General features: G+C 39.5%; 109 protein-coding genes and 2 riboswitches (2 of these 111 running past the window's edge). Of the genes, 69 read left to right on the forward strand and 40 right to left on the reverse strand.

Translation table 11 applies throughout. From position 1 onward, the window contains the following. From LC040_00810 to LC040_00820, 3 genes are all read right to left on the reverse strand, one after another. Positions 1–111: the 5' end (the start) of a tryptophan transporter gene (locus LC040_00810; protein ID WLR51477.1), read on the reverse strand. 405 nt of this gene lie to the left of the window's left edge; the window shows 111 of its 516 coding nt (coding positions 1–111); it begins with the start codon at positions 109–111; the stop codon falls past the left edge of the window. A gap of 150 nt (positions 112–261) precedes the next feature. Then, the gene (serC, locus tag LC040_00815; GenBank protein ID WLR51478.1) at positions 262–1,347 is read right to left on the reverse strand and encodes a 3-phosphoserine/phosphohydroxythreonine transaminase; all 1,086 of its coding nucleotides are present in this window, start codon (positions 1,345–1,347) and stop codon (positions 262–264) included. 147 nt (positions 1,348–1,494) lie between these two features. Beyond that, positions 1,495–1,920 (reverse strand): HIT family protein, encoded by a 426-nt coding sequence (locus LC040_00820; protein WLR51479.1) that lies wholly within the window; start codon positions 1,918–1,920, stop codon positions 1,495–1,497. 630 nt (positions 1,921–2,550) lie between these two features. On the opposite strand from LC040_00820, the gene LC040_00825 reads away from it, so the two are divergent. The 3 genes from LC040_00825 (at position 2,551) to LC040_00835 (ending at position 5,304) form a co-directional block, all read left to right on the forward strand. Beyond that, positions 2,551–3,297, forward strand: coding sequence for an ABC transporter ATP-binding protein (locus tag LC040_00825; protein WLR51480.1), 747 nt, complete (start codon positions 2,551–2,553; stop codon positions 3,295–3,297). After that, the gene (locus tag LC040_00830; GenBank protein WLR51481.1) at positions 3,290–4,507 is read left to right on the forward strand and encodes an ABC transporter permease; all 1,218 of its coding nucleotides are present in this window, start codon (positions 3,290–3,292) and stop codon (positions 4,505–4,507) included. The genes LC040_00825 and LC040_00830 overlap by 8 nt, the downstream gene beginning before the upstream one ends. 65 nt (positions 4,508–4,572) lie before the next feature. Next, entirely contained in the window at positions 4,573–5,304 is a 732-nt protein-coding gene (locus tag LC040_00835; GenBank protein ID WLR51482.1) for an EcsC family protein, read from the forward strand. A gap of 27 nt (positions 5,305–5,331) precedes the next feature. Here LC040_00835 and LC040_00840 read toward each other — a convergent pair whose 3' ends face one another. Further along, entirely contained in the window at positions 5,332–6,510 is a 1,179-nt protein-coding gene (locus tag LC040_00840; GenBank protein ID WLR51483.1) for a M20 family metallopeptidase, read from the reverse strand. Positions 6,511–6,730: 220 nt separating this feature from the next. Here LC040_00840 and LC040_00845 point away from each other — a divergent pair, with 220 nt between their 5' ends. Then, positions 6,731–7,042, forward strand: coding sequence for a rhodanese-like domain-containing protein (locus LC040_00845; GenBank protein WLR53160.1), 312 nt, complete (start codon positions 6,731–6,733; stop codon positions 7,040–7,042). A gap of 20 nt (positions 7,043–7,062) precedes the next feature. Continuing rightward, positions 7,063–8,196 carry an MBL fold metallo-hydrolase gene (locus LC040_00850; protein WLR51484.1) on the forward strand — a complete coding sequence of 378 codons (1,134 nt, stop codon included), beginning with the start codon at positions 7,063–7,065 and terminating at the stop codon, positions 8,194–8,196. A gap of 94 nt (positions 8,197–8,290) precedes the next feature. Here LC040_00850 and LC040_00855 read toward each other — a convergent pair whose 3' ends face one another. Further along, positions 8,291–8,725 carry a ferritin-like domain-containing protein gene (locus LC040_00855; GenBank protein WLR51485.1) on the reverse strand — a complete coding sequence of 145 codons (435 nt, stop codon included), beginning with the start codon at positions 8,723–8,725 and terminating at the stop codon, positions 8,291–8,293. Between the two features lie 128 nt (positions 8,726–8,853). On the opposite strand from LC040_00855, the gene LC040_00860 reads away from it, so the two are divergent. Beyond that, a complete protein-coding gene (locus LC040_00860; GenBank protein WLR51486.1) occupies positions 8,854–9,513 on the forward strand; it encodes a phosphatase PAP2 family protein in 660 nt (219 codons plus the stop codon). Positions 9,514–9,535: 22 nt separating this feature from the next. Here LC040_00860 and LC040_00865 read toward each other — a convergent pair whose 3' ends face one another. Continuing rightward, on the reverse strand, positions 9,536–10,045 hold the full coding sequence (locus LC040_00865; protein ID WLR51487.1) for an antibiotic biosynthesis monooxygenase: 510 nt from the start codon (positions 10,043–10,045) through the stop codon (positions 9,536–9,538). Between the two features lie 167 nt (positions 10,046–10,212). Between LC040_00865 and LC040_00870 the strand changes: the two genes are divergently transcribed. The 7 genes from LC040_00870 (at position 10,213) to LC040_00900 (ending at position 17,657) form a co-directional block, all read left to right on the forward strand. Continuing rightward, positions 10,213–10,884, forward strand: a complete 672-nt coding sequence (locus tag LC040_00870; protein WLR51488.1) for a site-2 protease family protein — start codon at positions 10,213–10,215, stop codon at positions 10,882–10,884. Positions 10,885–11,040: 156 nt separating this feature from the next. Then, on the forward strand, positions 11,041–12,081 hold the full coding sequence (hemE, locus tag LC040_00875) for a uroporphyrinogen decarboxylase (protein WLR51489.1): 1,041 nt from the start codon (positions 11,041–11,043) through the stop codon (positions 12,079–12,081). A 55-nt stretch (positions 12,082–12,136) separates the two neighbouring features. Further along, entirely contained in the window at positions 12,137–13,078 is a 942-nt protein-coding gene (hemH, locus tag LC040_00880; GenBank protein WLR51490.1) for a ferrochelatase, read from the forward strand. Next, positions 13,079–14,500, forward strand: a complete 1,422-nt coding sequence (hemY, locus tag LC040_00885; GenBank protein WLR51491.1) for a protoporphyrinogen oxidase — start codon at positions 13,079–13,081, stop codon at positions 14,498–14,500. A gap of 141 nt (positions 14,501–14,641) precedes the next feature. Then, entirely contained in the window at positions 14,642–16,384 is a 1,743-nt protein-coding gene (locus tag LC040_00890) for a carbon starvation protein A (protein ID WLR51492.1), read from the forward strand. A gap of 54 nt (positions 16,385–16,438) precedes the next feature. Then, positions 16,439–16,702 (forward strand): cory-CC-star protein, encoded by a 264-nt coding sequence (locus tag LC040_00895; GenBank protein ID WLR51493.1) that lies wholly within the window; start codon positions 16,439–16,441, stop codon positions 16,700–16,702. Between the two features lie 25 nt (positions 16,703–16,727). Then, a complete protein-coding gene (locus tag LC040_00900) occupies positions 16,728–17,657 on the forward strand; it encodes an ArsA family ATPase (protein ID WLR51494.1) in 930 nt (309 codons plus the stop codon). 74 nt (positions 17,658–17,731) lie between these two features. On the opposite strand, the gene yhfH is transcribed toward LC040_00900, so the two are convergent. Beyond that, on the reverse strand, positions 17,732–17,860 hold the full coding sequence (gene yhfH / locus LC040_00905) for a protein YhfH (GenBank protein WLR51495.1): 129 nt from the start codon (positions 17,858–17,860) through the stop codon (positions 17,732–17,734). A 190-nt stretch (positions 17,861–18,050) separates the two neighbouring features. Here yhfH and LC040_00910 point away from each other — a divergent pair, with 190 nt between their 5' ends. The 11 genes from LC040_00910 to aceA all read left to right on the forward strand — a co-directional run bounded on the left by LC040_00910 (position 18,051) and on the right by aceA (position 30,970). Next, entirely contained in the window at positions 18,051–18,785 is a 735-nt protein-coding gene (locus LC040_00910) for an MBL fold metallo-hydrolase (GenBank protein ID WLR51496.1), read from the forward strand. A gap of 73 nt (positions 18,786–18,858) precedes the next feature. Beyond that, positions 18,859–19,851, forward strand: coding sequence for a lipoate--protein ligase (locus LC040_00915; GenBank protein WLR51497.1), 993 nt, complete (start codon positions 18,859–18,861; stop codon positions 19,849–19,851). A gap of 159 nt (positions 19,852–20,010) precedes the next feature. Continuing rightward, positions 20,011–21,549: a fatty acid--CoA ligase family protein gene (locus tag LC040_00920; GenBank protein WLR51498.1), complete on the forward strand. Its 1,539-nt coding sequence runs from the start codon at positions 20,011–20,013 to the stop codon at positions 21,547–21,549. 316 nt (positions 21,550–21,865) lie between these two features. Next, positions 21,866–22,873 (forward strand): ABC transporter substrate-binding protein, encoded by a 1,008-nt coding sequence (locus tag LC040_00925; protein WLR51499.1) that lies wholly within the window; start codon positions 21,866–21,868, stop codon positions 22,871–22,873. 30 nt (positions 22,874–22,903) lie between these two features. Beyond that, positions 22,904–23,935 carry an ABC transporter permease gene (locus LC040_00930; GenBank protein WLR51500.1) on the forward strand — a complete coding sequence of 344 codons (1,032 nt, stop codon included), beginning with the start codon at positions 22,904–22,906 and terminating at the stop codon, positions 23,933–23,935. Further along, positions 23,910–24,704 (forward strand): ABC transporter ATP-binding protein, encoded by a 795-nt coding sequence (locus LC040_00935; protein WLR51501.1) that lies wholly within the window; start codon positions 23,910–23,912, stop codon positions 24,702–24,704. Before LC040_00930 ends, LC040_00935 begins: the two co-directional genes overlap by 26 nt. Before the next feature lie 185 nt (positions 24,705–24,889). Next, on the forward strand, positions 24,890–26,524 hold the full coding sequence (locus LC040_00940; GenBank protein ID WLR51502.1) for a glycosyl hydrolase family 18 protein: 1,635 nt from the start codon (positions 24,890–24,892) through the stop codon (positions 26,522–26,524). 119 nt (positions 26,525–26,643) lie between these two features. Beyond that, positions 26,644–27,369, forward strand: a complete 726-nt coding sequence (locus LC040_00945; protein ID WLR51503.1) for an AzlC family ABC transporter permease — start codon at positions 26,644–26,646, stop codon at positions 27,367–27,369. Beyond that, positions 27,366–27,677, forward strand: coding sequence for an AzlD domain-containing protein (locus LC040_00950; GenBank protein ID WLR51504.1), 312 nt, complete (start codon positions 27,366–27,368; stop codon positions 27,675–27,677). Before LC040_00945 ends, LC040_00950 begins: the two co-directional genes overlap by 4 nt. Positions 27,678–27,787: 110 nt before the next feature. Then, on the forward strand, positions 27,788–29,050 hold the full coding sequence (locus tag LC040_00955) for a M48 family metallopeptidase (GenBank protein ID WLR51505.1): 1,263 nt from the start codon (positions 27,788–27,790) through the stop codon (positions 29,048–29,050). Between the two features lie 636 nt (positions 29,051–29,686). After that, complete coding sequence (gene aceA, locus LC040_00960) at positions 29,687–30,970, forward strand: isocitrate lyase (protein WLR51506.1); 1,284 nt, start codon at positions 29,687–29,689, stop codon at positions 30,968–30,970. A gap of 134 nt (positions 30,971–31,104) precedes the next feature. Here the strand turns inward: aceA and LC040_00965 are convergent, their stop codons facing one another. Then, on the reverse strand, positions 31,105–31,329 hold the full coding sequence (locus LC040_00965) for an IDEAL domain-containing protein (GenBank protein ID WLR51507.1): 225 nt from the start codon (positions 31,327–31,329) through the stop codon (positions 31,105–31,107). Positions 31,330–31,493: 164 nt separating this feature from the next. Further along, positions 31,494–31,949, reverse strand: a complete 456-nt coding sequence (locus tag LC040_00970) for a hypothetical protein (GenBank protein ID WLR51508.1) — start codon at positions 31,947–31,949, stop codon at positions 31,494–31,496. 139 nt (positions 31,950–32,088) lie between these two features. Here LC040_00970 and LC040_00975 point away from each other — a divergent pair, with 139 nt between their 5' ends. Next, positions 32,089–32,583 (forward strand): competence protein ComK, encoded by a 495-nt coding sequence (locus tag LC040_00975; protein WLR51509.1) that lies wholly within the window; start codon positions 32,089–32,091, stop codon positions 32,581–32,583. Here the strand turns inward: LC040_00975 and LC040_00980 are convergent. Then, positions 32,576–32,980: a hypothetical protein gene (locus tag LC040_00980; GenBank protein ID WLR51510.1), complete on the reverse strand. Its 405-nt coding sequence runs from the start codon at positions 32,978–32,980 to the stop codon at positions 32,576–32,578. The two genes, LC040_00975 and LC040_00980, sit on opposite strands and share 8 nt — an antisense overlap. Positions 32,981–33,253: 273 nt before the next feature. On the opposite strand from LC040_00980, the gene LC040_00985 reads away from it, so the two are divergent. The 8 genes from LC040_00985 to LC040_01020 all read left to right on the forward strand — a co-directional run bounded on the left by LC040_00985 (position 33,254) and on the right by LC040_01020 (position 50,068). Next, positions 33,254–33,847, forward strand: a complete 594-nt coding sequence (locus tag LC040_00985; GenBank protein WLR51511.1) for a TVP38/TMEM64 family protein — start codon at positions 33,254–33,256, stop codon at positions 33,845–33,847. A gap of 26 nt (positions 33,848–33,873) precedes the next feature. Then, the gene (gene lepB, locus LC040_00990) at positions 33,874–34,425 is read left to right on the forward strand and encodes a signal peptidase I (GenBank protein ID WLR53161.1); all 552 of its coding nucleotides are present in this window, start codon (positions 33,874–33,876) and stop codon (positions 34,423–34,425) included. A 180-nt stretch (positions 34,426–34,605) separates the two neighbouring features. Continuing rightward, positions 34,606–37,689 (forward strand): efflux RND transporter permease subunit, encoded by a 3,084-nt coding sequence (locus tag LC040_00995; GenBank protein ID WLR51512.1) that lies wholly within the window; start codon positions 34,606–34,608, stop codon positions 37,687–37,689. A gap of 170 nt (positions 37,690–37,859) precedes the next feature. After that, positions 37,860–41,378, forward strand: a complete 3,519-nt coding sequence (gene addB / locus LC040_01000; protein WLR51513.1) for a helicase-exonuclease AddAB subunit AddB — start codon at positions 37,860–37,862, stop codon at positions 41,376–41,378. Next, on the forward strand, positions 41,371–45,090 hold the full coding sequence (gene addA, locus LC040_01005) for a helicase-exonuclease AddAB subunit AddA (GenBank protein WLR51514.1): 3,720 nt from the start codon (positions 41,371–41,373) through the stop codon (positions 45,088–45,090). The genes addB and addA overlap by 8 nt, the downstream gene beginning before the upstream one ends. Positions 45,091–45,161: 71 nt before the next feature. Next, a complete protein-coding gene (sbcD, locus tag LC040_01010; GenBank protein ID WLR51515.1) occupies positions 45,162–46,334 on the forward strand; it encodes an exonuclease subunit SbcD in 1,173 nt (390 codons plus the stop codon). Positions 46,335–46,337: 3 nt separating this feature from the next. Continuing rightward, positions 46,338–49,742: an SMC family ATPase gene (locus tag LC040_01015; protein ID WLR51516.1), complete on the forward strand. Its 3,405-nt coding sequence runs from the start codon at positions 46,338–46,340 to the stop codon at positions 49,740–49,742. A 17-nt stretch (positions 49,743–49,759) separates the two neighbouring features. Further along, complete coding sequence (locus LC040_01020; protein ID WLR51517.1) at positions 49,760–50,068, forward strand: HNH endonuclease; 309 nt, start codon at positions 49,760–49,762, stop codon at positions 50,066–50,068. A gap of 16 nt (positions 50,069–50,084) precedes the next feature. Here LC040_01020 and LC040_01025 read toward each other — a convergent pair whose 3' ends face one another. The 6 genes from LC040_01025 to LC040_01050 all read right to left on the reverse strand — a co-directional run bounded on the left by LC040_01025 (position 50,085) and on the right by LC040_01050 (position 52,079). Then, positions 50,085–50,303, reverse strand: coding sequence for a spore germination protein (locus LC040_01025; GenBank protein WLR53162.1), 219 nt, complete (start codon positions 50,301–50,303; stop codon positions 50,085–50,087). A gap of 93 nt (positions 50,304–50,396) precedes the next feature. Continuing rightward, positions 50,397–50,768, reverse strand: coding sequence for a spore germination protein GerPE (locus LC040_01030; GenBank protein WLR51518.1), 372 nt, complete (start codon positions 50,766–50,768; stop codon positions 50,397–50,399). 16 nt (positions 50,769–50,784) lie between these two features. Next, on the reverse strand, positions 50,785–50,961 hold the full coding sequence (locus LC040_01035; GenBank protein ID WLR51519.1) for a spore gernimation protein GerPD: 177 nt from the start codon (positions 50,959–50,961) through the stop codon (positions 50,785–50,787). Next, complete coding sequence (gene gerPC, locus LC040_01040; GenBank protein WLR51520.1) at positions 50,958–51,575, reverse strand: spore germination protein GerPC; 618 nt, start codon at positions 51,573–51,575, stop codon at positions 50,958–50,960. The genes LC040_01035 and gerPC overlap by 4 nt, the downstream gene beginning before the upstream one ends. 33 nt (positions 51,576–51,608) lie before the next feature. After that, positions 51,609–51,812: a spore germination protein GerPB gene (locus LC040_01045; protein WLR51521.1), complete on the reverse strand. Its 204-nt coding sequence runs from the start codon at positions 51,810–51,812 to the stop codon at positions 51,609–51,611. 45 nt (positions 51,813–51,857) lie between these two features. Continuing rightward, complete coding sequence (locus LC040_01050) at positions 51,858–52,079, reverse strand: spore germination protein (GenBank protein ID WLR51522.1); 222 nt, start codon at positions 52,077–52,079, stop codon at positions 51,858–51,860. Positions 52,080–52,276: 197 nt separating this feature from the next. On the opposite strand from LC040_01050, the gene LC040_01055 reads away from it, so the two are divergent. Next, entirely contained in the window at positions 52,277–53,878 is a 1,602-nt protein-coding gene (locus LC040_01055) for a long-chain-fatty-acid--CoA ligase (GenBank protein ID WLR51523.1), read from the forward strand. Positions 53,879–54,001: 123 nt separating this feature from the next. On the opposite strand, the gene LC040_01060 is transcribed toward LC040_01055, so the two are convergent. Further along, a complete protein-coding gene (locus tag LC040_01060; GenBank protein WLR51524.1) occupies positions 54,002–54,169 on the reverse strand; it encodes an aspartyl-phosphate phosphatase Spo0E family protein in 168 nt (55 codons plus the stop codon). Positions 54,170–54,466: 297 nt separating this feature from the next. On the opposite strand from LC040_01060, the gene LC040_01065 reads away from it, so the two are divergent. The 4 genes from LC040_01065 to asnB (LC040_01080) all read left to right on the forward strand — a co-directional run bounded on the left by LC040_01065 (position 54,467) and on the right by asnB (LC040_01080) (position 58,941). Next, positions 54,467–55,378 carry a fumarylacetoacetate hydrolase family protein gene (locus LC040_01065; protein WLR51525.1) on the forward strand — a complete coding sequence of 304 codons (912 nt, stop codon included), beginning with the start codon at positions 54,467–54,469 and terminating at the stop codon, positions 55,376–55,378. Positions 55,379–55,406: 28 nt separating this feature from the next. Further along, complete coding sequence (locus LC040_01070; GenBank protein WLR51526.1) at positions 55,407–56,195, forward strand: SDR family oxidoreductase; 789 nt, start codon at positions 55,407–55,409, stop codon at positions 56,193–56,195. Between the two features lie 215 nt (positions 56,196–56,410). Further along, positions 56,411–56,764 (forward strand): DUF1516 family protein, encoded by a 354-nt coding sequence (locus LC040_01075; protein ID WLR51527.1) that lies wholly within the window; start codon positions 56,411–56,413, stop codon positions 56,762–56,764. 329 nt (positions 56,765–57,093) lie between these two features. Continuing rightward, complete coding sequence (gene asnB / locus LC040_01080; GenBank protein ID WLR51528.1) at positions 57,094–58,941, forward strand: asparagine synthase (glutamine-hydrolyzing); 1,848 nt, start codon at positions 57,094–57,096, stop codon at positions 58,939–58,941. A 196-nt stretch (positions 58,942–59,137) separates the two neighbouring features. On the opposite strand, the gene LC040_01085 is transcribed toward asnB (LC040_01080), so the two are convergent. Together LC040_01085 and LC040_01090 are read right to left on the reverse strand one after the other, a co-directional pair. Further along, positions 59,138–60,529: an ammonium transporter gene (locus tag LC040_01085; protein WLR51529.1), complete on the reverse strand. Its 1,392-nt coding sequence runs from the start codon at positions 60,527–60,529 to the stop codon at positions 59,138–59,140. A 51-nt stretch (positions 60,530–60,580) separates the two neighbouring features. Then, the gene (locus tag LC040_01090) at positions 60,581–60,919 is read right to left on the reverse strand and encodes a P-II family nitrogen regulator (GenBank protein ID WLR51530.1); all 339 of its coding nucleotides are present in this window, start codon (positions 60,917–60,919) and stop codon (positions 60,581–60,583) included. A gap of 217 nt (positions 60,920–61,136) precedes the next feature. On the opposite strand from LC040_01090, the gene LC040_01095 reads away from it, so the two are divergent. The 3 genes from LC040_01095 (at position 61,137) to LC040_01105 (ending at position 62,453) form a co-directional block, all read left to right on the forward strand. After that, on the forward strand, positions 61,137–61,592 hold the full coding sequence (locus tag LC040_01095; protein WLR51531.1) for a YhcN/YlaJ family sporulation lipoprotein: 456 nt from the start codon (positions 61,137–61,139) through the stop codon (positions 61,590–61,592). Positions 61,593–61,604: 12 nt separating this feature from the next. After that, a complete protein-coding gene (gene spoVAC / locus LC040_01100; protein WLR51532.1) occupies positions 61,605–62,081 on the forward strand; it encodes a stage V sporulation protein AC in 477 nt (158 codons plus the stop codon). An 81-nt stretch (positions 62,082–62,162) separates the two neighbouring features. After that, positions 62,163–62,453: a SpoVA/SpoVAEb family sporulation membrane protein gene (locus LC040_01105; protein ID WLR53163.1), complete on the forward strand. Its 291-nt coding sequence runs from the start codon at positions 62,163–62,165 to the stop codon at positions 62,451–62,453. Positions 62,454–62,486: 33 nt separating this feature from the next. On the opposite strand, the gene LC040_01110 is transcribed toward LC040_01105, so the two are convergent. Both LC040_01110 and LC040_01115 read right to left on the reverse strand, forming a co-directional pair. Continuing rightward, positions 62,487–63,173 (reverse strand): YukJ family protein, encoded by a 687-nt coding sequence (locus LC040_01110; protein ID WLR51533.1) that lies wholly within the window; start codon positions 63,171–63,173, stop codon positions 62,487–62,489. 271 nt (positions 63,174–63,444) lie between these two features. Then, positions 63,445–64,044 carry a helix-turn-helix domain-containing protein gene (locus tag LC040_01115; protein ID WLR51534.1) on the reverse strand — a complete coding sequence of 200 codons (600 nt, stop codon included), beginning with the start codon at positions 64,042–64,044 and terminating at the stop codon, positions 63,445–63,447. A 336-nt stretch (positions 64,045–64,380) separates the two neighbouring features. Here LC040_01115 and LC040_01120 point away from each other — a divergent pair, with 336 nt between their 5' ends. Continuing rightward, entirely contained in the window at positions 64,381–65,526 is a 1,146-nt protein-coding gene (locus LC040_01120; protein ID WLR51535.1) for a histidine kinase N-terminal domain-containing protein, read from the forward strand. 107 nt (positions 65,527–65,633) lie between these two features. On the opposite strand, the gene metH is transcribed toward LC040_01120, so the two are convergent. From metH to LC040_01140, 4 genes are all read right to left on the reverse strand, one after another. After that, positions 65,634–69,062 carry a methionine synthase gene (gene metH / locus LC040_01125; GenBank protein ID WLR51536.1) on the reverse strand — a complete coding sequence of 1,143 codons (3,429 nt, stop codon included), beginning with the start codon at positions 69,060–69,062 and terminating at the stop codon, positions 65,634–65,636. Beyond that, complete coding sequence (locus LC040_01130) at positions 69,055–70,902, reverse strand: bifunctional homocysteine S-methyltransferase/methylenetetrahydrofolate reductase (GenBank protein WLR51537.1); 1,848 nt, start codon at positions 70,900–70,902, stop codon at positions 69,055–69,057. Before LC040_01130 ends, metH begins: the two co-directional genes overlap by 8 nt. Positions 70,903–70,978: 76 nt before the next feature. Beyond that, positions 70,979–71,080, reverse strand: a riboswitch (SAM riboswitch). A gap of 169 nt (positions 71,081–71,249) precedes the next feature. Then, positions 71,250–71,375, reverse strand: a complete 126-nt coding sequence (locus LC040_01135; GenBank protein WLR51538.1) for a DUF3941 domain-containing protein — start codon at positions 71,373–71,375, stop codon at positions 71,250–71,252. 58 nt (positions 71,376–71,433) lie between these two features. Continuing rightward, positions 71,434–72,294, reverse strand: a complete 861-nt coding sequence (locus LC040_01140) for a DegV family protein (GenBank protein WLR51539.1) — start codon at positions 72,292–72,294, stop codon at positions 71,434–71,436. Between the two features lie 241 nt (positions 72,295–72,535). Here LC040_01140 and LC040_01145 point away from each other — a divergent pair, with 241 nt between their 5' ends. The 3 genes from LC040_01145 (at position 72,536) to LC040_01155 (ending at position 75,395) form a co-directional block, all read left to right on the forward strand. Then, positions 72,536–73,378: a YitT family protein gene (locus tag LC040_01145; GenBank protein WLR53164.1), complete on the forward strand. Its 843-nt coding sequence runs from the start codon at positions 72,536–72,538 to the stop codon at positions 73,376–73,378. 66 nt (positions 73,379–73,444) lie between these two features. Continuing rightward, entirely contained in the window at positions 73,445–74,263 is an 819-nt protein-coding gene (locus LC040_01150) for a BsuPI-related putative proteinase inhibitor (GenBank protein WLR51540.1), read from the forward strand. A gap of 178 nt (positions 74,264–74,441) precedes the next feature. After that, entirely contained in the window at positions 74,442–75,395 is a 954-nt protein-coding gene (locus LC040_01155; GenBank protein WLR51541.1) for a methyl-accepting chemotaxis protein, read from the forward strand. Positions 75,396–75,434: 39 nt separating this feature from the next. Here LC040_01155 and LC040_01160 read toward each other — a convergent pair whose 3' ends face one another. From LC040_01160 to LC040_01170, 3 genes are all read right to left on the reverse strand, one after another. Continuing rightward, positions 75,435–75,650, reverse strand: coding sequence for a DUF3813 domain-containing protein (locus LC040_01160; GenBank protein WLR51542.1), 216 nt, complete (start codon positions 75,648–75,650; stop codon positions 75,435–75,437). A 3-nt stretch (positions 75,651–75,653) separates the two neighbouring features. Next, positions 75,654–75,806: a hypothetical protein gene (locus LC040_01165; protein WLR51543.1), complete on the reverse strand. Its 153-nt coding sequence runs from the start codon at positions 75,804–75,806 to the stop codon at positions 75,654–75,656. Positions 75,807–75,904: 98 nt separating this feature from the next. Next, positions 75,905–76,723, reverse strand: coding sequence for a Cof-type HAD-IIB family hydrolase (locus LC040_01170; GenBank protein WLR51544.1), 819 nt, complete (start codon positions 76,721–76,723; stop codon positions 75,905–75,907). 194 nt (positions 76,724–76,917) lie between these two features. On the opposite strand from LC040_01170, the gene LC040_01175 reads away from it, so the two are divergent. From LC040_01175 to LC040_01185, 3 genes are all read left to right on the forward strand, one after another. After that, on the forward strand, positions 76,918–77,202 hold the full coding sequence (locus LC040_01175; GenBank protein ID WLR51545.1) for a hypothetical protein: 285 nt from the start codon (positions 76,918–76,920) through the stop codon (positions 77,200–77,202). Positions 77,203–77,363: 161 nt separating this feature from the next. Then, positions 77,364–78,155, forward strand: coding sequence for an alpha/beta fold hydrolase (locus LC040_01180; protein WLR51546.1), 792 nt, complete (start codon positions 77,364–77,366; stop codon positions 78,153–78,155). Positions 78,156–78,226: 71 nt separating this feature from the next. Then, a complete protein-coding gene (locus LC040_01185; GenBank protein WLR51547.1) occupies positions 78,227–78,538 on the forward strand; it encodes a metal-sulfur cluster assembly factor in 312 nt (103 codons plus the stop codon). Positions 78,539–78,583: 45 nt separating this feature from the next. Here the strand turns inward: LC040_01185 and LC040_01190 are convergent, their stop codons facing one another. The 8 genes from LC040_01190 to LC040_01225 form a co-directional block, all read right to left on the reverse strand. After that, entirely contained in the window at positions 78,584–79,975 is a 1,392-nt protein-coding gene (locus LC040_01190; protein WLR51548.1) for a sigma-54 dependent transcriptional regulator, read from the reverse strand. A gap of 2 nt (positions 79,976–79,977) precedes the next feature. Then, complete coding sequence (locus tag LC040_01195) at positions 79,978–82,113, reverse strand: ATP-binding protein (GenBank protein WLR51549.1); 2,136 nt, start codon at positions 82,111–82,113, stop codon at positions 79,978–79,980. A 106-nt stretch (positions 82,114–82,219) separates the two neighbouring features. After that, positions 82,220–83,725, reverse strand: a complete 1,506-nt coding sequence (gene asnB, locus LC040_01200) for an asparagine synthase B (protein ID WLR51550.1) — start codon at positions 83,723–83,725, stop codon at positions 82,220–82,222. 84 nt (positions 83,726–83,809) lie between these two features. Beyond that, positions 83,810–84,733, reverse strand: a complete 924-nt coding sequence (locus LC040_01205; GenBank protein ID WLR51551.1) for a glycine betaine ABC transporter substrate-binding protein — start codon at positions 84,731–84,733, stop codon at positions 83,810–83,812. A gap of 91 nt (positions 84,734–84,824) precedes the next feature. Further along, entirely contained in the window at positions 84,825–85,568 is a 744-nt protein-coding gene (locus LC040_01210) for an ABC transporter permease (protein WLR51552.1), read from the reverse strand. A 25-nt stretch (positions 85,569–85,593) separates the two neighbouring features. Then, on the reverse strand, positions 85,594–86,559 hold the full coding sequence (locus LC040_01215; GenBank protein WLR51553.1) for an ABC transporter ATP-binding protein: 966 nt from the start codon (positions 86,557–86,559) through the stop codon (positions 85,594–85,596). A gap of 19 nt (positions 86,560–86,578) precedes the next feature. Then, on the reverse strand, positions 86,579–87,235 hold the full coding sequence (locus tag LC040_01220; protein WLR51554.1) for an ABC transporter permease: 657 nt from the start codon (positions 87,233–87,235) through the stop codon (positions 86,579–86,581). A 225-nt stretch (positions 87,236–87,460) separates the two neighbouring features. Next, entirely contained in the window at positions 87,461–88,771 is a 1,311-nt protein-coding gene (locus tag LC040_01225; GenBank protein WLR51555.1) for a globin-coupled sensor protein, read from the reverse strand. A 204-nt stretch (positions 88,772–88,975) separates the two neighbouring features. Here LC040_01225 and LC040_01230 point away from each other — a divergent pair, with 204 nt between their 5' ends. The 10 genes from LC040_01230 to LC040_01275 all read left to right on the forward strand — a co-directional run bounded on the left by LC040_01230 (position 88,976) and on the right by LC040_01275 (position 102,513). Then, positions 88,976–89,680 carry a YwiC-like family protein gene (locus LC040_01230; protein WLR51556.1) on the forward strand — a complete coding sequence of 235 codons (705 nt, stop codon included), beginning with the start codon at positions 88,976–88,978 and terminating at the stop codon, positions 89,678–89,680. Between the two features lie 207 nt (positions 89,681–89,887). Continuing rightward, a complete protein-coding gene (argC, locus tag LC040_01235; GenBank protein ID WLR51557.1) occupies positions 89,888–90,925 on the forward strand; it encodes an N-acetyl-gamma-glutamyl-phosphate reductase in 1,038 nt (345 codons plus the stop codon). A 17-nt stretch (positions 90,926–90,942) separates the two neighbouring features. After that, positions 90,943–92,181: a bifunctional ornithine acetyltransferase/N-acetylglutamate synthase gene (gene argJ / locus LC040_01240; protein ID WLR51558.1), complete on the forward strand. Its 1,239-nt coding sequence runs from the start codon at positions 90,943–90,945 to the stop codon at positions 92,179–92,181. Positions 92,182–92,202: 21 nt separating this feature from the next. Further along, the gene (gene argB, locus LC040_01245; protein WLR53165.1) at positions 92,203–92,979 is read left to right on the forward strand and encodes an acetylglutamate kinase; all 777 of its coding nucleotides are present in this window, start codon (positions 92,203–92,205) and stop codon (positions 92,977–92,979) included. Further along, entirely contained in the window at positions 92,980–94,137 is a 1,158-nt protein-coding gene (locus LC040_01250; protein ID WLR51559.1) for an acetylornithine transaminase, read from the forward strand. Between the two features lie 78 nt (positions 94,138–94,215). Beyond that, positions 94,216–95,301, forward strand: a complete 1,086-nt coding sequence (locus LC040_01255; protein WLR51560.1) for a carbamoyl phosphate synthase small subunit — start codon at positions 94,216–94,218, stop codon at positions 95,299–95,301. Next, positions 95,294–98,437: a carbamoyl phosphate synthase large subunit gene (locus LC040_01260; GenBank protein WLR51561.1), complete on the forward strand. Its 3,144-nt coding sequence runs from the start codon at positions 95,294–95,296 to the stop codon at positions 98,435–98,437. The genes LC040_01255 and LC040_01260 overlap by 8 nt, the downstream gene beginning before the upstream one ends. Next, positions 98,434–99,381: an ornithine carbamoyltransferase gene (gene argF / locus LC040_01265; GenBank protein ID WLR51562.1), complete on the forward strand. Its 948-nt coding sequence runs from the start codon at positions 98,434–98,436 to the stop codon at positions 99,379–99,381. Before LC040_01260 ends, argF begins: the two co-directional genes overlap by 4 nt. A 219-nt stretch (positions 99,382–99,600) precedes the next feature. Beyond that, positions 99,601–101,013 (forward strand): hypothetical protein, encoded by a 1,413-nt coding sequence (locus LC040_01270; protein WLR51563.1) that lies wholly within the window; start codon positions 99,601–99,603, stop codon positions 101,011–101,013. Positions 101,014–101,192: 179 nt separating this feature from the next. After that, positions 101,193–101,281, forward strand: a riboswitch (cyclic di-GMP riboswitch). Between the two features lie 35 nt (positions 101,282–101,316). Then, on the forward strand, positions 101,317–102,513 hold the full coding sequence (locus tag LC040_01275; GenBank protein ID WLR51564.1) for an Ig-like domain-containing protein: 1,197 nt from the start codon (positions 101,317–101,319) through the stop codon (positions 102,511–102,513). Between the two features lie 48 nt (positions 102,514–102,561). On the opposite strand, the gene LC040_01280 is transcribed toward LC040_01275, so the two are convergent. Continuing rightward, entirely contained in the window at positions 102,562–103,383 is an 822-nt protein-coding gene (locus LC040_01280; GenBank protein ID WLR51565.1) for an undecaprenyl-diphosphate phosphatase, read from the reverse strand. 284 nt (positions 103,384–103,667) lie between these two features. Here LC040_01280 and LC040_01285 point away from each other — a divergent pair, with 284 nt between their 5' ends. The 3 genes from LC040_01285 to clpB all read left to right on the forward strand — a co-directional run bounded on the left by LC040_01285 (position 103,668) and on the right by clpB (position 107,347). Next, positions 103,668–103,847: a YjzC family protein gene (locus tag LC040_01285; protein WLR51566.1), complete on the forward strand. Its 180-nt coding sequence runs from the start codon at positions 103,668–103,670 to the stop codon at positions 103,845–103,847. Between the two features lie 149 nt (positions 103,848–103,996). Further along, the gene (locus LC040_01290) at positions 103,997–104,620 is read left to right on the forward strand and encodes a Yip1 family protein (GenBank protein ID WLR51567.1); all 624 of its coding nucleotides are present in this window, start codon (positions 103,997–103,999) and stop codon (positions 104,618–104,620) included. Between the two features lie 123 nt (positions 104,621–104,743). After that, positions 104,744–107,347: an ATP-dependent chaperone ClpB gene (clpB, locus tag LC040_01295; GenBank protein ID WLR51568.1), complete on the forward strand. Its 2,604-nt coding sequence runs from the start codon at positions 104,744–104,746 to the stop codon at positions 107,345–107,347. Between the two features lie 115 nt (positions 107,348–107,462). On the opposite strand, the gene LC040_01300 is transcribed toward clpB, so the two are convergent. Together LC040_01300 and LC040_01305 are read right to left on the reverse strand one after the other, a co-directional pair. Further along, positions 107,463–107,756, reverse strand: coding sequence for a hypothetical protein (locus tag LC040_01300; protein ID WLR51569.1), 294 nt, complete (start codon positions 107,754–107,756; stop codon positions 107,463–107,465). A 105-nt stretch (positions 107,757–107,861) separates the two neighbouring features. Further along, positions 107,862–108,035, reverse strand: a complete 174-nt coding sequence (locus LC040_01305) for a YjzD family protein (GenBank protein WLR51570.1) — start codon at positions 108,033–108,035, stop codon at positions 107,862–107,864. A gap of 262 nt (positions 108,036–108,297) precedes the next feature. On the opposite strand from LC040_01305, the gene LC040_01310 reads away from it, so the two are divergent. The 7 genes from LC040_01310 to fabF all read left to right on the forward strand — a co-directional run bounded on the left by LC040_01310 (position 108,298) and on the right by fabF (position 113,883). After that, a complete protein-coding gene (locus LC040_01310) occupies positions 108,298–108,432 on the forward strand; it encodes a hypothetical protein (protein ID WLR51571.1) in 135 nt (44 codons plus the stop codon). Between the two features lie 85 nt (positions 108,433–108,517). Then, entirely contained in the window at positions 108,518–109,258 is a 741-nt protein-coding gene (locus LC040_01315; GenBank protein ID WLR51572.1) for an alpha/beta hydrolase, read from the forward strand. A 99-nt stretch (positions 109,259–109,357) separates the two neighbouring features. After that, a complete protein-coding gene (locus tag LC040_01320; GenBank protein ID WLR51573.1) occupies positions 109,358–110,068 on the forward strand; it encodes a hypothetical protein in 711 nt (236 codons plus the stop codon). A 116-nt stretch (positions 110,069–110,184) separates the two neighbouring features. Then, positions 110,185–111,150, forward strand: a complete 966-nt coding sequence (locus LC040_01325; GenBank protein ID WLR51574.1) for a BMP family ABC transporter substrate-binding protein — start codon at positions 110,185–110,187, stop codon at positions 111,148–111,150. 130 nt (positions 111,151–111,280) lie between these two features. Continuing rightward, positions 111,281–111,478 (forward strand): ComZ family protein, encoded by a 198-nt coding sequence (locus LC040_01330; protein ID WLR53166.1) that lies wholly within the window; start codon positions 111,281–111,283, stop codon positions 111,476–111,478. Positions 111,479–111,647: 169 nt separating this feature from the next. Beyond that, positions 111,648–112,580, forward strand: coding sequence for a beta-ketoacyl-ACP synthase III (locus tag LC040_01335; protein WLR51575.1), 933 nt, complete (start codon positions 111,648–111,650; stop codon positions 112,578–112,580). A gap of 61 nt (positions 112,581–112,641) precedes the next feature. Beyond that, positions 112,642–113,883: a beta-ketoacyl-ACP synthase II gene (gene fabF, locus LC040_01340; GenBank protein WLR51576.1), complete on the forward strand. Its 1,242-nt coding sequence runs from the start codon at positions 112,642–112,644 to the stop codon at positions 113,881–113,883. A 47-nt stretch (positions 113,884–113,930) separates the two neighbouring features. Here the strand turns inward: fabF and LC040_01345 are convergent, their stop codons facing one another. Further along, positions 113,931–114,962 (reverse strand): LCP family protein, encoded by a 1,032-nt coding sequence (locus LC040_01345; protein ID WLR51577.1) that lies wholly within the window; start codon positions 114,960–114,962, stop codon positions 113,931–113,933. Between the two features lie 149 nt (positions 114,963–115,111). Here LC040_01345 and LC040_01350 point away from each other — a divergent pair, with 149 nt between their 5' ends. After that, a protein-coding gene (locus LC040_01350) for a DUF2268 domain-containing putative Zn-dependent protease (protein ID WLR51578.1) crosses the window boundary here: on the forward strand, positions 115,112–115,343 show its 5' end (the start). It continues 578 nt past the right edge of the window; the window shows 232 of its 810 coding nt (coding positions 1–232); its start codon is at positions 115,112–115,114; its stop codon lies beyond the right edge, outside the window.

A 115,343-nucleotide genomic window follows, 5' to 3' on the forward strand; every position in this document is an offset into this window, starting at 1 on the left:
CGTAAGAAGCATGTCTGGTCTCATCCCAAAGAATAATGGTGGCATAATCGCGTGCAAAACTGCTCCAATTCCAATCAATAAAGCTAAAGAAACTAATGTACGAGTATTCATTTGCTCATCTCTCCTCTTCTAAACTCAACTCATTTTGTAATAGTTTCCCCAACAGTGCGCTCTGTGCCTGTTGCGAGAAATTTACTTGCAATAATTATAGCAAAACTTTCGAACCAGGAAAAGTTAAAAAGTCACTGTACTGCGTTTTTATTAAGCATTTTCTTTTCGGAACTCATCCATATAGGTGCGCAGTGCTTCACATGCTGCAACTGGAACTGCATTATAGATTGAAGCACGGCATCCACCAATAGAACGATGGCCATTTAAGCCGACAAAGCCTTTCTCCTTAGCACCAGTTAGGAACTTTTGCGTTAGTTCTTCAGAAGGCAATGTGAATGTTACGTTCATGTAAGAACGGCTGTCCGCTTCGGCATGCGGGCTGTAAAATCCATTACTGTTATCGATTGCATCATAAATAAGTGCTGCTTTTTGTTCGTTACGGTCAGCGATGCTTTCAACCCCGCCTTTGTCTTTAACCCAATTTAATACAAGTGAAAGCATATAGATTCCAAATGTAGGAGGTGTATTATATAAAGATTTTTTCTTCGTATGAGTACGATAGTCAAGCATTGTTGGTACATTTTCTGGAATGCGTTCTGCTAAGTCTTTGCGCATTACGACGACTGTTACGCCAGAAGGTCCGAGGTTCTTCTGGGCTCCCGCATAAATAAGTGCAAATTTGCTTACGTCAATTGGGCGGCTTAAGATATCACTGGACATATCTGCAATTAAGTCTACGTCGTTAAGCTCGGGGAAAGACTTCCATTGCGTTCCGTAAATCGTATTATTTGAAGTGATATGTAGGTATGCGCTGTTATCGCTCAGTTGCAATTCTTCCGCAGAAGGGATTGCTTTGTAGCCATCTTCCTTTGTGCTGGCAGCAACGTTTGTTTTGCCGAGCTTGTTCGCTTCTTTGATTGCTTTATCTGACCAAGAGCCGGTCAATACATAGTCAGCTGTTTGGTCTTCACTTAAGAAGTTCATTGGAATCATTGTGAATTGTGTACTTGCTCCGCCTTGAAGGAAAAGAACGTCGTAGTTATCTGGGATTTGCATTAACTCACGAAGTAGTGCTTCTGCTTCATTATGCACAGCATCGTATTCCTTACTGCGGTGGCTGAGCTCCATTACAGACATTCCGCTACCTTTGAAATCCAATAATTCTGCTTGTGCTTGTTTCAGCACCTCTTCAGGAAGAGCTGAAGGTCCTGCATTAAAGTTATAAGCGCGTTTCATTTGCTATATCCTCCTTTTAGTGTGTTACTTCTTTAAAGAATAACTTTATCCTAACATGTTTTATTGCTTGTACAAGGTGCTTTTATTAAAAAATTTCGACAATGAAAAACAGCCTCCATCATTAGGAAAGCTGTTTTCGTATGTATGTTATTCAATTTTATCCGCAATTGCTTTTGCGAATCCTTGAAGCTCTTCTTGAGAGTACTTATCCATGTCTGCATGCCATTTTAACCCAAAGCCATCATCTTTCTCATCATAGCGAGGAATTAAGTGAACATGTAAATGGAAAACAGATTGTCCAGCTGCTTCGCCTGTGTTGCTTAGCATATTCAAGCCAATTGGGTTGAATTGTGCTTTAAGCGCATTTGCAACCTTTGGCACGACGCGAAAAACTTTTTCCGCAACTTCAGGAGTTAGTTCATACATATTTTCTTGATGGACCTTCGGAATGATGAGGGTATGGCCTTTTGTGACTTGACCAATATCAAGAAAAGCTAGTACATCATCATCTTCATACACTTTAGATGAGGGAAGCGCACCGTTAATGATTTTACAGAAAATACAATCTGACATAAAGAATCCCCTTTCTGTTATGAATTTGTTTTCATTATAACGGATTTTTGAGGGAAGTACGAATAAATATATACGGATGGACAACCTATATGAACAAAAAAACAGGACACTTACATATAGTAAGCGCCCTGCCTGAAGAATGGGAGAAGAGAAATTGCTGCGTCTAGAACAGGAATTGTTCTTTCACAGACACCTCATTTCATAATGTTCAATGGCTTATATGTGTCAAATGCGCTCAACATCACGCATGTGCATGATATGATAAATTGTCTTTCACAGACACCTCATTTGTTGAGTTTTATTCGATACCAAGAGCTTGTGGCCCAGCCATCTTGCAGAAGAAAATCATGTCGAGCAAAGTTTTTACAGCAGTAATCTGTCTTTCACAGACACCTCATTTCAAGGATTCAAGTTGAACGTTTAAGTGAAAATCACTAGTTGGTTCAATGTTATCATCTCCCTGAGTTATTGCTGTGTTTCTCTCCCTCTTCGCTAATTATCATACCCGAGTTAAAAGGTGTTATACACATAAGTAAAAAGGGAAAATCTGTTTTCAAGAGTGACGTTGCTGTGAGAGTAGTGGAAAGTTTGATAAGATGAAGAAGAATTCACCTGAAAGGACGAATAGCCATGGGAAAACAACTGCTTTCAATCGAACATTTAAGTGGAGGATATACAAATAAAAATGTATTAAATGACGTATCTTTTGATGTTGAAAAAGGTGAAATTACTGCATTGATTGGCTTAAACGGTGCCGGGAAGAGTACGACAATTAAGCATATTATCGGCTTAATGGAGCCGAAGAAGGGCAGTATTCAAATTAATGGGGAGACTAGCACCGCGTCCCCAGAGCGTTATCGTTCACAATTTACATATATCCCTGAGACACCGATTCTGTATGATGAGTTAACGTTGTACGAGCACTTAGAACTTACAGCGATGGCTTATAATCTTGATAAAGAGACCTTTGAAGCCCGGCTACATCCATTACTAAAAGAATTTCGCATGGAAAAGCGTTTAAAGTGGTTTCCAGTTCATTTTTCAAAAGGGATGCGACAGAAGGTAATGATTATGTGTGCTTTTCTTGTAGAACCATCACTTTACATTATTGACGAACCTTTCGTTGGCCTTGATCCAGTTGGTATTCAGTCTTTTCTCAATTACATCCAGCAAATGAAAAGCCAAGGAGCAGGAGTGCTAATGTCAACGCACATCTTATCAACAGCGGAAAGGTATTGTGATAAGTTTGTAATTCTGCATGAGGGCCAAATCCGTGCAAAGGGAACACTTCAACAATTACAACAACAATTTGGCATGCCTAATGCCACACTAGATGATCTCTATTTGCAGCTGACAAAGGAAGATGACAATGTTTAATGCGAATGAATTATGGAAGAAACGGTTTGGGCATTTTACGAAGGAAATGCAACGTTACTTAAGGTTAATGTTTAACGATCATTTAAAGTTTGTATTGTTATTTGCAGGTATTATAAGTGCCTATTATTATCAACAGTGGCTTCAAGGCTTGCCTGAGACCTTTCCAACAGTTTTTATTATGGCAATTGTATTAGGAGTCTTGCTTACACACAGCCCTGTTCGAACTTTATTAAAAGAAGCGGATGTCGTGTTTTTAATACCGCTGGAAGAACGTTTAGGTGCTTACTTTCAAAAAGCAAAGCAATACAGCTTTACGATCCAATGTTATGTACTTTTAATAGCTGCTGGGGTATTAGCACCTCTTTATTTCCATACAGAAGAGAGTAGCTTTGGAACGTACGCCTTGATGATTGGAGTGCTGTTTGTTGTGAAGGGATGGAACATTTATACTTCATGGCAAATGCGCTATTTTTCATCACGTAGTTCACATTATTCAGATATGGTCGTTCGTTTTACCGTGAATGTTGTGTTTGTATACTTTTTGTTTGCAAAAGCAGCCATTTGGTTTTTGCTTATGGTAGCCTTTCTTATGCTAGGATTATTCTTCTATTACCGTCGTTTAACAGATCAGAAGAAGGTTTTAAAATGGGAGCAATTAATTGAACTTGAGCAAGGGCGTATGATGACGTTTTACCGAATTGCCAATATGTTCACAGATGTTCCAAAGTTCAAAGAAAAAACAAAACGAAGAGCATACTTAAGTATTCTATTTTCGCGTATTCCATTTAAGCAAACGTCGACATTTGTTCATTTATATACGAAGACATTCATTCGGTCGAGTGATTACCTCGGTATTTATGTTCGTTTACTTGTTATTGGGGGTATTGTAGCTTATACATTGCCTTATCAATACGGGAAGTTAATTGTTTTATTGCTAACGTTGTATTTGTCAGGTTTTCAGCTATTACCGCTATGGCGTCACCATGTAATGAAACGATGGCTTGATTTGTATCCAATTAGGATGGAGGTACGAATGCAATCCTTTTTGAAAGTGTTATTTTCGGCTTTACTTGTAAAAGCAGTGATCTTAGCTGTGCTTATTATGCTCTCAGGAGGTCTTATACTAGGAGCAGTATCCATTCTTTTAGGTATAGGCTTTAGCGCAGCATTCGTTTACTTCTATACAAAGAAAAGATTACAAAGAGCATGAAACATTTTGTTACGAATTTGCGTATATAGGGCATGAAGACTTCCTGATAAAAGTGAGGGAAATGAATGAAAAGCTATGAACAAAAAGCCTATGTAGAAATGCTACATTGGCAGCAACGAATGTTAAAGCGTTCCTCAATGGTCGAACGAATGTCAAAAAGCACGCAAACAAAGGTAAACCAACTCATTCCAGCTCGTATACACAACGTTGTCACAGAAAGCATTAAAAAAATGGTGCAGAGCATTCTGCTTGGTTCTGATATAACTACGAAATATATGACACATAGCAGCTGGACTTTTGAAAAAAAGGAACAATACATCCGTGAACGGCTTAATTCGTATAAGAAAACCGCTGCACTTGAAGGGGCAGGCACAGGAGTAGGAGGGCTCTTACTTGGAATGGCGGATTTCCCATTACTGCTTACGATTAAGGTGAAATTCCTTTTTGATACAGCTGCAGCCTATGGATTTGATGTCAGTGATTATGAAGAGAGACTTTTTATTCTACACGTTTTTCAGTTAGCTTTCTCCTCAGAAGAACACCGCAAGAAAACGATGCAAACCATTATGAATTGGGAAGAGGAGAAAGAAGCGTTGAAGGAGCTTGATTGGCGCACATTTCAACAAGAGTATCGTGACTATATTGATTTAGCAAAGTTGTTTCAGCTTCTCCCTGGAATCGGTGCGGCAGTAGGGGCAGTTGCAAACTATCGGCTTCTGGAGCATTTAGGAGAGGTTGCGATGAATGCTTATCGAATAAGGCTGTTGGAGTCTGAAATGCATGCTGAACAGAAATAAAGACAAGAGCGCAAATCGCTCTTGTCTTTATTTTGTTTGATAGCGAATAGCAGCTGCGCCTAATGTTTTCGCTGCCGTCAGCATTGCTTCTTCATTAAAATTAAATTTCGGATGGTGGTGGGGGTATGAGTCATTTGGATCACCTTTGGCCGCTCCTGTAAAGAAAAACGTCCCAGGTACTTTTTGCAGGTAATATGAAAAATCTTCACCGACCATTTTCGGTTCAAGTTCCGTAACCGAAGATACACCTGGTACTTCTTTTGCGACTTCTGCAAGGAAGTCTGTCTCAGCTTCATGATTAACGACAGCCGGATACCCCTTAATATAATGAAAGTCGTACGTTACATTGGATGATAAGCATGTACCTTTAATGATTCGTTCAAGCTCTTCTTGAACACTTTCTCTCACTTCTTCACGAAATGTCCGCACTGTTCCTGCAAGTTTGGCTGAATCTGCAATGACGTTAAATTCGTTGTTAGCAGCAAAGTTGCCGATTGAAACAACGGCTGAATCAAGAGGATTAACACGTCTGCTGACAATTTGTTGAATGTTTACAACGAGTTGAGAAGCTGCAACAATTGCATCTCTACTATTATGAGGTTGAGCACCATGTCCGCCTTTTCCTTGAATTGTAATTTCAAAACGGTCAGCAGCTGCGGCAATTGGACCTGTTCGATACCCGATTGCATGAGCTTCTTCTGTTGACCAAAGGTGAGTACCGAAGATCGCATCTACACCTTCAAGGCAGCCTGCTTCGACCATTGATTTTGCCCCACCAGGTATTAGTTCTTCTGCATGTTGATGAATGAATACATATGTGCCTTGTAATTCTTCTTTCATATTGTTCATGATCTTTGCTAATGTTAACAGCACTGTCGTATGTCCATCATGTCCGCACGCATGCATGACACCTGGAACTGTTGATTGATAAGAAACATCATCTTTTGCATCCTGAATCGGAAGAGCATCAAAATCAGCTCGTATTGCAACTGTTTTGCCTGGTTTACTTCCTTCGATAGTGGCAATAATTCCGTTACCGCCAACATTGGTCTTGGGTGAAATACCAAGTTTCTGATAGAAATCTGCAATATATTCGGCTGTTTTATATTCTTTAAAGGATACCTCTGGGTGCATATGTAAATAGCGACGCATGTCGATCATTTCATCATATTGCTCGTCGATTTGCTGATACAGTTGCTCTAACATCTTAGTGCCTCCTAGGGTTGAAGTTATTTTAAATTATAACATGAAACAAAGTGTTGACAGGAAAAATAGAGATGCTATAATACCCTTAGAGGTATTAAAAAAAGCCGCATATTTTTTTAACTAAATAAATACCCCTAACTGTATAAAGGAGGTTTGAGTAGTGGAACAGTTTTTTCCTTACATTGTGATTTTGTTTTTGGTTTTTGTCTTAGTTCGAAGGATGGTTCCTGCAAAGGGTGTTAAGCAGGCTACTACCGCAGACTTACAGACAATGCTTAAGGATAAACAAAAGAGACAATACCTTGATGTTCGAACACCAGGCGAATATAAAGGTAATCACATTAAACAATTTCAAAACTTGCCACTTCATCAAATAAAACAAAACGCTGCAAGCTTGCATAAAGACGAAGAAGTAGTTGTCATCTGCCAAAGTGGCATGCGCAGCATGCAAGCAGCAAAAGCATTAAAGAAAGCAGGATTTCAACAAATAACAAATATCCAAGGCGGCATGTCTGCCTGGAATAACCGATAAATTAAGGGAGGAATTTTATTATGACAATGAAAAAAATGACAAGCGGAGAAGTATTCGAAAAAGTACGCAAGGAAGAAGCATTCTTTTTACTGGATGTTCGTAATGAAAGTGACTTTAACGACTGGCGCATTGATGGTAAAAAAGTTGAATCATTAAATGTTCCATACTTTGAGTTGATTGATGGTGTAGAAGGTATTACAGATAAACTTCCTAAGGATAAAGATATTCTTGTTGTATGTGCCAAAGAAGGTTCTTCTGTTATGGTTGCAGAAATGCTTTCAGAAGCAGGCTTTAACGTTTCATATTTAGAAGGCGGAATGAAGTCATGGAGCGAATACCTTCACGAAGCAGTTGTCTATGAAGATGACAAGATTTCAGTGTACCAATATATCCGTTCAGGAAAAGGCTGCTTATCTTACATGGTTGTTTCAAACGGTGAAGCACTTGTCGTTGACCCAGCACGTTTTGTTGATAAATATGTGAAGTTAGCAGAAGACAAAGGTGCAAAGATTACACACATCGTTGATTCCCACCTTCACGCTGACCACATTTCAGGAGGTCGTGTGCTTGCTGAACAAACAGGTGCAAAGTACTACCTCATGAAGAGTGAAGGTGCTGTGTTCGATTTCCAACCACTTGAAACACACGAGAAAATTGAATTTGCTGATGTTACGCTAGAAGTTCTTGCTGTAAAAACACCTGGACATACACCAGGAAGTGTCTCTTTCTTTGTTAATAACAAGCTTCTATTCTCAGGTGACACGATCTTTGTAAATGGTCTAGGCCGTCCAGACTTAGGTGGTAAAGCAAAAGAATGGGCGAAAGATCTTTACAATACAGTATACAGCAAAATCTCTGAAATCACAGATGATGTAATTGTATTGCCTGGTCACTATGCAGATTACGACACAGAAGTGAATGAAGAAGGCTTCATTGGCGATACATTGGGTAATATTCGTAAGCAAAATGATTTAATGACAAATACTGGAGAAGAAGAGTTTGTGGAGCATTATGCAGCAAATGAAAGTGCGCAAACACCTCCAAACTTCGAAGAAATTGTTGCAATTAACCGTGGTGAGCTTGCGGCAGATGTTGAGAAACAACAAGAGCTTGAAATCGGACCAAACCGTTGTGCAGTTCATCACGCTGGATAATAAGAGTTATTATAGAAGCAGAAGCGCCAAATAAGGTGCTTCTGCTTTTTTCTTTTTCATGAGAAAACGCCTGAAAATATTCAGGCGTTTTGTACTAAGAAAGGAGTTGGTCACGTAGAATACGGTCAACTTCTTCCATATGTCTTGTTTCATCAGCAATCATATCTTCAAGTTGAACAACTAATTCTGTTAACTTCAATTCACTTGCTTGAACTTTACGTTTTTCATAGCGGTCGATCGTTTCTTTTTCTGCACGTCGAACTTCTTCAAGCATCGCTTTCACATCTGTAAGTTGTTTTACAGGTGCAGGGGTTGTGGTCGGATTTCCACCTAACGTGCTAATCTTACCTGCAAGATAAAGGGCATGTCCTTGTTCGTCGCCTACTTCACTTTCAAAGAATGGTTTAAGTACTTGACGGTGCAAGCCAGAAACAACAGAAGCATATGTTGTATACATAATTTGAGCAGAATATTCATTTGCTAAGTCTTCATTTAGCCCGTCAATAAGTGCTTTCATTTTTTCGTCCATAATCGAATGCTCATCCTTTCTCGAATCATTGTATCCATTATTAGAAATACCCTGTAACTCAAAGATTAAACATTCTTTTTTTCGTGATAGAAAAAAGTGTTAAAGTAATAAAATGGAGGGGAATACGTGTGAATAATAAACGAAAAATTCAACCAAGAGATATACTTGCCATAGCTGCCTGTATTGGCGCACTTCTTCTTTTTATAGATATAAAACTGGCAATTGAAGGCGTTAAGCACACAGCATTTGATCAAGCGATACAAAAGTGGGTGAATGTCTATACAAATGAACAGCTTGAATCGTTCTTTGTCTTTATTACCAATCTGGCTTCATGGCAATGTATCGTTGCTTTAGTAGTGATTGCGGGATTTTTGTTTTGGCATTACTTCAAAGATCGCACAGCTGCAATTATTCTAGCGTTATCTGCTTGGGGAACGTATGAATTAAATCATTTACTGAAAGCATGGGCTCAAAGAAGGCGCCCTTCCATTAATGAAGCTGTTGACGGGGTTGGATATAGCTTTCCGAGTGGCCATGCAATGGTTGGGTTTGTTTTTTATGCGATGCTTACCTATTTTTTATTGAAGTATTTACCGCTTTCAAAGCTTGGTAAGCAGATCTTTCTTGGGTTCAGCGGTGTTTTTATTTTCTTAATAGGTATCAGCAGAGTGGTTCTCAGTGTTCATTATCCTACAGATATAGCAGGAGGATTTGCTGCAGGATTTATCATTGTGATGCTATTTCTTTGGCTATATCGTTATGTAAAATTTCGCTCCTCAGAAAAATAAGCCGTTTCAAAAAAGAAGCGGCTTATTCTTCATCGTTCACAATATGATAATTTGTAACGTAAGAAGGTCCAGAGAAGATAGAGGTATTATCAATTCCCTCACTTGTTCCACGTTTTTTATGAGCTTTGTCATAAGCATTTGATTTTTGCCAGCCTTTGAAGGACTTCTCATCTTGCCATACTGTAAGGATAATGTACGTATCACTATCTAATGGGCGAAGAACACGAATGGCTTGAAAGCCAGGCTCGTGTTCGATAAGCCGAGCACGATTTTGGAAGCGTTCCTCAAATAAAGGGCGTCCTTCGTCACGAACAGGGATATTGTTCAAGACAGCAAAACCTTCCTCAGGCAGTTCTCCAGATTGATCAATTACTTCATAGGAATGCCCTTCTTTAAAGAATGTTTCTTTGTTTGATTCATGCACTAAAATGGTACGGTCAGCATTTGTCATCACTCTTAATGTTTCAAGTGGATGCTGTTTCTTCAATGTTTGTAAATAATCGCCTGTGCCATATGCAATATAAATATTCAATGTCTTCATCCTTTCAATAAAATAAATCTCTTCCCTTATTATAAGAGAAAAGTCTGATTCTTTCGCTTATGAACTGTCAGTTAAAGCTAAGAGACACGGAGTTAGAGAAATTATGGTAGACTGATTATGAAAAATTAATAATGTGTAATTAAAAAAGGATGGAGCAGATGGACCAGTTTTTAGCTTTTCCAGTTGATATGATTCCTTACCTCGTTGTTACGTTAATTATTGCGTTTTCGATTCATGAATTTGCTCATGCTTATATTGCCTATCTTTTTGGTGATCCAACCGCAAAAGAGCAAGGTCGTTTGACATTATCTCCACTTGCTCACCTTGATGTGTTTGGAACCTTAATGATTTTTTTGCTTGGCTTTGGTTGGGCAAAGCCTGTGCCTGTGAACCGAAGCTACTTTAAACGACCAAGGCTTTCAGGCATTCTTGTGTCAGTTGCAGGGCCATTAAGCAACTTTATGTTAATGTGTCTTGCTTTTCTCGTATGGTACCTACTAATGAGCTGGGGAATTGAGGCACGGGTTGAGAGAGAAACATTTGAAGTCATTTACCGTTTTGTTAATACATTTATCTTATTGAATTTAATATTGGGGATTTTTAACTTGTTGCCTTTTCCGCCATTAGATGGATACCGGATTGTCGAAGACCTTGTCTCGCCGGCTTGGCGTGTTAAGTTACGACAACTTGAAAACTATGGGATTGTTATCTTCTTACTAATTGTACTAACACCGCTCGATCAATATACAATTACCCCGATATTTGATACATTAATCCCATTTGTATTTTCAGCAGTTGACCATGTTTTTAGTCGTTGGTTTTTAGGTTAGTTGAAGAGGGGACCCAGCTGTGACAGGCAGGCCTCCACCGTTTTTCGATCAATTTTATGAACGTTTGCACTTGTTTGTGGTAAGTTTGTTAGTGAATTAGTATAGTGATAATTGTGTGTATGTTTGGAACGATAGAGATGAGAGGTGTTGGAGTTTATGAGTAAAAGACCAATTAATGATACATTTTTGAAAGCATGTCGTGGGGAGAAAACAGACTATGTACCTTGTTGGTATATGCGTCAGGCAGGGCGTTCACAGCCTGAGTACCGCAAGTTGAAGGAGAAATATTCCCTATTTGAAATTACGCATCAACCAGAGCTTTGTGCTTATGTTACACGATTACCTGTTGAGCAATATGATGTTGATGCTGCTATTCTTTATAAAGACATTATGTCACCGCTTCCGTCAATTGGAGTGGATGTTGATATTAAGGCTGGTATAGGCCCTGTGATTGACAACCCTGTACGTTCAATGGCAGATGTAGAGCGACTTGGGGAAATTAATCCTGAAGAAGATGTCCCATATGTCCTTGAAACGATTCGTATTTTAACAGAAGAACAGTTGAATGTACCGTTAATCGGTTTTAGTGGAGCACCTTTTACGTTGGCAAGCTATATGATCGAAGGCGGTCCTTCTAAAAACTATAATAAGACAAAAGCATTCATGTATAGTCAGCCAGAAGCATGGTTTAAGTTAATGGATAAGCTTGCTGATATGACAATTACATATGTGAAATCACAGATTCGTGCTGGAGCGAAAGCGATTCAAATCTTTGACTCATGGGTAGGTGCCTTAAACGTCGCTGATTATCGGGTCTTTATTAAGCCTGTCATGAATCGAATCTTTACTGCTCTCAAAGAAGAGAACGTTCCATTAATTATGTTTGGTGTTGGTGCTAGTCACCTTGCAATGGAATGGCATGACCTTCCGCTTGATGTAGTCGGTCTGGACTGGCGTCTACAGGTTAAGGAAGCGCGTGAATTAGGCATTACAAAAACGGTTCAAGGCAACCTTGACCCAGCACTATTACTTGCACCATGGGAAGTTATTGAAGAACGTACAAAAGCTATTCTTGATCAAGGAATGCAACAGCCTGGTTATATCTTTAACCTTGGACATGGTGTTTTCCCAGATGTTAAAGTGGACACATTGAAAAAGTTAACAAAATTTGTTCATGATTATTCAAAAAGCAATTAATTGTTCACCTCAAATAGATGAACAGAGAAGAAAAATTATGTGAGGTGTGTGCGAAATGACAAAGAAAAAAATAGGATTACTTGTCATGGCTTACGGAACGCCATATAAAGAAGACGACTTAGAGCGTTATTATACGCATATTCGTCGCGGACGAAAACCATCTCCTGAAATGTTAGAAGAACTTCGAGAGCGTTATCAAGCAATCGGCGGGATTTCACCGCTTGCAAAGATTACACGTCAACAAGGAGAAGCGCTCGAAGCCCAATTAAACGAAATGCATGAGGAATTTGAATTTAAAATGTATCTCGGTTTAAAGCACATTGAACCGTTTGTAGAAGATGCTGTCGCCCAAATGAATAAAGACGGTATTAAGGAAGCAGTTAGCATTGTATTAGCACCGCATTTCTCAACGTTCAGTGTGAAATCTTATAACGGTCGTGCGAAGGAAGAAGCGGAAAAGCTTGGCGGACCAGAAATCACATCAGTCGAATCTTGGTACCAAGAGCCAAAGTTCATTGGTTATTGGGCAGATGAAATTAAAAAAATCTTTGATGGTATGAGCGAAGAGGAACGAAAGAAAGCTGTCTTAATTGTTTCAGCACATAGTCTTCCTGAACGAATTCTTACAAATGGTGACCCGTATCCAGACCAGTTGAAAGAAACAGCAGATTTAATTGCTGAAAAAGCGGGTGTGAAAAATTACGAAATTGGTTGGCAGAGCGCTGGTAACACACCTGAGCCATGGATTGGACCTGATGTTCAAGATTTAACGCGTGATTTGTATGAGCAAGAAGGATATTCTTCCTTTGTCTATGCGCCAGTTGGGTTTGTTTCTGACCATTTAGAAGTACTTTATGACAATGATTATGAATGTAAAGTAGTTACAGAAGACATCGGTGCAAATTATTATCGCCCACCGATGCCAAATGCCCAGAAACCGTTTATTGAGGCGATGGCTTCAGTTGTAACGAAAAAACTTAAAAAAGAAGGGATTTAAGTGGATGACGCTAAGCAAAGCGTTGTAATCATTGGAGGAGGAGTCACTGGACTTACAGCTGCGTATTATATGCAGAAGGAAATACGTGAACGTAATTTGCCTGTCCGGTGCACGCTGATCGAAGCAAGTGATCGTCTTGGAGGAAAGATTCAAACGTACACAAAAAATGGCTTCGTCATAGAAAAAGGTCCAGACTCGTTTTTGGCACGTAAAAAAAGTGCAGCACGCCTCGCAGCTGAAGTAGGTATGGCTGATAATCTTGTGGCAAATAAAGCAGGAAAATCTTACGTGCTTGTAAAGGGTCGGTTACACGAAATGCCAGGCGGTTCAATTATGGGGATCCCGACAAAAATGGCGCCTTTTGCTTTCTCAGGGTTATTCAGTCCATTTGGAAAACTACGCGCAGGCGCTGATCTTGTGCTGCCTCGCTCGAAGTCAAATAATGACCAATCACTAGGACAATTCTTTCGGCGTCGTCTTGGGGGAGAAGTTGTCGAGAACTTGATTGAACCATTATTATCAGGAATTTATGCTGGAGATATTGATAATTTAAGTCTTTTGGCAACGTTTCCGCAATTTCAACATGTTGAGCAAAAGCATCGCAGTTTAATCCTTGGAATGAAAAGCGTAACCCCAAAAGCGCCAAAGCAAAAAGAAAAACCTGAGAACAAGAAGACAAGTATGTTTTTGACTGTTTCAACTGGATTAGAGTCATTCGTGCATGCGGTAGAAAAACGTTTAGATTCAGGTTCAGTGTTAAAAAATACTGCTGTTCAAGCAATTGAAAAGCATGGCGAACGTTATCACATAACTTTAAATAATGGAGAAGTAATAGAAGCAGATACAGTAATTGTTACTACACCTCATAAGAAAACAGCAGAAATGTTTTCTCAATACGACTTTTTTGAGCCGTTTCGTCATATGCCGTCTACATCTGTTGCAACGGTAGCGATGGCATTTTCAGAGTCAGCAGTAAAAGAAGATATTGATGGTACAGGGTTTGTAGTTTCGCGGAACAACCATTATACGATTACCGCATGTACTTGGACCCATAAGAAATGGCCGCACACGACACCGGAAGGAAAAGTACTTCTTCGTTGTTATGTAGGCCGAGCAGGGTCAGAAGAAATTGTGGATTGTTCAGATGATGAAATTAAGAATGCTGTCTTAGAAGATTTAAACCAAACAATGAGTATTACTGAGGAACCAGAGTTTTCAGTCATTACCCGTTGGAAAAATTCGATGCCTCAATATACGGTAGGGCATAAACAACGGATCGAGACTATCAAAGAAAAGCTAGATAACGAGCTTCCGGGTGTCTTTTTAGCAGGTGCTTCTTATGAAGGGTTAGGCCTTCCTGATTGTATTGATCAAGGAGAAGAAGCTGTTAAAAAGGTCCTTCAACTTTTAAACCTAAAATAAATTCAAAAGCAGTCGGGCTATGAAGCCTGGCTGTTTTTATTATGATTTTTTTACAAAATATAGAATTTTTGGCGAATTAATTGACTGAATATTCTTTCTAAAATAAGATAGTAATGATAATAGTGAATAGGAGGGAGAAAAATGAATGGAATTTGGCTTGCGATTGTCGGTCTGTTGGTTTTTACCTTAGGGTATAAGTATTATTCGAGGTTTGTAGCTGAAAAGATTTACAGACTTGATCCATCTTATCAAACACCTGCTCATCAGTACAAAGATGGTGTCGACTTTGTTCCGACTAACAAATTTGTTTTGTGGGGTCACCATTTTACCTCTGTAGCAGGCGCAGCACCAATTGTTGGTCCAGCTATTGCAGTTTATTGGGGGTGGTTGCCGGCTTTTTTGTGGGTTATTTTAGGCACAGTCTTTGCTGCTGGCGTACATGACTTTGGAGCACTTGTTTTATCTGTAAGGAATAAAGGGCAATCTGTTGGGACACTCGCTAATCGTTTGATCGGTAAGCGGGCAAAAATTTTGTTCTTATTCATCATTCTCATATTGGTATTAATGGTTAATGCCGTGTTTGCTTGGGTTATTTCAAATTTATTCATTTCATTTCCAGCTTCTGTTTTATCTGTTTTTATTCAAATTCCACTCGCTGTGTGGATTGGATACCATGTTTATAAGAAAAAAGGAAGTATGCTAGTGCCTTCTTTGGTAGCGCTTGCAGTGATGTATGCGACTGCTATTTTAGCAAGTTATGTTCCGGCTTTACAAATAGATTTAGTGAAATATTTTGGTGGGGAAGAAAGTACAGGGCTATTTGGACTTAATGGTGTGTCTATGGCATTCCTCGTTTGGATTATTATTTTAATGGCATATGTATATATTGCCTCGACACTACCTGTATGGAAGTTGTTACAGCCTCGGGATTATATTAACTCTCATCAATTAATTGTTGGGCTGGCGATCCTTTATTTTGGTCTCTTATTCTCAAGACCAGAAGTTACAGCACCAATGACAAATGCTACTCCTGATGTTCCGTGGTTCCCGCTCTTATTTATCACGATTGCATGTGGAGCAATCTCAGGCTTTCATGGTTTAGTTTCATCAGGCACCTCTTCTAAACAGCTAAGCAAAGAAACAGATGCTCGATTTGTCGGCTATTTGGGAGCAGTAGGAGAAGGAGCGCTTGCACTAATTGCGATTATTGCAGTTGTTACATTCTTTGGTTCAAAGCAGGAATTTTTAGCGACATATTCTAGCTTTAAAGCTGCGAGTGGTGGTGGACTTGGCGCATTTATTGGTGGTGCAGGTGAATTAGCAACAGGTATATTAATCCCTGCAGGTGTAGCGAAAACAATTGTTGCTGTTATTGTCGTTAGCTTTGCTGCCACGACTTTAGATACATCCGTGCGTCTTATGCGGTATATTATTGCAGAGCTTGGTAGTGAGTATAATATTCAGCCGCTAACAAAAACACATGTTGCGACGTCAATTGCTGTAGTTTCAAGTGCCGCACTTGTTCTCATTCCTGAAGGGCCAAAAGGTTTTGGCTCAGGTGGATACCTTCTATGGCCGTTGTTTGGAACATCTAATCAATTATTAGCAGGTATTACATTATTACTTGTATCAATTTGGCTGAAAAATCAAGGCCGTAATTATTTAGTAACGATTATTCCAATGCTATTTGTGCTTGTGATGACATTATGGGCGATGACAAAGCAAGTTTTCATGGAATGGGCGATTTGGGCAGATGGAGGAGGAAATATGCTTCTATTTGTCTTTGGAGCGATTATCCTCGGATTTACACTCTGGATCTTGCTTGAATCAGTCTCGGCATTATCTAATAAACCACCAATCGATAATGTTGAACAAAAGGCATAATGTGATGAAGGGGTCTCCTAATCGAGATCCCTTCTTTTGAAGAGGAGGGCTATCATGGGAAAATTACCATCCTTAAAAAGGCTACTACAACTATACGATGAAATGCTAAGCATGCCGCATCGGACAGAGATTGCTAGGGAATTGCGAGATGAAGATGACTTATTCTTATTATTATGTGCTTCTGAAATGCTCGGACTGCCAAACCCAGCTTTTTATTATACATTAGAGCTTTATCCGCACATATTAGAGAAGTTTCATGACTGGCATTTACGAATGGGGATGGAGCATTCTCCACTTGATGGCATTCGTTGTTGTTGATTACCAAATGAAGGCGTGATTTGTGTTGAAACAATTATTAGATAAAGAAATTGTGTTTATCGGGGGAAAAGGTGGTGTCGGTAAATCCACTTCAGCCGCTGCATTTGCATTGCAGGCAGCGAACTCAGGAAAGAAGACATTACTTGTTTCTACTGACCCTGCACATAATACAGGAGATATTTTTCACAAGAAATTAAGTGGTACAATTTCCACTGTCTCTAATAATCTCGATGCAGTCGAGATTGATGAAGAGCGGGAGACAAAAGCATATATTAAACAAGTAAAAAGCAACTTAAAAGGAAATATAAAAGCCCATATGCTCGAAGAAGTTCATCGTCAAATCGACCTTGCTGCAAAAACACCAGGAGCAGCAGAAGCTGCCCTGTTCGACCGGATGACGTCGTTAATACTAGAAGAGCGTTCAAGCTATGATTTATTAGTTTTTGATACAGCTCCTACCGGCCACACCGTTCGTTTGCTTACCTTGCCAGAATTAATGGGAGCTTGGATTGATGGGATGCTTGAACGACGACAAAAACGAAATGAAAATTACACCCAGCTTTTAAATGATGGTGAGCCCGTGGAAGACCCGATATTTGAAGTGCTGCAGGAGCGTCGGACGAGGTTTCGCAAAGTAAGAGAGTTATTGATGGATGACAGCCGCACAGGCTTTGCATTTGTGCTAAACCCGGAACGGCTACCTATTCTAGAGACAGCAAAAGCGATTGAATTATTGAGTGCCCACCAGTTGACTGTTCAAACACTCATTATTAATAAAGTTCTTCCCCATGATGCAGATGGATCATTCTTTCAGAAGAGACGCCTGCAAGAAAAAGAATACATTGAAAAAATCAAAAAAGAGTTTTCAAATCAAGAAAAAGTATGGGTGCCATTCTTCTCTGAAGATATCTCTGATATAGAAAAATTAAAACAATTTTCTATATATCTGTTGTAGTACAAAAAGAAACCTGACACATTGTGTGTCAGGTTTTAAAAGTAGGAGGTAATATAGCAAAAGCACTAATGAAATTACTTCATGTCGCTTAAGCAGCTATTACACTGATTGTTGTAGCACTCATGTTGCTCTTCGATTTTGTCACCACATTTATGGCAATGCTTTGGTGGCAGGTTCTTAAAAAATTCAGTAACTTTCATCATGGTAAGTTCCCCTTTCGTTTGTTGTTCGTTTATTAAGTTGAGTTTATTGTATTATAACAGATTGAAAGTGTCAACACCTGTATTGAAACAAATTTTAATTTTTTGATAAATGGGAAAAAAGCCTATAAGTTTGAGAAGATGAATGGTTTTAGGAAGCATAAGTAAGAGAAACTAAAAATGAGGTGAGAATATGAAGGTTACAGTAGTGGGATTTTGGGGAGCATTTCCGAAAGCAAATGAAGCGACAACAGGTTATTTATTTGAACACAATGGTTTTCAGTTATTAGTTGATTGTGGGAGCGGCGTTGTTTCAAAACTTCAAAATTACATGGAAATTAAAGATTTAGATGCAGTGATACTGTCCCATTATCATCATGATCATATGGCCGATATCGGAGTGCTTCAATACGCTAGAATGATTAAGCGTATACTCGGAGAAGTAGAAGGAGTATTGCCCATCTATGGTCATGTGGAAGATACAGACGGGTTTATGAAATTATCGAGAGACCCAGATACAGTTGGTGTTGCTTATAATCCAGTCGAAACGTTAACAGTTGGGCCGTTTTCTATTCAATTTCTAAGAACAAAGCATCCGGTTGTCTGCTATGCCATGCGGGTCGAAACAGAAGAGAAAATTGTCGTTTTCACAGCAGATACAAGTTATACAGATGATTTTGTTCCTTTTGCAGCAGATGCTGATCTTTTAATTGCTGAAAGTAGCTTTTATGATGGACAAGATGCACAAGCAGCAGGGCATATGACATGTACAGAAGCAGCATCAATAGCACAGCAGGCAAATGTAAAACATCTGTTACTTACACACTTGCCTCATTTCGGACAAATAGAAGAGATGCTGACCCAAGCAAAAGACATCTATCATGGAAAAGTGACCCTTGCAGCTACCGGCTGGGAATGGGAAGCATAGAGCTTGCTTATCATGAAGTGCTTAAGTAGGATAAAAGGTAGAAAAAATGACTAAAAAAAGGCAGGCGATTTAAGTGCTCTTTATTGATAATCAAGGTATTACAGACCCGCGTATGAATCTTGCAATAGAAGAATATGCTGTGAAACACTTAGACATTAATGAAACATATTTACTCTTTTACATAAATGAACCCTCTATTATTATCGGCAAAAATCAAAATACAGCTGAAGAGATTAATCAAAGCTATGTAGATGAAAATGGCATTCATGTTGTACGCCGTTTATCAGGTGGTGGGGCTGTCTACCATGACCTCGGGAACTTGAATTTCAGTTTTATTACGAAGGATGACGGCAACAGCTTTCATGATTTCAAGAAATTCACAGAACCTGTTATCGAAGCACTTCAGCGTCTTGGCATAAAAGCTGAACTTTCCGGGCGAAATGATATTGTTGCAGGAGATGGAAGGAAAATTTCCGGGAATGCTCAGTTTTCTACAAAAGGAAGAATGTTTAGCCACGGAACTCTCTTATTTGATTCTGAAATTGAAAACGTTGTCTCAGCGCTGAACGTCAAGATGGAGAAGATTAAATCAAAAGGTATCAAATCGATTCGGAGCCGAGTAGCAAATATCCGGGAATTTTTAGATGAACAAATGACAACAGAGCAGTTTCGTGAAATGCTGCTTCGTTATATTTTTGATACGGATGGAGAAGTTCCGCAGTATGTATTAACAAAGGAAGACTGGAAGAAGATTAACGAGATTTCTGAAGAGCGTTACAAGAATTGGGATTGGAATTATGGGAAATCACCGAAGTTTAATGTTCAATACGCCCATCGCTTTCCGATTGGCCAAATTGATGTACGGCTAGAAGTTAAGAAAGGGATTATCGACCAAGTAAAAATATTTGGGGACTTCTTCGGTGTTGGAGATGTAGCTGAAATTGAAAGTGTACTTATCGGTACACGCTATGAAAAGAAAGAAGTAACTAATGCTCTTCAAAATATCGACATTACTCACTATTTCGGAAATGTTCAAAAAGAAGAATTCATTGATTTAATGTTCTAAGGAAGAGAACGTCGGTTTATCGGCGTTCTCTTCCTTAGAATTAATTGAGGTAGAAATATTTGAAAGAAAAGTGTAGAATGTTTATAATAATTAAAGAATATTCTTAATATTATTATAAAATGAATGATGCTTCATTCATTTTATTGAGGGGGAACTTCGTTGAACATTTGTAGAAAATTTAATGAAACAGCAGAACGTCTCGCTGAAAAGGATGCTTATATTTTTGAAGGTATGAGAGGAACGTATCGAGAGTTGAAGCAGCAAATTGATGCTTTTTCTAAGAACTTAATAAGTATGGGTGTGAAAAAAGGAGATCATATCGGCTTGATTTCGGGTAATAGTCCGCATTATGTAATTAGTTTATACGGTGCTTTGCAGGCGGGGGCAATTGTAATACCAATCAACCCAGTGTATACACCTGATGAGATTGGTTATATCTTAACTAATGGTGATGTTAAGGTCGTTATTGCTTTAGATAAGTTAATGCCTATATTTGAAAAGATAGACAAGGAATTGCCTGCAGTTGAGCGTTATATCTTACTTGAAACGGAAAAGAGGACGTCTCCTTCATTATTAGAAGATAAATTGAAACCGTTTTCAAAAATGATGGAATCTGTTGAGGAAAAGATTAGCTTCCCTCAATTAGATGAAGAGGATACAGCGGTAATTCTTTATACGTCAGGTACAACTGGAAAACCAAAAGGAGCGATGCTAACACGTCGAAATATTTACAGTAATGCAAAGGATACAGCAAATTATTTATCCATTGATGAGCATGATATCGTCATTACAGTGTTACCAATGTTCCATGTTTTTTGTTTAACAGTGGCGTTAAATGCCCCATTGATAAGCGGCGGGACAATCTGTATTATGCCGAAGTTTAGCCCAGATGCTGTCTTTCATGTTGCTTCTGAAAATAAAGCAACTGTTTTCGCAGGTGTGCCGACAATGTATAACTTTCTTAATCAAATTCCAACCGCTTCAAAAGAGTCCTTCTCTCATATAAGAATATGTGTTTCTGGCGGTGCTTCTATGCCTGTGGCCTTGTTGAAAAGTTTTGAGAAGAAGTTCGATGTTCAAATATCAGAAGGGTATGGTCTCTCAGAGGCTTCTCCTGTTACATGCTTCAATCCACTAGACCGTCCACGAAAGCCTGGCTCTATTGGGACAAGCATTCTCAATGTGGAAAATAAAGTCGTAGACCCAGAAGGAAACGAAGTTGAAACAGGCGAGGTTGGCGAGTTAATCGTCCGTGGCCCTAATGTGATGAAAGGCTATTATAAGATGCCTGAAGAAACCGCAGCTACATTGAAAAATGGTTGGCTTTATACAGGAGATATGGCAAAGAAGGATGAGGATGGATATTTTTATATTGTCGACCGAAAGAAGGATATGATTCTTGTTGGGGGTTATAACGTTTATCCTCGTGAAATTGAAGAGGTGTTGTATGACCATCCAGCAGTTGTTGAAACAGCTGTTATTGGAGTACCGGACCCTGAATATGGAGAAGCAGTAAAGTGCTTTGTTGTTGTGAACACTTCTACAACAGAAGAGGAGTTAAAGCAATATTGCAGTGAGCACTTGGCAAAATATAAAGTGCCGCAAGAAATCGAGTTTTTAGAGGAACTACCTAAGAATACGACAGGAAAAATCCTGCGCCGTTCGCTGCGGAATTTAGCAGTAAAATCGAATCAGTAAATTTATTGAAAAGCGGGTGCTATGCCCGCTTTTTATTTATGAACTTGAACGGTTCTGAAGACCTAAACCTCCGAAAGGGCGCTTTTTTTGTGTTAGTGGGCAACATTGTGATTGGTTTAATATAAAACTTTTGTAATGTAACGTAAAAACGCTTTAAAGCACGATAATAAATCGTTTTTTTCCACACAATTGCCTTATTTAAATAGAAATATAAAAAATAATGAAAATAAGGTTTGATATTTTCTGATAATTTTGTATAATTTATTACATAAAAGCATGCAAGCATAAAAGTGGTAAAGGGATAAGGGGGAGTACGATGGTACCGAAAAAATGGTGGAAAGTGTTAGGAAGCGCCGCGCTTAGTTTATCTTTATTAGCTGGCTGTGGCGGAGGTGGGCAAGAAACAGAAGAAGGTGCCCCACCTAGCGAAGAAAAGGCAGAAAGCTATACAGTTGGTGTAACGCAAATCGTAGAGCACCCATCTTTAGATGCAGCATTTGATGGCTTTAAGAAAGCATTAGAAGAAAAAGACCTAGATGTGAAATATGATGTGCAAATTGCACAAGGAGATATGAATAACAGTCAAACGATCGCGAATAATTTCGTGGGAAATAATGTCGATTTAATTTTTGCTAATTCGACACCAAGTGCACAAAGTGCTTTAAACGCGACACAGGATATTCCAATTGTATTTACCTCTGTCACTGACCCAGTTGGTGCTAGTCTTGTAGAAGCAATGGATAAGCCTGGAGAAAATATTACTGGAACAACTGATACACATCCAGATGCAATTCCGAATACAGTGAAGTTTATAGATGAAAACTTTGATGCGAAGAAGATTGGGATGATTTTTAATGCAGGCGAGCAAAATTCAGTTGCCCAAGTAGATATCGTGAAAAAAGCTGTAGAAGGAACAGATATGAAAGTAGTAGAACGTCCTGTTTCAACTTCTGCAGAAGTGAAGCAAGCAGCTGAATCATTAGTTGGTGCAGCAGATGTTATCTACATTATTACAGATAACACAGTTGTTTCAGCTTTAGAATCAGTTATTCTTGTTTCGAACGAGGAAGATATCCCACTGTTTGTTGGAGAATTAGATTCTGTTAAGCGCGGTGGCTTTGCGGCATATGGATTTGATTATTATGATATCGGTTATGAAGCAGGTGTGATGGCAGCAGATATTTTAACTGGAGAGAAAAAGACAGCTGATTTACCAGTACAATACCCGCAAAACTTAAAACTATTAATTAATGAAAAAGCAGCGGGTGAAATGGGAATTGAAGTAAAACCAGAATGGAAAGAAATCGCAGAGTTCACAGAATAAGCATTAAATTATTAGAGAGGATGAGCGTTTATGTTTACAGCAACGTTTGGTGCAATTGAATCTGGTATCATATATGCAATTATGGCGCTAGGAGTATACCTCTCGTTCCGTATTTTAGATTTCCCAGATTTAACGGTAGATGGTAGTTTCGTTACAGGAGCAGCTGTGACTGCTGTTCTCATTGTCAATGGCGTTAACCCGTTTGTCGCAACGATTGCTGCTTTGTTTGCAGGGTTTTTAGCGGGTTGTGTAACAGGAGTGTTGCATACAAAAGGAAAGATTAATCCACTTCTCTCAGGGATATTAATGATGATTGCTCTCTACTCAATAAACTTAAGGATCATGGGGCGTTCAAACGTTCCGTTAATTCAACAAGAGACATCATTAAGCATTCTTGAGAACTTTTGGAAGAGCTTAGGGGTTGATGACATGTTGAACAACATGTTAGCAACAGTTGGCTTAGGTGCGAATCTTCCGAAAACATGGTCAATTCTATTCTTTATGTTAATCGTTACACTGTTCATTAAGTTTGCAACAGATTGGTTCTTACGTACGGAGGTTGGTCTAGCCCTTCGCGCAACAGGCGATAACCAACGAATGATTCGTAGTTTCTCAGCGAACACTGACGGCTTAACAATTCTTGGTCTTGGTGTCTCCAATGCACTTGTTGCTTTTTCTGGAGCACTTATTGCTCAGTACAACGCATTTAGTGATGTTGGTATGGGGATCGGGATGATTATTATTGGTCTTGCTTCTGTTATTATTGGAGAAGCCTTGTTCGGAACAAAAACAATTGCTCGAACGACGCTTGCCGTTATTGGTGGGGCTATTATCTATCGAATTGTTATCAGTCTAGCACTCCGTGTTGAGTTCCTGGAAACAGGAGATATGAAGTTGATTACCGCAACAATCGTTGTTCTTGCACTCACTGTTCCAAAGATTATCGATACACAGCGTGAGAAACAACGTAGGAAGAAACGCCGTTCAGAGCAGGCATTAGCAGCAAACATCAGTGCGAAAAAAGGGGGCGAGGGCGTTGTTGCATCTAAATCAGATCTATAAAGTTTTCAATGAAGGAACATTGGATGAAAAAATTGCTCTTAACCATGTCAACCTATCGTTAAAGCCAGGTGACTTTGTAACGGTAATTGGAAGCAACGGTGCAGGAAAATCAACATTGATGAATATGGTAGCGGGAGTATTGACACCTGATGTTGGCAGCGTGGAAATTGATAATAAAGATGTAACAAATATGCCGGAATATAGACGGTCAAGATTAATTGGCCGCGTATTCCAGGATCCGATGGCAGGAACTGCACCTACAATGACGATTGAAGAAAACTTAGCAATGGCATATTCTAGAGCAAACCGCCGTACACTTCGAAAAGGGGTTACGAAGAAACGAAAGGATTATTTCAGAGAACAACTAGCTTCTTTGAATCTAAGCTTAGAAGACCGTCTCAATGCGAAGGTTGGCCTTCTGTCTGGCGGTGAAAGGCAAGCTTTGTCACTATTAATGGCTACGTTCACTGAACCAAAAATTTTACTTTTGGATGAGCATACGGCAGCGCTTGACCCTTCTCGAGCAGAATTAATCACCAATATTACCAAGGACATTGTTGATCGATTCCAATTGACAACTTTAATGGTCACACATAATATGCAGCAAGCACTTGATTTAGGTAATCGTCTTATTATGATGGATAAAGGGCAGATTATTTATAAAGCAGGAGAGGAAGAAAAGAAAAACCTCACTGTTCCAAATCTATTAAATGAATTCCAACGGATTCGCGGTGAAGGCATGACAAGTGACCGCGCCCTATTAAGTTAAAAACATCGGCTTACGCCGGTGTTTTTTTTATGTTCATTTTTAGGGACTAGGGTGTGACTTTTGATTCGAAATGCTTTTTTATATGGGTATATAGTAATTATCTACCACTAACTCTCTATGCAGGATTAATAGGTTTTTGTATAGTAAGGAAGTAGAAGATTGGTAGTATTGGAGAGATGTTGTTAATGAGAAGACTTGTTGGAGTTGTTTTAGCGTTATTGATGTTTAGTTTCACCTTCGCACCTATTGGAGAAGCGGCAACACCGAAGACTGGGATGAGCTATTTACATATTGGCACGCCAGAGGACCATGTTCAATATGTTGACAGAACCGATGGTGCCATTCAAACGGTTACACCGAATTACTTCGATATTGGTGACGATGGAAATGTAAAACTAACAAACCGTGTTAGTACAAGCTTTATGGAGGCGATGGATGCTCGCAATGTAAGAGTGGTCCCTTTTCTAAGTAACCATTGGAATCGTGAGTTAGGTAGAAAAGCATTAAAAAATCGCGATGCGTTCACGAGTCAACTTGTTCAGTATGTAAAGCAGTATGATTTTGATGGCATTAATGTAGACATGGAAGGGTTAACAGAAGAAGATCGGGATGCGTTCACATCATTTGTGAAATTGCTTCGCGAAAAAATGCCGAAAGAGAAAGAAGTATCGGTTGCGGTAGCTGCAAACCCTACAGGCAGTATAAGAGGTTGGCATGGAAGCTACGATTACACAAAGCTTGGTAAGCATGCAGATTATTTAATGATGATGACTTATGATGAGAGCTGGGATGGAAGCGCTCCAGGTCCTGTTGCAAGCCTTCCTTTCGTTGAAAAATCTGTTCAATATGCGTTAAGCCAAAATGTACCTGCCCATAAGCTTGTACTTGGCCTGCCATTCTATGGCCGCATTTGGCACCAAGAGCAAACGAAAGTAGGGTATACACCACAGCCAGGAACCGAAAAGGTAAATGGACGCGGAATTATTATGGATCGAATTGATGATTTTGTACAAAAGTATGATGGAGAGTCTACATACGTGTCTGGTTATGATAGTATTCGTACAACATTTGAAATAACTGAAGATGACCCAGAAGCGAAGTTATATAGCTGGTCAAAACCATTACCAGTTGGTCATTATGAAGTATGGCATGAATCTCCTGAAACATTAAAGAAAAAAATTCAGCTTGTTCATAAGTATGATTTAAAAGGAATTGGAAGCTGGGCCCTTGGGCAGGAATCAGCAAATGTGTGGGAAAACTTTGATTTCTGGTTAAGTGGAAAAGTCTTCGAAGATGTTGAATTAGAGCATTGGGCAGCAGAAGCCATTGCTCAAATGAAAGAAAAAGGCTGGATGGGCGGCCGCACAACAACACTGTTTGCTCCAGAGGGTTCTTTGAAACGATCAGAAACAGCAACAGTTCTTATAAGAGCACTAGAGCTAAATATGGTAGAGCCTTATGATACGCCTTTCAATGATGTGAAGAATACATATTGGGCGCATGTTCCGATTGAAGCAGCTCGTCAGCACGGGTTAATGAATGGTCGTGCAGAAGATAAGTTTGCTCCAGAGGCTAAGATTACACGTGAAGAAATGGCGGTTATCCTTAGCCGTATTGTTCATGCGGAGCAGGATCCTGCACATGCGACAACGGCATTCAAAGATGTAAGCAAGGATCGCTGGTCATACGGTGCAATTCGATTGATGAATCAAGCTGGAATCTTTGGTGGTTTTAGTGATGGTACATTCCGTCCAGAAGAACCTGTAACACGCGCACAAATGGCAGCATTGCTTGAACGTATTTCTCACCATTTAGAATAAGACACGAAGTCCTAGAATTTTTTCTAGGGCTTTTTTTATCTTAAAAGATTGAAAAATTACTATTTTCCAATAAAATGGAGTAAAGTAAAGGGTAGATCGAAAGAAAAGAGGGGAAAAGTTTGGAAACAGTCATGGCTGTAAAGAAAAACTCTGATTTTAAGCATGGCGTACAGTCAGGAGTTAGTATTGCAATTGGTTATATGCCTGCTGCGCTTACATTTGGTTTGTTAGCAAAGTCAACAGGGTTAACAATTATGGAAGCGTTAATGATGAGTGTACTTGTGTTTGCAGGAGCTGCTCAATATATTTCATTAAGCTTAATTGCACTCGGTACAGCTGGACCGATTATTATATTGACGACATTTATTATTAATATTCGTCACCTTCTTATGTCTGCTTCACTTAGTGAAAGAACAGAAGAGGAACATAAGTTCAAGAAAGCACTCTATGCATTCGGAATTACAGATGAAACATTTTCTGTTGCTTCTCTGAAAGAAGGGAAAGTTACCGCGGGCTATATGTTTGGTTTGATTGCTGTGTCCTACGGAAGCTGGGTAACCTTTTCGGTTGTTGGTCATTTCGTTGGTGCAAGCTTGCCGGAAGTATTGCAGGAAAGCATGGGAATTGCCCTCTATGCGATGTTTATCGGTTTGCTCACACCTTCATTGAAAAAGCACCGAAAAGTTGTTTGGCTAGCAGGGGTTGCGGCTGTAGCAAATAGCATTTTCACTGCGTTTTTTCCGCCAAATTGGTCTGGGTGGGCCATTGTATTAGCAACATTAGCTTCAGCAATCGCCATTGAATACATCGATTATCAAGCAAAACGGGCAGGTGAGAAGAAATGAGTACAGCCTTAATGTGGACAATCGTCGGCATGGCTATTGTAACTTATATTCCACGTGCGTTGCCTTTTTTAGCATTTGATGTAAACAAGATGCATCCATTTATAAAAGGAGTACTGCAAAATGTACCGTATGCTGCATTAGGCGCATTAATTTTTCCAGGTGTGTTATTTATGCAGTCTGATCACATCTGGTTTGGAATAATTGGAGCTATTGCGGCATTTATACCTGCACTTTTAGGTGCGAATGTAATTGTCGTCGTTTTGAGTGCAATTGGAGTCCTTACTATTTATTCATCATTCTTTTCTTAAAATACCGCTAATTCGATAGCGGTATTTTATTTGCCTTCACAATTTTGAAGAAATGAAGGCAGAGGTTGGACATATTAGTAAGAGAAGAAGTTCGGATAGGAGGGAATGAGATGACAAAGTTATTTTGGACCTGTACTGCTTTTTATATTTTTTATGCATTCTTAATGTGGTGGTATTTATTTTATGGTTCACCAGCACAGCTGCCTGATGCATTGGAAGGAACAGCTGCTGATCCAACAACATTTATGACCAGTCGGGAAATTCAGTTGAGTTATGATTACTCACGATTAAAGCATTTATTGTTCTTTCTTGTGACGCCGTTTGAGTGGCTTGTGCTGCTTAGTATTATTGTTTTTGGAGGTTCAAGTTGGTTTTACAGAACAGCAGAAGCGGTAACAAATCGTCCTTGGCTAAAAAATGTGCTCTATGTTTTTTTGCTTTCTGTTACAACTTTTGCCCTCATGTTTCCACTGAAGTGGTTGAGTCATCAAATCTCTGTAAACTATGGTGTATCCGTAGCTGATTTTTCAGTTTGGATGAAGGATGTCGTAATTGGATATTGGTTAAATTTATTGATTTTGATTGTTATTGCTTCATGGTTTGTTTGGATTATGAAAAAAGCACCTAAGCGGTGGTGGTTCTATTCATGGCTTGCTTCAGTGCCTTTCATTTTATTTCTTGTCTTTATTCAACCTGTTGTCATTGATCCGCTCTACAATGACTTTCGTTCATTACAGGATAAACAGTTAGAAGCGAAGATTTTGAATATAGCACAGCAAGCAGATATACCAGCAGAACATGTGTATGAAGTAAATATGTCAAAAAAAACAAATGCTTTAAACGCCTATGTGAATGGAATTGGCTCGAACGCGAGAATAGTTTTATGGGATACAACCTTGCAGAAGTTAAATGATGATGAAGTAATTTTCATTATGGCTCACGAAATGGCCCATTACGTATACAAGCATGTTTTTATCGGTTTATCTGGTTATTTGCTTCTATCGTTTTTTGGTTTTTGGTTTGTAGCAAAAGGTGTTGCCGTTATCAAACGTAAATGGGGAGAGGGTTTGGGGGTACGTAAAGAACATATATTATTGTTGCCTGTAATTCTGTTACTGTTTTCTGTTCTTTCTTTTGCATCAAGTCCGTTAAGTAATTATGTCTCAAGAGAAATTGAACGAAGTGCAGATACATATGCAATCGAATTAACAGAAGATCAACAAGCGGCCATTAAAACCTTTCAACAGTTAACAGCAACTGGTTTGAGTGAAGTACAACCGCCAACCCTCGTATATTGGTTTCGGTATGGCCACCCATCAATGCTTGAACGTTTACAAAAAGTAGAACAGTTTGAAACAGCTGAAGAGAAGTAATTGCCTTTGAATAATGTTCTATAACAGAAAAAAGAAAACATTTTAAATTGCTTATAAACGTTGTTAAAACAACAATGGAAGCGATTACATAGTATCTCAATAAAACTTTTTTCTGAATTTTTTGCTAAAAAGGACTTTTCTTTTTTAGTCTGTTGTTATACAATAACAACTGTAAAAGATAACTGATATATAACAACGGTAGCGGGGGGATGCGGAAAAGAAATGAACATGCAAACTTCGACTATTCAAGCAAAAGGACCGATGAAGTCAGGGTGTGACAAGTTCTAACTCACAGCTGACAGCTTTAAAAAGGGTAATGGTACATATTTCTACCATTCTAAAGTGAAAAGTAGGTTCACTATTAAAAAGGGGTCAATAGAGGACGGACAAACTTTATGGTAGAAATAATTCAAGGCAAGAAGTAGAACAGTTTAAGAATATGGAAGAAAAGCAATGAGTTCGTGGTAAAACTAACATGAGATGAGGGGTTAAACTTCCAAAGGGGCATTCTTAAGTGTTCTAGACTGTAAGCATTTGTAAGGGGATTGGTAGTTTTATAGAGTGGGCAAACAAAGGGGTTTCACGGGTAAAGGTGTTTGAAAATTAAAAAATATTAATATATAGGGGGACATTCATATGTCAAATCAAGAACGTATTGAACAATTAGAGCAAAGCTGGAAAAATGAAGAGCGTTGGAACGGCGTTACACGTCCATATTCTGCTGAAGATGTAATTCGTCTTCGCGGTTCAATCGACATTGAGTATACACTTGCTCAACGTGGTTCACAAAAGCTTTGGAAGTTAATGAAGGAAGAGCCATATATCAATGCTCTTGGTGCTCTTACAGGTAACCAAGCTGTTCAACAAGTAAAAGCAGGTCTTAAAGCAATTTACTTAAGCGGTTGGCAGGTAGCTGCTGATGCTAACTTAGCAGGTCATATGTATCCAGACCAAAGCTTATATCCTGCAAACAGTGTGCCACAAGTTGTTAAACGTATTAACCAATCTTTACAACGTGCTGACCAAATTCAACATATGGAAGGCAAAGGAGATACGGACTGGTTCGCTCCTATCGTTGCTGATGCTGAAGCTGGCTTTGGTGGACAACTAAATGTATTTGAACTTATGAAAGGCATGATTGAAGCAGGCGCTTCTGGTGTTCACTTTGAGGACCAATTAGCTTCTGAGAAAAAATGTGGTCACTTAGGTGGTAAAGTATTACTTCCAACACAATCAGCGGTTCGTAACTTAATCGCAGCTCGTTTTGCAGCTGACGTAATGGGTGTACCAACAGTGTTAATCGCACGTACAGATGCTGATGCAGCTGACATGATTACAAGCGATGTTGACCCATATGATAAAGAGTTTATTACTGGTGAGCGTACAGCTGAAGGTTTCTACCGTACAAAACCAGGTATCGACCAAGCAATTTCTCGTGGTCTTGCTTATGCGCCATATGCTGACCTTATCTGGTGTGAAACGTCTACACCTGACCTTGAGCAAGCGAAGAAATTTGCTGAAGCAATCCATGCAAAATATCCTGGTAAAATGCTTGCATACAACTGCTCACCTTCTTTCAACTGGAAAGCAAACCTTTCTGAAGATGAAATTGAAGTATATCAAAAAGAGCTTGGTAAGCTAGGATACAAATTCCAATTCGTTACATTGGCTGGCTTCCATGCACTTAACTACAGCATGTTCACATTGGCTAATGGCTACCGTGACCGTGGCATGGGTGCATACTCTGAGCTTCAACAAGCTGAGTTTGAAAGTGAAAAAGACGGCTATACTGCAACGAAGCATCAACGTGAAGTTGGTACAGGATACTTTGATGAAGTTTCTCAAGTTATCTCTGGTGGTACTTCTTCTACAACAGCAATGAAAGGTTCAACAGAAGAAGCACAATTTACAAAAGCATAAAACAGAGAAGCCGCTGACCATTTTGGTTAGCGGTTTTTTTATATACATTTCTTTTAGACCAAAAAAGCCACATGCAACGTATTGCTGCATGTGGCTTGTATTTTATGCCTCGTTGTGGGAAGTCACTTTTTCTCTTACGCAAGCTTTGCTCGCACTTCCTTATACTCCTTAGTGAGCTCCATGAACGTTTCTTTATCTGAATTATCTAGTGCCTTATCGATCTGCATCTCTAACTGATTTCTCTTGTACAAAAGGGCCGCTTCATCAAGGATCATCTGGATATAAATCTCCATCTCTACGGAACTAATATGCTGTTGTGCACCTGTCTGTTGTTCTGGAAAAGATTTTTTATAATTCATTCTTTATCACCCCTGATGTTCTTTTATTCATTATAGTAAAAAAAGAAAGAAAATTCAATGATATTTTCTTATTTTTCTGAAAATTTTATGTTTTGTTGGTTTGAAATGGGATGAAAAACAAAGAATGCTTGTCAAATATGGATTGTGAACTTCTTGTGAACAATTTAACTTTGCAAAAATAACATTACCGCCCCGAGTAATACAAGGATAATTGCCCAAAGAGCAATCTTAAAGAAGATACTAAAGGCGATTAACGTGAGAGCGAGGCTGCAATATAAAGGCCAATATAAAAGGTGAGGATTTGCAGAACGTATATGCAAGGTGTGCAAGAAGAAGATGAGAACAAATGCTAGGCCAAGACCAATGTAAAGCAGGCCTGGATTTGAAAACCAAGCAAACTGTTTAAGGAAATTCCATACGCCAAGTGCCCCTAGCAAACTGCCTAATAAAAGCCAAACGAAGTTTTCTTCTTTAAGTGGGCCTTGCCTGAGGAAATAAAAGATAAAAAAACTAATTCCAAGTACTAGAAGTTGAAACGTTAAAGAATGAATTGGGAAGATAAGCAAAAGAATCCCAACAACAATAAAAGAGCCTGCCGGAATCAACACGTTTTTCTTCAAAAAGCATGTTCCTCTCTGAATTTGTCCTTCTTAAGAAATTATATGAACATGCTCCTTGAAAATATTTAAAAATTTGAAATTATGTTATAATTAGGATTGGGAAGGATTTATCATTTTATTGAAAGGAGAGGAAGATGCTTTGAATGAGTTTGAACAATCACATCAATTTGAGATTAATGAAAAGACGATGGCTGTTGTAGCAGAGCAAGGCTTAGAAGGAACAGTCTATTCTCGAGTACTGGAGGTTGAGAATGAATTCGTACTTCCACTTAAGCCGGTAAAGGTTATTGATAAAAGCTGTCGTTATTTTGGCTCAAGCCTAAAAGGTAGACAAGAGGGCACAAAAGCCATTACAGGTATCACGTACAAGCCTCCGATTGCGATTGACCCGACAAGCGACATTTATATGTTTCCGACAAACTCTCCTCGCAGCCAGCAGTGCACATGGGTTGCTCATAGTTATATTTCACATTACAAGCCCTCAGCTCAAGGAAACACAATTGTAACGTTTGCGAATGGTCAATCGATAACGCTGAAGATTTCATTCCGTTCTTTTGAAAATCAACTAAACCGAACGGCTCAATTTCGTTACCTGCTTTCCAAACGGCTTCAGCCGAAACGTGTGTTTAACTAGATTTTTGCTTTGTAAAAAGTTGTTTTTCTGAAAAAAACTCCCCATCTTTCTTCAAGAAGTACTGCTTCATTAACAATTCCACATTATGACGAATTTTTGGATTAAAATAGTTCCGCTTCTCTTCATAACCATTGTAAATAAATAAGTATTGGGAAAAGACGTCATCTTGCCCTTCTTTAAATGCTTTCAAGTTTCGTATCTTCATCAGTTGCTTTACTTTTCGTAGGTCGTTTTGGATATGTTTCTGCGTTTCTTCAATTAACTCCACGTATGGTTCATTAAGCTTAAAAGGTACTTGCTTAAGAGCATTTAAATCTTTAGTGAGGACAGTAAGAACCATAGGGAGAAAAATGGATAATTCTAATGCTTTGCGATCATTTTCTAAAATCCTTCCCATTCAAAACCCTCCCTGGCAAATAGTAAGGGAACATTTGTTCTTATTTTATCTTAAGTATATGCAGCATGCAAGAGAGTAATGACATTTTTTATAATTGGAATAATATTGTATTTTTTGGCTAACATCTTAGGTTATTATTTAGTTATATGGAAAAATATATACAAATAGTGGACGGGATCAGCCGATACTAGGAAAACAAAAAAGGTTGTAGTAAACTGTCTTTAATGACAACCATAATTGTTTGTTTCACCTAAAGGATAAGGAGTATCGTTGATGAAGGTGCGCTTCTTGGATAACGACATTACTGTTGAACAAATCGTTACATGGTTAGAACAATACGCTGGACTTGGACCATTGCCTGGAATTTTATTGCCGTTTCTTGAGGCGATTTTGCCATTCTTGCCGTTGGTGTTATTTGTGATGGGAAATGCGGCCGCGTTTGGTTTGTGGCAAGGGTTTCTATTCTCTTGGATTGGAACGTGTTTAGGAGCATTGTTTGTTTTCTTCTTAGTTAGAAAATTTAAAAATACGAGGTTATTCCTCTTTTTGCGTAAGCGTAAGCAATTTACTCGGTTAGCTAATTGGGTACAGCGCCATGGGTTTGGACCGTTATTTTTATTGTTTTGCTTTCCGTTTTCTCCATCTGCACTTATCAATTTAGTGGCAGCTCTATCGGAAGTAAGCAAAAAACAGTTCACTTTAGCAGTGCTGTTAGGGAAATTAGTAATGGTATTCTTCGTTTCACTTGTTGGCCAAGACATTATTTCTTTAATACGTGAACCCCAAAAGTTATTGATTTTACTCGTCGTTATTGGCGTGATGTGGGTGATTGGTAAAGTGATTGAACGTCGTATTCAGGCTGAGTGAAAATGGGTAATGAAAGAGGGATGATGATGAAGAGGGATAGGGGGAGGATTTCGCTTGGGTGGGTGCAGTCCTTAGGCCTGGCCATACTGATTGCACTACTTATTCGCTCGTTTTTCTTTTCGAGTTATGTTGTGCAAGGGGAATCGATGCTGCCAACTTTGAATGATGGAAACTTACTTGTTATTAATAAAATTGGTTATGAAATGACAGACATTCGCCGTTTTGATGTGATTGTTTTTCATGCAAATGAGAAGGAAGATTACGTCAAGCGTGTGATTGGATTGCCTGGTGATACAGTTAAGGTTAAAAACAATACATTATTTATTAATGGTGAACCAACACCTCAAGCTTTCTTACAAAATATAGAGGACCCTGCTGCCGATATTTTTACAGAAGATTTTACGCTTGAAGAAATTACAGGCGAGAAAGAAGTACCCGAAAACTATTTATTTGTGATGGGGGACAACCGCGGAAAAAGTTATGATAGCCGCTATTTTGGATTTGTGTCGATTGAAAAGGTTGTAGGAAAGGTTAATCTAAGATATTGGCCTGTTCAAGATATTGATGTTCACTTTTAACACTGCTGGCAGCTTGATGTTAGCAGTTTTCTTTATGGGTTAAACTACCAACACCTTCTATTTTCAAGAATTTCTCTTTCTTTGTTAAAATAATGGATAAGGATGTTTTAGCTTTTGTACAAAGAGGGAACTTTTTTGTGTGTGTAATATATTAAAAAAAAGAGAGTGGAGGGATGGGCTGTGTTCGAGTGGATTCTAGGGCGGGCAAAAGTCATTGTGATTATGCTGACGCTGCTGGTGCTTGTTGGAATTATTACAGTTGTACAGTTGCCAAAGCGTGAGATACCAGAAGTAAGCGTAAATATTGCCACAGTGAAAACAGTATTTCCAGGCGCCTCGCCTGAAGAAGTAGAACGAAATATTACAAACCCTCTTGAAGAGGAATTAAAGGATATAGACGGTTTGAAAGAAATTTCATCAGTTTCTGCTACAGGCTTCTCAAATATTGTCTTAGAGTTCGAAGACAGCTTTAATGAAAATGATGCGTTCTCGCAGCTGAGGCAATCTGTGTCAGATGTTTCACGAACCTTCCCAGACGATTCACAAGAACCTGAGGTGAATACTGACTTAAGGCCTTCAGCAGTTGCCTCATATCATTTAATGAGTAGTGATCCCTCTTGGCTTCTCGATATTCGTGATCAGCTTGAGGCTTGGGAAGAAAAGATGCTTGAAATTGATGGTATAGCAAAGGTTCAAGTGAAAGGTCTTCCAGAACAAGAAGTGCTAATTACACTTAATGCAGATCAACTACAAGCTTACAATGTTGTTATGCCACAAGTGATGCAAGCGATTAATAAAGAATTTTCGCCAGCTGCATTAGGAAAAGCAGAACGTCAAGGTACAGCTTATCAATTGAAAATCCGTAACTATGATCAAGTTTCTGAAATAGAAAATGTCACAATTACAAAGGGAAAATACAATCAGCCCGTCTATGTAAAAGATGTCGGCAGTGTGGAAATTGTTCCGAAAGAGAAACAGGATTTAATTACATATCGCGAAACGCCTTCACTTTCAGTAACTGTTCTTGCAGAAAAAGGGGTTAATATTCTCCCACTGCAGGAAAAAATCTCAGCGGAAATGAAGCAGTTGCAGAAAGAATTACCGCAGCAGATAGAAGTAGAACCGTTCTATCTTCAAAGTACATTCGTTGAAGATATTTTTCGCGATTTAGCTATTTCCTCGGTCATATCAGTTGGTGTTGTCATATTGGTCATGCTTCTTGGGTTGACACCTTCTTCAGCTTTTCTTGTTGCTTTGGCAATTCCGTTGTCCATTTTAATCGGTATTATTCCATTGCCATATGCAGAGGTGGATTTGAATCAAATTACAATTATCGGGATGATAATCGCTATTGGTATTTTAGTTGATGATGCGATTGTGGTAAACGATAACATCCAGCGGCGTTACCGATTAGGAGATGGTCCGAAGCAAGGGGCTGTGAATGGTGTTAAGGAAGTATGGATCTCAATTGTAACGTCCTCGTTAATGATTATTTTTAGTTTCTTTCCGCTCGTTTTCTTATCAGGAAGCAGTGGTGCCTTTATTCGTGCCCTGCCGACAGTATTAATTACAACTATTATTGGTTCAACGATTATTGCTTTAACTTTTATTCCAATTTACACATCATGGCGTGAGAAAAAGAATCAACGTAAGGAGCGGCAGGTGAAAAGAGGCGGACTGCTTGGAGGCTTCTTCGCATGGTTGGAGCGTTTTTATGCAGATAAAGTTCTTGCAAAAATCGTTAAGAGGCCTGTTATCGTCGGGCTTAGTGGTCTTGTTGCTTGTATTTTATTATCAAGCTTAGCGACGAAAATCCCATTTGAATTCTTTCCCGCAGCCGATCGTGAGGAAGTAACGGTTTCTGTTCGGCTTCCAAATGGAACGCTGCTTGAAGATACTGAAGACACTCTTAAGGAGATTGAAGATACGCTTCAGCAAGATGAATTAGTGAAGGAGACCGCTGTATTTGCAGGCACGGGCTTGCCTGGGTTATTTAGTGCCCAGCTCGATAACCCAGGAGAAAATACTGGTCAAGTACTTGTAAGGATAGACAAAGAAGAAACGTCTACGACTAATTTTATGAATAAATGGGATGACAAGTTACGTGAGCAATATTCAAATGCAGTAATTGAGCTAGAGACGATTGTAACAGGTCCGCCTGTCGGAGCTCCAGTCGCAGTAAAGGTGGCAGGGCCTGATATTGATTATTTGATTGACTTAGCTGATAGTTTGCAGTTCCAGCTTGAAAACCTTGAAGGTGCAAAATTTGTGACAGTTGATGTTGGTACTCCTCAGCCTGTTGTTGAATATGTACCTGATCGGACAATGCTTGATTGGAATGGACTAACCATTCAAGATGTCAGTCAGCAAATTCAAGCAGCTGTTGAAGGGGTTCGGATGGGCACCTTCGATGATGGAAATGAACGGCGTGATATGCGTTTGTTCCTTGATGATAATGTCGATAGTGAGACAGTTGATTTACGTCAGCTGGAACTTCGCAGTCAATATCAGCAAGAAGGTGCCTTGCAGACAGTTTCAGTAGATGAACTTGTCGATGAAGTGAAGAAGAAGCAGCTTCAACGTATTCCGCATATTGATGGAGAGCGAACGATTACCATTCGTGCCTATCCTGAAGAAGGCGAGAAAGCTGCTTTTGAGGAGGAAGCTCTTTCGATTGTTAATGAACTTAAAGGAAAGACACAGGAAGGGTATTCTTTAACGATTGGTGGAGAAACATCGGAGCGCTCTGAGTTCTTTATTGAAGTAACAAAGCTGTTTATCATTGTGCTATTTTTAATTTACCTTGTGATCGTAATTCAGTTCAACTCATTGCTTATGCCGTTCTTAATCTTAAGTTCTGTTTACTTAGGTATTACCGGAGCGATTATTGGCTTGTTCATCACAGGAACCCCGCTAAGCTTCCTTGCTGTGCTTGGTATGGTTTCGTTATCAGGTATTGTAGTGCGTAACTCTGTTATTTTAATTGAATTTATTCAGCAGCGAATGGATGAAGGAATGTCGATGATCGAAGCTGTGATTGAAGCAGGACGGGCACGTATTCGTCCGATTGTATTAACAACACTAACTTCAATTGGAGCGTTGCTTCCAATTGCGATTGCAGGGGATGTATTGTTTCGTCCGCTTGCGATTGCGGTCGTAGCTGGTCTTGCTTTTTCAACAGGGCTAACACTTCTATTAGTGCCAGCATTTTATTTAATCTTAGCTAAATTCAGCCGAACTAAGACAAAAGCGATAGAAGAATAATGAAAAACAGGCAGAGGTGTTTCCCTGCCTGTTTTTGTTCGCTATAATGGAAACATCAGTACGGTTTTTCGGAAACAACATGACGATAATGCATAAGCAGCCTGGCTTTACGAATGTACAAGCTGGGCTTTTTCTGCCTTATTTTAAGGGAAAAAAGGGGGAGTACCGACGTGTCACTTCGTTTTATAGTGGGCCGAGCTGGTAGCGGGAAAACGAGTCAATGCTTGAACGAGATTCGAGAACGCCTTCACAAAGAGCCAGACGGTCAGCCGATTATTTACTTAGTACCTGAACAAATGACATTTCAGTCAGAATCACACTTAATTAAAACACCTGGACTTGGAGGGATGATCCGAGCTCAAGTATTCAGCTTCACACGTCTTGCGTGGCGGGTGTTACAAGAAACAGGAGGGATTGCCCGTTACCACCTTTCTGCAACAGGAATTCATATGTTATTACGGACCATTATTGAAAAGAATCGTCAACAGTTAAAGGTTTTTCAGAAAGCCTCTAAGACAAGTGGCTTTGTGGAGCAAATGGAAACAATGATTACAGAATTTAAAAGGTATTGTGTTGACTCTGAAGACCTCCTTCATAAACGAGATGAAATTGAAGGAGCAGTGGTGAAGCAGCCGCTTGATGTTGTCTTAAGTGATAAATTGCATGATTTTCATTTAATCTACCATGCCTTTGAAGAACATGTTCGCAATCATTATGTCGATTCAGAAGATTATTTGCAATTGCTTGCTGAGAGTATTCCACATGCCAAAAGTTTAAAAAATGCTGAAATCTATGTTGATGGCTTTCATAGCTTTACCCCGCAGGAAATGCTTGTGCTTACAGCGTTAATGAAGCATTGCAAACGAGTCAATGTTGCTCTAACGATGGACCGGCCTTTAGAAGGAAGTGTCGTTCACGAGCTTGATTTATTTCATATGACCTCCTCTACTTACCAGCATCTGCAAAAGGTTGCTTCAGAGGAAGTGGTTGAGACAGAGCCGACATCTTTTCTAAGTGGAGTGCCAAAACGCTTTCAACATAGTCCTTCACTCGCTCATTTAGAATTGCATTATGATACACGACCTGCCGTTCCTTATGAACAGAAGGGTGATGTGCATGTGTATCCAGCGGTTAACCGCCGTGCAGAAGTAGAAGGAATTGCGCGGGAAATTTACGAGTTGGTCCAGAACAAAGGCTACCGCTACCGGGATATTGCAATTCTAATTCGAAATAGCGGAGCTTATCATGATTTATTTGAAACGATTTTTGCAGATTATGAGATTCCTGTTTTCTTAGATAGCAAAGGTTCGATGCTGAATCATCCGTTAATTGAGCTGATTCGTTCAACGCTTGATATTATTCAAGGAAACTGGCGGTATGAAGCTGTATTTCGTGCGTTAAAAACTGAATTATTATTTCCAGCAGATATGGATACGAAAGTTCTTCGTGAAGAAGTGGATGTTCTCGAAAATTATGTGCTCGCTTACGGCGTTCAAGGCGAACGGTGGAAACAGAAAGAACCTTGGACGTATCGCCGTTTCAGAACGACAGTTGATCAAAACTTAGCAAAAACTGATCGAGAAGCCGAGTATGAAAAACGAATCAATGACTTGCGTAACTTGATTGTTCCACCTCTTCAAAAGCTGGAGAAGAAAATGAAGAAGGCAAAGACTGTCCGGGAGCTGTGCATGTATCTTTATCAATTTTTAGAAGAAATGGACGTACCAAAGAAGCTAGAGTATCTTCGCAATGAAGCAGAAGAGACCGGTCGTCTAACAGCTGCTCGTGAGCATGATCAAGTGTGGCGTGCGGTTGTTGATTTATTCGACCAAATTGTTGAAGTAATGGCTGAAGAGCAGTTGTCGTTTGATTTGTTCCGCAAAATCATGGAGACAGGGCTTGAATCAATGAAATTCTCGCTCGTTCCACCTGCAATGGACCAAGTGTTGGTAGGAGATATTGAACATTCCCGTTTCTCTGACATTCGCTGTACATTCATTTTAGGTGTGAATGATGGTGTTATTCCTGCAAAGCCTGTTGAGGATGGAATCCTATCAGAGTCGGAACGTGAAGCTCTTGCAGTCGCCGGTATGGAGCTTGCTCCTGGTAGTAGGCGTCAGCTTCTTGATGAGAACTTTCTTATCTATTTAGCATTAACGAGTGCTTCAGAGCGGTTATATATCAGCTATCCGCTTGCAGATGAAGAAGGAAAGACGCTTGTTCCGTCTGTGCTCATTAATCGAGTGAAAGATTTATTCCCAGAAGCTCATCATAAACTTCTGTACGATGAACCGAGCGAGGAATCACAAGCTGAGCAATATCGGTATGTAACAACTCCGCGTAAGACAACATCATATTTAGCTTCCCAAATGCAGCAGTGGAAGCGCGGTTATCCGATAGCTGAATTTTGGTGGGATGTTTACAATTGGTATATTGACCATCCAGAGCAAGGGTTTGCCGCAAAGAACGCACTGAGCAGTCTCTTTTATAAAAATGAAGCAAATGCGTTAAAAGAAGAAGTCAGTCGTAAGTTATACGGGAACCATATTCAAACGAGTGTTTCAAGAATGGAGCGATTTCAGTCTTGTGCGTTTTCACAGTTCGCCTCACATGGTTTGCGGTTACAGGAACGAGAACATTATCGACTTGAAGCGCCAGATATTGGACAGCTATTTCATGAAGCACTTCGCAAATTAGCGGATTACGTTCAGCAGAACAAGCTGGATTGGGGCAAGCTGACGAAGGATCAATGCCAGCATCTTGCAAAGCAAATGGTAGAAGAGCTTGCGCCGAATATTCAGCGGGAAATTCTATTGAGCTCGAATCGTTATCATTATATTAAGCATAAATTACAAGCCGTTGTCGGCCGTGCATCGACGATATTAAGTGAACATGCGCGGTTAAGTGGTTTTTCTCCGGTTGGTCTTGAGCTTGGATTTGGTAAGAACCAGACGGATAAGCTTCCTCCTTTGTCATTCACATTGCCGAATGGCTGTACGATGGAAGTGATCGGACGCATTGACCGTGTCGACCAAGCGAAGGATGAGACACACGGGCTGCTGCTACGGATTATTGATTATAAATCAAGCCAAAAGACACTCGATTTGGCTGAAGTGTATTTTGGGCTTGCATTACAAATGTTGACTTATTTAGATGTCGTCATCACGTACTCACAGCAATGGCTCGGGCAAGAAGCATTGCCTGCTGGTGTGCTCTATTTCCACGTGCATAACCCAATGCTTAGTACATCTGGAATGTTGAACGAAGCAGAAATTGAAGATAAGTTGTTTAAGGAATTTAAAATGAAAGGCTTATTAACTGCCGAAGAAAACGTTGCCCGGTTAATGGATACGACGTTAGAGAGTGGGCATTCCGATATTGTGCCTGTAGCATTGAAACGGGATGGCAGCTTCTATAAGCAATCAGCTGTTGCAAGCAAGGAAGAGTTCCAAATGCTTCAGAAGCATGTGCGACAATTACTTTCATACATTGGAAGGGATATTACGGATGGAAAGATTGAAATCAATCCATATAAATTAAATGATAGAGTGCCATGCACATATTGCTCATTCAAGTCTGTCTGTCAGTTTGACCCGTCTCTTGAAGAAAACAATTACCGTATTATGAAGAAAAAAGAACGTGATGAAATATTTGAGGAGCTGCGCAAGGATGGTGAAGCGGATGATTAATACAATCCCAAAACCGAAAGATAGTATGTGGACAGATGAACAATGGCAGGCGATTACAGCAGAAGGAAAGGATATTCTTGTTGCAGCTGCTGCCGGCTCAGGTAAGACGGCCGTACTTGTTGAACGGATTATCCGAAAGATTACAAATACGAACAATCCAGTCGATGTCGACCGCCTGCTTGTCGCAACATTTACAAATGCAGCTGCAGCAGAAATGAGGAAAAGAGTAGGCGAAGCACTAGAAAAAGAGTTGCAGACAAACCCTTCTTCCTTACATCTGCGCCGACAGCTTTCATTGCTGAATAGGGCATCGATTTCTACCTTGCATTCATTTTGTATGGAGATTGTCCGGAAGTATTATTACAAGCTTGATTTAGACCCGAAATTTCGGATTGCTGACCAAACAGAGGCTGAGCTACTGCGTGAAGAAGTATTGGACGAGATCTTTGAAGAGGAATATAGCACAGAGGAAAATGAGCGCTTCTATGACTTAGTGGACCGGTATAGCAGTGACCGCAGTGATCTTGATCTGCAAGTACTGATCCGAAAGTTGTATGACTTTGCACGAGCTAACCCACATCCGAATGAATGGCTTGAACAGATCAAACGAAGCTACGAGCTTAAGGACGAGGCGACAATTGAGGATTTGCCATGGATTTCTGATTTGCTCGCTGATATTCATTTACAGCTTGAAGGGGCAGAGCAGCTGCTGACAAAGGCAATGGATTTAACGCATGAGCCGGGAGCACCTGCAGCTTATGCGGAAAACCTTGAAGTTGATTTGGAAGGTGTTCGTCAGCTTCGAGCGCACAATGATTGGACTGCTTTGTATGAAGGGTTTCAAAGCCTTCAAGCATTTGGCCGTTTAAAAAGTGCCCGTGGCAAAGATATCGATAAGAATCTGCAAGAGCAGATTAAAGGGATGCGTGATTCAGCTAAAAAAATCGTCAAAAAAATCGAGGAAGAGCTGTTTCAACGGTCGCCGCAAAGCTATTTAAAAGATTTGAAAGAAATGGCACCAGCTGTTGGAAAGTTAATAGAGCTTGTTCAAGTCTTTTCTGAAAGGTTCGACCAAGCGAAGAAAGAGCATGGCCTTGTGGATTTCTCTGATCTCGAACACTATGCACTGGCAGTATTAGCAGAGGAACTGTCAACAGATTCAGCTATTCCTTCAGAAGCCGCGCTAGATTATAAGCAACAATTTGCAGAAGTGCTTGTAGATGAGTATCAAGATACAAACCTTGTACAAGAAACAATTATTCAGCTTGTTTCAAAGGGAGATAATTTGTTCATGGTCGGCGATGTGAAGCAAAGTATCTATCGCTTCCGTCTTGCTGAGCCGGGACTGTTTCTACAGAAATACAAGAAGTTTACGAAAGATGGCACAGGAGAGGGATTGCGGATCGACCTTGCAAAGAACTTCCGAAGCCGTTCAGAAGTGCTTGATGCAACGAATTATATTTTTAAACAATTAATGGATGAGCCTGTTGGGGAAATTGATTATAACGAAGATGCTGAATTGAAGCAGGGAGCTTCTTATCCAGATACTGCGAACGTTGAAACAGAACTTTTACTCGTTCATCGTGAGGGGATGGAGACTGAACCACAATCAGAGAATGAGGCAATCATTGATGTAGATGAGTTAGAAACTGCGCAATTAGAAGCAAGGTTAGTGGCTCGAAAGATAAAAGCAATGATTGAAAGTGGATATGAAGTTTTTGATAAAGAATTGAAACGAATGCGAAGGATGACCTACCGTGATGTCATCATCCTTTTACGTTCCTTTGGATGGGCGCCGACAATCATGGAAGAATTTAAGCAAGCGGGTATTCCAGTGTATGCGGAGCTTTCAACCGGCTATTTTGAAGCAGTCGAAGTGTCGATTATGATGTCATTACTTAAAACAATCGATAATCCGCATCAAGATATTCCGCTTGCCGCTGTACTGCGTTCTCCGATTGTTGGCTTGACAGAGAATGACTTAGCTGAAATTCGAACAGCAAACCCGCGAGTTTCTTATTATGAAGCTATGCAAGAATATATGAAGCAAGCAGAGGAAACAGAAAAGATTGAAAAGGTGCGTGCATTTTATGAGAAGCTTACAAATTGGCGTACATGTGCGCGACAAGGAGCACTCTCTGAATTAATTTGGCAGATTTATAGTGAGACAGGTTATTACAACTTTGTTGGTGGTATTCCAGGTGGAAAGCAACGTCAAGCTAATTTACGTGCTTTATATGACCGGGCGCGTCAATATGAAGAAACGTCATTCCGAGGACTGTTCCGCTTCTTGCGGTTTATTGAGCGGATGCAAGACCGTGGTGACGACCTTGGAGCTGCCCGTGCCCTTGGTGAACAAGAAGATGTTGTCCGCCTAATGACAATTCACAAGAGTAAGGGACTTGAGTTCCCGATTGTTTTTGTTTCTGGGTTAGGAAAGCAATTTAATTTACAAGACCTGCGAGCGAAAACGATGCTTCACAAAAACTTAGGCTTCGCTTCGAAATATGTCCATCCGCAGCTAAGGATTAGTTATCCAACGATTGCACAGCATGCGATGAAGCGAAGAATGCAGATGGAAATGATTGCTGAGGAAATGCGTGTCCTTTATGTAGCATTAACTCGGGCAAAAGAGAAATTGATTTTAACTGCAACGGTAAAGGATATTGAAAAAGAGTTGAACAGTTGGTCAGATGCTCTGCAGCACCCTGAGTGGTTCTTGCCTCCGTTCGAGCGTTCAAAAGCCATTTCTTATTTGAATTGGCTTGGCCCTGCCCTGTTACGTCACCAACATGTACATTCAACTTTAGCGAGTGAGCAGGATAATCAATCTCCAGAAGAGGTAAAGAGCTACCCTGCTCAGTTGAAGGCCGAAATTGTAGAAGCAGCAATGCTTGGTGAGGAAATGTTGGAAGAAGCCGCACAGCATGAAGAACTACAGGAGGCATTGCGTAATTGGGAGAAGGCTAGTGTGCAAAGTGAATGGCACGAGGATGTCTACAAACGATTAAATTGGCGTTACCCATATGCTGAAGCAACGGATCGACGCTCAAAACAATCTGTTACTGAAATTAAGCGAACACATCAGCAGGTGGATGAATATAGCGACCATCGTTTTGTTCGTCAATACCGTGCACCTATTTCTGAGCGTCCGCTGTTTATGCAAAGCAGTCAGCTTACTTCAGCAGAACGTGGGACAGCGATGCACGCCGTTATGCAGCATATTGACTTTGAGCTGCCTGTTTCTGAAGAGTCGATTGCTGCTCAAATTGCAGAGATGGTTCAGAAAGAACTGCTTACACAAGATCAGGCAGATGCGGTTGAGATTGAGTCAATTACAGCCTTTTTTGCATCCGAGCTTGGTCAGAAAGTGTTACAAGCTGACAATGTAAGGCGTGAGGTGCCATTTACAATGGCTTTGCCAGCTGAAGAAGCTTACCCTGAGTGGCACGATGGCGATGAAACCGTGCTTGTGCAAGGGGTTATTGACTGTCTTGTGAATGATGAGGACGGCTTAACATTGATTGATTATAAATCAGATAACATTACAGACCGTTTTAAAGGTGGGTTCCAAGAAGCGAAACCGTTACTTGAAGAGCGCTATCGGGTTCAAATTGACATGTATGCGAAAGCACTTGAACAAATTTGGAAAGCACCAATTGCGGCAAAATATTTGTATTTCTTTGACGGGAGTCATGTTATTAAAATGTGAAAAAACGGAGGCTGCTTGATTGCTTTAGGCAGTCTCTCTGTTTATTAAATAAAACAAAGGATGATAGGGGAATGCGGTTATTACATACAGCTGACTGGCATCTAGGTCGTACATTAGAAGGGCGGAGTCGTCTAGAGGAGCAAGAGCAATTTCTTGATGAATTGTGTGAGATTGTTGAACGAGAAAAGATCGATGCAGTGTTAATGGCAGGCGATGTATTTGATACGGTGAATCCTCCGGCACGAGCGGAACAATTATTTTATGACAGTATGGCAAGGCTTTCGGATAATGGTAGACGACCTGTCATTGTCATTGCAGGAAACCATGACAACCCAGATCGTTTGTCTGCTTCGTCTCCTCTTGCTCAAAAGCATGGCATTACATTAGTTGGTTATCCGATTGAACAAATGATTAAATTACCTGTACCAACTAGTGGGGAATTATTAAATGTTGCAGCACTTCCATATCCGTCAGAAGCACGTTTGAAAACAGTATTGTCGGAAGAAAATGAAGAACTATTACTACGGGAGACGTATGATGCACAAATACGAGGCATCTTCGATAAACTGTGTCATTCATTTACAAACGATACCGTCAATGTGGCAATGAGTCATATCTTTACAGCGGGTGGCAGCTCAACTGAATCAGAGCGGCCGATTGAAGTTGGAGGCGCCTATACGGTTCGTGCGACAAGCTTGCCAGCGAAAGCGCAATACACAGCATTAGGCCACTTACATCGTCCGCAAAATATTAAGAATGCACTGGCTCCCGCACGCTATTCAGGCTCTCCATTAGCATTCAGCTTCTCAGAAGCCAATTATACAAAGTCAGTTACGATCGTTGATGTCAAGCCAGGAGGACAAGCACAGCTTGAGGAAATTTACCTTTCATCAGGAAGGCCGCTTGTTTCGTGGAAGGCTTTGAACGGCATGCAAGAAGTCTATCAATGGCTTGCTGAAGGCCGCGACCATAATGCGTGGATTGACCTCGAAATTCATGTTGAAAATGCTTTATCAATTGAAGAAATTCATCGTCTACGCAAACAGCACGATGGGTTGATTCATATTCGCCCAATCTTTCCTGAGATGGAAGCTGAAATGAATGACACACCAAAGCGCAATATACCAATAGATGAGATGTTTAAAATATTTTATAAACGGCAGACAGGTGGCGGAGTCCCAGAACCAGAACTTGTCGAATTGTTTTTGAAAATTATTCAAGATGACGACAGGGAGGAGGAGTAAACGATGCGTCCTATTCATTTAACAATTGCGGGGTTGCACAGCTTTCGTGAGAAGCAAGAAGTGCAATTTGATGAACTTACGAAAGGTGGCGTATTCGGCATTTTCGGTCCGACTGGCAGTGGGAAATCGTCATTATTAGATGCGATGACGTTAGCGTTGTATGGAAAGGTGGAGCGTGCATCTAACAATACACAAGGAATTCTAAACCATGCAGAAGATACACTTGATGTGGGATTTACATTTGAGTTAGGGAACGCGAAAACGATAAAACGCTACAGAGTGGAACGTCGTTTCAAACGCTCAGGAGATGTGAACATTCGTACCTCCACTTGTCGTCTGATTGATTTAACAGATAAAACAATTGTCCTTGCAGAAAAAGCCGGAGATGTGAATCAACACATTGAAACAATCCTCGGCTTAACAATTGATGATTTCACACGTGCTGTCGTTCTTCCGCAAGGGAAATTTGCTGAATTTCTTTCATTGAAAGGCTCTGAGCGCAGACAAATGCTGCAACGCCTCTTTCATTTAGAACAATACGGAGACAAGTTAAATCAAAAGCTTCGTATCCGCATTCAATCAGTAGAAGGTGCACTTCGTGAAATAGAAGCAGAAAAAACAGGGCTCGGTGACGCTTCAAAAGAAGCGCTGCAACAAGCGGAGGAAGACTTGAAAGTAGCTGAAAAACATTTGCAAACAAAGCAAACAGAATTAGAACGTGTTCAGAATCAATACGAAGAGGCGAAGGAAATTCGACAGTATCAAGAGCAAAGAGAAACAGTGGAACAAAAGTTAGAAAGCTTGCAACAACAGTCCCCGCAAGTCGAACAGTTAAAAAAGCGCCTCGAGCAAGCAGAGAAAGCAGAAGCATTAACGCCGTACTTAGAGGAGCTAAAAGCAGCAGAAATTCAATTTGAACATGCTCAAAAAGAAAAGAAGCGCTTAGAAGAAACGTTAAAAATATCGAAGCAGGCTTATGAAGAAAGTGAAAAGAAATATACAGAACTAAAAGAAGTCCATGACCAGCAAGTACCAAAATATTCAACACAGATTGAACAGCTAAAGGGTGCACTAGAGGAGAAGCAACGACTGCTAAAATTTCGTAATGAACGAAGGAAGCTTGAAGCAGACATTGAAAGCTTGGAAAAAACAAAAAAAGAGAAGAAACAGGTATACTCTCAAACAGAAGCAATAAAGCAAAAGGGTGAACAGAAACAAAGGCAATTAAAAGAAGAACGAAATAAAGTAAATGTCACCGTGGAAGAGCGAGAGAATATTCAAGCTGCCTCAGAGCTGAAGCAAGTGTATGATTTAACGAACAAGCAAGTGAAAGAGATAAATGGACAAGTTGAAGCAAAGCAAGCCGCATACTCTGAGCAAGCAAAAGCACATGAGCTTGTTGAACAGCAGCTGAAAACGACGATGGAAAAGCTTCAAGAGACATTCATCCGTAATGAACAAGTATATGCAAGGATATGTAAACGGGAACGTGAATGGGAAAAGCTTTCATATAGTGTGTCAACCTTTATCATGAATAAAAAGAAGCAGCTTGATAATGAAAAAGCAAAGCAGCTTGCATCCCAGCTTGTTCATGGGCTCGAAGATGGAAAGCCATGTCCGGTCTGTGGCTCAGATCATCACCCTGCGCCATCTTCAACAGAGCTTCATCAGGTTGAACAGCTGACAAGTGAAATTCATAAGCTGGAAGAGGTACAGCAACAATTTCAAGCACAGCAACATCAGCTTTCTGCACATCGAAGTCAACTCGAGCAATTCTCATCAGAATTAACCGAACAATTAGCAGAAAATGTTCCGCAATCAATATCTGTTGATGAAGAGAAATCACTACTTGAAGAGAATCTAACAAGTGTAGAAGATTTCATTACTGGTATGAAAACATTGATAACGGAATGCAAAGCATTAGGTCAAGATATGCTTGAGCTTCAGCAGCTTGTTCGTAAGTATATACGTACTTTTCAAGAGCAACGTCAACAGCAAACACATATGAAACACCGTCTTGATACGCTGAATGAAGATATAACTCGCACTGAGGAGCAACAGAAAGAAGTATCTGAGACGTTGAAAGCAAAGCATCAGCAATGGGAACAGCGTTTTTCAGGCTTATCATTTGAAGAGGTAGAAAAGCGTAAGCATGAAATAAATGAAAAAGACCGCTTAGCGGCTGAATATAATCAACGCATTGAGAAAAGTATTCCTTTTCTCGAACAAAAAGAGAAAGAATTAAATAAGCTTCAAACCGAGCTTTATCAAGTTGAGAATAATCACGCTATAGCTGTTAATACGTTAAACAATAAAGCAGAATCAGAAAAAGAACTTATTGGAAGAATTGAGAAGCAAGCCCCTTTAGATAAGCTGGAAGATGTGTTAAAGCAAACGGAAAAAGAGCTTGAACAGTTGCGCCAAGCAACAAACGAAGCATATGAGAAAAGAGATACCAACCGGGAAGCATACAACCGTATTCAAACAGAAATGACTGAAGCAGAAACGACATTCAGTCATGCTAACACGAGGTGTACCGAAGCAAAACAGCGTTGGGAAGAGAAGCAATCAGTCTCATCATTTTCATCTATTCAAGAAGTACAAGCCGCCCATATCAATAATGAAACGAAGCAAGAATGGAAGCAAAGAATAGAGGCCCATGGTGACGCAATGCGAGAGCAGCAAAGTGAATTTAAAAAAATAAAGGCACGATTACAAGATCGCTTCATTTCCATAGAGCAATGGAATGAACTGCTACAACAGAGAAGCAAGCTTCAAGAGGAAGTTTCAGATGCTCAACAACAAAAAGGCAGTAGGTTAAATACTTTGCAAGAAGTGAAACGAAAGCATGAGCGTTATCAGGATTTAGAAGAAGAAGGGAAGAAACAACAAGCTTCACATGACAACTTGAGGAAACTGCAAAATGTATTTCGAGGTAACACATTTGTTGAATTTCTAGCTGAAGAACAGCTGATGCATGTAAGTAAGGATGCATCTGAGCGATTGAAGAAGCTGACACGTGGTCGTTACGCGATTGAAGTTGATTCAGCAGGTGGATTCGTTATCCGTGACGATGCAAATGGCGGCGTGAAACGTCCTGTGTCTACCTTATCGGGTGGGGAAACATTCTTAACATCCCTAGCACTTGCGCTATCACTTTCGGCGCAAATTCAATTAAGAGGCGAGTTTCCGCTTGAATTCTTTTTCCTTGATGAAGGCTTTGGAACATTGGACCAAGAGCTACTGGAGACAGTCATTTCTGCACTAGAAAAGCTAAACCATGAGCAGCTATCTGTTGGTGTGATAAGCCACGTTCCTGAATTAAGAGAGCGGTTACCGAGAAAATTAATTGTAAGTCCTGCAGAACCATCTGGAAAAGGAAGTAGTGTAGCATTAGAAGCACTCTAATGTAAGGGGGTGAGGCAGTGGGGAAGAAGAAACGAATTGGAACTTGTGCATTATGTGCAAGAACAGAAGTCGAAACAACCGTTCATCATTTAACACCTAAAGAGAGGGGTGGTACATTCGAAGAAACGGCCAATTTATGTATTCCTTGTCATCGCCAAATTCATGCCCTATTTACGAATGAAGAGCTTGCAGTTAGCTTAAATTCGATTGAAGCTCTAAGAAACAACGAGCAAATTGCAAAATTTATAAAGTGGATTCGTAAACAGCCACCTACAAAGCTTGTCAAAATGAAAAAATCAAATCATAAAAAGAAGAAGGCTCATTAAGGTTGCCTTCTTCTTTTTATACATTAGCAGCTGTCGGTTGGTCGATAAGATCAGGATCTAACGAATTTGTCGAACTCAATCCGTTGTTTGTGTTGACAAAGTTCCCAATATTACCTCCACCAGAACCATTAGCAGTTTTTGATGAGCTTTTTGGAGAAATATTAAGTGTATCACCGAAGTTCATAACACCACTTACATTGTTTACATTAATGGGGCCACCGATAAATGAAGGCATATTCAACACCCTTTAATTAATACGTTCATCTGGGGTCAAGCTTTTCCGCAGAAGGTGTTCTTTCTTATCATATGAATTAATTATTTGATTTGTTCATTCTTCTCCAGCTAATTGACGGATATGCTTTACCCTCGCTTCATTATTAATCGATTTTGTTGAACCGATATGCAAGATGGAGGACGTGGAAATCCCTAAAATATCAATATTTTTGACGTAGATTTCGTTATTTAAATTTTGTCTAGTCATCGTTATGCGCTCGTTTACAACTGGCTTTGGAAGTGGGACTTGAAATAAAGGATATTTATTAAAGTTTCCTTCGTTTCCAAAGAAAACTTGGAATTGTCGCTGTACAGCTAAAACACGGACTGAAGTTGAAATACGTTCAGAATCTCCAATTTCAAATACAGATGCAAAAGACAAAATATTTAAGTCAATATGGTCGACTCTTGATGTTCGTTTAATCACAGCTTTAACCACCTTTTTATTCGGTTGTAAGGGGGACAAATGGTCCGATAATCAATGATTCAGGCGGTGTATCAAATAAAGAAGACAAGCAAATTTGTTCAGTGTCACCAATTAATACGATAGACGAACTGGACACCCCGACAATATCCAGATTTCCAACGCAGAGCTCGCGATTAACAACATGGAAGTTCATGACTGTGCTCCTTTCTGTTGATGGTTTTGAATGAACATTTCTACACCTTTTTCAATATCGCGTTGAATCGCAGCGACTGTTTCTTGGACAATTTTCTTTTCGCCTTCTGTTTCAACTTGGTTCGGTGTAATGCGTTGTAAATAGGAAAAGATTCTATCGTCTAGTTGATTATGAATATCTTGGATAATAAATGTGTGTAAAGATTGGTCAATTGGCATGCGATAATGTTGTGAAACCTTATGAATTATCGTAGGGGCATGGTTATTTAAAAAATGTTCAGAGCGGCGTTTAATTTCAGTCATTAAATTCGGATAACTTTTCATAATTGCAGGTGAGAGATCAGTTTCATTTTCACCAGTTGAGAACTCTTCGAGAGTACCGGGAGCGTTAGGTGTCAAACCGATATTTAAGGTGCCTTCTAGTGTTTCGATTTTTAGCTGATCAAAGTGATATTCAATTCTTTCAATCTTGCTGTTTCCATTTTTTTCTTCTATCTGAGTGAGTTGCTCCTGCATATTCGTTAACATCATTTCAAGTTCTTCGATTCGTTTGTTCTGCTGATGAACGTATGAAGTTAATTGGTATATGTAGGACATCCAATTTTGATTAAGCAAGTCAAGTTCCTCCTTTACAGCAGGACCAATTCATTATTGTGGTGGTGGAAGTGGGACATATGGAGCTTGTAAAGGTTCAACGACTTCTGGAGCCTCTTCAATATATCCTCCTGTATTATAAAGATTGGAAAGTGATTTTATAATACCTGCGCTTCCAATTTGAAAAACCGATGAATTTGTAATCCCTTCAATTTTAATAGAATGGATATTAATTTGTTGGTTTACATAAATGTTCATGATTGTTCCTCCAATTCTTAGGAGATGTTTTTCGGAAGAACACAATTATAAATTTCCGAGCATTTCTTGGTCAATGACGTCATTATCATACGTGTTTGTCACGCTATATTCATTTACATTCGAAATACGTTCGCCAGTATTGAATGAGCCTGCTCCCGAGAAGGTTTTTGCGGTGCTGCGAGGAGCGATCGAGTACACATCCCCAATATTAAAAACTGCTGAACTACCTATACTATTCACGTTGACTGCACCTACAATTGATGGCATAGGCATGCTCCTTTTACGAAACCTTATCTTTATTAGATTTATGCAAGCTTTGAAACAAGTATTCTATATTCCTATTTTTCCTAAAAGTCAAAAAATTGTAATAAACTAGACAAGAAAATGAATTCGCTTTCAAATGAAAGAGTGCTATCCTTGATATATGGGAATTTAGAATTTTCTAAAAAAAGAGGGGGATGGCAATGCAAGTACCTTTACTGTTGAATGATTTTCTAGATCGTGCTGTTCGTTTATACGGCACAAAAAAAGCCGTTGTTAACGATGATGGGCGCGAATATACATATGCTGAATTGAATGACCGTGTCAATCAATTATCACACGGTTTGAAAGACCTTGGTGTAGAGAAAGGTGATCGAATTGCATATTTGGCACCGAATACACTTGAAATGTTAGAAGGGTTTTACGGTGTCTTCCAGCTCGGTGCTGTTATGGTTCCGTTAAATATTCGTTTAAAGCCAGAGGACTATGTGTTTATTTTAAATCATAGTGGTTCAAGGTTCTTATTCTGTGATCAAGAGCTTTATCAAATGATTGAGCCAATTCGTGATCAACTTGAAACTGTTGAAAAAGTCATTATTCATTATGCAGATAAAGATACAAAAGATGTAAATTATGATGAGTGGTTAAGTAAGTACCCAACAGATGCTTATGAACGTCCTGAAATGGATGAGAATGATATGTGTTCATTGCTTTATACAAGTGGAACAACAGGTAATCCAAAAGGTGTTATGCTGACACATCGTAATAACTACTTACATGCGATGTCAATGATGCATCATTTACGTGTGACGGATGAGGATAATTATCTTCATATCCTGCCAATGTTCCATGTTAATGGATGGGGAGCTCCGTTCTATTACACTGCAAACGGTGCAACGCATATCTGTTTGCGTAAAGCGGTTCCAGAAGCGATTTTCAATAATATTCAGAAGCATAACGTGTCATCAATGCATATGGCGCCAACTGTATTGAACGCACTTATTCAATATTATGATGAGCATAAGCCGGAAATGAATCATGATTTACGTGTTGTAATTGCAGGTTCTGCACCACCTCCTGCATTTGTTACACGAGTTGAAGAAGAGATTGGATGGGAGTTTATCCAAGTATACGGAATGACAGAATCCTCTCCATTAAGTACAATCTCGCGTGTACGCTCACACTTAGAAGACCTTCCTAAGGAAGAAAAATATAAAATGAAGGCAAAAGCTGGTCATGAACTTGTTGGCTGCCAAGTGCGCGTCGTAAATGATTACGGTGAAGAAGTTCCGCATGATGGCAAGTCAATTGGTGAGGTTGTTGTTCGAAGCAATGGCGTTATGGTCGGTTATTGGAAGAATGAGCAAGCTACTAGGGAAACATTGCAAAATGGTTGGCTCCATACTGGTGATATGGGAACGATGGATCAATATGGAAATGTTGATATTGTTGACCGTAAGAAAGATGTTATCATTAGTGGTGGCGAAAATATTTCTTCTATTGAAGTTGAAGGTGCTCTATATGATCACCCGAAAATTCTGGAAGCAGCTGTTGTTGCATTACCGCATGAAAAATGGGGCGAAACACCACATGCATTTGTTGTAGTCAAACAAGGTGAACAGCTTACAGAAGAAGAAGTAATCAAGTTCTCCCGTGAGAATCTTGCACACTTTAAAGCTGTTACAGGTGTTACATTTGTTGATGAACTCCCGAAGACGGCTTCTGGTAAAATTCAGAAGGTTCATTTACGTAATCAAGCTTGGGAAGAAAAAGGTGCTGTAAAAGACGGTCGTTTCGTTAATTAATATGAATAATAGAGAAGCTGATTCAAAGAGATTTTCTTTTGAATCAGCTTCTTTTTTTCGATTCGAAAAAACAAAAAGTTGCTTCACATTGTGTGAAACAACTTCAAATGTTAGCTATCCTATTTAAAAAGTTTTGATGGAGGAAACATTATTATTACTGTTTTTAGCTAAGAAAGCAGCAATAAGCTTGTCCAACTCTTGACTATATTTGACAGTTTCTTTAGACGTAATGCCGTATTTTTTTGCAGCATCCATCATTTTTTTTCTTTTTATCTCAATCGTTTGTTGCATACCCTTCATTCCCTATTCTTTGGTTTTTATTCTTTTTGTTATTATGCCCCATTTTAAACTCTTTTTAAATACATTCGCTAAAAGAACAAATAAAGTGACAATAAAAGTCAAAATCAGTTCTATTTAACTTATTAAAGCTCTATAATATGACAAGAAAAGGAGTTTAGCCTAGTTTAAAATTGTTGCATTATGTCTATAGACTTGTGAGGATCATCATGATTTCAAAGGATATGGAAGGGTTTTTACGTTCTAACTAGAAATAAGAACATGAACAGAGGAGTGGAGGGAGCAAAAATAATGAGATTTGTTACAGCTACAAAAGGTGAACATATTTTCATTGGTATATTAGATAATGAGTCGAAAAAAGTATTAAATCTTCAAGAGGCACAAGAGCAAAGTGGTTACTCGTTTTCTCTTTCGTCAGATATTGTTACATGCTTAGAGCAAGGAGAGGAATTCCTTGACAATGTTAGACAATTACAAGCATGGGCTTTAGAAAACTCATCAAAAGAAGGTGTTTTTGAAAGCTTAGAAACTGTTGACCTTCTTGCGCCAATTCCGCGTCCGCGTAAAAATATTTTTTGTATTGGCAAGAACTATGCTGCGCATGCAATTGAAATGGGAAGTGAATCAGATATTCCTAGTGCACCGATGGTTTTCTCGAAGGCACCAACAGCTGTTACCGGTCCGAACGACATTGTGCTGCACCACCGTAATGTAACGAAAGAGCTTGACTATGAAGGTGAGTTGGCTGTTGTTATCGGGAAGCATGGTAAAGGAATTTCAAAAGAAGATGCGATGGATTATGTGTTTGGGTACACAATTCTGAACGATATTACAGCAAGGGACCTGCAAGCACGTCACAAACAATTTTTATTAGGGAAAAGCATGGATACATCTTGTCCAATGGGGCCTTACCTTGTACATAAATCACTTGTTGAGGACCCGCACAATCTAAAAATTGAAACTCGTGTAAATGGTGAAGTGCGTCAAACAGGAAATACAAGTCAGTTTATCTTTGATATTCCGACCCTTATTTCTGTGCTTTCGCAAGCCACTACATTAGAGCCTGGTGACATTATTGCAACAGGAACGCCTGCAGGGGTTGGAAAAGGGTTTAAGCCACCAAAATACTTGCAGCCAGGCGACAAAGTTGAGATTGAAGTTGAGAAAATTGGTACATTAGTTAATATGATTGAAGCACAATAATAAAAAGGATTTACAGGAGGCATCTGCTATGGAATTAGGTCTTGCAGGAAAAACAGCGTTAGTAATGGCATCAAGCAAAGGGCTAGGGAAAGCAATTGCGACAAAGTTCGCAGAAGAAGGCGCCAATGTAATGATTACAAGCCGAAGTGAAGAGACGCTTCAGCAAACGTCTCAAGAAATTAAGAAAAAAACAGGCAGAGATGTTTCATATCAAGTATGTAACCTTACAAATCCCTATGATATCCAATCACTTGTACAACAGACTGTTGATACATACGGAACTGTGGATATTTTGATTAATAATGCTGGTGGTCCTCCTGCTGGAAAATTCGATGATTTTCGCGATGAAGAGTGGCAGAAAGCTTTTGAACTGAATTTATTAAGTTATGTGCGTGCTGTTCGCGAAGTGCTACCTTTAATGCGTAAGCAAGGAGGAGGACGGATCTTGAATATTGCCTCTTCTTCCATTAAACAGCCGATCGATGGTTTGATTTTATCAAATACATTTCGAACAGGGATTGTCGGCTTAGCAAAGAGCTTATCGTCAGAGCTTGCTCCGGACAATATTTTGATTAATACACTTGGACCAGGGCGAATTGCGACAGACCGTGTCGACGAGCTTGACCAAAAGGCTGCCGAAAAACGAGGAAAATCAATAGAAGAAGTGAAAGAAAGCTTTGAAGCACTTATTCCGATTGGGCGTTATGGCACCCCTGAAGAATTCGCAAACACAGCTGTCTTCCTATGTTCTGAGGCTAACACCTACGTAACAGGACAAGCCTTACTAGTAGACGGAGGATTGGTTAAAGCATTGTAGCATGACAAGAGGTTGACTTAAGGGTCAGCCTTTTATAGTGGAAAAAGAGCGAAGTTTCAAGCAAGGTGTTGGCTGTACTTTAAGTCGTAAGAAGTGAAAGCAGCAGAGTTTGACGAATTTGGCACAATGTTTAGCCAAATGGTGTATTTGTTTTGTTTCTTAGATAATATCGTTTATAATGAAAGTTGATTTCAAACATAGAGGGAGGGAAAACTGTGGATATAAATGCAATTATGCTTCACACACACGTTACAGCTTGGACGTTAACATTGATTCTCTTCTTTGTCAGCGCTGCAAAGCTGAATAAAGGACAAGCACCGAAAGTTTTACATATGATTCTGCGTCTGCTCTACATCATTGTGTTTGTTACAGGTACACATTTATTATTTGCGGTATGGCAAATGGTGACACCTGCGATTATTAAAGGGTTAGCAGGTATATGGCTACTTTCAACAATGGAAATGATTCTCGTACGTGGCAAGAAAGGAAAGTCTGTAAAGTCATTCTGGATTCAATTTTTAATAGCATTAATTCTAGTATTTGTTATGGGTTACGGCGTACTAGGCTAAGAGAGTTCAACTGCTGCAATTTGCGGCAGTTTTTTATTGGGAAAAAGGGCGGAGCTACACTTCAGATGCTCCCTATCATCTGAGTTACACATATTATTCGAAATGTGAAGAACGAAAAGAGTAAGGTGCAGTTCCGCTCACACCGCTTTTATTGAAGTGTACAAAGAGCTGAACGCGAGGAAGGGAAAAAGGGCGGAGCTGCACGCTGAATGTTGCATGTAGTCTAAGATCGATCACTCTATTCGCTGTCATTCATTTGTTTAGGTTGCATATGTTAGATCTATGAAGGCCTAAAACGAGGATACGACAGCATGAAAGGGTGAGGCAGGATGTGTGGGATTACTGGATGGATAGATTGGAAGAATGATTTGCGGCAAGCGGAAGTTGTTGTAAGTCGCATGGCGCAAACACTTAATAGACGTGGACCAGATGATATGAATGTATGGACATCACCGCATGTAGCATTTGGTCATACACGTCTTATTGTGGTGGACCCAGAAGGTGGAAAGCAACCAATGTCAAAGGAAAAAGACGGTACCACCTATATGATGGTGTATAACGGTGAATTATATAATACAGAGGATCTACGAAAAGAGCTATTGCAGCGTGGGTACCGTTTCAAATCTCATTCAGATACTGAAGTCCTTCTCACATCATACATTGAGTGGAAGGAAGAGTGTGTGGAGCATTTGAACGGTATCTTTGCTTTTGCTATTTGGGATGAGAAGGCCCAACATGTTTTTATCGCTCGTGACCGCTTAGGGGTGAAGCCATTGTTTTATAAGCAGTCAGGTGAATGTCTCCTATTTGGTTCAGAACTAAAAGCGGTTCTTGCTCATCCACAAGTAAGAGCTGAACTTGACCAAGAGGGTTTATCAGAAGTGTTTGGGCTAGGTCCCTCACGTTCTCCAGGAAATGGTGTATTTAAAGGAATTGATGAATTAAGGCCAGGTCACTGCTTGAAGTTCTCGCCAGAGGGGTTGAAGGTTTGGCGGTATTGGAATGTTGTAAGTCGTGAGCATACGGATTCATTTGAAGAAACGGTAGATCGGGTGCGAAGCTTGTTTTTGGATACGGTTCATCGTCAACTTGTTTCTGATGTGCCAATTTGTACGTTCTTATCAGGCGGGCTAGATTCCAGTGCAATTACAGCTCGTGCAGCAAATGTGATGAAGGCTGAGGGGAAAGGTCAACTGCATACATTTTCAGTTGACTATATCGATAATGATAAGTATTTTAAAGCGAGTGAGTTTCAGCCGAATACTGACCATCCTTACATTGAACAAATGTCAAAAACGTTTGATACGATTCATCATCGTTGTTTGATTGATACAGAAGAACTGACAGCGTTACTAAAAGATGCTGTAATCGTCAGAGACTTACCAGGAATGGCGGATGTTGATTCCTCATTACTATGGTTTTGTAAAAAAATCAAAGAACACGCCACAGTGAGCTTGTCTGGAGAATGTGCGGATGAAATCTTTGGGGGATATCCTTGGTTTCATCGTAAGGAAGACTTAGAGCGCGGCGGGTTTCCGTGGATGCGTTCAATGGATGAGCGAATGACATTGTTGCGTCCGAATTGGCAGAACCAGCTTGATTTGAAGTCCTACGTGATGACAAAGTATGAAGAAACAGTTGCTGAAATGCCACAACTTGATGGAGAAACAGGTGAAGCGAAGAACCGTCGTGAATTGTTCTATTTAAATATGTTATGGTTTATGACGACGTTGCTTGATCGGAAGGACAGGATGAGTATGGGTGCCTCCTTGGAGGTTCGTGTTCCGTTTGCTGATCATCGTCTTGTCGAATATGTATGGAACATCCCGTGGGAGATGAAGATGCATGAAGGCAGGGAGAAAGGAATTCTTCGAAAAGCCTTAGAAGGTTTGTTGCCGCATGACGTTCTTTACCGGAAAAAGAGTCCGTACCCGAAAACACATAATCCACATTATACAAAGGCTGTACAGCAGTGGATGAATGAAATTCTAGCAAATAAAAATGCACCGTTGTTTGAGTTCTTCGATCGAGAGAAAATTAAAGCCCTCAATGATTCTGGCGGTGCTTCCTTTCAAACTCCTTTCTTCGGTCAGTTGATGACTGGTCCGCAGCTGCTTGCTCATTTGGCACAAATTAATTATTGGTTTGAAGAATATAAGGTTAATATTGTTCCGTAAAAGTCCTTCTTTTGAAGGGCTTTTTTATTGCGGTGTTATCCAAAAATTAATAATACTGGGAGAGCAACTCCGCCCTGTTACATAAAAAAAGCCTGCAGCGAGGGGGTGCTGCAGGTGAGTAACAGGAGATTTGGAGTCCATAAGCGAATGGGTAGGGAACTTGGCTGAAGCCCCACAAGCTCAGCCAAGTATGTTGTTAGCTCGTTTTTGTTTTTGTTTTGGGAGGAGGAGAATGAAGACCATCTAAACGTTCGATTAAGCCAATACCGAAGGAAGAACCTTCATCCCCAATATTTTCATTGAAAATGCTTCTTGTTGCTTCATAAGCGGCAGAACCATGCTCTGCAAAATCAAGTCCTGAGATTTCTTCTTCACGAGAAACACGGATGGACGACAAGCGGGTAACGAGGAACAGCGACAGTGATACGGCGGAAACAGTCCACACGATAACGGCGCTGACCCCGATAAGTTGCGTTGCGAACAATTCTATTCCGCCGCCATAGAACAGGCCGCCTTCTGTAGCAAATAATCCAACAGAAACCGTTCCCCAAATACCACAGATTCCATGAACAGCAATTGCGCCAACAGGGTCGTCGAGCTTTAGTTTCCGATCAATAAACTCAACCGATTCAAGAAGAATGATACCTGCAATAAGACCGATTACTGTGGCACCGATAAATGAAACATTTGCACACCCTGCAGTAATACCGACAAGTCCGCCAAGTGCTCCATTCAATGTAAGAGAGGCATCAATTCGTTTGTATTTTAATTGTGAGTAGAACGCACTGGAAATGACACCGGCACTTGCAGCAAGAAGTGTTGTCGTAACAACATGTGGTACAAGGGTTGCATCAGCAGCAAGCGTGCTGCCTGCGTTAAATCCGAACCAACCAAACCATAGGATAAAGACACCTAGAGCTCCAAGTGGAATGTTATGTCCAGGAATTACATTTACTTTTCCTTGTGAATACTTTCCGATTCGGCCCCCGAGGAAGGAAACTGCTACAAGTGCTCCGGTAGCTCCAGTTAAGTGAACAACTGTTGAACCTGCAAAGTCAGTGAATCCCATCTCAGCCAGCCAGCCGCCGCCCCATACCCAGTGGCCTACAACTGGATAAATGAAACCTGTCATGATAATTGTAAGGAGGAGGTAAGAGCTTAATTTAATACGTTCTGCTACAGCTCCTGAAATAATTGTGGCACATGTTGCTGCGAACATTGCTTGGAAGGCAAAGAAGCCAACTTGGTCTTCGTGTTCGCTTAGAAGAAAGCCGTTTGTACCGAGGAAACCTCCAGCAGAATTACCGAACATCAATCCATAGCCGACGAAGAAGTAAAGAACAGAAGCAATTGACATTGTCATAATATTTTTCATTAAGATGTTTAACGCATTTTTCGAACGTGTAAAGCCTGTTTCAACCATTGCGAAGCCTGCGTGCATAAAGAACACTAAAAATGCGGCAATCATAATCCACATCATATCCATTGACTGAACGACCGATTCGACTGTAGGAGCTGTTTCCTCTGCATATGCAGTTGAAGTTAGGAGGAAACTACCTAAGAACAAGCTGCCAATTTTCTTATTCACGTTCTCTTCATCCTTTCAGTTGTAATTATCGTATAAGAGAATTACGTGGTGTTAGATTGCCTCTAAGCCTCGCTGACCTGTTCGGATTCGAATGACATTTTCAACAGGATAGACAAAGATTTTCCCATCTCCGACTTGGCCTGTAGCGCATGTTGTTTGAATGATATCGATAATTGACTCAAGCTTTGATTCTTCAATAACCATTTCAACTTTTACTTTCGGATAAAGGTTAATTTCAAAACGATTTCCACGAAAAATACCTTCCTGTCCCTTTTGCTTGCCACATCCAGCGACTTCCGAAACAGTTAAACCGCTAATTCCTGCGCTGTCTAAACGTTTACGAAGTGTTTGAAAATGTTCAGGGCGAATAATTGCTTCTAACTTCTTCACTTTTGTTCCTCCCTGTATGTTAGTTTTATTAACATTTATTTGTTATGTTTATTATCATAATGGTTTTTTTAGTTAAAATCAAGTGAATTTTTAGAAAAATCAATACTTTATGTAAGGAAACTTAACATAAAGACTTAATTTACATTTTTTTCTAGAGTATTTCTTAGGTATGGTTGTGAAAAATAACCACAATGAAACTTCTAAAGAGGTGAATGCCGTGTGGTATAAATTTGTTGTTCTTTGGATTTTGTTGTTTGTTGCATTAACTGGATGTCAGCAGTACGGAGACAAAAATGTGGAAATCAACCCGCATACGATTAGTATCAAAAATGAAAATAATTTAAAAACGGAAAATATTACCGTGAAAAAAGTGGAAGACATAATCCGTCCGATGAAAGAAGTACGAAAAATGAAAGTTGCCGCATTGAATAAAGACATTATCGCAGTCTTAGAACTTAAGCACTTATATACGTTTCGTTCGGAGAAAATAATCGGAAAAGCACAAGATAAGATTAAAAAGGAGTTTCCGCAAAAAACAGTTCGAGTTACTACTGACCACAAAATCTACATTGAACTTGAAAAGCTTGAGAAGAATATTAAAAACAATGAGGTTAATCGAAATGAGTTAAACAAGCAAATGAAAAAAGTGAAAGAATTATTAAAGCAAACGTAAGGGGGACTGACAATGGCTAAACCAAAGAAAGAATTAACGCCTGAAATGAAGGCTTATCAGCAAATGACTCAGGAGCAAGCGGTGAAAAGACCGTTATGGAAAAATTCTGTACGTGCATTTTTGTTTGGCGGATTCATTTGTTTGATTGGGCAAATATTCCAATCTTTTTTCATGCGAAATTTTAGTTTTACTGAACAGACGGCAGGAAATCCAACTGTTGCGGTGTTAATTTTTATTACAATGCTATTAACCGGATTTGGCCTTTACGATAAGATCGCTCAGTTTGGAGGAGCAGGTACAGCTGTTCCGATAACTGGATTTGGGAATGCAGTAATATCTGCCGCCATTGAACATCGTTCTGAAGGCCTTGTGCTCGGTACAGGTGGAAATATGTTCAAACTAGCTGGTTCTGTCATTATGTTTGGAGTGTTCGCAGCCTTTGCAGTAGCGTTAATTAAAACGCTATTGATTCAATTTGGAATCATCTAATGATTGGAGAGAAAAGCATTGATTATTTATTTATGGGCATTCGTCGTTGGTGGAATTATTTGTGTCATCGGTCAACTGTTGATGGACATTTTCAAAATGACCCCTGCACATGCGCTAAGTATTTTAGTCGTATTAGGTGCGGTTCTAGCTGGCTTTGGCATTTATGACAATTTAATTGACTTCGCTGGAGCAGGCGCTACAGTGCCGATTACAAGCTTTGGAAATGCACTAGTTGACGGAGCTATGGGAGAAGCAGAGAAATATGGAATTGTTGGTGTTATTACAGGGATGTTCGAAGTTACAAGTGCTGGCATATCTGCTGCAATTGTTTTCGGTTTCCTTGGTGCTGTATTATTTCGGCCAAAAGGATGAGTCACGAGAAAAGCCTTGGCGTAATGCCGAGGCTTATTGCTTTGCATTTAAATGGTTGCATTGTTCAACGGGCTTTGTAGCGTATCCGTGCTTATCAGTACACCATGATTGGGATTGAAAAGCAAGAAAGATACCAACCCAGCGCTGTTGCTGCTCAAATTCAATTAAAATTCCTCCGTCCTGCCAAATTCCATTGTCGTCTTTCCATCTCCCGATATTTCCTTGATTCATATGAATATCGTGAATACCGTTTCCAGGTGTAAAGCCAAAATATTTATCTGGGCTATTCTTTTCCGGACCCCATCGTTCACCGAATGCATAGATGGTCGCTTTATGTCTAATTGCTTCGTGAATATAATGCTGAATTTTTTCGTTTAAATCATTGTTAGGACCTTCTTTTTCAGCAGGGAGTGGAACCATCTTGGCAGGGTTGAATAGTTCACCGCGAATATAGTCTAGAGCAATTTCAGGGTCATTGTGGAGAATGGGAGTAAATCCAGAGTTTAAATCGGTCAAATGAGGAATCGCGTCATAATTGAAATCTTCACTGACAAAGTAGAGTACTTCAGAAGGTTTGCTTTGTGACTGAATGTTAATCGCAATTCGATACTGTGTACCTTCTTTGTCATGGATAAGTACTTCATAGTGAGGGCTGCTGCCTGCCCCTAATTTTGTTTCTGTTGCTTGTCCTTTTAACACGCCGTATCGTTTTAAAGGCAATTGTTTCACTCCCTAGTCAACTTGTTTTTCTTAAAATTAAATGAATTTACTGAACTTTTCAATAGTGTTAATCACCTAATTTACGAGAGGAAAAAAGAGAGAAGACCCTTAGATAAATATCTAAGGGAAGTGGGGCTATGAAGAAGAATCTGAAGGATGTACTTTGACTTTATGAAAGAGGTTTCGGTGTTTTAATTCAGCTTCTAATAACTCAATAAATTCCCGATTAACGCTATGCTTGATGGCATCTTTATATGCTTGGACTAACAAATCATTTGGTATATAGTTCAAAGAATCCCCCTTCATGGTCTTGTTCTTTTAAATATAATATGTTTTTTTTTAGATAATCTGTAAGGTCTGTTGCTGAGGTGGAGATCCCAATTATATTCCCGTTTGGATTTCTTAACGGTTGAGCGAATACATCAAACGTGCGAACTCCTTTCTTGAAAGGAAATGTGACGATTTTTCTTAATGGTTTTTTTTCTTTAAGAACAGTGCTTTTCAAAGTCATAAATTCAACAATACCCTCATTCATTGTAAGTTCGTCATCTCGAAGACCAATTACTTGCTCTGATGGGAAATTCAATGAGTTATAAATCCAAGTATAACGAAGCTCTAAATCACAATGAGCTATAATAATGGGAGAATTCGTTAGAGCTAAATGAAATGCTTCACAATGTTCCATGAAAAAAATAGAGGAACTAAAATTGAGGGTGTCTGCGATATTTTTAGCTACATGTAAGCTTGGATTTCTATTCCCGTTTTCGATTTGTGTGTAGTATGCGCGATCAATAAATGCTGCTGATGCCACATCTTCTTGTGTAAGTCCTTTGTTTTTACGAATTTTAATTAACCAGTTTCTCATTTTCATCACCATTTCTCGTTGATCTTCCCACCCGCTGTTTTTCTTACATAAAAGAATTATTCTGACTGTATTTTGTTATACCTTGTGGCTATTTTGCCACGGGTAGAGGTGGAAGATGTATAATTAAAAAGATAGTGCGTGTCTTTTCAATAGGCATACACAACTAGTACATACGAAAAGGTAGGGCTTGGTACATAGTCATAATGATGATAGTCATTTATTAACCGTTGAAAAACTTTTTAAACCTTATATGCTGGGTTTTTGTATACAGACTAAAGAATATCAGTGATAAAACATGTTATGATGGAAGAAGGAAAATTTATTAAAAGATAGGAGATTATTATGGAGCGGTTGCAGTCTGAACAGCAGTTTATCCAAAGACTTGTAACATTAATTATAAAAAAACAAACAATGATTATTGAAAACTGGTTAAAAGCGACATATTTTACTGAGGATGATCCCTTTTATGAGGAGATTGTACAAAATGCTAAAAAAACCATTACGTTAATTCTTCTTTACTTAGAAGAGCAGAATGAAACATACATGATTGACTTAACAAAAAAAGTTGCAAAGGAACGGATTGAAGCAGGGGTTAACATTAGTGAATTTGTTAGTAATATAAATATCGGACGAACAATTATAAATGAATTGATTTCTGTTTCTGACCTAAATGATAAAGAAAAGTTAAGCAGCATGATGATAATTGATGATGTTTTCCATATCTATTTGTACCATTCTGTAAAGGAATATACGAAGTTAAAAGATGAAATTATTACGAAGAAGAATTTGTTCATTCAAGAAATGCATAGTGACCGACTTACAGTTCTCGGACAAATTGCTGCAAGCTTTGCCCATGAATTTCGTAACCCGTTGACATCGATAAAGGGGTTTATGAAAATCCTTTCCCGAAAGTTTAAAGGGGATAAAGAAGCAAGAACGTATTTTTCAATTATTGATCAAGAAATGGAGAGCTTGGAAGAGAAGGTGTCTCAATTTTTATTCTTATCAAAAGTAAGAGGATTAGATGATACGACAGACAAAGTCGATTTAAATAACCTGGTGCAAAAAATGGTTAACTTCTTATATCCTCGTTTTGTAGATGAAAACATTGAAGTTAAAGTAAATTTAGATGAGGATTGTTTTATTGAGGCTGTAGAAGAGCAAGTTAAGCAAGTATTATTAAATATTTTAACGAATGCAGTTGAAGAATTAGCATCGATAACGAAAAAGAGATATATCAAAATTGATAGTTGGAAAGAGAATAATCAAGTTATTTTGGAACTGTCTAATAACGGGCCTCAAATACCTGGACATTTGCAAGAAGATATTTTTGAGCCATTTGTGACAACGAAAGACCTAGGAACAGGATTAGGGTTATCGGTTTGTAAGCAAATTGTTGAAAAGCATTCAGGAAGATTAGAAGTTACATCAGATGAGGATTGGACAACGTTTAAAATTTTCTTTCAAAATATAGAAGAGCCCGCCTAAATTGGTGGGCTCTTGTACGTTCTATATTGTGTAAGGGACGAAGAGCGGTCCCCTCCACATTCTGTCTTATGCTTGTCGCCCCTGGTCAAGCCGCCTCCGCTTTTCTTTTAGTAAACGTTAAAGTAGCGTGCTTCTGGGTGGGCGAAGACGATTGCTGAGACTGAAGCTTCAGGGTGCATCATATAGCCGTCTGTTAAGTCGACGCCGATTTCTTCAGGGCGAATGAGTTTGAAGAGCTTTTCTTGGTCCTCAAGGTTCGGGCAAGCTGGATAGCCGAATGAAAAACGTTGGCCTTGATATTTAGCTGAGAAAAGCTTCTGCATCGTCATATCGACAGGATCAGGGAATCCCCAATTGTCTCGCATAAGCTCATGGACTCTTTCTGCTAAGCCTTCTGCTGTTTCAAGGGCAAGAGCTTGTAAGGCATGGTTCTTAAGGAACTCTCCGTTTTCTTTAAGCTGTTCTGCTTTTTCTCTTACCCCGAGGCCAGCTGTTACGGTGATGAAGCCTACATAATCCATTTCTCCACTCGAAACAGGGCGGAGAAAATCTGCAAGACAGAGGTAAGGCTCTTTCTTCTGACGCGGAAATTCAAAGCGTTCAATTACTTTGCTTGTGTCTTCTGGATCATACACAATGACAGAATTGCCGTCAGCTTGTGCAGGGAAGAAGCGATAGACAGCTCCAGCCTTCATAAAACCTTCTTGCTTTGCTTCGTTCAACAATTCTTCGATTAAATTTTTTAACTCCACAGCCTTCGGATGGCCTTCTTCAAGCATTTTTTTAACTTTCCCTTTTAAACCGAGGTGGTGGCCGATTAATGTTTGGTAGTTAATATATGGTTGAATATGTGAAAGGTCATAATTTTTAATGACATGCTGTTTCGTGTCTTTTGGTATGTGCAATTGGACATCTGTTGCAACATTCGAACGTACTTTTGTTAAGGTTGCAGTAGCTGTAGCAGTATCATTGCTTTCAGAAGCAGCTGCAACTTTCGGCTTTTCTGACTTCTTGATTAATCCTTTATTCAAATCGTTTGCTAAGCTTAAGCCATTCATTGCATCTTTTGCATATAGTACATTTCCTGTATATTCTGGTGAAATTTTATTATTAGTAAACTTTCTAGATAATGCCGCGCCTCCGACTAGAATCGGAACAGAAATATTTGCTTGTCGTAAGTCTTGAGCTGTAATGACCATTTGCTGTGCTGATTTTACAAGAAGACCTGAAAGTCCAATAATGTCAGGTGACTCAGCTTTGACGGCTTTGATTAAGTCAGGTGGAGTTACCTTAATACCTAGGTCTACTACTTCAAAGCCATTATTGCTTAAAATAATGTCAACTAAGTTTTTACCGATATCATGCACATCACCTTTAACAGTGGCAAGTAACACTTTTCCTTTCTTGCCTGTGTCATCACCTGCTTCCATGAAGTCCTCAAGGAAAGCAACAGACGCTTTCATGACTTCCGCACTTTGCAATACTTCCGCAACGATTAATTGGTTGTCATTGAACAATTCACCGACCTTTGCCATGCCATCCATTAATGGTCCGTTTATAATATCAAGTGGTTTATCATACTTCGTTAAAGCAATTTCAAGGTCTGGAATTAAACCTTCTTTTGTTCCTTCTATTACATATTCGGCAAGGCGTTCTGGTAATGGTAATTGTTTTGTGTTCTTCTTTTGCTTTGTTTTCTTGCCACGGTAATGCGCTGTGAAATCTGCAAGAATTTGGTCGCCTGTTTCAAACAGAAGCTTCTCAGCTAGTTCGATTTCTTCCTTTGGAATTGAGGCGAAGCGTTCGAGTTTCTCTGTATTGACAATCGCATAGTCTAAGCCTGCTTGTGTACAGTGATACATATAAACAGCGTTTAACACTTCACGTCCTGCTGGAGGAAGTCCGAAAGAGACATTACTAACCCCAAGGATTGTTAAACAATGCGGGAACTTTTCTTTAATGATACGAATGCCTTCAACTGTTTCCTTTGCAGAGCCAATATATGCTTCATCACCTGTGCCGACAGGGAAGACAAGCGGGTCAAAGATTAAGTCAGATGGGTCTAACCCATGACGATTTACAAGAATATCGTATGAACGTTCTGCCACTTCAAGCTTCCGTTCAGCAGTAACGGCCATGCCTACTTCATCAATTGTCCCAATCACAACCGCCGCTCCATATTGTTTAATGAGCGGGAGTGTTTTCTCAAAGCGTTCTTCTCCATCTTCAAGGTTTATGGAGTTAATAATCGCTTTACCTTGAGAATAAGAAAGAGCTTTTTCAATAACAAGGTTATCTGTTGAGTCAATTACAATCGGTACTTTTACTTTTTGTGTAACTTGCTGCATGAATTGTTCCATGTCCTGCAGCTCATCGCGGTCAGGATTTGCTAAGCAAATATCGATGACATGTGCACCATTCTTTACTTGCTTCCGGGCAATTTCTGAAGCTTCTTCGTACTTTCCATCTGTAATTAAGTCACGGAATTTCTTAGAGCCAATGACATTGGTCCGTTCTCCGACAAGAAGGGGACGCATCGTTTCATCATAAATAAGCGGCTCAATGCCAGAGACTTTATGAGCTTCATTTTGTTCATGTTTTGTGCGTGGTGGATAGTTTTTCACTACTTCAGCAATAGCACTAATATGTTCTGGCGTTGTACCACAGCATCCGCCGACGATATTTAACCAACCTTTTTCAGCAAAAGCCTGAAGCTTCTTTGCTAATGATTCAGGTGTTTCGTGATAATTCCCTTCCTCATCAGGCAGTCCTGCGTTTGGATAACAATGAACGGCGCAATCTGCTAAGTTTGAAAGAGAGCGAAGGTGATCACGCATAAATTCTGGACCTGTTGCACAGTTAAGTCCGACAGCAGTTGGTTTCATATGTTCAATTGAAATATAGAAGCTTTCGATATTTTGTCCTGCAAGCGTTGTGCCCATAGGTTCAATTGTACCCGAAATAATCAGTGGTAATGTCTTTCCTGTCGCTTGTTGTGCTCGTTGAATACCGAGATAGCCTGCTTTGACATTTAACGTATCTTGGCTTGTTTCTAATAAAATAAGATCAGAACCACCGTCAATTAAACCCTTTGCTTGTATTTCATAGTTCTCAATTAATTCCTCAAACGTAATTCCGCCTGTTACTGCTAATGTTTTTGTAGTAGGACCCATCGCTCCAGCCACAAAGCGAGGGTGGTCAGGTGTCGAAAATTCTTTCGCCGCCTTAACAGCAAGCTCTGCAGAACGACGGTTAATCTCATATGCTTGATGTCCTAGATCATATTCATCTAAAACAAATGGCGTCCCACCGAAAGAATTGGTTTCAATAATATCTGCTCCTGCTTCTAGATATGAGCGATGAATCCATTCCACTACGTGGGGAGCAGTAAGGTTTAAGTTTTCATTACAACCTTCATAATCAACACCGCCAAAGTCTTCTGCAGATAGATCAGCTTGCTGGAGCATGGTGCCCATTGCTCCGTCAAAGATAAGGATCTTTTGTTGTAGTTGTTGTTCGAATATATTGTTAGACATGATGAACCTTCCTTTCTGCATTTGACGAATAGTGGTCGTTAATATAGCGAGTGAGTGCTGCAGTTATCTCATATCGAATAAATGGCGTAATTAAATAAATACCATTAAAATATTGAACAGCCGTATCAATTAGTGACTTTGAAATCGCTATTCCTTCAGCTTGAGCTTTTTCGCGATCATTTCCACAGGCCGCCATGCGTTCACGGATTGATTCTGAAAGTTTAATGCCGGGCACTTCATGGTGAAGGAACTCTGCGTTTCTGGAACTAACAAGCGGCATTACACCTATATAAATTGGTGTATGAAGGTGTTTCGTTGCATGATAAACCTCTTCAATTTGTTCCTCTGAGTAAACAGGCTGACTAATAAAATAATCTGCTCCGTATTCAATTTTCTTTTCTAGTCGTTTTACTGCTCGGTCCAGATGACGGACATTTGGATTAAAGGCTGCTCCGACTGAGAAAGAACATTTTTGCTTTAGTGGTTTCCCAGAGAAGGATACGCCTTCATTTAATTGTTTAATAAATTGAATGAGCTCAAATGATGATAAGTCATAGACAGAGCTTGCTCCTGGAAAGTCGCCAACCTTTGTTGGATCGCCTGTAATGGCTAGTACATCATGAATACCTAGTGTATGAAGACCCATTAAATGTGATTGCAAGCCAATTAAGTTACGGTCTCGGCATGTAATATGCACAAGCGGACGTACATCATATTCCTGTTTCGCAATTGCTGCCATAGCGGAATTACTGATTCTTGGTGAAGCAAGCGAATTATCAGCCATCGTTAAGGCATCAATATTTACGTCTTTCAAAGCTTTTGTGCCTTCGAAAAATTTAGCTGTGTCTAAATGCTTCGGTGGATCTAATTCAACAATGACTGAACGCCGCTTTTTGGCAATTTCATGCAGTGGCTCTTCTGTACGTTCCTTTTCTTGGATCACTGTTTCTGATTGATAAGGCTTCACATGTTTTTCTGTAACAGGAGGAAGCCCCTTTAACTTTTTGCTAAAAGCACGAATATGCTCAGGTGTAGTGCCGCAACATCCGCCTAGAAGACGTACACCTTGAGCACGAAGGTCAGCGGCCCGTTCACCAAAGTAACTAGCATCGGACTCATAGACAAAACGTCCGTCTACATATTCAGGCAGGCTTGCGTTAGGATAAGCTGATAAATAGGCATTCTCTAGCAGTGGAACCTGCTCTAATGACTGAATAATATGGTAAGGTCCAAGACGACAGTTAATCCCAACAATATCTGCCCCTAAGTCAGCAAGCTGTTTCAGCCCTTCAGCTACAGGGGTGCCATCTTGTAGAACACCGACTTCATGCAGAGAAACCTGGGCCACAATTGGTTTATCTGTTTCTTCTCGTGCAATCTTTAATACTGTTTTAAGTTCAGCGAAATCGTAATAAGTTTCAAGCAGGATACCATCTACACCTTCTTTAAGGAGTGGATAGAGCTGTTCACGAAACGTTCGTTTTACTTCTGTTAAGGTGATATCTTGCTTTCGTATTCCTCTTAAGCCGCCGATTGTCCCAAGTACATATGCTTTGTTGTTAGCTGCTTTTTTGGCGATTTGTACGGCTTTTTCGTTTAAATCTTTCACATGCTCCTCAAGTCCGTAGCGAGCAAGCTTAATGTAGTTTGCGCCGTAAGTATTCGTTTGAATAACATCAGCACCAGCTTCTAAGTATGCTTGGTGAATTTGTTCAATTCTTTCTGGCTGTGTTGCATTTAATTCTTCAAAGCAAAAATCAATGCCGTATGAATAGAGAAGTGTCCCCATTGCACCGTCACCAATTAATATGCGTTCCTTTAAATCTTCACGTAAACCCATCGGTTGCACCACCTTTTTCCATTAAAAAAGCCCTTTTTCTTGAGTAACAAGAAGAAGGGCTTTGCGATTTTACTTCTTCTTATCTTTCAAGTTGAAACTTGCTGGATTTAGCACCTGACCAATCGGCTGGTTGCTGAGATATCAAAGGGCCAGTTCCCTCCATCTCTCGAGATAAGAATCTTGCTATTTAATTATGCTTTCACAGAAAAGCATTTGATCTATGGCTTGTTATGTATTGTACAATGTACACCACCTTTATTTGAATTGCAAGAACATTTTTATTAAATAAAAAACGTATAAAGAAAACAGTCCTGCTGTCAAGATTGTGACAACAGGACTGTATTCGCTTACAAATGATCTGTCTTTTTTGAAAATTGAAATTTACCATCTTGCCGGTTTTTTTCACGAATTTCATTCTTCTTTGCGCGTTTTGCGTTGTTATCTAACGGCTTCTTATCATTATCTTTTGTCATATTAAAACACAGCTCCTTTCCTCATGCTGTGTTTATTTTCTGCGATTAGGTATGTGTTTTATTCTTCTGCATCATTCATAAAGAAAACTGCAACAGTGCCAGGACCGACATGTGCCCCAATAGCAGAACCAACTTCATTAATAATGAAGTCTTTTGTTCCAAATTTTTCAGTGAACATTTCTTTCACTTGCTGAGCAGCTTCTTCATCAGCAGCATGTGTAATGCAAACAGTTTGCTTGTCTAAATTTTTTGCACGTTCCTCAGCGAGTTCTAGAAGACGTCTAAACAACTTTTTGCGCCCACGGATTTTTTCGAGAGGAAGCAGCTTGCCATCCTCTAAATGAAGAATTGGTTTTATATTAAGCAGACCGCCAACAAAGGCAGATGTTTTGCTAATACGTCCTCCGCGGTATAAATATTCTAAGGAATCAACTGTGAAGATATGTTCCATTTGCTCGCCTAACGCTTTTACAACCTGTAAGATTTCATCCTTGCTCTTACCAGCTTTGGCCATTTCAGCAGCTCTTTTGACAATGTAGCCTTGCCCAAGTGAAGCGCACTTTGTATTAACAACTGTTACATCAAGGTTCGGATGTTGACTAATGACATTTTCCTTCATCATTTCAGCTGTTTGAAACGTACCAGACAAGTCAGCTGAAAAGGAGAGATAAATGGCTGATTGTTCTTGCTTTGCAATGTCGGTGAACGTTTCTTCAAATATTGCTGGCGACACTTGAGAGGTTTTTGCGACTTTTTCAGCCCGCATCTCATTGTAGAGAGTTGTTGGGGTGATTGTTTCGCCATCTAAATAGTCATTACCTTCTATGTGCACACCAAATGGTAAGCAAGTAATGTCAAGTTCTTTCATCATTTCTTTTGATAAATCACAACCAGTATCGGTGATAATTTTCACACTCATTGTTTCACCTTCTTTCGTTTTTGTAGCTTTATTTTAAGTCTGTATAGTTGATTTTTCAACGAAAGAGGAATAAATTATGCAAGCAATGAAGAAGAATTTAAAAAATTATACGATTTGTTGTCAAAAAATAAAAGAAATGATTTAAACATTGAGAGAGAGTCGTTATAATGAGAAAGGCAAATTTGAGGATATGTTACTTAACATATAAAACATGCAATGTAAAAAGGAGGAGTTAATGTTGATGGTGTGGATGGAGGCGAAAAAAGTCGCTGTTGTTATATTCGGGGCAATGTTAAATGCGGTTGCCATGAATTTGTTTCTAATTCCAGCAAATGTTTATGCCAGCGGCTTTACGGGTATCGCCCAATTAACATCTAGTTTATTAATGAGAGTACTTCCTATAGATGATATTACAGGTATTTTGCTCTTGCTCATGAATATTCCGGTTGCCATTCTTGGCTGGAAGAAAGTTGGTAAGAGCTTTACTGTTTATAGCTTTATTAATGTTGTCTTTACGAGTATTTTCATGCAAATTATTCCAGTTACTTCATTGTCGCCAGATATCTTATTAAATGCTGTATTCGGCGGTGTTGTGGCAGCCATCGGTATCGGTTTCACACTCAAATGGGGTGCTTCAACTGGTGGTATGGATATTATTGCGATGATTATTTCTCGTATGAAAGATCGCCCAATTGGAATTTATTTCTTGCTTATGAATTCTGTGATAACAGGGGCAGCAGGTCTCCTATTCGGTTGGGAAAAAGCGCTCTATACACTTGTGACATTATATGTCTCAACTCGTGTAATTGATGCGATCCATACTCGTCATGAAAAGCTAACAGCTATGATTATTACAAAGAAAGCTGAAGATCTTGAGAAAGCAATCCATAGCAAGCTAGTCCGTGGAATTACGACTGTGCCAGCTCGGGGAGCATTTTCAAAGGAAGAAAAAGAAATGCTTATTATGGTAATTACACGGTACGAACTGTTCGATCTAGAACAAATTATCCATGAGGTTGACCCTTCAGCGTTTACAAATATCGTTCAGACGACTGGAATCTTTGGATTTTTCAGGAGAGATTAATCAAATTGTAACTTTCACTTTTTCCTCTGGAGGAATACAATAGAAATGGAAAGGAGTGCAATCATTATGAAAAAGTTTTTAGCTGTTATATTAACCGGCATATTGTTAGCAGGTTGTGGGCAAACAGCAGAAGATGAAAATCCACCAGCGGAAGATAAACCTCAAGACGAAGCCCAAGCAGCAGAAGAAACCTTAGAATCATTAGGTGCCTCTGCAGATATTCACCAAAGCGGTAAGGCAGTTATGTTTGATATGGAGCTTGCGAATAACGGTAGTGAGGATGCAGAATTAACGTACACATCTGGCCAACAATATGAAATTGTGGTAACAAATGAAGAGAATGAAGAAGTGTACCGTTATTCTAAAGACCAGGCTTTTACAGAAGCTATTGAAGAGAAAACACTTCAAGCTGGAGAATCAATGACATGGCATGAAGAATGGACACCTCAAGATGCAAAGAGTGGTACTTATGAAGCGACAATTACATTAATGCCTGCAAAAGTAAATGGCGAGGAAGTATCAGAAAAGACATTTGAAATCTCAAAGACATTCGAAATCGAAGAGCAAGGAACAGCCTTCAAAAACCTACAAGTTGAAGGTGATGAAGGAAAGTATTCAATTACAGGTGAAGCTCGTGTATTTGAAGGAGTATTTTTCTACTCAGTAGAAGAAGGTCATGAATACCTTGTGGAGGAAACAAAAGTTGACGTGAAGCAAGGTGCACCGAATTGGTCTCCTTTTACTATTGAATTAGATATTCCAAAAGAAGATCTTCCTGTTAACGGTACGGTAACATTAGTTCTTTATGAAAAGTCAGCAAAAGATGGACAACCAACGAATGTAACAACTATTAAAGTCGATGATATTCAAAAAGATTTAAATTAAAATGACTAGAAAAGTCGGGGCGTTTTCCTCGGCTTTTTTTGTTTGATAAATTTTTAAAGACAAAGATAAAAAATGGGAATAATGGTATAGTATATATAGAATAATTAGTATCCTTTTCCTGTTATTTCAAAAGGTTTAATTCTTTCAATAACAAAAGGAGAAGAATGGGGGAAATATATTGTTTGGTTTAAAATCAGAGAATAAACGGTTAAGGGACGAAATTGAAGAGTTGAAAGCAGAATTAGCAAAAGCTAAAAGAACCGAAAATGAGCCAAATGTAAAAATGAAATCTTTCCTAGAGGATTTATATAATGATTTAACATCAACAGTGAAAAAGCATGAGGCTGTAAATGGCCAGCATCATTTATTAGATGAGCTTGTCCGAAAGCTGAAAGACCGGTTTAATACAGTTAATGATTTAAGTCAGCAATCAAATGATAATTCAGAAACGATGGAGCAAAAAGGTGAAACACTTATCAGCTCCACAAATGAAATGGTAAAACAATCACAAGAAGGTCTCGAAGCCGTCAGCAAGGTGGAGGCGTTAATTAAGCAGCTTGGAGATCACTCGCAAGAAACATCGAAAAGCATGACCCAGCTCGGTGTTCGTTCAAAAGAGATTGAAGAAATTGTGAAAGTTATTAATGAAATTGCTGAACAAACGAACTTACTTGCTTTAAATGCTTCCATCGAAGCTGCACGGGCTGGAGAACACGGCAAAGGATTTGCTGTTGTGGCCAACGAAGTGAGGAAGCTAGCTGAAAATACAGCTCAAAGTACAAAGCATATTGATGATTTGACGAAACGAATTCAACAGGAAATCGAAGAAGCGCTTCAAGATACGCAAGGCAGTATAAAATTCGTAAATGAAGGCATTGAGATGAGTACGACAACCACGGAAAAAATTAAATACATCCAACAGGTTATTGCGACTGTCCGTGGAGAAGTAGGAGACGTGCTTGACACAATTCAAGAACAAAAAACTTACAGCAAAAACGTTATGGAAGAAATTGCGACAACGCAAGAATTGTTTGAAGAAATCAATACCGCGCTCATTCATCATATTGAGGATGCACAGGAAGTTGATACGAAACTGGTTAACGAAATAAATATGATTAGCAGTATGAAATAGAAAAGGCGTGGGGAATAAACCTCACGCCTTTTCATATGTTTAATGTTTTATTGAGGAAGCAGCTTGGTCAAGCTTCTGCTGTAACTCACGTAATTGAGCACGTTCAGCGTTAGAAGATTGAGCAAAAGCTGATGAAAGGTTGTTTTTCGCTGTGGCTAGAGCTTGTTGTGTCTCTGCGTCAGACTGTGGTTGTTGCACAGCTTGTTCAGCACGATGAACGGCTTCTTCTGCTAGTTGGAAAAGTTTATTGCTCATCGTTTAGAGACTCCCTAATGATGTTTCATCAATTAACTTTTCTTTTCGCTGTTGTGCTTCCTCCATAGTGGAGTAGTACGGAATACGTTCATCATGTTTTTTGACAGCATCAGCGCTCTGTTGTGCAAAACGTTTTGACTTATTGCGTTTGCTCAAGCGAATTCCCCCCAGATAGTTAAAGTGAGTCATTCATTTGACTCATTGTTAGTTTGTCCGTTCTGTAGAGGGACATGAACGGCAATGAATGGGAGTCCTTATTTGACTGTAAGCGACAAGGCTTCTTCAAGAAATTGGGCAATACCATCATCTTCATTTGAAGCTGTAACTGTATTACTGACAGCTTTTAATTCATCAATCGCGTTATCCATGGCAACACCGGTACCGGCATATTCAATCATTTCTAAGTCATTATCTTCATCTCCGAACGCAATAATCCGCTCACGTGGAATATTATAATAATTAGCCACTCTTTCAACACCGACGGCTTTATGGATACCTTTTTTTACAATTTCAATAACATGCCATGGGGCAGCCCATTTGCGGTGCTCGATGACTTCAGCATGTGCGTCTGTTAAGTGCTCACGAATCGTATTTACTTTATCAAGGTCAGGGTAAATCAGCAATGATGTCGGTTCTTCAGTTAACAATTCGTCGAGCTTCCCTGATTGGATTTCAGGGTCGCCTAGGTTGAATAAATTAATAATCGCTTCGTCATGGTAATGAAAATATACTTTATCTAAAACTTCCGCGATAATATTTTTAATTCCGAATTCTTCGCAGGCTCGAACAATCCGTTTTGTTGTTTCCTTAGAAAGCGTTGTATGATAGTTACCCCAATCATTATCGAGAGGGTGATGAATGTGGGCACCATTAAAGTTAACAATAGGTGTATTTAATTCAAGCTGATCATAATACATTTTACTTGCTCGGTAAGGTCTGCCTGTTGCAATCATGACAACATGCCCTTGTTTTCTCGCTTCGAAAAGAGTCTGTTTTGTCCGCTTTGAAATGAGTTTTTCATCAGTTAATAGCGTTCCGTCTAAATCTAATACGATTAAATGGCGATCTCTCATAATTCGGTAATCAGTCCCTTCTCTAAAGTAGCTTGCTATTATGGCTATATAGGTAGCTTATTCCCATTATAAAGCAAGAATGTTATCTAAGTGTAAAGAGATGCTTGAGCAGGCGTAATTTTGTTGGGAATGTTTTAGGGAATGAAAGGGTGGGTACTTAGATTATAAGAGGTAAAACTTAAAGGAGGAAGTTAATGATGAGAAGACGTACTGTAGCAATGTTGGCAGGCGTAGGAGCAGCTACAGCAGTGACAGCTGTTATGAACAAGGACAAGCTTCAAACAGCAACATCAAAAGTAACGGACAAAATTAAAAAGCAAAATTCTGACCGTGAAGATTCTCTTCCAATTGAAAAAGCAGGAAAGTCCAGCCCTGAAGACTTAGAGAACAATAAAATGGTTTCAGAAGGTTCCCAATTCGGACCTAACTACTACCACAACTATAAATATGCAGAACAGCATGAACAAGAAACATACTAACTAGAAAAGCTCGGCAGATGTCGAGCTTTTTTGTTACTGAAAAATTGGATTTGAATAAAATAATCGTGAAGCTAATCTGGAAACATAGGTTGTTCATTTTGTTTTGTCATTAAAACATGCGATAATGGAAAGCAGAACCTCTGAAAAAAGGAGATTGACTCATGATCGTATTAGACAAAGAACAACCAGCAGGTATACCGTTGCTTCATGTCGTTCAGCAAGAAAAAATGCATCAGAAGCTGCCAACTGTCATCTTTGTACACGGTTTTACAAGTGCGAAAGAGCATAATTTACATGTGGCATATTACCTTGCAGAAGCAGGTATACGCGTTCTTTTGCCTGAAGCTTTGCATCATGGTGATCGGGATGAAGGCTTGAGTGAAGAAGACTTAATGTTTTCATTCTGGAAAATAGTTATACATACCATTCATGAACTTGAAGCAATAAAGGAATACTATACGGCAAAAGAATTTATAGAAGAAGATAAGATTGGCCTTGTTGGAACTTCAATGGGTGGTATTGTTACGCTTGGTGCGTTAACACAATATGATTGGATTCAAAGTGCTGTTTCGTTAATGGGTAACCCTTCATATGAAAGCTTTTCTCGTTGGCAAATGGACGGTATTAAGAAAAGCGGGGCACCAGTGCCGTTAGATGAAACAGAAATTGAAAAGCAAATTGCTAGCTTGAAGCCTTACGATCTTTCTGCTCAGTTGGAGAAGGCGTGTGACGTTCCGCTGCTTTTCTGGCACGGAAAGCTCGATCAAGTAGTTCCATTTGAGCATGCAAATGATTTTTATTATAATCTCCGTTCTGCTTATCCAGACGCAATAACAGAATTTATCGAAGATGAGAAAGCTGGACATAAAGTGTCACGTGAAGGGGTATTGGCAACTGTAGAATGGTTTGAAAAACATTTAATGAATCAAAAAGTTACCGAGAAGCAATCGTGATGATTTTAAAAATTGCGCTGTTTCGTCTATAATGAAACTAACACCGTAACAGTGGAAAGGAGTTTTGTACAATGGATAAAGCAATGGAAGAAAGCTTAATGGGTGCATTAGAGAACGTAATTGACCCTGAATTGGGTGTGGATATTGTAAATCTTGGTCTTGTATACGGGGTAGATTTGGATGATGAAGGTGTCGCAGAGGTAACAATGACGCTGACAGCAATGGGCTGCCCGCTAGCAGGCCAAATCGAAAGCGAAGTACACCGTGCGCTTGCTGACTTGCCTGAAGTAAAGGATACAAAAGTAAATATCGTTTGGAACCCGCCTTGGACAAAAGACAAAATGTCTCGTTATGCAAAAATTGCACTTGGCGTTGCAGATTAATTGTAAAAAAGGTGAGCCCTTCATGGATGTGAGGGCTCACCTTTTTTATATGAACTGTGAGAGGTCGATATCATGTTTTTTTACTTTATATAATAAGCTCTGGCGTGATATACCGAGGAGTTCTGCTGCTTGTGCTTGGTTTCCATTTGAATAAGTAAGGGAATCCTCGATTACTTTTTTCTCCACGCTATTTAAATGAATAGGTAATGAAAAATCTTCTTCTGTAATTTGCTCATATTCAAATGTAGAGGTGTCTTCTTCACCTGTATAAGAGGTGATTTCTTCGGGAAAATCTTCAAGTTGAAGGTTTTCTGTAGCACTTAAGGCAGTAGCACGTGCTAAAGCATTTTGAAGCTCTCGAATGTTTCCTGGCCACTCATAACGAATAAGTTCTTTTCGTAAGTCTTCTGAAATCGTATAGTGTCGCTGATGCTCGGTTTCATGCTGTTGAAGAAACTGACCAATGATATCTGGTAAATCTTCTTTTCTTTCTCGTAATGGAGGAAGCTCAATTCGAACAATATTTAGTCGATAATATAAATCCTCTCGAAACTCTCCATTCTGTACCATTTCCCACAAGTTTCGATTCGTAGCGGCAATAAGGCGAATATCAACAGACCGTTCCGCAGTACTACCCAGAGGTGTGAATGTTTTATCTTGGGTAAACTGAAGAAGTTTTGCTTGCAGGTCAAGCGGGATTTCGCCAATTTCATCTAAAAACAGCGTCCCGTCATCAGCAGCTGCACATTTTCCTTTTTGTGCTTGTAACGCGCCTGTGAACGCGCCTTTTTCGTAACCAAATAGTTCGCTTTCAAGTAAGTGGGCTGGAATGGCGGCACAATTTACTTTAATAAATGGTTTATTATGACGGTTGCTTTCAAGATGAATGGCGTTAGCACAACGGGATTTCCCAGTTCCGCTTTCACCTTGTAAGAGAACGGTCACATCTTGAGGTGCAACTCGCTCAATCATCTTAAAGACATTTTTCATTTCTTCACTTTTTCCTATCATTCCATGCAGGTTATGGGTTTGCTCAACTTGGGTAGAGGTGTCTTCTGAAGCTTGGTGGTTTTGTCTCCACTCAAATGTTCGCTGCATGACTTGACGTAATTCATCTGCTTTGATTGGTTTTGTTAAATAATCAAATGCACCTAGCTTCATTGCATGCACAGCATCTTCAATATCTCCATAAGCTGTGCAAAGGATAAATGTAGTCTTCGGATAATCTTCTTTCCATTTCTTCAACAGCTTCAAGCCTGTCGTATCTGGGAGCATAATATCTAACAATGCAACATGAACAGGCTGGGTACTTATTAGCTTCTCAGCCTGTTCACCTGTTGCAGCTTCGTATACCACATATCCTTCTTTCTTAAGTGTTCGGGCTGTTAAACGCCGAAATTTATCGTTATCTTCTACAAACAAGATCGTCTGTTCCATGTTCAGTGCTCCTTATTTTCTAATTTTGGTAAGTAAACGGTAAACGTTGTACCTTGATTCGGGGCACTTTCAACTTCGATATGGCCGTTATGAGCTGAAATCATCTCATGCGTAATCCATAAGCCTAATCCCGTACCTTCTTGTTTCGTGGAATAAAATGGGTTGAATATTCGTTCGATTTTCGTTTCTTCCATTCCGACTCCATTATCCTCGAAGCAGCATTCAAACATGCCGTCATTTTCAGTCAAGGAAATGATAAGCCGCTTGTCTTCCTTGGAGGCTTCAATGCTATTTAAAATGATATTCAAGAAACTTTGGATCAATTGATTCCGATCGCCAATCATCATACAAGGCTTGCTTGGCAAATTGGCTTCAACTTTCATATTATTTCGTTTAAATTGATGTGAAAGAAGCTGAAGCAGTTCCTTTAAGACTTGCGTTAAATTAATTTCTTGTTCAGCCTTTGAACGTGAGCGGCTGAAACGTAGAAACCTTCGAACAATATCATCAAGCCGTTTTATTTCGTCTTGGATATCTGTAATTGTTTCTTCAAAAAGCTCAGTTGACTCTTCACTTAAGTTATACTCTTGCTTCAATTCGTTCAGTTCACTTTCAACGACATCGCTTGCCATTTGGATTGTACCAAGCGGGTTCTTAATTTCATGAGCAAGTCCTGCAGTCATTTGTCCAATTGCTCGCAGCTGTTCAGAGCGCTGTAAGTGTTTCTTTAGCTGCTTAACCCTTGTGATATCCCAAAATGTTGTAACAACTCCGATAATTTGCTCGTTTTCATCGAGTAGCGGTGAGCTCGAGCGTTTCATCGTTACTTTCTTCTTACTAAGAGCGGTATAGGTATATTCATCTTCAAGACCTTCGTATCGATTAGATGCTTCTTTACAGGTTATTAAATGTTTTTTCAATGGTAACGGTAGGTGGTGGATTGGCTTATCAATAATTTCTTCTTTCTTCATACCAAGCAAGTCTGCACCTGATTTATTAATAGAAGTCACATTTCCATCCGTATTCATCGTAATAACACCGAAGGGAAAGGATTCTAAAATATGTTGAAGGTGTTCTTCTTTCGCCTTTAAGCTTTTCGCCATGTAATGCATCGTATTTTCTAATGTTTTTAGTTCATCTTTTTCCCTTAGAATGGCCAGCTGCCATTTCTCTCCGAGAGCGTAACTAGATGCTTGTTGTGTTAATTGCTTAATTGGTTTTGAAATGATTTTCGTTCCGATAAATAAAAATAAAATGCCAAGTGCAAAGATAGCTAACCAACCAATTGTTAAAACACGAGTTAATGTATAGACAGGTGAATTCGCTTCACTTTTTGGTTGAACTGTAATTGCAGTGAAAGGAAAGTGGTCAACTGGGAAATGGGCAATGAGTGCTTCCTCATTCAAAAAGCTACCATAGAAGACACCTTTCTTTTCTAAATAGATATCCTGATAGAATGATAAGCTCTGCAAATTCTTGCCGATTGTCTCTTTAGAAGTTGTATCCATTAATACGGTTCCTTGTGTATCAAGTAAAATCGTTCTTCCGTTCTCTCCGATGATATTATTTTGATAATACTTTTGTAGATCACCTGCTTTAATACGGGCAATGACTTTTCCATGCAACGTGCTCTTATAATGTTCTTGAATCGGGATATTTAGAAGAATGAAACTACCTTTTCTCGTTTGTTGTATTTCTCCTGAAACGAAACTGCAGCGGCACCATGACAAGTCCTCTAATTGTAATTTCATGTCTTTTGATATCGTAATTGTAGATGTTCGAATTGGAGAATAGTGCATCAGCTTGTTTTCATTATTGAACACAAAGATATCGTAAAGAATAGGGTCTTGACTCGCCAATATATCCAAATTCTTATATAGATAAGAAAAACCTTCTGGTCGGTCGTTGAATTTAGCTACATTTACTTTAAGGGTATTGAGTTTTTGGAGCAGGAGCTGGTCTGTTTTTGAAGCAGTCGTTTTAATGGATGCAAGTGCTTGTTTCTTTTGCTGTTCTTGTAACGTATCCTCGGATAACACAACTGCAAAGATAAATGTCACCGTTAATGGAATAAATACAAATAAAAAGCCGAATATGAGAAATCGAAGTGTGACACCTTTTGGTAGTGTGAATTTCATAGGAGCTCCTTTCTACCTTTCTTATTATAACGAAGAAAGCAGGCTTGAGGTAAGGGGGGGGCGGATAACAAAAAACTCCCACAAGGTGAGAGTTTTTGTGTCGCATTTATGCAGTTGCCCATCTGCCAACCGTCTTCAGAGCGGAGTCTTGTGGAAATTGCTTGCGGTAAATTTGGTAGTACAAGCATTCTTGCTTACTGCGAATCGGAACTTCAGCATTCGCCTTTACTTCATTAAACTCTGCATCTGTAATGGCTTTTTCAGCATATTCATCCATTAGTTCCTTAGCGCCGCTTCCTTCTGAGAATTCTTCTTTCTTACGCCATAGCACATGTTCTGGTATATAACCTTCAAATGACTGTCGTAAGATTCGTTTTTCAATCGCATTTTCATTTTGAATCTTGTATTCTGCTGGAATACGAAGACCACATTCAATCATTTCTAAGTCAAGGAATGGGACGCGAAGCTCAAGAGAGTGGGCCATACTCATTCGGTCAGCACGCTGTAAGTTAATGTTATGAAGCGTATTAATAATATTTAGTAGTTCATCATTCAGTTCCTGAGTGTCCGTGAACTTCTCCAAATAAGCGTAGCCGCTGAATAGCTCATCAGCCCCTTCTCCAGATAAAATAACTTTTACATGCTCTGCTGCAAGCTTAGAGATAAAATAGTTTGGCAGAGCGCTCCGAACGAGGGAAGGCTCATAAGACTCTAAATGATAGATGACTTTTGGAAGTGCTTCAATTAATTCTTCTTGGGTGTAGATATATTCATGATGTTCTGTTCCGATTTCCTTTGCTACATCTCGTGCACGCTGGATATCCATCGAATCTTTTGAACCGACACAAAATGATTTTAGAGGATTGTTCCCTTTATGGTATTTAGCTGCAATGGCAGCGATTAAGCTGCTATCAAGCCCACCGCTTAAAAGTACACCAACTTCAACATCAGCTAATAAGCGTTTTCGTACAGCACGTGTCAATGTTTGTTGGACTTCAGCTGTAATCATTTGTTCATCTGACATCCAATTTTCTTCAGCAGGGTTCTTAATTTCGTTATAACAAACGAATCCTTCTTCAGGTGTAAAATAATAACCAGCTGGAAATTCATTGACATCTTCCGTAACTAAATATAATGTTTTCAGTTCAGAAGCAAACACATAATGATCATCAGAGGTTTTTCCGTAATAGAGGGGTTTGATCCCTAATGTATCTCTAGCTGCTATGAAGGTATTTTGCTCTTCATCAGCGATAAAGAAAGCAAACATACCATCTAGAGCATGAACAGCCTCTGTGCCTTTTTCTTCATACAGCTTTAACACAACTTCGCTGTCACTTTCTCTTAAGTAAGTCGTATTCGCAGGCAATGAATCTTTCAATTGCTTATAATTATAAATTTCTCCGTTACATACAATCCATTTTGTTTTTGTTTCGTTAGGGATTGGTTGAATGCCATCTTCAACGCCGATAATAGATAGCCGTTGATGGCCTAGATGGAAGTTTTCAAGAAGGATATCTGAACCTTCGTCAGGTCCGCGGTGTTTCATACTTTGTAGTACATCATTCATCAATTGGTTGGTAAGATCTCCGGTTGTGGCAAATATGCCGCACATAGTAAACGTCACCTCATTTGTGGTTTTGAAAAAGGTATAAAAGTTAGGAGCCGCCCTTTAAAGGGCAGGACTCCATATAAGAAATTATTTTTGGAGTAAATCATTATCCTTTAGCCATTTACGAGCTACTTCTGTTGCATTCTTCTGTTCGACATCGACTTGATAGTTTAGGTTTGTCATTTTTTCAGTATCAAGCTTTTCGGCAAGTGGTTGAAGTAATTCTTTTAATTCAGGGTTATTATCAAGCACACCTTGGCGAATTGTAATGGCTGCATTATAAGCTGGGAAGAATTCTTTTGTATCTTCTAGAATCATTAAGTCAAACTTCTTAATACGGCTGTCTGTAGCAAATCCAACTGAAACATCAACTTGTTCATTTTTAAGTGCTTCATACACAAGGCCAGAGTCCATTTTTACAATGTTTGCTGGCTTGAAACGGAAATCATATTCCTTTTGGACACCGCGCAGGCCATCAGGACGTGTAGCAAATTCAGCATTTGAAGCGATTGTTAGTTCGTTATCCTTCATATAGTCAGCTAAGTCTTGAATTGATTTGATTCCTAACTTCTCTGCCTTATCTTGACGCATAATCAAGGAATACGTGTTGTTAATATCTGATTTATTTAACCAAACAATATCTTGCTCTTTATCTAACTCTTTTACTTTTTCATATGCTTTATCACCATTTGCCACAGGCTCTTGGTCGTTATAATTTACTAAGGATGTTCCTGTGTACTCCCAATAAAGGTCGACTTGTTCGTTTGCAAGTGCTTTGCGAAGTACTTCGCTTCCCATATTGTTTTTCTCTTCCACCTGATATCCATTTTCCTTCAAGTAAAGTGTCGTAATCTTTGCTAATAGGAATTGCTCCGTAAAGTTTTTGGCACCGACGACGATTTTCTTATCGTTATCTGTTTCTGCACTCTTTTCTGCTGATTCTTCTCCACATCCAGTCATAACTGTTAAGGAAAGAAGCAACAGCATCGCTAATGTTAAAAGTTTTTTCATTTCTTTTTCCCCCTTATATAAAATAGGCTCTGTTAATCGCGGCGGTTGATTTCCGCTGTAGGCGCACTAATCTATTCATTTAATAAATAGATTAGCTAGCAATCTTTGTAGAGCGTTGTAATCCTTTTGGTGTTACTTTCATTTCAACTAAGCGTAAAATTCGGTCGGTAAGAATGGCCATAAGTGTTACGGGTACAGCTCCTGAAAGAAGGTAGCTGTGGTCATCCATGACGATCCCTGTGAAAATCCAATCACCGAAGCCGCTGCCGCCAACTAAATATGCAAGAGCGGCCGTTCCGATATTCATAACTAATGCTGTACGAATACCTGCCATAATTGAATAAATGGCATTTGGAATTTCAATTCGCCATAATGTTTGCCGAGGCGTGTAGCCCATTCCTTTTGCAGAGTCCATAATTTCAGGGTCAATTGAACTTAGCCCAACAGCTGTATTTTGCAAAATAGGCAAAATCGAATACGCAAACAAGGCAAAGATAGATGAATAAAACCCTGTACCTAAGAAAGACATCACTAAGGCCAGTATGGCAAGGCTCGGGATGGTTTGTCCAAGGTTTGCAGTATTTAAAACAATCCACTCCAGCTTTTTGAAGCGAGGCCGTGTAATAAGGATGCCGAGCGGTACGGCAACAAGAATGGCCAGCAGTGATGAAGCTGTAACGAGTTTTAAGTGTTGCTTTAACAGATAGAGAAATTCTTCTGGATACATGAAGATAATTTCATAACTGTCTGCTGTATAAGACCAAATAAAGAAGGCAACAATCCCGATTGCAAATAAGCCCTTAACTGATAAGGCAATGAACTTCTTTTGTGTCATTGTTTTCCTCCTTTCGTGCGAAGAATTAAGAAGTAATATGTTCATGCAAGTAAGTTTGAATATCATTTAAGGTTAAGGCACCGATGACATCATTATGTTCATCTGTAATGTGAAGTTCATCTGCTTCTTGGTTTAGTAGCATTGAAATGGCATTCCGTAAGTTCGTATGAACAGGGATTTGTTTGTTTTTCATGTTTGCATTTGCATGTTGTAAGTCTTGTTCAGCAATTAAATCGGCTGTTGTATGCAAACTTAAGCTCTTCAGTGCTCGGTCATCCCCGATAAATGTTTCAACAAAATCATTGTTTGGACTTGTTAAAAGATCAGAAGGTGTATCATATTGCATAAGCTGCCCATCTTTGAAAATACAAATTTTGTCGCCCATTTTAATTGCTTCGTCAATATCATGGCTTACGAAAAGAATTGTTTTCTTGACTTCTTTTTGAATTTGTAGAAACTCATCTTGAATGTGGCTTCGAATAATTGGATCAAGCGCGCCAAACGGCTCATCCATTAACATAACAGGCGGGTCTGCAGCCATTGCTCTTGCAATTCCAATTCGCTGTTGTTGTCCGCCGGAAAGTTCATGAGGGTAACGTTTCCGATATTCCTTCGGGTCTAAGCCCATCAAGTTCATCAAGTAATCAAACCGTTCACGCTTTTCTTTTTTGCCCCATCCAAGCAAGTCAGGTACCGCCATAACATTTTCTTCAATCGTCATATTTGGGAATAAGCCGTTGCTTTGGATGACATATCCAATGTTGCGTCGAAGTTCAATTTCATTCAATGAAGTATTCGGCTGTCCATCAATTAGGATCTCACCCTCTGTAATTGAAACAAGTCGGTTTACCATGCGAAGAAGGGTTGTTTTCCCGCAACCAGAAGGGCCGAGGAATACAACAATATTTCCTTTAGGAACATGGAAGTTAATATTTTCTAATGCTTTTACTTTTCCGTCGTATATTTTTGTAACGTCTTTAAAATCAATCATCGTTTCACCTCTCTAACGATTATTTCAACCCTTTAGGTGTTAATCTCTTTTGTAATAAAGCAAGCAAGCTGTCTGCAATAATAGAAAGAACTGAAATTGAAATAGCTCCAGTTACCACCATTTCTCTGATGGAGCGGGAAATGCCTTGGTTAATCATCACGCCAAGTCCACCTGCACCGATAAAAGCAGCAATCGCCCCAATACCGATACACAAGACAACAGCCTGGCGAATACCAGCCATAATAAGAGGCAGGGCGTTTGGAATTTCTACTTTTCGAATGCGTTCAAATGTTTTCATGCCAATTCCGATTGCCGCATCCCGAATGACCGGATCAACATTTCGAATGGCTACATATGTATTTCGAATTATAGGTAATTGTGAATAAAGAATGAGGGCAATTAATGCCGGAACAAAGCCGATTCCTTGATTAATCAGCGAAAGCAAAGGCATCATAATACCGAATAAAGCAATACTTGGCACGGTCATCATAATGTTTGCTGCCTGTAAGATTGTATCAGCAAGCTCTTCATTCGTTGTCAGGTATATACCAAGAGGTACACCGATTGAAATAGATATAAGAATTGCTAATCCAACGAGCTTAAAGTGCTCCCATGTATAGTCATAAATTTGGGTTTGGTTATTTACGATAAAATCAAGTAAACTTTGCAGCGTCAAACTTGTCACCTCCTGATTAGATTCCAACTTTCTATAATGCAAGCATCGTGCCAACTTTTGCTACAATTGTTATAAATGCCTTCATATCAAGGGAAGGAAGCAGTTTAGTTGAAGTGGGGGAAAGGGAATAAACAGAGTAAAAAGATTTTTCTGTAAAAAAGTTTTTACAACTATCTGTAAAAACTTTTTTACGACATAAAAAATAAGCACCGAGTCATTCGGTGCTTAATCGTGTGATAATGTTTCAGCTTTTTCAGTTAATGTAGAAGCGAGGTTTCCGACTTGCTCAGCTGTTGATTGAATTTGTTGAATGGACTCTGTGATAGCATTTAAATCTCTTTTGTTTCGTTCGAACATCTCGAGGTACTGGTTCATTTCCATTTTGACTGTCAGCAGGCCATTCTTGACATTCGACATTTGTTCATTGGAGCTTTCAGTCGAGGTGTCCATATTGTTCATGCCATTTACTAGCTCATGAATTGTCGCGTTATTTTCCTCAATAAGATTTACAATTTCGTTACTCATATGCTTTGAGTTTTCTGCTAGTTTGCGAACCTCTTCTGCCACCACTGCAAAGCCTCTGCCTTCCTCGCCAGCACGAGCAGCTTCAATAGAAGCATTTAGAGCAAGTAAGTTTGTTTGATCAGCGATATTTACAATCTCTTGGGTCATATTAGTAATTTTACTTGAAATATGACTTAGAGAATCTGTATAACGAAGCGACTCTTTCACATCTGTTCGCAAGCCTTGGAATGTTTCAGTAAGATGGATCATTTGTTTTTCATTCTCAGAAGTAAGGTGGACAAGGTTTTCACTGCTCTTCTTCGTTTGTTCTGTATCTTTCCGAATTTGTTGAGCTTTGGAAGTAGTATCCTTAATGGTTGCTTCTGTTTCTTGGAAAGATGCTGCTAGTTCTTCACTTACTTCGGTTAAATCCTTTGCAAGGAGAAGCTGCTCTTTATTGTATTCTTCAATTTCATTCATTTTGATTTTCATATAATGGTTTACAACAAGTTGTGAATCTAGGTTTGTAATATGCGTAACAGCTGTCAGGGCTTGACTAAGTTTTACGGGGTCCTGCTGCAAGTGTTCGACTACTTTTGGAATAAGCAAAGATGAGATGGCTGAATAAGTTGCGATAAACCAATCAATTGGAACGCCGTTACGGCTGTGTGTCTCGCCAATTCGCTTTCTCATTTGGATAAATTGCTCATCAATATTTCCGCTAAAGACACTTTTAAAGTAAGCAATGAACACGTCCTTCAATCGCTGTGTAGTTGTCTTTGTATCTGCAATTTTTTTTAACGGTGAGAAGTGAAGCAAGTGTTCAATAATGGTGTCCAGTATTTCATCTAATAGACTCATTACAATTGGACTTAGTTCACGAAGTGTCTGCAAATGCTCAACATGAAATCCCATATAGGCGGTGCGTTCTTGGTCAGCTTGTTCTAATGCCGTTATCGTAGGCCTGTGTGTATGGAAAGCGATCTTAGCTTTAAAGTCAGGTGGTGCTTGTTTAGCAAATGGACTCCACATATTAATCCCTCCAATAAGGTGAAAATTCAATTGATGTACAACTTTTGTATAATATTAGTATGATCCTTTTCTCGAGATTTTGCAATAAAAATAATTCGAAAATTGTGAGGAAATTCACAGTTGTGATCCACGTCACTCAATAAGCTCTTTTTTTCGATTAAACTGAACGTAAATCAAATACATTCATATAAGGAGATGGGGAAGATGATTATCCCTAAACAACATGGAGCTTGGGTAATGCTGGTCGTTCCATTTTTAGCAGGTATGTTCATTTCGAACGTTTCGTGGCTTCATATTCCTTTATTTATAGGCTGGTTTTTTATTTACCTTGGGACTTATTGCTTTCTTGAAGCTTTGAAAAGAAGTAAAAAGAAGAGATATATAATGTGGGGAATAAGATATTACAGTATTGTCTTAGCTAGTCTTGCAGTTGTCATTGTTTCACACCTCGAACTATTATGGCTTGGGGTTGCAGTTGTGCCGCTTTTTCTCATTAACATTTATTACGCAAAACAGAAAAATGAACGAGCTTTCTTAAATGATTTGTCAGCCATCATCATCTTTTCTCTTGGAGGAAGTGCTTCTTATCTTGTAGGTGGTGGGGGCTATAACAGTGAAATGCTTCTTATGAATGTAAGTATGGTGCTCTTTTTCACAGGGAGTGTGTTTTTTGTTAAAACATTTGTAAGAGAGAAGAAGAATCCGCGCTTCAAGCAAGTATCTTACAGTTATCATATAGGTGTATTAGTCTGTACAAGCTTTTTGACCCCGCTATTTTTAATTGCATATCTTCCGAGTGCAATTCGTTCAGCTGTATTTTCTAAGAAATCATTAACTCCAAAGCAGTTAGGTATCATCGAGTTTGTAAATGTTTCATACTTCCTTCTATTTATCATATATATTTTTTGAAGCTTCTGTATTGTACAGAGGCTTTTTTGATCTGAAGAATATTTATACGTATGTAAGAATAAAAATTAAAATGATCCTTTACGATTTTGCCATTTTTAAAAAATACTGATTTTATTAAATATTCAATTGCATTTATTTTTATACACATATATAATGATACATAAATTCAAAGAACGAGCGAACAATTATCGATTTGGAGGGGAAGGAATGAAAGCTGCAATAATAGGAGCAACTGGGTACGGGGGAGCGGATTTAATTCGAATATTGCATAACCATCCTGAAGTAGAGGTAGTGTCTGTTCATTCTTCGTCACAAGCAGGTGATGAATATATACACAGCTATGTGCATATGCAAGATGTCATAAACTTTCAATTAGAAGATATCGATGCGGAGAAGATTGCAGAAAAGGCAGACCTCGTGTTCATGGCAACACCATCAGGGATTTCGAGTACATTAACACCGAGAATGATTGAAGCTGGGTTAAAGGTTATCGATCTATCAGGTGATTTGCGCATTAAAAATTTGGAAGATTATAAACAGTGGTACAAAAAAACACCAGCACCACAAGAGGTTGTCGATAAAGCAGTGTATGGGCTGCCGGAATGGTACAAAGAGGAAGTATCACAGGCTGATGTAGTTGCAAATCCTGGATGTTATCCGACTGCTGTTTTGTTAGGTCTTGCACCTCTTATTCAGCAAAATAAGATTAATCCTAAATCATTAGTAATTGATGCGAAATCAGCTGTTTCTGGGGCGGGACGTTCGCCATCACCGATTGCACATTTTCCAGAAATGAATGATAATTTCCGTATTTATAAGGTGAATCAACATCAGCATATTCCAGAAATTGAACAAATGCTTTCAAATTGGCATGGGGAACAGACGCCAATTTCTTTTTCTACACACTTAGTTCCGATGACGCGGGGGATTATGGCAACAATGTATGCCGAAGCAAACGACCGTACAAGTGCAGAACAATTGCATGAGTTATATCTATCAACTTATGAAAATGCACCTTTTGTTCGTGTACGGCCGCTTGGGATGTTCCCGAGTACTAAGGAAGTATACAGCTCTAACTATTGTGATATCGGTATTACTTATGATGAACGGACAAACCGGGTTATGGTTGTTTCAGTTATAGATAATTTAATGAAGGGTGCAGCAGGTCAGGCGGTTCAGAACTTAAATATAATGATGGGAATCGACGAGAAGACAGGGCTTGATTTTCTGCCTGTTTATCCATAAGGAAGGAAGTGCAAGGATTGGAAAGCACAGCAAAAGCAGAGCTTCAAATTGAAAAGGTTACAGACGGAACAATTACAAGTCCAAAGGGTTTTATGGCAGATGGACTACATGCAGGGTTAAAGAAAGAAGGCAAAAAAGATTTAGGTGTCATTGTAAGTGAAGTGCCTGCTAAAGCAGCAGCTGTGTATACGATGAATCATTTTCAAGCAGCACCGCTTAAAGTGACCCAAGAAAGTCTTGCAACAGAAGGGAAAATTCAAGCTGTTATTTGTAATAGTGGAAATGCAAACGCATGTACAGGTAAGGAAGGGATGCAGCATGCTTATACAATGCGAAAAGCAACAGCTGACATGCTTTCTATCCCAGAACACTATGTAGCAGTCGCTTCTACAGGAGTTATCGGTGAACAACTTCCGATTGAGACGATTACAAACGGAATTTCAAAGCTAGCTCCAACGAATGACGTAGCAAGTGGCTTGCATTTTAACCAAGCTATCCTTACGACAGACTTAACTGAAAAGCAAGCTTGCTTTCAAACAATCATTGATGGAGAATTGGTTACAATCGCAGCAGCAGCAAAAGGCTCAGGGATGATTCACCCGAACATGGCGACGATGCTAGGCTTTCTAACTACAGATGCGGAAGTAGAGCAAGCAAGCTTGCAGACAGCGCTACGCCAAGTCGTTAATGAAACATTTAACTGTATAACAGTGGATGGGGATACATCTACAAATGACACGGTACTTGTGATGGCAAATGGAAAAGCGGAGAACACGCCATTAGATGAAGACCACCCTGAATGGGAGAAATTCTACACTGCTTTGAAAATGACATGTGAAGAGATGGCAAAGGCGATTGCTTTTGACGGTGAAGGTGCGACAAAGTTGATTGAAGTACAAGTAGAGGGTGCAGAAACAAATGAAGATGCATCGATTATCGCAAAACGAATTGTCGGCTCATCACTTGTAAAAACAATGGTATATGGTGCTGATGCAAACTGGGGACGCATTATTTGTGCAGTCGGATATAGTGAAGCACAGGTTGATCCGAATGTCATTGATGTCTATCTCGGCACAGTACAAATGCTTAAAGAAGGTCAGCCAATCCCATATTCAGAAGAAGAAGCGACAGCGTCTTTAAAGCAAGATGAGGTATTCATTAAAGTAGACTTAAATATCGGAGACGGTAAAGCAAAAGCATGGGGCTGCGATCTCACATATGATTACGTAAAAATTAATGCGAGTTATCGAACGTAAAAAGGAGTGAACAATGAAGTGATGAAAGAAACGGTTGTCATTAAGTGCGGCGGCAGTACAATGGCGGAATTAAGTGATTCATTTTTTCAAAGTATTGCAGAATTGAAGGCATCCGGCAAGCAAGTCGTCATTGTTCATGGCGGAGGACCTGAGATTAAAAAAGCGTTGGATCAACTTCAAGTAGAATCAACATTTGTAAATGGATATCGTAAAACAACGGCTGACGTGTTAGATGCCGTCATTATGGTCCTAGGTGGCAAAGTGAACAAGCAGCTCGTCAGTAACCTCCAAAACGCAGGGCTTGAAGGCTTCGGGTGTTGTGGGGTGGATGGTTCACTTTTGCAAGTAAAGCCGAAAGATGTGGAAGCCCTCGGGTTTGTCGGTGAGATTGTAAATGTAAACACAGAGTTGCTGGATAAAATGGTTGGAATGGATATCATCCCAGTTATCGCACCGCTTGGCATTGATGAGAACGGGCAAATTTATAACATTAATGCAGATTCGGCAGCAGGGGCAGTCGCAAAGGCATTAAATGCAAAGCAATTATTATTTGTAACAGATGTAGACGGTATTCTGAAAGATGAGCAACTATTGGAATCGTTAACTGCAAAGCAGGTACAAGACCTGATTGAAGAAGGCACAATCTATGGCGGAATGATTCCAAAGGTCGAAGCGGCCATTCACTCGCTGACAGGTACGTTAGAAGAGGTCATGATCATTAACGGAAAAGGTGCAAATGTCGTTCAAAATGGAAAGATTATTGGCACGAAAATAACGCGAGCGGTGGAGGTTGTATAGATGAGTCATTTATTTCCAACATATAAGCGTTTTGACATTGAATTAGTTGCTGGGAAAGGAACTAATGTGACAGATGCTGATGGAAAGACGTATTTAGATTTTATTTCTGGCATTGCCGTTTGTAATCTTGGCCATTGTCATCCAAAGGTTGTAAGCGCGATAAAGGAACAGGCTGATTCGCTCTGGCATGTGTCGAATTTATTTCCAAGTAAGTTGCAAGAGAAAGCGGCTCAAATGCTAACTGAAGCCTCAGATGGGGATGCGGTCTTCTTCTGTAACAGTGGGGCTGAAGCAAATGAAGCAGCATTGAAACTGGCAAGAAAGCATACACAAAAATCAAAAGTACTGACTTTCAAGCAATCATTTCATGGGCGTACATTTGCAACAATGGCTGCCACAGGCCAAAGCAAAATTCATGAAGGGTTTGGACCGAATCTACAAGAGTTCGTGTACCTTCCATATAACAATATAGAAGCATTAGAGCAGACAATTGATGATAAGACGGCAGCTGTTATGCTTGAAGTGATTCAAGGTGAAGGTGGCGTTAATCCGGCAGAAGAGGCATTCTTACAAACAGCTGAAAAGCTTTGTCAGCAGCATGGGGCGCTGTTAATCATTGATGAAGTTCAGACAGGGATCGGACGAACAGGTAAACCATTTGCCTATCAGCACTACGGTATTTCACCAGATATTGTAACAAGTGCAAAAGGATTAGGAAGCGGATTTCCTGTCGGGGCGATGATTGGAAAAGCACATTTGAAAGAGAGCTTCGGTGCAGGTGTACATGGTTCAACATTTGCTGGTAATTTCCTTGCAATGAGCGCAGTAACAGCAACATTGGAAGAAATCTTTCAAGACAGTTTTCTAAGTGATGTAACAGAAAAGGGAGATTATTTGAAATCCTCTCTTCAGAAAGCTTTAAAAGATGTAAAAGAAGTGAACACAATTCGCGGCAAAGGTCTTATGCTCGGTATTGAGTGTAAGGAAGAAGTTGCAGGTTATCTTGCCGAAATGAGAGAAAAAGGCTTACTTGCATTACCAGCAGGTCCCAATGTCATTCGCTTATTACCGCCTTTAACAGTGACGGTTGAAGAAATAGATAGAGCAGTAGAAATACTGGCAAAAACCCTTCAAGTACAGCAAATATCAGCGACTTAATCAATATAAATTTTTTTATCCCATTATGAATAAAAATTCTATATAATATATAAATATACACATCGGAGGTGTTCAGCAATGGAGGGTTATCTTGTATTAGAAAGTGGTGAAGCCTTTCAAGGAACATGGGAAGGAAAGGCACCAGAGAAAGCGATTGATGGAGAGGTTGTCTTTTTTACAGGAATGACAGGCTATCAAGAGGTGTTAACTGATCCATCCTTTAAAGGACAAATCGTCGTTTTCACATACCCATTAATCGGAAATTACGGCATTAACGAACATGATTTTGAAAGCATTGAACCGCAGGTAACAGGAGTGATCTTGAGCGAATGCAGCCAGCAAGGCTATCATTACGAATCAAAAGTCACATTCAGCGAGTACTTACAGAAATGGAATATTCCTGTACTAAGCGGTGTTGACACACGAGCGGTTGTGAAAAGAATTCGCGAACAAGGTGTAATGGGCGGAGCGCTCGCTCAAGAAGTGCAACAAGCGGATTTAGGCTCATACAAAGGGATTGAAGAACAAAACTTAATCCAAAAAGTGTCTGTAAAAAGTGCGCAAACCTTTGGTGATGGCGAAAATCATGTTGTGTTAATGGATTTCGGTTACAAGAAATCGATTGTTGATTCCCTCGTTTCAGCTGGATGCCGTGTCACAGTTGTTCCATACAATACAACATTCGAGCAAGTAAAGGCCTTAGAACCAAATGGTGTGATGCTTTCAAACGGACCTGGAGACCCGAAACAAATGAACTTTCACGTGAAAGAAATTAAAAAAATGGCTGAATATTATCCAACCTTGGCCATTTGCCTTGGTCATCAGCTTCTCTCTCTTGCTTTTGGTGGAGAGACAACAAAGCTGAAGTTTGGTCATCGCGGTGCAAATCAGCCAGTTATCGATCTTGAAAATAAGACGGTGTTTATGACATCGCAAAATCATACATTTGTTGTTGATGCAGACAGCTTAAAGAACACAGAGTTTACGGTACGTTATCGAAATGTAAATGACGGTTCGGTGGAAGGGATGAAGCATAGTAAATATCCAATAACAAGCGTTCAATTCCATCCTGAAGCACACCCAGGACCAGCAGACAGTGCAAATCTTTTCAATGAATTTGTCACAAGTATGAAAAGCGTAAGGAGAGAAAAAGTCTATGCCTAAATCCAGTAATATTCAATCCGTACTTGTGATCGGCTCAGGCCCGATCGTTATCGGTCAAGCGGCTGAGTTCGACTATGCGGGAACACAAGCTTGTTTATCACTAAAAGAAGAAGGATGCCGCGTCATTCTTGTTAACAATAATCCGGCAACAATTATGACAGATGAAGCACATGCAGACGCGGTTTACTTTGAACCGTTAACAGTCGAAAGCATTGAAAAAATTATTGCCAAGGAAAAGCCTGATGGCCTGCTTGCTACACTAGGCGGTCAGACTGGGCTGAACCTAGCATTTGCACTCCATGAGCAAGGTATTTTAGAGAAATATAATCTTGAATTACTAGGTACGCCAATTGATTCCATTAAGCGTGGGGAGGATCGTGAATTATTCCGCGCACTTATGCATGAGTTAGGAGAGCCTGTTCCTGATAGTCAAATCATTGAAAATATGAATGATGCAATCGATTTTTCAGAGAAAATTGGTTTTCCAATTATTGTGCGTCCAGCATATACAATGGGCGGATCAGGTGGAGGTATTGCAGAAAGTTTAGAACAATTCAAGGAGTTAGTCCGTAGCGGTTTAGATGCAAGTCCTATCACACAATGTCTTATTGAAAAGAGTATCGCAGGGTTTAAAGAAGTGGAATATGAAGTGATGCGTGATGCCAACGATACATGTATTACTGTATGTAATATGGAAAATATTGACCCAGTAGGGATTCATACAGGTGATTCAATCGTTGTAGCACCATCCCAGACATTAACCGATGTCGAGTATCAAATGCTTCGTTCTGCTTCAATTAAGATTATCCGTGCACTCGGAATTATCGGGGGCTGTAACATTCAGTTTGCCCTTGATCCTGAAAGCAAGCAGTACTATTTAATTGAAGTAAACCCACGTGTAAGCCGTTCATCTGCACTGGCATCAAAAGCAACAGGTTATCCAATTGCACGTATTGCAGCAAAATTAAGTCTTGGTTATACACTTGATGAGGTACTGAATCCTGTTACAGGTCACACATATGCGAGCTTTGAACCTGCTCTTGACTATGTTGTTGTGAAATTCCCATGCTGGCCGTTTGATAAGTTTCCAAAGGCAGAACGTAAGCTTGGAACGCAAATGAAGGCAACAGGTGAAGTAATGGCGATTGACCGCAACCTAGAAAGTGCCTTGCAGAAAGCTGTTCGTTCTCTTGAGCTAGGAACCATTGGGTTGAAGCTACCATCAATTTCAAAGGCAACAGAAGAGAAGTTATGGCAAAGCACGTTGAAAGCGGATGATGTTCGCTTTTTCGCAATTTTAGAGCTGATGCGTCGCGGTGTTTCTGTACAGGAGATTGAGGTACAAACGAAAATAAATGAATTTTTCCTTGCAGCTTTCAAGCGTCTTATCGATTTAGAGAATGAAGTAATGGATACATGTTTTGAAGATGTCTCAACACCATTTTTAACAACTTTAAAGAAATACGGCTTTGGTGATGAGAACCTTGCTCAAATGTGGAAGGTTGATGAGAAGGAAGTACGTGAGAAGCGTAAGCAATATGGAATCATGCCAAGCTATAAAATGGTTGATACATGTGCCGCGGAATTTGAGGCCCACACGCCTTATTACTATTCAAGCTGGAGCGGTGAGTGTGAAGCAAATGTAACCGATAAACCAAAAGTTCTTATTATCGGGTCAGGTCCAATTCGTATCGGCCAGGGGATTGAATTTGATTATAGTTCTGTTCATAGCGTACTCGCCTTACAGGAAGAAGGCTATGAAACAATTATGGTTAACAATAACCCTGAAACAGTTAGTACTGATTACGAGATGGCAGACCGTCTTTATTTCGAGCCACTAGCCCTTGAAGATGTGTTAAATGTCATTGAGAAAGAAAATGTTGATAAGGTTATTGTCCAATTTGGAGGACAAACAGCAATTGGATTAGTTGAAGGTCTTGAGAAGTTTGGAATCAATATTCTTGGCACAAGTGAAGATGTGATTGACCAGCTTGAAGACCGTGAACGCTTTTATCAATTTTTAAAAGCAGTGGATGTGCCGCATATCCCGGGACAAACGGCTTTTAATAAGGAAGATTTGCAGAAGAAGGCAGAAGCAATTGGCTATCCAATTTTACTTCGTCCGTCATACGTCATTGGTGGAAGAGGAATGGTCGTCCTACAAACAGAGAAGGAATTAGCGGAATGGACTGCAATGCAGGCAGCAGAAGCATATCCGATCTTACTAGATGCTTTCTACCCGGGGAAAGAGGCGGAAGTTGATGTGCTGACTGATGGAAACGAAATATTAATTCCAGCTATTATTGAGCACGTTGAAAAAGCAGGTGTCCATTCAGGTGATAGCACAGCATTACTTCCAGCTCAGTCGCTTACAAATGAGGAAAAACAAGCAATTGTAGAATATACGAAACGAATTGCAATGGGTCTTGATTTCAAAGGTATGATGAACATTCAATTTGTGCTATATCAAGGCAGTGTCTACGTGTTGGAAGTGAATCCACGTGCAAGCCGTACGGTACCAATCTTAAGCAAAGTGACTGGTGTGAATCTTGTTCAGCTTGGTACACAGCTACTAATTGGTAAAGCAATGAAAGAGATAACAAACACGACTGGCTTATTACCAGAACAACCATTTATCACAGTGAAATATCCAGTGTTCTCGACGGTAAAATTAGCAGGGCTTGACCCAATGCTTGGCCCAGAAATGAAGTCAACGGGTGAAGGAATTGCGATTGCTGATACGGTAGAGGCAGCTTTCTATAAGGCATTTAACTGGAATGAGCAGAAGCAAGGAAAGCAGAAAAACCAACTGTTTGTTGACCTAGAGGGTGCAGAGGATATGCTTCCATCTATAAAACAAGCAGTGGAACAATATAACTTAGACCTTGTTACGAAGGATTTCGAACAGTGGGTGCAGTCAGAACATGCTTTAGCACTTGTAAGCTTCTCTAAAGAAAAAACAGCTGAACAAATTGAGAAACGACAAGCAGCAGTGAAATATCGTCACCACGTGTTCACAGAGTGGGAGACGCTTGAAGCCTTTTTCTTAGCTCAGCAGAAACAAGACTTTACAGTAAATGCAATTCAAGAGTGGCTGACATCAAATAATTCAAGGAAAGTAGTGGTTACAAAATGATGGCGAAAGAAGCAGCAGTGTTACAAGGAAAGGACTTGTTAACACTCATTGATTATACAAAAGAAGAAATCATCCAAATATTAGAAAGTGCGGTTGAGTTAAAAAAAGCAAAAAAGAATGGTGAAATTCTTGAGCCATTAAAAGGGAAAACACTCGGAATGATTTTCGAAAAGCCTTCAACGAGAACACGTGTCTCATTTGAAGCTGGAATGACTCAACTTGGCGGTCATGCAATTTACTTAGATACGAAAGGCTCGCAGCTTGGACGCGGTGAAACAATTGGAGATACGGCCCAAGTACTTTCGGAATATGTTGATGCGATTATGATTCGAACATTTGAACATTCGAAAGTTGTAGAGTTAGCAGAAGCTGCTTCTATTCCGGTTATTAATGGCCTAACAGACGATTATCATCCTTGTCAGGCGCTTGCGGACTTATTAACCGTTTATGAATTAAAGGGAACATTTGAAAATCAAAAGCTTGTGTATGTTGGCGATGGAAACAATGTGGCTCATTCTTTAATGATTGCAGCTGCGAAAGTGGGAATGGATTGTACTGTTGCATGTCCAGCTGGATATGAACCAGATGCTAGTATAACAGCTAAAGCTCAGGAAATTGCGACTGAGACAGGAGCAGTCATTGCGGTATCCAATAACCCGCAAGATGCAGTTAGTGGAGCAGATTTTATCTATACAGATGTATGGACGAGTATGGGGCAAGAAGAAGAGCAACAAGCGCGTCTTCAAGCACTTCAACCTTTTCAAGTAAATGAAGAATTAATGCAATTAGCCGCTTCAGACTACACCTTTATGCACTGTCTTCCGGCACATCGTGGGGAAGAAGTAACCAAGAAAGTAATAGATGGAGCGCACTCAGTCATCTTCGAGCAAGCAGGCAATCGTCTACACGTACAGAAAGCGCTTCTAGTGGCATTATTAGGGTAATCAAGGCATCCCAATTGGGGTGCTTTTTTGTTTTGAATTTTCTAAAAAGCCTTACTATACTTCTTAATTATGGAAAAATTTAAACAAAATTCGACAGAAAATTAAACCGATAAGACTGTTCGTTAATTAGGTCTTATTGTAAATTCGGGGAAATGCTAGAATTAGATTCAAGGTAATCCAGTTAATTGGATTAAATTTTACAAGGAGGAATGATTTCGCATGAACAAAAAGTTAATCGTAGGTCTTTCAACGGCATTTTTGTTAATGTCTTCACCAGCGTTGGCCGAAAAGCCTGAGGCAGGAAAGGCTCAGCAAAAAGTTGACAAAGTATTAATTCAGCAACAGGAAGAAGAACAAAAAGAAATGTCTCAAAAGATGGAAACGATGCATCAGCAACATCCAGATGCGCATATCAAGAAACATGCAAACAAAATCATTTCTAATGTAGACAAGATCGAGAAAGATGTGTACGAAATTACAAAAGGCGTTATGAACTATAACGAAGATAATTCGTACATAGACAAGGATTTTGAAGATTTCGACAAAACGCAGCAGTATGTAGAAAAGAAATTAAATAAACAAGAGAAAAAGCTAGATAGCTTTAATAACAAAATTACTGCATTAGCTCAGAAAACAGATGGCGATAACCCGAGAATTACAGAGTTGTACGAGCGTATCGACGAGCTACAAGCTGATGTGCACTATGTATATGCAAAGCTTGACCGTATGAATTTTGTTCGTGAAACCCCAGAAGAGGATATGGAATATAAAGCTCCTGCAAAAGAGTTAATGTCTGAAGTTAATGGCGTAGAACGTGATGTTTATTATATCACGCAAGAGTTAGATAACTTCCACGATGGACAACTTGAAGGTCAATTCGAAACATATGCAGAAGCTCAAGAATATTTTGAAGGTAAGTTAGAACAAGAGCAAAGTGAATTAAGCAACTATGACAATGAAATTGCAGCATTAGCAGAAGATGCTGGCACGTATAATCCAAGAGTTGTTGAGCTGTATGAACGTGTTGATGAACTAGATGAAGACATTGCATACATCTTAGCAAAGCTTGACCGTGTTGGATATGAACATGAAAATATGAATGATGAAAACACAGATGAAGATGGTCAAGACGAAGGCAGCCAAGATGAAGGTGACCAAACAGGTGAAGATGGTCAGGACGAAGGCAGCCAAGACGGAGATGACCAAACAGGTGAAGATGGTCAGGACGAAGGCAGCCAAGATGAAGGTGACCAAACAGGTGAAGATGGTCAGGACGAAGGCAGCCAAGATGAAGGTGACCAAACAGGTGAAGATGGTCAAGACGAAGGCAACCAAGATGAAGGTGACCAAACAGGTGAAGATGGTCAAGACGATGCAGCAGGTGAAGACGATCAAACAGATGGGGATAGCGTAGATGAAGTTGTACAAAACCCTACAGATATTGATCCTGCATTATTATCAGCAGTAAAAGAAAAATTACAACAATTCTTTGAAGTTGAAACACACTTAAATGCTGAAACAAATGAAATTGAAATTACTGCTACAAGCGAATTTATGCCTGGTCAAGTATATAACTTTAGCCTAACGCAAGAACAACTTGAAAGCATGGCTAAGCGATTTGGTAACAACTAATTGTAAGTTAAAAAAGCCGCGAGTTCTTAATTGAGCTCGCGGTTTTTTCGTTTTCTTAGGATGATATAGTGCTTACTATGTTACTTTATTCAGGCTTGTTTTCGAAAATCATATAATTTTTGTATCTTTTGGCTGCTATAAATAAATAGGACTACATAATTTTAAAGGAAAATGCTACTATAATTACAAGGTACAACCAAAGAAATTTGGTGTCACAAAGCTAGAGGGGCTAAGGATAGGTTCTTATCTAGGCCAGCCAGCTGCCATTACCAGCAACTAGTATATATAAGGAGGAGAAAGGTAATGAAAAAATTACTTATTGGGGTCTCAACTGCTTTTTTAGTCTTAACTACCCCTGCACTCGCAGAAAAACCAGATTGGGCAGGAAATGGTAAAGTCCCCCAAAATGCAGAACAAAATCAACAGACCACAGAGCAAACAAAGAAAGAAGAGAAACAACAAGTACAAAATGAGAAGAAGGCAAGTCAAATCAATAATCATTTAACTCGAATTGAAAGTCATATTGATTCGGTTATTAGTGAGATGGATACATATTTTGGCCAAGAAAAAATTAGTGAGGAAGACCAATCAGAAAAAGAGCCTGAAACAGATGAGGAAAATGAAAAGGCTCAAGAAGATGGAGAAGAAAGTGAAGCAGTAGAAGAAACAGTGGAACAACCTAGTGAAGATACTGATAGCGAACAAGGTGCAAATGAAGAGACTCAAGAACAAATCAACAATGATGAGGATACAAGCTATTCAGAGGATGAATTAAGCAATGTGCAAGAAGAGCCAGCACTTGAAGATGGTACAGAAGAAACAATTGATCAAAATGACGATACTGCAGTGGAGAATGAAGAGACAGAAGCTGAAGAATCTGTAGAAGAAAATGAAGATGTAGTAGAGAATGATGAAACGACAGAAGAAAACGAAGATGTCGAAGAAGACGATTTTGAAGAAGATTTAGAAGCAATGGATGAAGGCAAACATAGCTTCTATGGAAAGTTAAATGCTCAAAATAATAAGCTTAATGCAGTAATGAATCGAATTAATGCACTTGAAAAGAAAGCAGGAACTGAAAATCCTGAAGTGGTTAATTTAACGACACGAGTAGAAGAGTTACGTGCCAGAATTGATGAAGCTATCATAAACTTGGATGCCTATCAAGAAGAAGTAAAGGAAGAGCTAGAAGATGACACAGAAAAAGAAGAAATGAACAAAGAAGATGCTGTTGAAGCTACAAAAACATGGACAATTCAATTTAACCAATCACTTGATGAAAACACTTTAAAAGACTTAAATGTTGTAATAATGGATGAAGAAGAGCAGCTAATAACAGTTACCACTTCTTATCTTCCAGAGGAGAATCAAGTTGAAGTTACACCACAAAGTCCTTTTGTATCTGGAAAGAACTATACATTATATATTTCAAAAGATATTAAAGGTGAAAATGGAAAACAGCTAAAAAATGCCGTGAAAATGACATTTTCAATTAAATAATAAACTACAAAAAAACAGTGCACTCTAATTGAAGTGCACTGTTTTTTCTTATGCAAATAAAACTACAAGTCCACCGACGACGAAACAGTAGATGGAAAAGATAATTAAGTTTCCTTTTGCCATGACGTTCATGAACCATTTTAATGAGAAGTAGGAAGCGACAAGTGAGCCGATAAATGCTAATGCATAAGGAATAAGCATGTTCTTAAAGTTCGGGTCAGCGAGAATGTCTTCGATGGCTAGGATAATTCCTCCTAAGCTAACTGGAATATAAAGTAAGAATGAGAAGCGAAGAGCTGTTTCTTGCTTCATTCCAAGTGCCATGGCACCTACAATAGTAGCTCCTGAACGGCTAATGCCGGGGATAAGAGCGATTGCTTGTGACAAACCAACGATAAGCGCATCTCGGAACCTAAGCTGTCCATCACCTTTCGAGCCGCGCAGGTTACGAATAAGATATAATGCGATACCTGTAACAAGGAGCATGGCCCCGATCATACGCACACTTTCATCGAAAATGTCTTCAATTAAGTCCCCATATAATACGCCGATTACTCCTGCAGGAATGGTAGCGATAATTAAGTAAATAATAAACTGGAAATCGCCTTTTGCTTGATTATCACGTGTTTTCATATAGGATAGACCATTCATAGTAAGTCGGAGTAAATCACTGCGATAAATAATTAAGACGGCAACAAGTGATGCGAAATTCACTAATAATTCGAAACTAAAGCCAGGTAAATCGATTCCTAAGTAATGTTGTGCAAGTCCAAGGTGACCACTTGAAGAAATCGGAATCGGCTCAGTGAAGCCTTGAAAAACGCCTAAGAATAGATATTTAAGTAATACATACAGTTTTTCTAAATCCATTCAGATCCCCCGTCCACAAAATGTGTTCGTTTTTCTATTATTTTCATAGCTAAATCCTGTTTCATTAAACACTACAATTTTTCGTTTGTAAAGAGAATTTAGGAGCGTCATCCCGTGAGCTTTTTTTCACCCCCTCTATCTATTAGAAGGGACAAGTAGAAGAAATATGACATATATTTTGAATTTATGCTTTATTTTAGTGATGCATGAAGGTAGTTAATTGATACTTGTACTTATGAAGAATGTTGTTCGGGGTAAGATAAATTCAAAAGGAGGTTTTGAAGATGGGACAACAAAGACAATTTAATCCTGGTGACAAGGCTCCAAACAATGGAATGTACGTGGAAATCGGTGAAACTGGCAGCATGGTTAAGAACCCTCAGCAAATTCATTTAAGCGCTGGAGACAGGTTTCCTGAGACAGCAAATCATAATCGAAAATGGACATATAAGCGTAAGCCATAAATTACATGCCTCCCAATTGCGGGAGGCTGTTTTTTTATGTTTGTTGTAAGGGTAAAGGTAAGTATATTCATTGCATCGAAACGAATTGATTGCCATAATTTATTCTGGATCAACAAATGAAGGGAGATTTTTTTGTGGGAGGTTGGGAGATGAATGAGAGAGAAGAGAGGAATTCTTTCCCGGAGAAACCATGGTTAACAATTTGGACAATGCCGAGGATAACCCTTCGGCGTATTTTTAATAGCAATCCAACAAAGGGGCTTATCCCGCTTGCGGCTTTAGTTGGAATCGGAAGTATACTAGGTCAGGCTTCAGGGCGGGAGATGACGCTGTCAACCTTATTAGCGCTGGCTTTGTTTTTTGGACCAGTTGTTGGAGTTGTGCTGATGTATGGCGGAAGTTGGTTTACATATTTAACTGGGAAATGGCTTCATGGACAAGCCACTCAACAAGAATTGAGGGCTGCATATGCGTGGACAAGTCTGCCGAATATTGCTGCCATTCCAATTGCTTTAACAGAGATAAGTATATTTGGGACTGGTGGTCTTGTAGAAGTAAATATCATGCAGAACGCATTGTATCTGCCTTTTTTATTGTTAGAAATGGTGTTGTTGATATGGGGAATTGTTTTATATGTCATTGGAATTAGTGAAGCGCAACAATTTTCAATTGGAAAAGCGTTGCTTAATATTTTTATTGCTTTTTTTGTGTTGTTACTTGGGCTTTTCATTCTGCTTTTTCTTCTTTTTCCGCTTTTTCAAATGTTTTTCTAAATGAAAGGGGAACGTTGCTTTCTTTATTGAACTCATTATGATTGAAAAAATGTTGAAAATCGATCATAATAATAGTCAAAGAAGGTCAAAAAATATTTGCTCATAAGAGGGAGTGAATGTGGGATGGATATGAATCGTTTTACGCAAAAGTCTCAAGAAGCTGTAATGGATGCCCAGTCACTTGCGGTCAAACATAATCACCAGCAAGTTGATGTTGACCATCTGTTTGCAGCACTTCTTCGTCAAGAAGGAGGACTTACAGAACGTTTATTAAAGCACGCGAACCGCTCAAGCGAACAGTGGATTGAGCGGGTTGAACAAGAGATACAGCGAAAACCTCAAGTTTCAGGTTCTGGTGCAGAAGCAGGAAAGGTCTATGTGACCCAGCGCTTGCAGCAATTATTTGTACGGGCTGAAGAGGAAGCGAAGAACCTTCAAGATGATTACATTTCTGTTGAGCATTTATTATTAGCGATGACTGCGGAAACAACAGGTGTTGGGAAACTATTCAAAGATGAACGTCTATCACATAGTGAGCTATTAGAAGTTGTTTCGAAGGTAAGAGGAGGACAGCGTGTGACGTCGCAAAATCCAGAAGTAACATACGAAGCACTTGAGAAGTATGGCCGCGACTTAGTTGCAGAGGCTCGTTCAGGGAAGATGGACCCTGTTATTGGGCGTGACAGTGAAATTCGTCGGGTCATTCGGATTTTATCTCGAAAAACAAAAAATAATCCTGTCCTAATTGGTGACCCCGGTGTCGGAAAGACGGCGATTGTTGAAGGGCTTGCCCAGCGTATCGTTCGCCGCGATGTGCCAGAAGGATTGAAAGATAAAACAATTTTTGCACTTGATATGAGCGCCCTTGTTGCAGGAGCAAAGTTTCGTGGTGAATTTGAAGAGCGTTTAAAAGCAGTTCTACATGAAGTGAAGAAAAGTGAAGGCCGCATTCTACTTTTCATTGATGAGTTACACACAATTGTTGGAGCAGGCAAAACAGAGGGTGCAATGGATGCTGGGAATATGCTTAAACCAATGCTTGCCCGCGGTGAATTGCATTGTATTGGAGCAACGACTCTTGATGAGCATCGAAAGTATATCGAGAAAGACACAGCACTTGAACGCAGGTTCCAAAAGGTTACCGTAAATGAACCGACTGTGGAAGACTCCATTTCCATTTTGCGCGGTTTAAAGGAGCGGTTTGAAATTCATCATGGTGTGAATATTCATGACCAAGCACTTGTATCGGCAGCTGTGTTATCAGACCGTTATATTTCAGAGCGTTTTCTGCCGGATAAAGCAATTGATTTAGTTGACGAAGCGTGTGCAGTCATTCGTACGGAAATTGACTCAATGCCAAGTGAATTAGACGAAGTGATGCGCCGCATTATGCAGCTTGAAATTGAAGAAGCGGCCTTAAAGAAAGAAACGGATGAAGCCAGCAAGAAGCGACTTGAAACATTACGCAAAGAATTAGCGGACCATAAGGAAAAAGCGAATTTGATGAAAGCTCGTTGGGAAGATGAAAAGAAAGGGATTGAACGCGTCCAAGAGCTGCGTGAAACGTTGGAGAAAGCACGTAGAGACCTAGAAGAAGCAGAAGGAAATTATGACTTAGAGAAAGCTGCAGAGCTGCGTCACGGCAAAATTCCACAGCTTCAAAAGGAATTAAAGGAAGCAGAAGAACTGCATGAGTCGGAACAAGACCAGGAAGGCAGGCTTTTACGTGAGGAAGTAACAGAGGAAGAAATTGCTGAAATTGTTGCAAGATGGACTGGCATTCCAGTTGCTAAGCTTGTGGAAGGTGAACGAGAAAAACTGTTACGTTTGGAAGAAATTCTTCATGAGCGGGTGATTGGTCAAGAGGAGGCTGTTCAGCTCGTCGCAGATGCTGTTATTCGAGCTCGAGCAGGCATCAAGGACCCAAACCGCCCAATCGGTTCTTTCTTGTTTCTTGGGCCGACAGGGGTCGGAAAAACAGAGCTTGCAAAAACGTTAGCAGCTTCACTATTTGATAGCGAAGAACAAATGGTACGAATTGATATGAGTGAATATAGGGAAAAGCATGCTGTCAGTCGACTTATTGGTGCTCCTCCAGGCTATGTAGGTTATGAAGAAGGTGGTCAGCTCACAGAAACAGTAAGACGTAAGCCATACTCTGTTGTGTTACTTGATGAAATTGAAAAAGCGCATCCAGAAGTATTTAATATTTTATTGCAGGCGCTTGATGATGGCCGAATTACAGATTCAAAAGGTCATGTGATTGATTTTAAAAATACCGTTATCATTATGACGTCGAATATTGGTTCGCAAAACTTGTTAGATGGTTTGAATGAAAGTGGAGAGATTACAGAAAGTGCTCGGGATGCAGTTTTTAGCCAATTACGAGCTCATTTCCGCCCGGAGTTTTTAAATCGAGTAGATGACACTATTTTATTCAAGCCGTTAACGAAGCAGGAACTTAAAGGTATTGTGGATAAGCTGACACAAGACTTACAGCATCGTTTAAGTGACCGCCAAATGACACTCAGCCTTACAGAAGAGGCAAAAGTGTTGCTTGCTGAAGAAGGGTTCGATCCTGTATATGGCGCTCGTCCGCTAAAGCGATATATTCAGCGTAAGCTCGAAACACAAATTGCCCGCCGAATTATTGCTGGTGAAATTATCGAGGGCTCCCATATAACCGTGGATGTTGAAGGTGATGAAATTACTTATCAAGTATCATAGTGGTATAGAACGTTCCGATGCTTACGGAACGTTTTTCTTTTTTACTGAAAAATACTTCAATAACAGTTTTTTTCATCATATAATTAAAGGAGGTCGACTATTGAAAGCCAACCTCTTAGTGTCCGCCGCCACTTCCTGCAACGAATGTCATAACAATAGCTCCGATGGCAAGCAGTAGTAAAATAACATTTACAAGTTTCTTTCCTGAATCCTTCTGACCTAGCTGTTTAAAAATAAATAGAAGGCTCACTGCAATTGCTCCGAAAATTAGCCCGCCAATTTGATGTGAAACATGTTCACCACTAGCGACTGCAACGATAAACCACAATGCATATGAAGCAGCTATCCCTATTCCAAGCTTGGTGAGGAAAGGTTGGACTGGTAACTCCATTGTTTTGGAAGATTTCATTTTTTTACTCCTTTCACTGTACAAGAATAAGAAAAGGCTGACTCAAGGAGCAAAAGAAATGCTAACAACCCCTGTGAGTCAACCTCTTGTAAGCGAGAAGAGGATTTATGCCTCTTCTGAAAGCACGCCGTCGCCTACAACTGCAACGACTAACGTAAAGACAACAGCAGCTGTTGTTCCTACTACAATGTTAAAGTGGCCACCTTGCATGCTTGAAACAACATAAGTAACCATTTGGCTCAATAAGAAAGACCAAAAGAAAGTCCAGAAATAACGCATTGTCTATTCACCTCGATTACCACACTTTTTAACCCAATCTTACCACAAGCGCTTACAAAATAGAATGAAAAATTTAGCTTCTTAAAAAAGGATAGATACATGCACTGAAAGAACATATATTGTAAACGCTATCAAATGTTCTTATTCTTCTTTTTCTTTTTTAACGAATTAACATGAAGGTTGTATGGAGTTTATAATTTTTAGTGAAAATAGGATTAGAGTGTACGAGGAAAAAGTTTGAAGAGGGGAGAGAAAAGGTATAATGAATGAAAAATGGGAGGAATTGAAAGCACTGCTTGAGCAAGAGGAGGAGAATTTAACAGATTACGGGAAGAAAACAATCGAATTATTGATGAAAGAGTTTGATTCTCCGTTTGATGCAGTTACAGATGTTTAAATTAGGCAAACCCCCTTGCTTATTTATATTCCAAGCATACATTATAAGTATTACTACTTTAAATGATTAAGGCGAGGGAGAAAAAATGGATTTGAAAAAAGAGATCTTCTCTTTCGGAGGGCAATGGAATGTTGTCCATCTGCCGGAGAAACCAAATGGATTTGCTATTATGCTTATCGGGGATACAAATCATTATGTTGATGAGCAGACAAGTTTGTGGCTGCAAAACCCTGAGCGCCTACAGTTAATCAATCAACTCGTGCAGCAGGGTTATACAATTTTTTATTCTCATCTCTATGGAAGACACTGGGGAAGCGATAAGACTGTTGAATTTCTTAAGCAATTGTATGCTTATATGATTCGTAAGGAAATATTAAATCCTCGAGTGCACCTTCTAGCTGAAGGGATGGGAGCACTTACCGCATTGAAAATGATGGAAAGGATACCAGAGTGGATTCGAAGTGCAGCATTTCTAAGCCCGTGTATTGATTTGAAACAATATTTTTCTAGTGAAAAGAAAAATCGTGTTTTTTATAAAAAGCTTCAAAAGGAACTTGCTGAAAGCTATGAAGTTCCCGAGGAAAAAGTAGCTTCACACATTATTGAGCCATTTTCAATTAAAGATTTCCACAATACGATTCCATTGAAAATATGGCATTCGACAAATCGAACAGCATACCCTGTGTTAGAGCATAGCCGACCATATGAAGCACACCGTGAAGTAATCAATGCACCTATTTCTCTGTCCATCCACTTATTTGAAAAGCGATTCACTATCTATGATGCGATTGGCCGATTTTATCATATTCATGAAAAAAACCTATAGCTTCCTTCTCACTATTGAGGAGGAAGTTTTATTTTTCTTGTTTGTTTCTCGGACTACTAAACACTATTCTTGCATATTGTACACAGGAGGAGGGGTAGTGTGGAAAAATTAGCCGTCATTCATCCGTTAAGCTATATTGGCTATGGAGTGTGTCGTTATTTCGTTGAAAAAGGAGTGGAAGTAAATGCTTACTTCACATCTTCTGAGCTTTCAGAACGAGAAGAGTGGATGTTAATGGACTTTGAACGGAATGCTCTCTTTAGACGTGTCGAACAGGAGAGACAAGCTGAACAGCTACAAGGAAAATGTCTCATTTATTGTCTTGTTGATAATCCAGCGAGTCATAATGATGTGCAAAAGTGGTGGAGTAAATGTGCAAAAGCTCGCTCGAAATTTATCTTATTATCAAGTTATGAAGTGTTTGGGGATCATCAAAAGGTTGTTGATGAAGATACCCTACCTGAACCGACAAGTCAATTTGGTCAACAAATTCTTTCAATAGAAGAGGGTCTCCAATCGACAGAGGCATTAGAGTGGTTAATTATTCGTATTCCCAAGCTTATTGGTGAGTGGAATGATGAGCAAATGCTAAGGGAATCAAATGATGCTTTATATATTTTAGATGCCGCCCAAGGGATAAAGGAAATTATGGATAAATCATATTCTAATGAAGTCGTTCACTTAACAAATAGTCAGTTTGAAAATCGGCGGGCACTTTCCTTGAAATATACCTACTCACCAAACATCACAATAGACCAAGCCATAAAAAAACAAAAAGAACACATTAGAAAACAACAAAAACTTTTCTAATAAATGCTTATTCTTTAACAACTGAACCGTATTTTTCCTTTCCTTTATACTTTCAAAAAGGTAGAATACGATTAGACAAAGATCAGATGAGCATTGTTCGGTAAGGGGGAAGGGGAATGAAAGCTGTACAATCTTTTCTTGCAATAATTCTTATTGTAACGACAGTTCTTATAACGGGTTGTTCGCAAGCGCAGATGAATATAGATGCTCCAAAGGTTGGGCTACTAGTGCCTGAAACAATCAATGATCCTGTATGGGGAAGTAAAGGGTATAAAGGGCTTCTAAAAATTCAATCCGACTTAGGAGCGGAAGTATTTTATAAGGAAAATGTTGAAACAGTTGCGATGGCAGAAGAAGCGATTAAAGAATTTCAAGACAAAGGTGTCGAGCTTGTATTTGGGCATGGGAATGAATATGAGCCGATCTTTATGCAATTAGATAAGAAGTTTCCAGATCTTCATTTTGTATATTTTAATGGAACTGAAACATCTGATAACATTACAAGTGTCCAGTTCAATGCCTATGCGATGGGCTTCTTTGGCGGAATGGTTGCAGGAAAGATGACGAAGAGTGACCGTGTTGGGGTAATTGCAGCCTATGGATGGCAGCCAGAAGTTAAAGGATTTCGAGATGGCGCAGAATATGAAAATAAAGATGTTAACGTTTCGATCCATTATACCGAGAATTGGGATGATAAAGAGAACGCATTAAAACATCTAGATGAAATGCTCGTTGATGGAGTGGATGTTTTCTATCCTGCTGGGGATTTATATAATATTCCGGTCATTAAGCGTGTGAAAGAAGAAGGCTTATATGCGATTGGCTTTATTTCAGAGCAATCTGACCTTGGGGAAGCAACTGTACTGACAAGTACGGTACAGCATGTTAGTGATGTATATAAAATTCTTGCTGAAGATTATATGAAAGGTGAATTAAAATCAGGTGTTGTAACTCTGGACTTCCAAGAAGACGCTATTTCGATGGGAAAATTTAGTCCTGAGGTACCTAAATCTTATAAAGCTGAATTGAAACAACAAATTGAAAAATATCGAGAAACCGGTAAGCTTCCAAATGAAAATTGAAAAAAACTTGATTTTAAAAAAGAAGATTTAGTATTTTATAAGAGAAAGAAGTAGATAGCTGTTGATTAGAAAAATAATTGACAGTTGCGTATAATTATAAGAGTAAATAGGGGAATTTGAGGTGAAAATAATGAACCAACAAGATTTAAATATGAAGTTTATGCAAATTGCGATGAACCATTTACCAGAAGCAAAAGCGATGCTTGATCAAAAAGGGATCGAGGTAAATATGGAGAATTTACAGCCAATGCTAGAGATGCTCATGAAAGTAATGACAGAAGCATATGAGCTTGGCAGAGAAGAAGCAATTCAAGAAAAAGAGGAATAAATAGAGAAGAAGCAGAAAAGGAATAATGAACCCTTTTCTGCTTTTTTAATTATATAGGGGAAAAAGGATAGTAGGTGATGCATCAGTCGCTTGATTCAGAGTGATTTTTCATATAAAATTAGCACCAAGTCATAATAATTGATCATAATTATAAAAAGGAGTTGCTGACATGAATGCAGGTATTCTCGGGATGGGGCGTTATTTACCTGAACGTGTAGTGAAAAATGAAGAGCTTGAGCAAATGATGGAAACAAGTGATGAATGGATTCGAACTCGAACAGGGATCGCGGAAAGACGCATCGCTTCAGATGATATTGGTACAGCAGATATGGCTTTCTACGCGGCAGAAGAAGCCTTGAAAAATGCTAATATCAAAGCTGAAGAAATCGATATGATTTTAGTTGCAACCGTAACGCCTGATAATCCCTTTCCTGCAGCCGCTTGCTATGTCCAAGAACGATTAGGTGCATATCAAGCAGCAGCAATGGATTTAAGTGCAGCATGTGCTGGCTTTATGTATGGTATTGTTACTGCAAAGCAATTTATTGACACTGGTACATACAAAAACGTGCTTGTAATCGGCTCTGAGAAGCTTTCAAATATTGTGGATTGGAAAGATCGAAACACAGCTGTTTTATTTGGAGATGGAGCAGGGGCTGCTGTAGTTGGACCTGTTTCACACGGAAGAGGTATCCTTTCCTTTGAGCTAGGTGCAGATGGAAGAGGCGCAGATTTCTTGTATCAAGATGAGCATGTGATGATGAAAGGCAGAGAAGTATTTAAGTTTGCTGTTCGGCAAATGGGAGAGTCTGCAATAAGTGTTATCGAAAAAGCTGGCCTAACAAAAGAAGATGTTAATTTCTTAATTCCACATCAGGCAAACATTCGGATTATGGAAGCTGCGAGACAACGATTAGAACTACCAGAAGAAAAGATGGCTAAAACCGTAACAAAGTATGGAAATACCTCATCTTCCTCCATTCCGATTGGACTTGTAGAAGAACTTGAGAATGGTAAGATAAAGGATGACGATGTACTTGTAATGGTCGGATTTGGTGGCGGCTTAACATGGGGTGCGATTGTATTAAGATGGGGCAGGTAATTTCGTAAAACACCTTGAAGTAAATACATTAAAGAATAGATAACAAAGGAGCGTACAGATTATGGAAAAGAAACGTGTAGTTGTAACTGGTTTAGGGGCAGTGACATCACTTGGGCTTGATGTTGAAACAACTTGGAAGCGCATTATTAATGGGGAGTCAGGCATCGGAATGCTAACGAGAGTAAAAGCTGAAGATTTCCCTGCAAACGTAGCAGCAGAGGTTACAGATTTTGACCCGACAGCATACATGGACCGCAAAGAAGCTCGTAAAATAGACCGCTTTACGCAATTTGCAATGGCAGCATCTTTTGAAGCTGTTAAAGATGCAAACCTTGATATTAATGATGAGATTGCACCACGTACAGGTGTATGGATTGGTTCAGGAATTGGCGGAATGGAAACACATGAACAGCAATTTAAAATTTTCCAAGAAAAAGGCTATCGTCGAGTAAGTCCTTTCTTCGTACCAATGATGATTCCAGATATGGCCGCAGGACAAGTTTCCATCGCATTAGGTGCAAAAGGAATTAACTCTTGTACGGTTACGGCTTGTGCATCTGGAGCGAACTCAATTGGTGATGCCTTTAAGGTTATCCAGCGCGGGGATGCTGATGTGATGATTACAGGCGGTACAGAAGCGCCGATCACGTCTATGGCAGTGGCAGGCTTTAGTACAGCGCGTGCTTTGACTTTTAATGATGATCCAGCAAAAGCAAGCCGTCCATTTGATAAAAACCGTGACGGATTTGTAATGGGTGAAGGCGCAGGAATCATTGTTCTTGAATCATTAGAACACGCACAAAAACGCGGTGCGAAAATTTATGCTGAAATTGTTGGATACGGGGCTACAGGTGATGCTTATCATATTACAGCACCAGCTCCAGGTGGTGAAGGCGGCGTTCGTGCGATGAAGCAAGCGATTGAAGATGCAGGCCTTTCTCCTGAAAACATTGATTATATGAATGCTCACGGTACAAGTACGGAATATAACGATAAATATGAAACAATGGCTGTTAAAGAAGTGTTTGGTTCATATGCAGAAAAACTTGCGATTAGCTCAACAAAATCAATGACAGGCCACTTACTTGGTGCTGCAGGCGGTATTGAGGCGATTTTCTCTGTAAAAGCTATTACAGATTCAATTCTTCCGCCAACAATTAACTACGAAACACCAGATCCTGATTGCGATCTTGATTACGTGCCAAATGAAGCGCGTCAGAAAGAAGTAAATGCTGTTCTTAGTAACTCCCTTGGCTTCGGTGGCCACAACGCTACACTTGTCTTTAAGAAGTTTATGGACTAAATTAAAAAAACCGCTTCTCCATATTTAGGAAGCGGTTTTTTGCATATTTAGCTATTTGATTCGCTGTCTTCGTCATCTTTTTTGGCAGCTGTTTTTTCATCTGTTTTATCGTCATTGAAGAACTCTTGAAGTGCTTCTGCGTTTTGTTCTTTATCTAGTGTAAGCACTGAACCTGCATGTCCTACGTATGAATCCCCGAATGAGCCATCCACTGGGACACGCATTGTGTCAATGTTTTCTGGTGTATTTAAGAAAAAGTCTTTTCCAAGACCTAGCATTGCAGTCTTAGAGATGTTTGTTTCAATGTATGGGTCAATCATTCCGAGCATTCTTGGTAACTTCAATGCTCCTTTTACACTAACAATCTCATCTTTTACAGCTTGAATGACTTGCTGTTGACGTCGAACGCGACCGAAGTCACTTTCTGCATCATGACGGAAGCGAGCATAGTGAAGGAGTTGTTCGCCGTCTAGCTTTTGTTCACCTTCTTTAAGGTCAATGAACAAGCCGCCAGCACGGTCTGTATATTGCATATCTTTCTCGACGTCAATTTTAACCCCTTTAGGAGCGACTTCATCTACGATTTCTGTAAAACCATCGAAATTAACCATCGCATAATATTCAGTGTCGATTCCGAAGTTTTCTTTTATCGTTTGGCGAACAAGCTCAGGTCCGCCCATTGGTAAGGCTGCATTGATTTTATTTTGGCCATGTCCTGGAATTGAAACATAGCTATCGCGCATGATTGAAGCAATCTTCGCTTTGTTTGTTTTTGGATCGTATTGGGCAATCATGATTGTGTCTGTTCGTCCTTTGGCATCTCCTTTACCGTCTGCGCCAAGTAAAAGAATGTTCACTTTACCCATGTTATTAACTGCCCCGTTAAATTCTTCAAGATCTTCTTTATCTGTGCCCCCCGGCAACAGACTGCCATTTTCTGCAGCAAGGTTCTGCCCTGCTTGGAATTCATAAACGCCGTAACCAAGTACTACTGCAAATAACAGGAGAAAAAAGAAGAGGACTTTTGACTTCTTTTTCTTCTTGCGTACTTTACGACGCACAATTCTCGATGATGACATAGTGTTTGTTCACCCTCTCTAACGTCCCAAAACTAATTTACCGTTATTTTTTTATTTCGTAAAGTAAATTCTAAAAATCTATTAAATTTTTGCTCGACACCTCTTTACATTCATAACATACATTATAGATGGAGAAGGGGTGTGATACAATGTCTGTCCAACAAACAGACCGCTGGTTGACGGAATATGTGAAGCAAAAATCACGTCGTAGGAATCTGTACGATCTCCACCGTAAGTTTCTCTGTGAACGAATTACTTGTTGCTTTCATGATGCACATCCAGAAGAAATTCAGAACCATCTTATTCAGCATGGAATGTTTTCCCCCGCAGAGAATATCGACAAAAATCTACAAAAATTAATCGAAAAAAAATGCTGGAGAA

Origin of the sequence: Bacillus tianshenii, assembly GCA_020524525.2 — a bacterium.
Lineage (GTDB): Bacteria > Bacillota > Bacilli > Bacillales > Bacillaceae_N > Bacillus_AV.

What these genes read in the sequence shown, in the direction of transcription:
- LC040_00910 (WLR51496.1), top strand. Translation starts at nt 18,051, where the DNA reads ATGAAGGTTACAGTAGTGGGATTTTGGGGAGCATTTCCGAAAGCAAAT.
- metH (WLR51536.1), bottom strand. Translation starts at nt 69,062, where the DNA reads ATGTCTAACAATATATTCGAACAACAACTACAACAAAAGATCCTTATC.
- LC040_00845 (WLR53160.1), top strand. Translation starts at nt 6,731, where the DNA reads ATGGTTCCTGCAAAGGGTGTTAAGCAGGCTACTACCGCAGACTTACAG.
- LC040_01260 (WLR51561.1), top strand. Translation starts at nt 95,294, where the DNA reads ATGCCTAAATCCAGTAATATTCAATCCGTACTTGTGATCGGCTCAGGC.
- LC040_01065 (WLR51525.1), top strand. Translation starts at nt 54,467, where the DNA reads ATGAGATTTGTTACAGCTACAAAAGGTGAACATATTTTCATTGGTATA.
- sbcD (WLR51515.1), top strand. Translation starts at nt 45,162, where the DNA reads ATGCGGTTATTACATACAGCTGACTGGCATCTAGGTCGTACATTAGAA.
- LC040_00965 (WLR51507.1), bottom strand. Translation starts at nt 31,329, where the DNA reads ATGAATTATAAAAAATCTTTTCCAGAACAACAGACAGGTGCACAACAG.
- LC040_01225 (WLR51555.1), bottom strand. Translation starts at nt 88,771, where the DNA reads ATGTGGAGTCCATTTGCTAAACAAGCACCACCTGACTTTAAAGCTAAG.
- LC040_01325 (WLR51574.1), top strand. Translation starts at nt 110,185, where the DNA reads ATGAAAGCTGTACAATCTTTTCTTGCAATAATTCTTATTGTAACGACA.
- LC040_01140 (WLR51539.1), bottom strand. Translation starts at nt 72,294, where the DNA reads ATGAGTGTGAAAATTATCACCGATACTGGTTGTGATTTATCAAAAGAA.
- LC040_01335 (WLR51575.1), top strand. Translation starts at nt 111,648, where the DNA reads ATGAATGCAGGTATTCTCGGGATGGGGCGTTATTTACCTGAACGTGTA.
- LC040_01070 (WLR51526.1), top strand. Translation starts at nt 55,407, where the DNA reads ATGGAATTAGGTCTTGCAGGAAAAACAGCGTTAGTAATGGCATCAAGC.
- LC040_01150 (WLR51540.1), top strand. Translation starts at nt 73,445, where the DNA reads ATGAAAAAGTTTTTAGCTGTTATATTAACCGGCATATTGTTAGCAGGT.
- LC040_01055 (WLR51523.1), top strand. Translation starts at nt 52,277, where the DNA reads ATGCAAGTACCTTTACTGTTGAATGATTTTCTAGATCGTGCTGTTCGT.
- LC040_01190 (WLR51548.1), bottom strand. Translation starts at nt 79,975, where the DNA reads ATGGAACAGACGATCTTGTTTGTAGAAGATAACGATAAATTTCGGCGT.
- serC (WLR51478.1), bottom strand. Translation starts at nt 1,347, where the DNA reads ATGAAACGCGCTTATAACTTTAATGCAGGACCTTCAGCTCTTCCTGAA.
- LC040_00825 (WLR51480.1), top strand. Translation starts at nt 2,551, where the DNA reads ATGGGAAAACAACTGCTTTCAATCGAACATTTAAGTGGAGGATATACA.
- LC040_01015 (WLR51516.1), top strand. Translation starts at nt 46,338, where the DNA reads ATGCGTCCTATTCATTTAACAATTGCGGGGTTGCACAGCTTTCGTGAG.
- LC040_00850 (WLR51484.1), top strand. Translation starts at nt 7,063, where the DNA reads ATGACAATGAAAAAAATGACAAGCGGAGAAGTATTCGAAAAAGTACGC.
- addA (WLR51514.1), top strand. Translation starts at nt 41,371, where the DNA reads ATGATTAATACAATCCCAAAACCGAAAGATAGTATGTGGACAGATGAA.
- LC040_01170 (WLR51544.1), bottom strand. Translation starts at nt 76,723, where the DNA reads ATGAGAGATCGCCATTTAATCGTATTAGATTTAGACGGAACGCTATTA.
- LC040_01135 (WLR51538.1), bottom strand. Translation starts at nt 71,375, where the DNA reads ATGACAAAAGATAATGATAAGAAGCCGTTAGATAACAACGCAAAACGC.
- argC (WLR51557.1), top strand. Translation starts at nt 89,888, where the DNA reads ATGAAAGCTGCAATAATAGGAGCAACTGGGTACGGGGGAGCGGATTTA.
- LC040_01185 (WLR51547.1), top strand. Translation starts at nt 78,227, where the DNA reads ATGGATAAAGCAATGGAAGAAAGCTTAATGGGTGCATTAGAGAACGTA.
- LC040_01255 (WLR51560.1), top strand. Translation starts at nt 94,216, where the DNA reads ATGGAGGGTTATCTTGTATTAGAAAGTGGTGAAGCCTTTCAAGGAACA.
- LC040_00835 (WLR51482.1), top strand. Translation starts at nt 4,573, where the DNA reads ATGAAAAGCTATGAACAAAAAGCCTATGTAGAAATGCTACATTGGCAG.
- aceA (WLR51506.1), top strand. Translation starts at nt 29,687, where the DNA reads ATGTCAAATCAAGAACGTATTGAACAATTAGAGCAAAGCTGGAAAAAT.
- yhfH (WLR51495.1), bottom strand. Translation starts at nt 17,860, where the DNA reads ATGATGAAAGTTACTGAATTTTTTAAGAACCTGCCACCAAAGCATTGC.
- spoVAC (WLR51532.1), top strand. Translation starts at nt 61,605, where the DNA reads ATGGCTAAACCAAAGAAAGAATTAACGCCTGAAATGAAGGCTTATCAG.
- LC040_01195 (WLR51549.1), bottom strand. Translation starts at nt 82,113, where the DNA reads ATGAAATTCACACTACCAAAAGGTGTCACACTTCGATTTCTCATATTC.
- LC040_01230 (WLR51556.1), top strand. Translation starts at nt 88,976, where the DNA reads ATGATTATCCCTAAACAACATGGAGCTTGGGTAATGCTGGTCGTTCCA.
- LC040_00855 (WLR51485.1), bottom strand. Translation starts at nt 8,725, where the DNA reads ATGGACGAAAAAATGAAAGCACTTATTGACGGGCTAAATGAAGACTTA.
- LC040_01130 (WLR51537.1), bottom strand. Translation starts at nt 70,902, where the DNA reads ATGGGTTTACGTGAAGATTTAAAGGAACGCATATTAATTGGTGACGGT.
- LC040_01215 (WLR51553.1), bottom strand. Translation starts at nt 86,559, where the DNA reads ATGATTGATTTTAAAGACGTTACAAAAATATACGACGGAAAAGTAAAA.
- LC040_01205 (WLR51551.1), bottom strand. Translation starts at nt 84,733, where the DNA reads ATGAAAAAACTTTTAACATTAGCGATGCTGTTGCTTCTTTCCTTAACA.
- LC040_00940 (WLR51502.1), top strand. Translation starts at nt 24,890, where the DNA reads ATGAGAAGACTTGTTGGAGTTGTTTTAGCGTTATTGATGTTTAGTTTC.
- fabF (WLR51576.1), top strand. Translation starts at nt 112,642, where the DNA reads ATGGAAAAGAAACGTGTAGTTGTAACTGGTTTAGGGGCAGTGACATCA.
- LC040_01280 (WLR51565.1), bottom strand. Translation starts at nt 103,383, where the DNA reads ATGGATTTAGAAAAACTGTATGTATTACTTAAATATCTATTCTTAGGC.
- asnB (WLR51550.1), bottom strand. Translation starts at nt 83,725, where the DNA reads ATGTGCGGCATATTTGCCACAACCGGAGATCTTACCAACCAATTGATG.
- LC040_01035 (WLR51519.1), bottom strand. Translation starts at nt 50,961, where the DNA reads ATGAACTTCCATGTTGTTAATCGCGAGCTCTGCGTTGGAAATCTGGAT.
- LC040_01045 (WLR51521.1), bottom strand. Translation starts at nt 51,812, where the DNA reads ATGAACATTTATGTAAACCAACAAATTAATATCCATTCTATTAAAATT.
- LC040_01025 (WLR53162.1), bottom strand. Translation starts at nt 50,303, where the DNA reads ATGCCTTCATTTATCGGTGGCCCCATTAATGTAAACAATGTAAGTGGT.
- LC040_00955 (WLR51505.1), top strand. Translation starts at nt 27,788, where the DNA reads ATGACAAAGTTATTTTGGACCTGTACTGCTTTTTATATTTTTTATGCA.
- lepB (WLR53161.1), top strand. Translation starts at nt 33,874, where the DNA reads ATGAAGAGGGATAGGGGGAGGATTTCGCTTGGGTGGGTGCAGTCCTTA.
- LC040_01210 (WLR51552.1), bottom strand. Translation starts at nt 85,568, where the DNA reads ATGACACAAAAGAAGTTCATTGCCTTATCAGTTAAGGGCTTATTTGCA.
- argB (WLR53165.1), top strand. Translation starts at nt 92,203, where the DNA reads ATGAAAGAAACGGTTGTCATTAAGTGCGGCGGCAGTACAATGGCGGAA.
- LC040_01160 (WLR51542.1), bottom strand. Translation starts at nt 75,650, where the DNA reads ATGAGCAATAAACTTTTCCAACTAGCAGAAGAAGCCGTTCATCGTGCT.
- argF (WLR51562.1), top strand. Translation starts at nt 98,434, where the DNA reads ATGATGGCGAAAGAAGCAGCAGTGTTACAAGGAAAGGACTTGTTAACA.
- LC040_00895 (WLR51493.1), top strand. Translation starts at nt 16,439, where the DNA reads ATGGGAAAATTACCATCCTTAAAAAGGCTACTACAACTATACGATGAA.
- LC040_00890 (WLR51492.1), top strand. Translation starts at nt 14,642, where the DNA reads ATGAATGGAATTTGGCTTGCGATTGTCGGTCTGTTGGTTTTTACCTTA.
- hemH (WLR51490.1), top strand. Translation starts at nt 12,137, where the DNA reads ATGACAAAGAAAAAAATAGGATTACTTGTCATGGCTTACGGAACGCCA.
- LC040_01270 (WLR51563.1), top strand. Translation starts at nt 99,601, where the DNA reads ATGAACAAAAAGTTAATCGTAGGTCTTTCAACGGCATTTTTGTTAATG.
- LC040_00925 (WLR51499.1), top strand. Translation starts at nt 21,866, where the DNA reads ATGGTACCGAAAAAATGGTGGAAAGTGTTAGGAAGCGCCGCGCTTAGT.
- LC040_00820 (WLR51479.1), bottom strand. Translation starts at nt 1,920, where the DNA reads ATGTCAGATTGTATTTTCTGTAAAATCATTAACGGTGCGCTTCCCTCA.
- LC040_01330 (WLR53166.1), top strand. Translation starts at nt 111,281, where the DNA reads ATGAACCAACAAGATTTAAATATGAAGTTTATGCAAATTGCGATGAAC.
- asnB (WLR51528.1), top strand. Translation starts at nt 57,094, where the DNA reads ATGTGTGGGATTACTGGATGGATAGATTGGAAGAATGATTTGCGGCAA.
- LC040_00930 (WLR51500.1), top strand. Translation starts at nt 22,904, where the DNA reads ATGTTTACAGCAACGTTTGGTGCAATTGAATCTGGTATCATATATGCA.
- LC040_01310 (WLR51571.1), top strand. Translation starts at nt 108,298, where the DNA reads ATGAATGAAAAATGGGAGGAATTGAAAGCACTGCTTGAGCAAGAGGAG.
- hemE (WLR51489.1), top strand. Translation starts at nt 11,041, where the DNA reads ATGAGTAAAAGACCAATTAATGATACATTTTTGAAAGCATGTCGTGGG.
- LC040_01250 (WLR51559.1), top strand. Translation starts at nt 92,980, where the DNA reads ATGAGTCATTTATTTCCAACATATAAGCGTTTTGACATTGAATTAGTT.
- LC040_01175 (WLR51545.1), top strand. Translation starts at nt 76,918, where the DNA reads ATGATGAGAAGACGTACTGTAGCAATGTTGGCAGGCGTAGGAGCAGCT.
- LC040_01180 (WLR51546.1), top strand. Translation starts at nt 77,364, where the DNA reads ATGATCGTATTAGACAAAGAACAACCAGCAGGTATACCGTTGCTTCAT.
- LC040_00830 (WLR51481.1), top strand. Translation starts at nt 3,290, where the DNA reads ATGTTTAATGCGAATGAATTATGGAAGAAACGGTTTGGGCATTTTACG.
- LC040_00840 (WLR51483.1), bottom strand. Translation starts at nt 6,510, where the DNA reads ATGTTAGAGCAACTGTATCAGCAAATCGACGAGCAATATGATGAAATG.
- LC040_01275 (WLR51564.1), top strand. Translation starts at nt 101,317, where the DNA reads ATGAAAAAATTACTTATTGGGGTCTCAACTGCTTTTTTAGTCTTAACT.
- LC040_01305 (WLR51570.1), bottom strand. Translation starts at nt 108,035, where the DNA reads ATGCGTTATTTCTGGACTTTCTTTTGGTCTTTCTTATTGAGCCAAATG.
- LC040_01290 (WLR51567.1), top strand. Translation starts at nt 103,997, where the DNA reads ATGAATGAGAGAGAAGAGAGGAATTCTTTCCCGGAGAAACCATGGTTA.
- LC040_01050 (WLR51522.1), bottom strand. Translation starts at nt 52,079, where the DNA reads ATGCCATCAATTGTAGGTGCAGTCAACGTGAATAGTATAGGTAGTTCA.
- LC040_01145 (WLR53164.1), top strand. Translation starts at nt 72,536, where the DNA reads ATGGTGTGGATGGAGGCGAAAAAAGTCGCTGTTGTTATATTCGGGGCA.
- LC040_00870 (WLR51488.1), top strand. Translation starts at nt 10,213, where the DNA reads ATGGACCAGTTTTTAGCTTTTCCAGTTGATATGATTCCTTACCTCGTT.
- LC040_01345 (WLR51577.1), bottom strand. Translation starts at nt 114,962, where the DNA reads ATGTCATCATCGAGAATTGTGCGTCGTAAAGTACGCAAGAAGAAAAAG.
- LC040_01300 (WLR51569.1), bottom strand. Translation starts at nt 107,756, where the DNA reads ATGAAATCTTCCAAAACAATGGAGTTACCAGTCCAACCTTTCCTCACC.
- LC040_01105 (WLR53163.1), top strand. Translation starts at nt 62,163, where the DNA reads ATGGACATTTTCAAAATGACCCCTGCACATGCGCTAAGTATTTTAGTC.
- LC040_01060 (WLR51524.1), bottom strand. Translation starts at nt 54,169, where the DNA reads ATGCAACAAACGATTGAGATAAAAAGAAAAAAAATGATGGATGCTGCA.
- LC040_01115 (WLR51534.1), bottom strand. Translation starts at nt 64,044, where the DNA reads ATGAAAATGAGAAACTGGTTAATTAAAATTCGTAAAAACAAAGGACTT.
- LC040_00980 (WLR51510.1), bottom strand. Translation starts at nt 32,980, where the DNA reads ATGGGAAGGATTTTAGAAAATGATCGCAAAGCATTAGAATTATCCATT.
- clpB (WLR51568.1), top strand. Translation starts at nt 104,744, where the DNA reads ATGGATATGAATCGTTTTACGCAAAAGTCTCAAGAAGCTGTAATGGAT.
- LC040_01285 (WLR51566.1), top strand. Translation starts at nt 103,668, where the DNA reads ATGGGACAACAAAGACAATTTAATCCTGGTGACAAGGCTCCAAACAAT.
- LC040_00950 (WLR51504.1), top strand. Translation starts at nt 27,366, where the DNA reads ATGAGTACAGCCTTAATGTGGACAATCGTCGGCATGGCTATTGTAACT.
- LC040_01120 (WLR51535.1), top strand. Translation starts at nt 64,381, where the DNA reads ATGGAGCGGTTGCAGTCTGAACAGCAGTTTATCCAAAGACTTGTAACA.
- LC040_00985 (WLR51511.1), top strand. Translation starts at nt 33,254, where the DNA reads ATGAAGGTGCGCTTCTTGGATAACGACATTACTGTTGAACAAATCGTT.
- LC040_01315 (WLR51572.1), top strand. Translation starts at nt 108,518, where the DNA reads ATGGATTTGAAAAAAGAGATCTTCTCTTTCGGAGGGCAATGGAATGTT.